The sequence below is a fragment of the Streptomyces sp. NPDC053079 genome (genome assembly GCF_044546695.1).
Classification (GTDB): Bacteria; Actinomycetota; Actinomycetes; order Streptomycetales; family Streptomycetaceae; genus Streptomyces.
On the sequence record NZ_JBITZJ010000009.1, the window covers coordinates 172,367 to 285,588 of the forward strand.

General features: G+C 73.6%; 99 protein-coding genes, 1 pseudogene and 3 riboswitches (2 of these 103 running past the window's edge). Of the genes and pseudogenes, 67 read left to right on the forward strand and 33 right to left on the reverse strand.

The window, feature by feature from the left end:
- Both ACIGXW_RS30670 and paaK read right to left on the reverse strand, forming a co-directional pair.
- Positions 1 to 1,590: the 5' portion of a penicillin acylase family protein gene (locus ACIGXW_RS30670; protein WP_399576148.1), read on the reverse strand. It extends 840 nt beyond the left edge of the window; only the first 1,590 of its 2,430 coding nucleotides appear in the window; its start codon is at positions 1,588 to 1,590; its stop codon lies off the left edge, out of view.
- Between the two features lie 120 nt (positions 1,591 to 1,710).
- A complete protein-coding gene (paaK, locus tag ACIGXW_RS30675; protein WP_399576149.1) occupies positions 1,711 to 3,048 on the reverse strand; it encodes a phenylacetate--CoA ligase PaaK in 1,338 nt (445 codons plus the stop codon).
- 194 nt (positions 3,049 to 3,242) lie between these two features.
- Between paaK and ACIGXW_RS30680 the strand changes: the two are divergent.
- Positions 3,243 to 3,362, forward strand: a pseudogene (locus ACIGXW_RS30680) (alpha/beta fold hydrolase); the annotation flags it as partial.
- A gap of 40 nt (positions 3,363 to 3,402) precedes the next feature.
- Here ACIGXW_RS30680 and ACIGXW_RS30685 read toward each other — a convergent pair.
- A complete protein-coding gene (locus tag ACIGXW_RS30685; RefSeq protein ID WP_399576151.1) occupies positions 3,403 to 5,025 on the reverse strand; it encodes an acyl-CoA synthetase in 1,623 nt (540 codons plus the stop codon).
- A gap of 134 nt (positions 5,026 to 5,159) precedes the next feature.
- Between ACIGXW_RS30685 and ACIGXW_RS30690 the strand changes: the two genes are divergently transcribed.
- The 6 genes from ACIGXW_RS30690 (at position 5,160) to ACIGXW_RS30715 (ending at position 10,112) form a co-directional block, all read left to right on the forward strand.
- The gene (locus ACIGXW_RS30690) at positions 5,160 to 5,960 is read left to right on the forward strand and encodes a crotonase/enoyl-CoA hydratase family protein (protein WP_071966871.1); all 801 of its coding nucleotides are present in this window, start codon (positions 5,160 to 5,162) and stop codon (positions 5,958 to 5,960) included.
- Positions 5,961 to 6,007: 47 nt separating this feature from the next.
- A complete protein-coding gene (locus tag ACIGXW_RS30695) occupies positions 6,008 to 6,952 on the forward strand; it encodes a Zn-ribbon domain-containing OB-fold protein (RefSeq protein WP_399576152.1) in 945 nt (314 codons plus the stop codon).
- A complete protein-coding gene (locus tag ACIGXW_RS30700) occupies positions 6,949 to 7,977 on the forward strand; it encodes a lipid-transfer protein (RefSeq protein ID WP_399576153.1) in 1,029 nt (342 codons plus the stop codon). The genes ACIGXW_RS30695 and ACIGXW_RS30700 overlap by 4 nt, the downstream gene beginning before the upstream one ends.
- Positions 7,974 to 9,149 carry a thiolase domain-containing protein gene (locus tag ACIGXW_RS30705; protein ID WP_399576154.1) on the forward strand — a complete coding sequence of 392 codons (1,176 nt, stop codon included), beginning with the start codon at positions 7,974 to 7,976 and terminating at the stop codon, positions 9,147 to 9,149. Before ACIGXW_RS30700 ends, ACIGXW_RS30705 begins: the two co-directional genes overlap by 4 nt.
- Before the next feature lie 75 nt (positions 9,150 to 9,224).
- Entirely contained in the window at positions 9,225 to 9,464 is a 240-nt protein-coding gene (locus tag ACIGXW_RS30710; RefSeq protein WP_071966867.1) for a DUF397 domain-containing protein, read from the forward strand.
- A gap of 147 nt (positions 9,465 to 9,611) precedes the next feature.
- Positions 9,612 to 10,112: a hypothetical protein gene (locus tag ACIGXW_RS30715; RefSeq protein ID WP_071966991.1), complete on the forward strand. Its 501-nt coding sequence runs from the start codon at positions 9,612 to 9,614 to the stop codon at positions 10,110 to 10,112.
- Positions 10,113 to 10,196: 84 nt separating this feature from the next.
- Here the strand turns inward: ACIGXW_RS30715 and ACIGXW_RS30720 are convergent, their stop codons facing one another.
- A complete protein-coding gene (locus ACIGXW_RS30720) occupies positions 10,197 to 12,197 on the reverse strand; it encodes an N-acetylmuramoyl-L-alanine amidase (protein WP_399576155.1) in 2,001 nt (666 codons plus the stop codon).
- A gap of 286 nt (positions 12,198 to 12,483) precedes the next feature.
- On the reverse strand, positions 12,484 to 13,590 hold the full coding sequence (locus tag ACIGXW_RS30725; protein ID WP_071966865.1) for an aminoglycoside phosphotransferase family protein: 1,107 nt from the start codon (positions 13,588 to 13,590) through the stop codon (positions 12,484 to 12,486).
- 233 nt (positions 13,591 to 13,823) lie between these two features.
- Between ACIGXW_RS30725 and ACIGXW_RS30730 the strand changes: the two genes are divergently transcribed.
- Positions 13,824 to 15,305, forward strand: a complete 1,482-nt coding sequence (locus ACIGXW_RS30730; RefSeq protein WP_399576157.1) for a hypothetical protein — start codon at positions 13,824 to 13,826, stop codon at positions 15,303 to 15,305.
- Positions 15,306 to 15,371: 66 nt separating this feature from the next.
- Here the strand turns inward: ACIGXW_RS30730 and ACIGXW_RS30735 are convergent, their stop codons facing one another.
- The gene (locus ACIGXW_RS30735; protein ID WP_399576158.1) at positions 15,372 to 16,853 is read right to left on the reverse strand and encodes a PP2C family protein-serine/threonine phosphatase; all 1,482 of its coding nucleotides are present in this window, start codon (positions 16,851 to 16,853) and stop codon (positions 15,372 to 15,374) included.
- 332 nt (positions 16,854 to 17,185) lie between these two features.
- Between ACIGXW_RS30735 and ACIGXW_RS30740 the strand changes: the two genes are divergently transcribed.
- On the forward strand, positions 17,186 to 18,613 hold the full coding sequence (locus ACIGXW_RS30740; protein WP_399576159.1) for a HEAT repeat domain-containing protein: 1,428 nt from the start codon (positions 17,186 to 17,188) through the stop codon (positions 18,611 to 18,613).
- Between the two features lie 28 nt (positions 18,614 to 18,641).
- On the forward strand, positions 18,642 to 19,172 hold the full coding sequence (locus tag ACIGXW_RS30745; RefSeq protein WP_399576160.1) for a hypothetical protein: 531 nt from the start codon (positions 18,642 to 18,644) through the stop codon (positions 19,170 to 19,172).
- Between the two features lie 30 nt (positions 19,173 to 19,202).
- Here the strand turns inward: ACIGXW_RS30745 and ACIGXW_RS30750 are convergent, their stop codons facing one another.
- Entirely contained in the window at positions 19,203 to 19,406 is a 204-nt protein-coding gene (locus ACIGXW_RS30750) for a hypothetical protein (protein WP_399576161.1), read from the reverse strand.
- Here ACIGXW_RS30750 and ACIGXW_RS30755 point away from each other — a divergent pair.
- The gene (locus tag ACIGXW_RS30755) at positions 19,405 to 23,064 is read left to right on the forward strand and encodes an NACHT domain-containing protein (protein WP_399576162.1); all 3,660 of its coding nucleotides are present in this window, start codon (positions 19,405 to 19,407) and stop codon (positions 23,062 to 23,064) included. The two genes, ACIGXW_RS30750 and ACIGXW_RS30755, sit on opposite strands and share 2 nt — an antisense overlap.
- Before the next feature lie 40 nt (positions 23,065 to 23,104).
- On the opposite strand, the gene ACIGXW_RS30760 is transcribed toward ACIGXW_RS30755, so the two are convergent.
- Entirely contained in the window at positions 23,105 to 23,260 is a 156-nt protein-coding gene (locus ACIGXW_RS30760; protein ID WP_177338577.1) for a hypothetical protein, read from the reverse strand.
- A 249-nt stretch (positions 23,261 to 23,509) separates the two neighbouring features.
- Here ACIGXW_RS30760 and ACIGXW_RS30765 point away from each other — a divergent pair, with 249 nt between their 5' ends.
- The 7 genes from ACIGXW_RS30765 (at position 23,510) to ACIGXW_RS30795 (ending at position 29,509) form a co-directional block, all read left to right on the forward strand.
- Positions 23,510 to 24,289 carry a hypothetical protein gene (locus ACIGXW_RS30765; protein WP_399576163.1) on the forward strand — a complete coding sequence of 260 codons (780 nt, stop codon included), beginning with the start codon at positions 23,510 to 23,512 and terminating at the stop codon, positions 24,287 to 24,289.
- 25 nt (positions 24,290 to 24,314) lie between these two features.
- Entirely contained in the window at positions 24,315 to 25,556 is a 1,242-nt protein-coding gene (locus ACIGXW_RS30770; protein WP_399576165.1) for an MFS transporter, read from the forward strand.
- A 60-nt stretch (positions 25,557 to 25,616) separates the two neighbouring features.
- The gene (locus ACIGXW_RS30775; RefSeq protein ID WP_399576167.1) at positions 25,617 to 26,048 is read left to right on the forward strand and encodes a hypothetical protein; all 432 of its coding nucleotides are present in this window, start codon (positions 25,617 to 25,619) and stop codon (positions 26,046 to 26,048) included.
- Positions 26,049 to 26,171: 123 nt separating this feature from the next.
- Complete coding sequence (locus ACIGXW_RS30780) at positions 26,172 to 27,341, forward strand: PLP-dependent cysteine synthase family protein (RefSeq protein ID WP_399576168.1); 1,170 nt, start codon at positions 26,172 to 26,174, stop codon at positions 27,339 to 27,341.
- Positions 27,342 to 27,433: 92 nt separating this feature from the next.
- Complete coding sequence (locus tag ACIGXW_RS30785) at positions 27,434 to 28,672, forward strand: MFS transporter (RefSeq protein WP_071966989.1); 1,239 nt, start codon at positions 27,434 to 27,436, stop codon at positions 28,670 to 28,672.
- Positions 28,673 to 28,891 (forward strand): DUF5302 domain-containing protein, encoded by a 219-nt coding sequence (locus ACIGXW_RS30790; RefSeq protein ID WP_399576169.1) that lies wholly within the window; start codon positions 28,673 to 28,675, stop codon positions 28,889 to 28,891. It begins immediately after the preceding gene.
- A gap of 165 nt (positions 28,892 to 29,056) precedes the next feature.
- A complete protein-coding gene (locus tag ACIGXW_RS30795) occupies positions 29,057 to 29,509 on the forward strand; it encodes a hypothetical protein (protein WP_399576170.1) in 453 nt (150 codons plus the stop codon).
- Positions 29,510 to 29,575: 66 nt separating this feature from the next.
- On the opposite strand, the gene ACIGXW_RS30800 is transcribed toward ACIGXW_RS30795, so the two are convergent.
- The 5 genes from ACIGXW_RS30800 to ACIGXW_RS30820 all read right to left on the reverse strand — a co-directional run bounded on the left by ACIGXW_RS30800 (position 29,576) and on the right by ACIGXW_RS30820 (position 31,928).
- On the reverse strand, positions 29,576 to 30,481 hold the full coding sequence (locus ACIGXW_RS30800) for a hypothetical protein (RefSeq protein WP_399576171.1): 906 nt from the start codon (positions 30,479 to 30,481) through the stop codon (positions 29,576 to 29,578).
- Between the two features lie 130 nt (positions 30,482 to 30,611).
- Complete coding sequence (locus ACIGXW_RS30805) at positions 30,612 to 30,992, reverse strand: DUF6233 domain-containing protein (protein ID WP_360915351.1); 381 nt, start codon at positions 30,990 to 30,992, stop codon at positions 30,612 to 30,614.
- Between the two features lie 251 nt (positions 30,993 to 31,243).
- Positions 31,244 to 31,372: a DUF6126 family protein gene (locus ACIGXW_RS30810; protein WP_399576172.1), complete on the reverse strand. Its 129-nt coding sequence runs from the start codon at positions 31,370 to 31,372 to the stop codon at positions 31,244 to 31,246.
- The gene (locus tag ACIGXW_RS30815) at positions 31,369 to 31,719 is read right to left on the reverse strand and encodes a metalloregulator ArsR/SmtB family transcription factor (RefSeq protein ID WP_071966988.1); all 351 of its coding nucleotides are present in this window, start codon (positions 31,717 to 31,719) and stop codon (positions 31,369 to 31,371) included. The genes ACIGXW_RS30810 and ACIGXW_RS30815 overlap by 4 nt, the downstream gene beginning before the upstream one ends.
- A 5-nt stretch (positions 31,720 to 31,724) precedes the next feature.
- The gene (locus ACIGXW_RS30820; protein ID WP_104531799.1) at positions 31,725 to 31,928 is read right to left on the reverse strand and encodes a hypothetical protein; all 204 of its coding nucleotides are present in this window, start codon (positions 31,926 to 31,928) and stop codon (positions 31,725 to 31,727) included.
- Between the two features lie 305 nt (positions 31,929 to 32,233).
- Between ACIGXW_RS30820 and ACIGXW_RS30825 the strand changes: the two genes are divergently transcribed.
- The gene (locus tag ACIGXW_RS30825; protein WP_399576174.1) at positions 32,234 to 34,063 is read left to right on the forward strand and encodes a glycosyltransferase family 2 protein; all 1,830 of its coding nucleotides are present in this window, start codon (positions 32,234 to 32,236) and stop codon (positions 34,061 to 34,063) included.
- Positions 34,064 to 34,148: 85 nt separating this feature from the next.
- Complete coding sequence (locus ACIGXW_RS30830) at positions 34,149 to 36,107, forward strand: galactose oxidase-like domain-containing protein (protein WP_399576175.1); 1,959 nt, start codon at positions 34,149 to 34,151, stop codon at positions 36,105 to 36,107.
- A gap of 15 nt (positions 36,108 to 36,122) precedes the next feature.
- On the opposite strand, the gene ACIGXW_RS30835 is transcribed toward ACIGXW_RS30830, so the two are convergent.
- Complete coding sequence (locus ACIGXW_RS30835) at positions 36,123 to 37,154, reverse strand: glycoside hydrolase family 6 protein (RefSeq protein WP_399576176.1); 1,032 nt, start codon at positions 37,152 to 37,154, stop codon at positions 36,123 to 36,125.
- A gap of 130 nt (positions 37,155 to 37,284) precedes the next feature.
- Positions 37,285 to 38,349 carry an ATP-dependent DNA ligase gene (locus ACIGXW_RS30840; RefSeq protein ID WP_399576177.1) on the reverse strand — a complete coding sequence of 355 codons (1,065 nt, stop codon included), beginning with the start codon at positions 38,347 to 38,349 and terminating at the stop codon, positions 37,285 to 37,287.
- An 80-nt stretch (positions 38,350 to 38,429) separates the two neighbouring features.
- On the opposite strand from ACIGXW_RS30840, the gene ligD reads away from it, so the two are divergent.
- Both ligD and ACIGXW_RS30850 read left to right on the forward strand, forming a co-directional pair.
- On the forward strand, positions 38,430 to 39,452 hold the full coding sequence (gene ligD, locus ACIGXW_RS30845; RefSeq protein WP_399576179.1) for a non-homologous end-joining DNA ligase: 1,023 nt from the start codon (positions 38,430 to 38,432) through the stop codon (positions 39,450 to 39,452).
- Between the two features lie 97 nt (positions 39,453 to 39,549).
- On the forward strand, positions 39,550 to 40,536 hold the full coding sequence (locus ACIGXW_RS30850; RefSeq protein WP_071966846.1) for a glycoside hydrolase family 43 protein: 987 nt from the start codon (positions 39,550 to 39,552) through the stop codon (positions 40,534 to 40,536).
- Between the two features lie 15 nt (positions 40,537 to 40,551).
- Here ACIGXW_RS30850 and ACIGXW_RS30855 read toward each other — a convergent pair whose 3' ends face one another.
- Positions 40,552 to 41,406, reverse strand: a complete 855-nt coding sequence (locus tag ACIGXW_RS30855) for a helix-turn-helix domain-containing protein (protein ID WP_399576181.1) — start codon at positions 41,404 to 41,406, stop codon at positions 40,552 to 40,554.
- A 319-nt stretch (positions 41,407 to 41,725) separates the two neighbouring features.
- Here ACIGXW_RS30855 and ACIGXW_RS30860 point away from each other — a divergent pair, with 319 nt between their 5' ends.
- The 4 genes from ACIGXW_RS30860 to ACIGXW_RS30875 all read left to right on the forward strand — a co-directional run bounded on the left by ACIGXW_RS30860 (position 41,726) and on the right by ACIGXW_RS30875 (position 44,806).
- A complete protein-coding gene (locus ACIGXW_RS30860; protein ID WP_399576182.1) occupies positions 41,726 to 42,322 on the forward strand; it encodes a hypothetical protein in 597 nt (198 codons plus the stop codon).
- Between the two features lie 58 nt (positions 42,323 to 42,380).
- Positions 42,381 to 42,821 (forward strand): hypothetical protein, encoded by a 441-nt coding sequence (locus ACIGXW_RS30865; RefSeq protein ID WP_399576183.1) that lies wholly within the window; start codon positions 42,381 to 42,383, stop codon positions 42,819 to 42,821.
- A gap of 163 nt (positions 42,822 to 42,984) precedes the next feature.
- On the forward strand, positions 42,985 to 43,380 hold the full coding sequence (locus ACIGXW_RS30870; RefSeq protein WP_399576185.1) for an SH3 domain-containing protein: 396 nt from the start codon (positions 42,985 to 42,987) through the stop codon (positions 43,378 to 43,380).
- A gap of 223 nt (positions 43,381 to 43,603) precedes the next feature.
- A complete protein-coding gene (locus ACIGXW_RS30875; RefSeq protein WP_399576187.1) occupies positions 43,604 to 44,806 on the forward strand; it encodes a hypothetical protein in 1,203 nt (400 codons plus the stop codon).
- A 6-nt stretch (positions 44,807 to 44,812) separates the two neighbouring features.
- Here the strand turns inward: ACIGXW_RS30875 and ACIGXW_RS30880 are convergent, their stop codons facing one another.
- Positions 44,813 to 45,844 carry a DUF6528 family protein gene (locus ACIGXW_RS30880; protein WP_399576188.1) on the reverse strand — a complete coding sequence of 344 codons (1,032 nt, stop codon included), beginning with the start codon at positions 45,842 to 45,844 and terminating at the stop codon, positions 44,813 to 44,815.
- A gap of 192 nt (positions 45,845 to 46,036) precedes the next feature.
- Between ACIGXW_RS30880 and ACIGXW_RS30885 the strand changes: the two genes are divergently transcribed.
- Both ACIGXW_RS30885 and ACIGXW_RS30890 read left to right on the forward strand, forming a co-directional pair.
- Positions 46,037 to 47,254: a cytochrome P450 gene (locus ACIGXW_RS30885; RefSeq protein WP_399576189.1), complete on the forward strand. Its 1,218-nt coding sequence runs from the start codon at positions 46,037 to 46,039 to the stop codon at positions 47,252 to 47,254.
- A 34-nt stretch (positions 47,255 to 47,288) separates the two neighbouring features.
- On the forward strand, positions 47,289 to 47,852 hold the full coding sequence (locus tag ACIGXW_RS30890) for a cupin domain-containing protein (protein WP_399576190.1): 564 nt from the start codon (positions 47,289 to 47,291) through the stop codon (positions 47,850 to 47,852).
- Here the strand turns inward: ACIGXW_RS30890 and ACIGXW_RS30895 are convergent.
- Entirely contained in the window at positions 47,797 to 48,240 is a 444-nt protein-coding gene (locus ACIGXW_RS30895; protein ID WP_399576192.1) for a DUF1348 family protein, read from the reverse strand. The genes ACIGXW_RS30890 and ACIGXW_RS30895 overlap by 56 nt on opposite strands.
- 105 nt (positions 48,241 to 48,345) lie before the next feature.
- Between ACIGXW_RS30895 and ACIGXW_RS30900 the strand changes: the two genes are divergently transcribed.
- From ACIGXW_RS30900 to ACIGXW_RS30920, 5 genes are all read left to right on the forward strand, one after another.
- Positions 48,346 to 48,909: a TetR/AcrR family transcriptional regulator gene (locus ACIGXW_RS30900; RefSeq protein ID WP_399576193.1), complete on the forward strand. Its 564-nt coding sequence runs from the start codon at positions 48,346 to 48,348 to the stop codon at positions 48,907 to 48,909.
- A 167-nt stretch (positions 48,910 to 49,076) separates the two neighbouring features.
- The gene (locus tag ACIGXW_RS30905) at positions 49,077 to 50,018 is read left to right on the forward strand and encodes a serine/threonine dehydratase (protein ID WP_399576405.1); all 942 of its coding nucleotides are present in this window, start codon (positions 49,077 to 49,079) and stop codon (positions 50,016 to 50,018) included.
- Positions 50,019 to 50,132: 114 nt separating this feature from the next.
- Positions 50,133 to 50,627, forward strand: a complete 495-nt coding sequence (locus tag ACIGXW_RS30910; protein WP_104531795.1) for a hypothetical protein — start codon at positions 50,133 to 50,135, stop codon at positions 50,625 to 50,627.
- Positions 50,624 to 52,537, forward strand: a complete 1,914-nt coding sequence (locus ACIGXW_RS30915) for a GMC family oxidoreductase (protein WP_399576194.1) — start codon at positions 50,624 to 50,626, stop codon at positions 52,535 to 52,537. Before ACIGXW_RS30910 ends, ACIGXW_RS30915 begins: the two co-directional genes overlap by 4 nt.
- Positions 52,534 to 53,646, forward strand: coding sequence for a ferritin-like protein (locus ACIGXW_RS30920; protein ID WP_399576195.1), 1,113 nt, complete (start codon positions 52,534 to 52,536; stop codon positions 53,644 to 53,646). Before ACIGXW_RS30915 ends, ACIGXW_RS30920 begins: the two co-directional genes overlap by 4 nt.
- Here ACIGXW_RS30920 and ACIGXW_RS30925 read toward each other — a convergent pair.
- The 3 genes from ACIGXW_RS30925 to ACIGXW_RS30935 form a co-directional block, all read right to left on the reverse strand.
- Positions 53,600 to 54,964, reverse strand: coding sequence for a DUF6777 domain-containing protein (locus ACIGXW_RS30925; RefSeq protein ID WP_399576196.1), 1,365 nt, complete (start codon positions 54,962 to 54,964; stop codon positions 53,600 to 53,602). The two genes, ACIGXW_RS30920 and ACIGXW_RS30925, sit on opposite strands and share 47 nt — an antisense overlap.
- Positions 54,965 to 55,034: 70 nt before the next feature.
- Positions 55,035 to 56,507, reverse strand: coding sequence for a serine/threonine-protein kinase (locus ACIGXW_RS30930; RefSeq protein ID WP_399576198.1), 1,473 nt, complete (start codon positions 56,505 to 56,507; stop codon positions 55,035 to 55,037).
- Between the two features lie 118 nt (positions 56,508 to 56,625).
- Positions 56,626 to 57,741, reverse strand: a complete 1,116-nt coding sequence (locus ACIGXW_RS30935; protein ID WP_071966831.1) for an alpha/beta hydrolase-fold protein — start codon at positions 57,739 to 57,741, stop codon at positions 56,626 to 56,628.
- Positions 57,742 to 58,006: 265 nt separating this feature from the next.
- Positions 58,007 to 58,161: riboswitch (cobalamin riboswitch) on the forward strand.
- Between the two features lie 160 nt (positions 58,162 to 58,321).
- Between ACIGXW_RS30935 and metE the strand changes: the two genes are divergently transcribed.
- Complete coding sequence (gene metE, locus ACIGXW_RS30940) at positions 58,322 to 60,649, forward strand: 5-methyltetrahydropteroyltriglutamate--homocysteine S-methyltransferase (protein WP_399576200.1); 2,328 nt, start codon at positions 58,322 to 58,324, stop codon at positions 60,647 to 60,649.
- Positions 60,650 to 60,785: 136 nt separating this feature from the next.
- Here the strand turns inward: metE and ACIGXW_RS30945 are convergent, their stop codons facing one another.
- Positions 60,786 to 61,364 carry a histidine phosphatase family protein gene (locus ACIGXW_RS30945; RefSeq protein ID WP_399576201.1) on the reverse strand — a complete coding sequence of 193 codons (579 nt, stop codon included), beginning with the start codon at positions 61,362 to 61,364 and terminating at the stop codon, positions 60,786 to 60,788.
- Between the two features lie 161 nt (positions 61,365 to 61,525).
- Positions 61,526 to 61,614, forward strand: a riboswitch (cobalamin riboswitch).
- 57 nt (positions 61,615 to 61,671) lie between these two features.
- Between ACIGXW_RS30945 and ACIGXW_RS30950 the strand changes: the two genes are divergently transcribed.
- Together ACIGXW_RS30950 and ACIGXW_RS30955 are read left to right on the forward strand one after the other, a co-directional pair.
- A complete protein-coding gene (locus tag ACIGXW_RS30950; protein WP_071966828.1) occupies positions 61,672 to 61,896 on the forward strand; it encodes a CbtB domain-containing protein in 225 nt (74 codons plus the stop codon).
- Between the two features lie 19 nt (positions 61,897 to 61,915).
- A complete protein-coding gene (locus tag ACIGXW_RS30955) occupies positions 61,916 to 62,680 on the forward strand; it encodes a CbtA family protein (RefSeq protein WP_399576203.1) in 765 nt (254 codons plus the stop codon).
- 145 nt (positions 62,681 to 62,825) lie between these two features.
- Here the strand turns inward: ACIGXW_RS30955 and ACIGXW_RS30960 are convergent, their stop codons facing one another.
- Complete coding sequence (locus ACIGXW_RS30960) at positions 62,826 to 63,917, reverse strand: glycosyltransferase (protein ID WP_399576205.1); 1,092 nt, start codon at positions 63,915 to 63,917, stop codon at positions 62,826 to 62,828.
- Positions 63,914 to 64,636: a DUF2334 domain-containing protein gene (locus ACIGXW_RS30965; protein WP_399576207.1), complete on the reverse strand. Its 723-nt coding sequence runs from the start codon at positions 64,634 to 64,636 to the stop codon at positions 63,914 to 63,916. Before ACIGXW_RS30965 ends, ACIGXW_RS30960 begins: the two co-directional genes overlap by 4 nt.
- Positions 64,637 to 64,972: 336 nt before the next feature.
- Here ACIGXW_RS30965 and ACIGXW_RS30970 point away from each other — a divergent pair, with 336 nt between their 5' ends.
- From ACIGXW_RS30970 to ACIGXW_RS30980, 3 genes are all read left to right on the forward strand, one after another.
- Positions 64,973 to 65,722 carry a 2OG-Fe dioxygenase family protein gene (locus ACIGXW_RS30970; RefSeq protein ID WP_399576209.1) on the forward strand — a complete coding sequence of 250 codons (750 nt, stop codon included), beginning with the start codon at positions 64,973 to 64,975 and terminating at the stop codon, positions 65,720 to 65,722.
- Between the two features lie 94 nt (positions 65,723 to 65,816).
- On the forward strand, positions 65,817 to 66,347 hold the full coding sequence (locus tag ACIGXW_RS30975) for an SRPBCC family protein (protein WP_399576211.1): 531 nt from the start codon (positions 65,817 to 65,819) through the stop codon (positions 66,345 to 66,347).
- A gap of 66 nt (positions 66,348 to 66,413) precedes the next feature.
- Positions 66,414 to 67,337, forward strand: coding sequence for an NADP-dependent oxidoreductase (locus ACIGXW_RS30980; protein WP_399576406.1), 924 nt, complete (start codon positions 66,414 to 66,416; stop codon positions 67,335 to 67,337).
- 37 nt (positions 67,338 to 67,374) lie between these two features.
- Here ACIGXW_RS30980 and ACIGXW_RS30985 read toward each other — a convergent pair whose 3' ends face one another.
- Positions 67,375 to 68,535 carry an ABC transporter substrate-binding protein gene (locus tag ACIGXW_RS30985; RefSeq protein ID WP_399576213.1) on the reverse strand — a complete coding sequence of 387 codons (1,161 nt, stop codon included), beginning with the start codon at positions 68,533 to 68,535 and terminating at the stop codon, positions 67,375 to 67,377.
- An 804-nt stretch (positions 68,536 to 69,339) separates the two neighbouring features.
- On the opposite strand from ACIGXW_RS30985, the gene ACIGXW_RS30990 reads away from it, so the two are divergent.
- The 10 genes from ACIGXW_RS30990 (at position 69,340) to ACIGXW_RS31035 (ending at position 81,310) form a co-directional block, all read left to right on the forward strand.
- On the forward strand, positions 69,340 to 71,499 hold the full coding sequence (locus tag ACIGXW_RS30990) for a hypothetical protein (protein WP_399576214.1): 2,160 nt from the start codon (positions 69,340 to 69,342) through the stop codon (positions 71,497 to 71,499).
- Positions 71,500 to 71,566: 67 nt separating this feature from the next.
- Entirely contained in the window at positions 71,567 to 73,084 is a 1,518-nt protein-coding gene (pelF, locus tag ACIGXW_RS30995) for a GT4 family glycosyltransferase PelF (protein ID WP_399576215.1), read from the forward strand.
- Positions 73,081 to 74,529 (forward strand): hypothetical protein, encoded by a 1,449-nt coding sequence (locus ACIGXW_RS31000; RefSeq protein ID WP_399576217.1) that lies wholly within the window; start codon positions 73,081 to 73,083, stop codon positions 74,527 to 74,529. The genes pelF and ACIGXW_RS31000 overlap by 4 nt, the downstream gene beginning before the upstream one ends.
- Before the next feature lie 83 nt (positions 74,530 to 74,612).
- Positions 74,613 to 75,614, forward strand: a complete 1,002-nt coding sequence (locus ACIGXW_RS31005; protein WP_360915254.1) for an SDR family NAD(P)-dependent oxidoreductase — start codon at positions 74,613 to 74,615, stop codon at positions 75,612 to 75,614.
- 59 nt (positions 75,615 to 75,673) lie between these two features.
- Positions 75,674 to 76,387, forward strand: coding sequence for a sugar phosphate nucleotidyltransferase (locus tag ACIGXW_RS31010; RefSeq protein WP_071966818.1), 714 nt, complete (start codon positions 75,674 to 75,676; stop codon positions 76,385 to 76,387).
- A gap of 9 nt (positions 76,388 to 76,396) precedes the next feature.
- The gene (locus ACIGXW_RS31015; protein WP_399576218.1) at positions 76,397 to 77,314 is read left to right on the forward strand and encodes an NAD-dependent epimerase/dehydratase family protein; all 918 of its coding nucleotides are present in this window, start codon (positions 76,397 to 76,399) and stop codon (positions 77,312 to 77,314) included.
- Positions 77,311 to 77,991, forward strand: coding sequence for a spherulation-specific family 4 protein (locus ACIGXW_RS31020; protein ID WP_071966978.1), 681 nt, complete (start codon positions 77,311 to 77,313; stop codon positions 77,989 to 77,991). Before ACIGXW_RS31015 ends, ACIGXW_RS31020 begins: the two co-directional genes overlap by 4 nt.
- The gene (locus ACIGXW_RS31025) at positions 77,958 to 78,845 is read left to right on the forward strand and encodes an endo alpha-1,4 polygalactosaminidase (RefSeq protein ID WP_360915247.1); all 888 of its coding nucleotides are present in this window, start codon (positions 77,958 to 77,960) and stop codon (positions 78,843 to 78,845) included. The genes ACIGXW_RS31020 and ACIGXW_RS31025 overlap by 34 nt, the downstream gene beginning before the upstream one ends.
- A gap of 245 nt (positions 78,846 to 79,090) precedes the next feature.
- Positions 79,091 to 79,244: riboswitch (cyclic di-AMP (ydaO/yuaA leader) on the forward strand.
- Positions 79,245 to 79,247: 3 nt separating this feature from the next.
- Positions 79,248 to 79,721 (forward strand): C40 family peptidase, encoded by a 474-nt coding sequence (locus tag ACIGXW_RS31030; protein WP_399576220.1) that lies wholly within the window; start codon positions 79,248 to 79,250, stop codon positions 79,719 to 79,721.
- An 83-nt stretch (positions 79,722 to 79,804) separates the two neighbouring features.
- Positions 79,805 to 81,310, forward strand: coding sequence for a carboxylesterase/lipase family protein (locus ACIGXW_RS31035; protein ID WP_399576222.1), 1,506 nt, complete (start codon positions 79,805 to 79,807; stop codon positions 81,308 to 81,310).
- 18 nt (positions 81,311 to 81,328) lie between these two features.
- On the opposite strand, the gene ACIGXW_RS31040 is transcribed toward ACIGXW_RS31035, so the two are convergent.
- A complete protein-coding gene (locus ACIGXW_RS31040) occupies positions 81,329 to 81,748 on the reverse strand; it encodes a YchJ family protein (protein WP_399576224.1) in 420 nt (139 codons plus the stop codon).
- A gap of 232 nt (positions 81,749 to 81,980) precedes the next feature.
- Here ACIGXW_RS31040 and ACIGXW_RS31045 point away from each other — a divergent pair, with 232 nt between their 5' ends.
- The 5 genes from ACIGXW_RS31045 to ACIGXW_RS31065 all read left to right on the forward strand — a co-directional run bounded on the left by ACIGXW_RS31045 (position 81,981) and on the right by ACIGXW_RS31065 (position 89,175).
- Complete coding sequence (locus ACIGXW_RS31045) at positions 81,981 to 82,514, forward strand: hypothetical protein (protein WP_399576226.1); 534 nt, start codon at positions 81,981 to 81,983, stop codon at positions 82,512 to 82,514.
- A 15-nt stretch (positions 82,515 to 82,529) separates the two neighbouring features.
- Positions 82,530 to 83,903 carry an alpha/beta hydrolase gene (locus ACIGXW_RS31050; protein ID WP_399576228.1) on the forward strand — a complete coding sequence of 458 codons (1,374 nt, stop codon included), beginning with the start codon at positions 82,530 to 82,532 and terminating at the stop codon, positions 83,901 to 83,903.
- Positions 83,900 to 86,437, forward strand: a complete 2,538-nt coding sequence (locus ACIGXW_RS31055; protein ID WP_399576230.1) for a bifunctional lysylphosphatidylglycerol flippase/synthetase MprF — start codon at positions 83,900 to 83,902, stop codon at positions 86,435 to 86,437. The genes ACIGXW_RS31050 and ACIGXW_RS31055 overlap by 4 nt, the downstream gene beginning before the upstream one ends.
- Positions 86,438 to 86,718: 281 nt before the next feature.
- Complete coding sequence (locus tag ACIGXW_RS31060; RefSeq protein ID WP_399576232.1) at positions 86,719 to 88,188, forward strand: UDP-N-acetylmuramoyl-L-alanyl-D-glutamate--2,6-diaminopimelate ligase; 1,470 nt, start codon at positions 86,719 to 86,721, stop codon at positions 88,186 to 88,188.
- A 93-nt stretch (positions 88,189 to 88,281) separates the two neighbouring features.
- On the forward strand, positions 88,282 to 89,175 hold the full coding sequence (locus ACIGXW_RS31065; protein ID WP_399576233.1) for an alpha/beta fold hydrolase: 894 nt from the start codon (positions 88,282 to 88,284) through the stop codon (positions 89,173 to 89,175).
- A 16-nt stretch (positions 89,176 to 89,191) separates the two neighbouring features.
- Here the strand turns inward: ACIGXW_RS31065 and ACIGXW_RS31070 are convergent, their stop codons facing one another.
- Positions 89,192 to 90,127 (reverse strand): ADP-ribosylglycohydrolase family protein, encoded by a 936-nt coding sequence (locus tag ACIGXW_RS31070; RefSeq protein ID WP_399576235.1) that lies wholly within the window; start codon positions 90,125 to 90,127, stop codon positions 89,192 to 89,194.
- A 148-nt stretch (positions 90,128 to 90,275) separates the two neighbouring features.
- Here ACIGXW_RS31070 and ACIGXW_RS31075 point away from each other — a divergent pair, with 148 nt between their 5' ends.
- The 5 genes from ACIGXW_RS31075 (at position 90,276) to ACIGXW_RS31095 (ending at position 94,991) form a co-directional block, all read left to right on the forward strand.
- Positions 90,276 to 91,115 (forward strand): hypothetical protein, encoded by an 840-nt coding sequence (locus ACIGXW_RS31075; protein WP_399576236.1) that lies wholly within the window; start codon positions 90,276 to 90,278, stop codon positions 91,113 to 91,115.
- Positions 91,116 to 91,176: 61 nt separating this feature from the next.
- Entirely contained in the window at positions 91,177 to 91,692 is a 516-nt protein-coding gene (locus ACIGXW_RS31080; protein ID WP_399576407.1) for an Appr-1-p processing protein, read from the forward strand.
- Between the two features lie 49 nt (positions 91,693 to 91,741).
- Positions 91,742 to 92,113, forward strand: coding sequence for a hypothetical protein (locus ACIGXW_RS31085; RefSeq protein ID WP_399576237.1), 372 nt, complete (start codon positions 91,742 to 91,744; stop codon positions 92,111 to 92,113).
- A 37-nt stretch (positions 92,114 to 92,150) separates the two neighbouring features.
- Complete coding sequence (locus tag ACIGXW_RS31090; RefSeq protein WP_399576239.1) at positions 92,151 to 93,452, forward strand: HEAT repeat domain-containing protein; 1,302 nt, start codon at positions 92,151 to 92,153, stop codon at positions 93,450 to 93,452.
- A gap of 78 nt (positions 93,453 to 93,530) precedes the next feature.
- Positions 93,531 to 94,991 (forward strand): MFS transporter, encoded by a 1,461-nt coding sequence (locus ACIGXW_RS31095; protein ID WP_399576241.1) that lies wholly within the window; start codon positions 93,531 to 93,533, stop codon positions 94,989 to 94,991.
- Here the strand turns inward: ACIGXW_RS31095 and ACIGXW_RS31100 are convergent.
- Positions 94,978 to 95,334, reverse strand: a complete 357-nt coding sequence (locus ACIGXW_RS31100) for a zinc ribbon domain-containing protein YjdM (protein WP_399576242.1) — start codon at positions 95,332 to 95,334, stop codon at positions 94,978 to 94,980. The genes ACIGXW_RS31095 and ACIGXW_RS31100 overlap by 14 nt on opposite strands.
- Positions 95,335 to 95,455: 121 nt before the next feature.
- Here ACIGXW_RS31100 and ACIGXW_RS31105 point away from each other — a divergent pair, with 121 nt between their 5' ends.
- From ACIGXW_RS31105 to ACIGXW_RS31120, 4 genes are all read left to right on the forward strand, one after another.
- Positions 95,456 to 95,950 (forward strand): MarR family winged helix-turn-helix transcriptional regulator, encoded by a 495-nt coding sequence (locus ACIGXW_RS31105; RefSeq protein ID WP_399576243.1) that lies wholly within the window; start codon positions 95,456 to 95,458, stop codon positions 95,948 to 95,950.
- 127 nt (positions 95,951 to 96,077) lie between these two features.
- A complete protein-coding gene (locus tag ACIGXW_RS31110) occupies positions 96,078 to 96,698 on the forward strand; it encodes a DsbA family protein (protein ID WP_399576244.1) in 621 nt (206 codons plus the stop codon).
- Between the two features lie 171 nt (positions 96,699 to 96,869).
- Positions 96,870 to 99,044 carry an FUSC family protein gene (locus ACIGXW_RS31115; protein WP_399576245.1) on the forward strand — a complete coding sequence of 725 codons (2,175 nt, stop codon included), beginning with the start codon at positions 96,870 to 96,872 and terminating at the stop codon, positions 99,042 to 99,044.
- A 120-nt stretch (positions 99,045 to 99,164) separates the two neighbouring features.
- Positions 99,165 to 100,706 (forward strand): MFS transporter, encoded by a 1,542-nt coding sequence (locus ACIGXW_RS31120; protein ID WP_399576246.1) that lies wholly within the window; start codon positions 99,165 to 99,167, stop codon positions 100,704 to 100,706.
- A 27-nt stretch (positions 100,707 to 100,733) separates the two neighbouring features.
- On the opposite strand, the gene ACIGXW_RS31125 is transcribed toward ACIGXW_RS31120, so the two are convergent.
- The 4 genes from ACIGXW_RS31125 to ACIGXW_RS31140 all read right to left on the reverse strand — a co-directional run bounded on the left by ACIGXW_RS31125 (position 100,734) and on the right by ACIGXW_RS31140 (position 107,805).
- A complete protein-coding gene (locus ACIGXW_RS31125) occupies positions 100,734 to 101,258 on the reverse strand; it encodes a hypothetical protein (protein ID WP_399576248.1) in 525 nt (174 codons plus the stop codon).
- Between the two features lie 160 nt (positions 101,259 to 101,418).
- A complete protein-coding gene (gene lanKC, locus ACIGXW_RS31130) occupies positions 101,419 to 103,959 on the reverse strand; it encodes a class III lanthionine synthetase LanKC (RefSeq protein ID WP_399576250.1) in 2,541 nt (846 codons plus the stop codon).
- A gap of 205 nt (positions 103,960 to 104,164) precedes the next feature.
- A complete protein-coding gene (gene lanKC / locus ACIGXW_RS31135; RefSeq protein WP_399576251.1) occupies positions 104,165 to 106,702 on the reverse strand; it encodes a class III lanthionine synthetase LanKC in 2,538 nt (845 codons plus the stop codon).
- A gap of 41 nt (positions 106,703 to 106,743) precedes the next feature.
- Positions 106,744 to 107,805 carry a radical SAM protein gene (locus ACIGXW_RS31140; protein WP_399576252.1) on the reverse strand — a complete coding sequence of 354 codons (1,062 nt, stop codon included), beginning with the start codon at positions 107,803 to 107,805 and terminating at the stop codon, positions 106,744 to 106,746.
- 243 nt (positions 107,806 to 108,048) lie between these two features.
- Here ACIGXW_RS31140 and ACIGXW_RS31145 point away from each other — a divergent pair, with 243 nt between their 5' ends.
- Both ACIGXW_RS31145 and ACIGXW_RS31150 read left to right on the forward strand, forming a co-directional pair.
- The gene (locus ACIGXW_RS31145) at positions 108,049 to 110,115 is read left to right on the forward strand and encodes an ATP-binding protein (RefSeq protein ID WP_399576253.1); all 2,067 of its coding nucleotides are present in this window, start codon (positions 108,049 to 108,051) and stop codon (positions 110,113 to 110,115) included.
- Complete coding sequence (locus tag ACIGXW_RS31150; protein WP_399576254.1) at positions 110,108 to 110,794, forward strand: response regulator; 687 nt, start codon at positions 110,108 to 110,110, stop codon at positions 110,792 to 110,794. The genes ACIGXW_RS31145 and ACIGXW_RS31150 overlap by 8 nt, the downstream gene beginning before the upstream one ends.
- A gap of 29 nt (positions 110,795 to 110,823) precedes the next feature.
- On the opposite strand, the gene ACIGXW_RS31155 is transcribed toward ACIGXW_RS31150, so the two are convergent.
- A complete protein-coding gene (locus ACIGXW_RS31155) occupies positions 110,824 to 111,786 on the reverse strand; it encodes a 2OG-Fe(II) oxygenase (RefSeq protein ID WP_143170499.1) in 963 nt (320 codons plus the stop codon).
- 184 nt (positions 111,787 to 111,970) lie between these two features.
- On the opposite strand from ACIGXW_RS31155, the gene ACIGXW_RS31160 reads away from it, so the two are divergent.
- Both ACIGXW_RS31160 and ACIGXW_RS31165 read left to right on the forward strand, forming a co-directional pair.
- On the forward strand, positions 111,971 to 112,849 hold the full coding sequence (locus ACIGXW_RS31160) for a MetQ/NlpA family ABC transporter substrate-binding protein (RefSeq protein ID WP_399576255.1): 879 nt from the start codon (positions 111,971 to 111,973) through the stop codon (positions 112,847 to 112,849).
- Between the two features lie 3 nt (positions 112,850 to 112,852).
- Positions 112,853 to 113,222, forward strand: the beginning of a protein-coding gene (locus tag ACIGXW_RS31165; RefSeq protein WP_071966793.1) for an ATP-binding cassette domain-containing protein. The gene runs 644 nt beyond the window's last position; only the first 370 of its 1,014 coding nucleotides appear in the window; it begins with the start codon at positions 112,853 to 112,855; its stop codon lies off the right edge, out of view.

Sequence of the window (113,222 nt, forward strand, 5' to 3'; positions counted from 1 at the left end):
CCGCGGGTAGCCGGTGAGGGGCCGGTCCGCGTTGGCCAGCCAGGGGCTTTCGTTGGAGTTCTCGGCGTACGGGGCGTCGACCAGCGTCGGCATGGCGGACGGGCCGAAGATGCCGGGCTGCGCGGCGTCGGCGTCCCTGCCCAGCGCGCATGCGCCGCGCGAGCCGTCCAGGACGGCCAGGCCGCCGGCCGGCAGGGTCTGCCGGCCCAGCGGCGTGGAGCAGCGCGCGGCCAGCTCGTCGGTGACGCGCGGCAGGACCTGCGACTGGGTGTAGAGGCTGTGCCCCTTGGAGTCGGCGGCGATGGTGTTGACCCAGGGCAGCCCCTGGGTGCGGCGCAGCGCGTCCCGGACGTCCTGGACGCTGCGGGCCTTGCTCAGCCCCAGCGAGGACTCACCGAAGCGCAGGTTGGCGGCGTTGGGGTCGACCAGGACGAACACCGACGCGGCGGTCCAGGGCAGCGGCAGCTCGGCGGTCAGCGAGGTGAGGACCGGGCCGTAGCGGGTGTGCCACTGCGTGCGGGTGACGTCCGATAGGCGGCCGTCCTTGCCCCGCACCGGGACGGTGACCGTGCGCTTGGTCATCTTCTCCGGTCTGCCGTCCACCAGATAGGAGTACGGGTCCGAGGGCGCGGTCTTGAGTTCGTAGAGGCTCAGGGGCACGCCGGTGGAGACGGTGTGGCTCCAGGCGATGTCGGCGTTGTGACCGATGGAGATCATCGGGAGGCCGAGCAGCGAGCCGCCCGCCACGTTCAGCTCGCCGGGAACGGTCAGCTGCGACTGCCAGAAGCGGCGGCCGCCGGCCCACGGGTAGTGCGGGTTGCCGAGCAGCAGGCCGCGGCCGTCGGCGGTGGTGGAGCCGGCGAAGGCGACCGCGTTGGACCCCATGTCGGCGTTCTGGCGGTCGAAGACCTTGCGGGCGGCGGCCGCGAGGTCCTTCGCGCCCGTCCTCGGCCCGGCCCCGGTGGTCGGGCGGGCCCCGGTGATGCCGTCGGCCGCCATGCCCTGGCCGCCCAGCACGGTGATGGCGTAGCCGCGCCGGGCCACGTCCAGGGCGGTGACGGGGCGCACCCAGCCGGCGCCCTTGCAGGCGGGGTCGTTGATCCGGTTCTGGCGCAGCCAGGCGTTGTAGCCCGCGGCCCAGCCGCGCATCAGCTCCTTGGACTGCTTGCTCGGCCCGGCGGGGGCCGGCTGCTCGAGGAGCTTCTCCACCGTCCTCGCGTCGTTGATGCCACGGAAGAAGAGGTCGCTGGAGAGGTTGTCGCCGGCCTCGGACAGGGACCCGTCGGGCTTGCGGTCGGCGCCGAAGGTGCGCGAGCGCTCCCCGCGCAGGGTGACGAAGCCGTCGGCGAGCACGCAGACCTGGTCGGCGGCCTGGGCCCAGCCCTGGCCGAACCCGAGGTTCGCGTAGTCCTTGCCGACGATGTGCGGGATTCCGTACTCGGTGTAGCGGATGACGGCGGAGAGGCCGCCCCCGGACGGGCGGTGCCCGCGCTCCGGTGCGGCGGTGGCCGCGGCGGGCAGGGCGGTGGCGCCGGTCAGCAGCGCGAGGCCGCCGACCGTCAGCGCGCGTAAGCGGTGACGTAGGTGCAACGTGGTCCCCCATCAAGTGATAAAAGGGAGCAAACGGTTGACTGTGTGACGCAGGTGCGCCAAGAGGGTCTCAGTATCCGTCCGCCTGTTCGGGGCCGCCCCCGGAATCGGGTCTACCGCTTATCTGGATCGCCGGGCCGCCGCCTCGCGGGGCCGTTCGTCCACGACGCGCCTGAGCTTGCCCATGGACCGCTCGAGGGTCTGCGGGTCCACGACCTCGACGGTCACCGAGACCCCGATGCCCTCCTTCACCCGCCGGGCCGTCTCCTGCGCCGCCGCCTCGCGTTGTGCGGCCGTCGCCTCCTGGCGCGCCTCGGCGCGCACGGTGAGCCGGTCCATCCGTCCCTCACGCGTCAGCCGCAGCTGGAAGTGCGGGGCGAGGCCCGGAACGTGCAGCACGATCTCCTCGATCTGGGACGGGAAGAGGTTGACGCCCCGCACGATGAGCATGTCGTCGGCCCGGCCGGTGATCCGCTCCATCCGGCGGAAGGCGCGGGCCGTGCCCGGCAGCAGTCGCGTCAGGTCGCGGGTGCGGTACCGGATCACCGGCATGGCCTCCTTGGTGAGCGAGGTCAGGACCAGCTCGCCGTGCGCGCCGTCGGGCAGGGCCTGCCCGGTGACCGGGTCGACGATCTCGGGGAAGAAGTGGTCCTCCCAGATGTGCGGCCCGTCCTTGGTCTCCACGCACTCCTGCGCCACGCCGGGGCCGATCACCTCCGACAGGCCGTATATGTCGACGGCGTCGATGGCGCAGCGCTCCTCGATCTCCCGGCGCATCGCCTCGGTCCAGGGCTCGGCGCCGAAGACGCCCACCTTGAGGGAGGTGCCGCGCGGGTCGATGCCCTGCCGCTCGAACTCGTCGAGCAGCGTCAGCATGTACGTGGGCGTGACCATGATGACCCGGGGGCGGAGGTCCTGGATGATCCGCACCTGCCGCTCGGTCATTCCGCCGGACGCGGGGATCACCGTGCAGCCCAGCCGCTCGGCGCCGTAGTGCGCGCCCAGCCCGCCGGTGAACAGCCCGTATCCGTACGCCACATGGACCGTGTCGCCGGGGCGGCAGCCGGCCGCGCGCAGTGAGCGGGCGACGACGCCGGCCCACAGGTCCAGGTCGCGCTCGGTGTAGCCGACGACGGTCGGCGTGCCGGTGGTGCCGCTGGAGGCGTGCAGGCGCCGCACCCGCGAGCGGTCCACGGCGAACATGCCGAAGGGGTACTGCTCGCGCAGATCGGCCTTCGTGGTGAAGGGGAAGCGGGCGAGGTCGGCAAGGGCGCTGCAGTCCTCGGGGCGCAGTCCGGCGGCGTCGAACGAGCGGCGGTAGAAGGGGACGTTGTCGTAGGCGTGCCGCAGCGTGGCGCGCAGCCGGGTCAGCTGCAGCGCGGTCAGCTCCTCCCGCGACATCCGCTCCGCCGCGTCCAGCCCGTCCCGGTGGTCCCCGTGGTTCTGAGTGCCCGTCATGAGTCGCCCCGCTCCCCGACCGATCGTTCGGTAGATTCGCCGGATCAAGTATTTTCGCCCTCGATGGCGGGCGTCAAGAGGTACCGGCTCGCCGGCCTTCCCCTCATGGGTGATCTCGAAGAGGTGCGGGTTGACGGAGTGCGGTTGACGTACCGGACCTGGGGTCCTGCGGACGGTTCCTGATCGCCGCCTCGGCCGAGCGGATTCCCGACTGCCGCCTCGTGACGGTCGAGGGCGCGGGCCACCTCGTCCACGCGGCCCGCCCGCGGGAATTCCGGGCGGCCGTGGAGGAATTCCTCGCGGCGACGGCCTAGGCGAGCCGCTCGTCGTGCCGGAGCAGGCGGCAGCGCCCCGTCAACCGCCGCCTGCCGCCACCGCGCGCGCCCAGCGGTAGTCCGCCTTGCCACTGGGGGAGCGCTGGATGCGGTCGGTGAGGACCACCGTGCGCGGCACCTTGTAGCCCGCGAGGCGGGCCCGGCAGTGGGCCTGCAGAACGTCCAGGGTGGGCGGGGCCGCGCCCTCGCGGGGCTGGACGACCGCCGCGACGCGCTGGCCCCAGCGGGAGTCCGGGACGCCCGCCACGAGCGCGTCGTACACCGCCGGATGCGCCTTCAGCGCCTGCTCGACCTCCTCGGGGAACACCTTCTCGCCGCCGGTGTTGATGCACTGCGAGCCCCTGCCCAGGACGGTGATCACGCCGTCCTCGCCGGCCGTCGCCAGGTCGCCGAGCAGCACCCAGCGCTCGCCCCCCAGCAGGAAGAACGTCTCGGCGCTCTTGCGCGGATCGTTGTAATAGCCGAGCGGCACATGGCCGCGCTGGGCGATCCGTCCCGTCCCGCCGGGCGGGACCGGGCGGTGGGTGAGGGGGTCGACGACCGCCGTACGGTCGTTGACGCGCAGCCGGAAGCCGCGCTCCGGCCCGGAGTCCTCGGTGGCGGTGCCGTTGAAGCCCGACTCCGAGGAGCCGAAGTTGTTCAGCAGCCGCACCTTCGGCAGCAGCGCGGCGAACTGCGCGCGCACGGTCTCCGACAGGACGGCGCCCGAACTGCTGACGCTGAGCAGCGAGGAGCAGTCGGTGTCCCGCAGCGGTCCGGCCAGGGCGTCCACCAGCGGGCGCAGCATCGCGTCCCCGACCAGCGAGAGGCTGCTGACCCGCTCGCGCGCCACGGTCCGCAGGACCTCCTCGGGCGCGAACTTGCTGTGCAGGACGACCTTCTGCCCGAAGCCGAAGGCGATGAGGGCGGTGAGCGTGGACGTGCCGTGCATCAGCGGCGCGGTGGGGAAGAAGACCAGTCCCTCGCCGCCCGCCGCGACCCGCTCGGCCAGCTCCTCGGGCCGCTCGACGGGTCTGCCGGTCGGCGCCCCGCCGCCCAGCCCCGAGAAGAAGAGGTCCTCCTGCCGCCACACCACCCCCTTGGGCATGCCGGTGGTGCCGCCCGTGTAGATCAGGAACCGGTCGTCGCCGGAGCGCGGGGCGAAGTCGCGCACGGCGGAGCCCGCCGCCTCGGCCTCCTCGAGGGGGACGGGGGCCACGCGCGGCGTCGCGGCACCCGGCGGCGGGGTTCCCACCCGCACGAGGTGGCGCAGCCGCCCCGCCCGGGGCAGTGCGGCGCTCACGCGGTCCGTGAAGCCGGCGTCGTAGACGAGCGCCGCCAGGTCGGCGTCGCGGTAGAGGTAGGCGAGTTCGTCCTCGACGTAGCGGTAGTTGACGTTGACCGGCACGGCCCGGACCTTCAGGCAGGCGAAGAGCGCCTGGAGGTACTCGACGCCGTTGTAGAGGTGGAGGCCCACGTGCTCGCCCGGGCCGATGCCGCTGTCGAGGAAGTGGTGGGCCAGCCGGTTGGCGGCGGCGTCCAGCCGCGCGTACGTCAGCCTGCGCTCGGTGCCGCCGCCCGGGAGGTCGCGGTGGACCAGGGCCTCCCGGGCGGGCACCGCGTCGACGACCGACTCGAAGAGATCCGCGAGGTTGTAGTCCACGGCGGTCATTACAGCGCCGCCGCGCGGAGGGGGGAAGGCCCGGACCCAAGAAATCTGACGGGTTGTCAGAAAGCTATTGAACCGCACCCCCGCCTCCTGCACGCTGTTGGGGGTCTCACGACGGGAGGACTGCCATGGGCGGTACCGAACACCTCACCGTGGAGCGCGCCGGCGCCACGCTCGTACTCACCCTCGACCGGCCCGAGGCGAAGAACGCGCTGTCGCTGCCGATGCTGGCCGCCCTCCACGACGGCTGGCTGCGGGCGGACGCCGACGACACCATCCGCTCGGTCGTCCTGACCGGCGCGGGCGGCGCGTTCTGCTCCGGCATGGACCTCAAGGCACTGGCCGCGCGCACACCGGACGACGACCCCGTGCGCGAGCGGTTCCGGGCCGACCCCGACCTGCACTGGAAGGCCATGCTCCGCCACTACCGGCCGCGCAAGCCCGTCATCGCCGCCGTCGAGGGCCCCTGCGTGGCCGGCGGCACCGAGATCCTCCAGGGCACCGACATCCGCATCGCCGGCCGCGGCGCCACCTTCGGCCTCTTCGAAGTACGGCGCGGCCTCTTCCCCATCGGCGGCTCCACGGTCCGCCTGCCCCGGCAGATCCCCCGCACCCACGCCCTGGAGATGCTGCTCACCGGGCGCCCGTACACCGCCGCCGAAGCCGAGCGCATCGGACTGATCGGGCGCGTCGTCCCGGACGGCACCGCCCTGGAGGCCGCCCTGGAGACGGCCGCGCTCGTCAACGCCAACGGCCCCCTCGCCGTCGAAGCCGTCAAGGCCAGCGTCCACGACACCGCGGGCCTGAGCGAAACCGAGGCCCTCGCACTCGAACTCGAACGCGGCCGGCCCGTCTTCGACACCGACGACGCGAAGGAGGGCGCCCGCGCCTTCGCCGAGAAGCGGCCCCCCGTCTACCGACGCGCCTGAGCGCCGGCGACCCGAGCCAAGCGACCGAGAGATGAGGACGCACGCCGATGCCGGAGAACCTCACCGCACCCCTCGTCGTCTCCTTCCCCTTCACCCGCTCCCTCGGCCCCGTGCAGAGCGCCTTCCTCACCGGCCTGCGCGAACGCACCGTGCTGGGCGTCCGCACCCGCGACGGCCGGGTGCTCGTACCGCCCGTCGAATACGACCCGGTCACCGCCGAGGAGATCCGCGACCTCGTCGAGGTCGCCACCACCGGCACGGTCACCACCTGGGCCTGGAACGGCTCACCCCGCCCCCGCCAGCCCCTGCCGCACCCCTTCGCCTGGGCACTGGTACGGCTCGACGGCGCCGACACCGCCCTGCTGCACGCCCTGGACGCGGACGGCCCCGAGGCCGTCCGCACCGGCATGCGGGTCCGCATCCGCTGGGCCGCCCGGCGCGAAGGAGCGATCACCGACATCGCCTGCTTCGAACCCTGCGCAACCGCCGCCGCCGGCCACGCCCGCGCCCACAGCGGAAAGTTCCCCGAACCCGTCACCGGCATCACGACCCCCGCCCGCCTCGACTACACCTACACCCCCGGCCGCGCCCAGAGCCGCCACCTGAACGCCCTCGCCCGGCACCGGACCCTCGGCGAGCGCTGCCCCTCCTGCCGCAAGGTCTGCGTACCGCCCCGCGGCGCCTGCCCCACCTGCGGCGTCGCCACCACCGAACAGGTCGAGGTCGGCCCCCGCGGCACGGTCACCACCTTCTGCGTCGTCAACATCAAGGCCAAGGACGCACACATCGACGTGCCCTACGTCTACGCCCACATCGCCCTCGACGGCGCCGACCTCGCCCTCCACGGACGCATCGCCGGCATCCCCTGCGACCAGGTGCGCATGGGACTGCGCGTGGAACCCGTATGGAAGGAAGGCGACCGCTACCCCGACCACTACCGCCCCACCGGCGAACCCGACGCCGCCTACGACAGCTACAAGGAGTCGCCGTGACGCACCGGGACGTCGCGATCGTCGCCTTCGCGCACAGCGAGCACCACTGCACGGCCGGACTCTCCGAGACCGAGATGCTGCTGCCGGTCCTGCACGAGGCCCTCGGCCAGGCCGGACTCGCCCCCGGCGAGGCGGACTTCACCTGCTCCGGATCGAGCGACTACCTCGCCGGCCGCCCCTTCTCCTTCACCCTCGCCCTCGACGGCGTGGGAGCCTGGCCGCCCGTCTCCGAGTCCCACGTCGAAACGGACGGAGCCTGGGCCCTGTACGAGGCCTGGGTGAACATCCTCACCGGCCAGGCCGACACCGCCCTCGTCTACGCCCACGCCAAACCTACCTCCGGCGCCCTGCCGGACGTCCTCACCCGCCAGCTCGACCCCTACTACCTCGCACCCCTGTGGCCCGACTCCGTCTCCCTGGCCGCCCTCCAGGCCCGGGCCCTCATCGACGCCGGCCACACGGACGAGGCCCACCTCGCCGGCCTCGCCGCCCGCCGGCGCCCGGCCGCCGGAGAACGATCGCCCGCCCCGGACGCCTACGCCGTACAGCCGCTGCGCGTGCGCGACTGCTCCACCGTCACCGACGGCGCCGCCGCCGTGGTCCTGGCCGCCGCCGGCACCGCCCGCCGCATGTGCGACCGGCCTGCCTGGATCCGCGGCATCGACCACCGCATCGAAGCCCACGCACCCGGCCTGCGCGACCTCACCGACTCCCCCTCGACACGCCTGGCCGCCGAACACGCCGGAGCCTTCGACGCACCCGTCGACACCGCCGAACTCCACGCCCCCTTCACCCCACAGGAAGTCGTCCTGCGCAGGGCCCTGCGCCTCGACGACACCGTCACCGTCAACCCCTCCGGCGGCGCGCTCGCCGCCGACCCCGTCATGGCCACCGGCCTCATCCGGCTCGGCGAGGCGGCCGCCCGCATCCACCGGGGAGCCTCCGACCGCGCCCTGGCCCACGCCACCTCCGGACCCTGCCTGCAGCACAACCTCGTCGCCGTACTCGAAGGGGAGGGCGCATGAGCGCCACTCACCGGGAACCCGTCGCCGTCGTCGGCATCGGCCAGACCCGGCACGCCGCCGCACGCCGCGACGTCTCCCTGGCCGGACTCGTCCGCGAGGCGGCCCTGGCCGCCCTCACCGACGCCGCACTGACCTGGAGCGACATCGAAGCCGTCGTCATCGGCAAGGCCCCCGACTTCTTCGAGGGCGTCATGATGCCCGAGCTCTACCTCGCCGACGCGCTCGGCGCCGTCGGCAAGCCGATGCTGCGCGTGCACACCGCCGGCTCGGTCGGCGGCTCCACCGCCCTCGTCGCCGCGAACCTCGTCGCGGCCCGCGTCCACCGCACCGTGCTGACCCTCGCCTTCGAGAAGCAGTCCGAGTCCAACGCCATGTGGGGCCTCTCGCTGCCCGTCCCCTTCCAGCAGCCCCTCCTCGCCGGCGCCGGCGGCTTCTTCGCGCCACACGTACGGGCCTACATCCGCCGCAGCGGCGCACCCGCCACCACCGGCACCCTCGTCGCCTTCAAGGACCGCCGCAACGCCCTGAAAAACCCCTACGCCCACCTCCACGAACACGACATCACCCTGGAGAAGGTGCGCTCCTCGCCCATGCTGTGGGATCCGGTCCGCTACTCCGAGACCTGTCCCTCCTCGGACGGGGCCTGCGCCATGGTCCTCACCGACCGGGCCGGCGCCGCCCGCGCCCCGCACCCGCCCGCCTGGCTGCACGGCGGCGCCATGCGCAGCGAACCCACGCTCTTCCCCGGCAAGGACTTCGTCTCCCCGCGTGCCGGCCGGGACTGCGCCGCCGACGTCTACCGGCAGGCCGGCATCACCGACCCGCGCCGCGAGATCGACGCCGTCGAGATGTACGTGCCCTTCAGCTGGTACGAGCCGATGTGGCTGGAGAACCTCGGCTTCGCCGCCGAGGGCGAGGGCTGGAAGCTCACCGAGTCCGGGGCCACCGGGGCCGACGGCGACCTGCCCGTCAACCCCTCGGGCGGCGTCCTGTCCACCAACCCCATCGGCGCCTCCGGCATGCTGCGCTTCGCCGAGGCCGCCCTGCAGGTCCGGGGCATGGCCGGGGAGCACCAAATACCCGGCGCACGCCGGGCGCTGGGGCACGCCTACGGCGGCGGCGCGCAGTTCTTCTCCATGTGGCTGGTGGGCGACGCCCCGCCCACCGCCTGAGGCCCGCGCGGCCTGTGCGGCGGGGGCCTCGCTCGCTAGTGTGGGCGGCGACGACGAGCCGGGAGGAGTGCGAACGTGGCGGACAGCACGACCGAACAACTGGCAGGCGACGCGAAGCCGGAGCTCGACCTCGCCACCGCCAGGTGGCAGGCCAGCAGCCGCGGCAGGCGGGGCAACGTCCAGATCGCCTTCGTCGAGGGCTACATCGCCATGCGGGACCGGCGCGACCCCGACGTGCCGGCCGTGATCTTCTCCCCGGGGGAGTGGCGGGCCTTCGTGCTCAGCGCACGCGACGGAGAATTCGACCTCACCTAGCGGGCACGCCCCCCACGCCGCGGCGCGGACCGCTTCCGGCCCCGCTGCCCGACCGCTGCCCGCCCGGTCCCGGTTCACCCCGGGCACGCACCGCCCACACGGGTTCCCCGCGGGCACGGCACGGGGCCGGGCACGTACGATGTGGGCATGTCGTTCCTCCGCCGCCGCAGCGCCGCCACCCCCACCGGGCCGGACTTCGACGTCCTCGCCATGGACCCCGGTGACTGGCCGGGTGACCTCGGGGCCGGGCTGCTGCCCGCGCCCGACGGAAGCTGCCAGGGCGTCTTCCTCCGCTACGACCTGTTCGGCGGACGCGGCCCCGCGATGATCATCGGCAACCTCCCCGAGGGCTCCCCGGCCCGGGACCTCGGCGAGGGGCAGCCGCCCTTCGAGGTGGCGCAGCTGCTGGCCGCGCTCGGCAACGACGAGCCGGTCGAGGTGCTGGAGACCGAGGACGTGCCGGTCATGCACGAGGACAATCTGCTGATCGTGCGGCGGCTGAAGTGCTCCGAGAGCCGGATCTCCTGCACCCAGTTCGACCGCAGCGACGGCGTCCTCGTCACGATCGCCAGCTGGGACCGGCCGATCACCGACGACCTCTACCAGCTGCTCAAGCCGCTTCCCGCGGAAATGTTCCAGGCCGGCTAGGGCCGCCGCCGCACCACACCGACCACGACGGCGCCGGAGCCCGGCGCGCCCTGCGGCGCGCCGGGCTCCCGCCGTCGGGCGCCCCTACCAGTTCGAGGGGCGGACCGTCACGTCCGAGGCCTTCACGAAGGCCACCCGGTGCCCGAACTGGATCTCGTAGTAGACCTCCTTGCCCCGGACCACCCTGTGGCCCGCGGGCTCGAACGTGGCCGCCCACAGATATTCGCCCGGCGACGTCGCACCCAGGACGTACGCCTGCCCGGCGCGGAGCTTGTACGGCAGCGGCGTCACCGCCTGCACCGGCACGCCCTCGGGGTAGGCCTCCTTCTCCGGGTAGGCGCGCCCGTACACGGGGATCTCGTTCAGGCCTTCCTTCGGTGTGATCATCCGACCGTGCGCATCCAGGGCCGTCGGGTTCCACCACGGGTTGTGGAACCACGCCAGCTGTCCCAGGTACCAGATCGCGGTCCAGCCGCCCTCCCGGCCCGCGACGGCGAACTGCTGTCCGGTGGAGGCGCGGGCTCCGGTGTCGTTGACGCCGGTCGTCGAAGGGCTGCCGTCCGGCTTCAGCCCGATGTCCTTGACCAGGGGGGCGTCGTCGCGGGGCGCGGTGTGCAGCCGGACCGCGCCCGAGCCGTGCGGCGCGCACGTCTCGCCCGGCTTGACGCAGCCGGTGTAGACCGGCTCGTGATCGTCGTAGTCGGGAGCGATGGTGACCATCCCGCTGAAGGGGCTCCCCGTCGTACGGAAGGGCTTGCCCATCAGCTCGAAGTAGTGCGCCCAGTCCCAGAACGGGCCCGGGTCGGTGTGCATGCCCGGGATCGTGGCCGGCGTCGTGCCCGGGACGTTGTCGTGGCCCAGGATGTGCTGCCGGTCCAGCGGGACGTCCAGCTTCTGCGCCAGGTGCCGCACCAGCCGGGCGGAGGTGCGGTACATCTCCTCCGTGTACCAGGCGTCGGGCTGGGCCAGGAAGCCCTCGTGCTCGATGCCGACCGACTTGGAGTTGATGTACCAGTTGCCCGCGTGCCAGGCGACGTCCTTGGTGCGGACGTGCTGGGCGATGTGCCCGTCGCCGGAACGGATGGTGTAGTTCCAGGAGACGTACGCCGGGTCCTTGATGAGCTTGATCGTCGTCTCCCATGTCCCTTCGGTGTCATGGATGACGATGAAGTCGACCTTCTGCGAGGCGGGCCGGTCGGCGATGTCGTGGTTGCCGTAGTCCTTGCCCTCCAGTTGCTGGTACGGGGCCGGGATCGACTCGCAGGCCACCGAGGCCGGGCACTCGACGCCGTCGGTCCGGGCCGGGGCGAGCCCCAGCCGCCGCACCTGCCCGGTGCGCGGGGCCAGAGCCGGGGTCGGAGCCAGGGCGACCTGCTGGCCGCTGTCGGTGGTGCGCCGCTGACCGCCGCGCAGCACGTCGTAGACGTCGTTCGCGAAGGTGGTGGCCGTCGCCGTGTCGGAGGCGCCGGCGTAGCCGGCGACCGCGCCGTACCAGTCGGCGGCGTCGCCGCTCAGCGGCAGGCCCAGTCGTTTCTGCTCGGCGGCGAGGAGGGCGGCGCCGCCCTGGACGTTGGCGGCGGTGCTCTCGCGCAGCTTCCTGGGGGACAGCCCCGTCAGCTCGGCCGCCCGCTCCAGGGTGCGCAGCCGTGCCGGGAGGGTGGCGGGCGCGGGCGCGGGGGCGGCGGCCCGCGTGGTGGCCCGCGGCCGGGCGAGGTCGCCCCGGGGGTCCTCACGGGGCTCGCTGTGGTGCGGGGTGGCGGCCAGGGCCGTGGCGGCGTCGGTGAGGTGCATGGGGCCGTAGCCGCCGGTGACGCTGGGGGCCCCGCCGTGGGTGTCCCAGCGCGACTCCAGATAGGACAGGGCCAGCAGCACATTGCCGGGCACGTGGTACGTGGCCGCGGCGGCGGCGAACTCGCGCTGCAGGGTGTCGGAGCCGGCGCGCTCGGCGGTGGCGGCCGGAGCGGCCGAGATCAGCGGCAGCAGCAGGGCGGCCGATGCGATCGCGCCGGTCGCCCGCGCGCGGCGGCTTCTTCGCCGGCCGGCAGGGGGTGCGTTCCGTGGTGACTCCGGTGCGGATCCTCGCAATGCGGCCTCCTCAGGACGGGCCGTGCCGTGCCGGGCGCTGGCGACGAAGGGGTGCGCGATCAGGTCTGTCGACCGAACTTACCAAGAGCCACCGCCGATCAGACGATCCGTCAATCGGGCTGGAGTGGTGCTCATCAGACTGGAGTGATGGGGTTGCACACGTCAACGCCCGCGTCGGGGCGTTTCCCGATGCGGGCGTCGACAGGTGCACCGGAGCGGTGCTCGGCCGTATGGGCGAGCACCGACACGCCGCAAGTCGGCGGTACGACGTGTCGGTCGGTGCGGTTCAGCGGGTACCGACGGCGGCCCGTACGGCCCGGCGGGCCATGGCGCAGTCGTCGTGCAGCCGGCGCAGCAGCAGCCGCTGCTCCTCCCCGGACTCGGGGGTGGTGCCGGACGGTGCGGGCTCCTGCAGCGCGCGCTGCACGGCCGTTTCGTAGGTCCTGATCTCCCGGGTGAGCACCAGCATCAGGTTGACCAGGAAGGCGTCGCGGGACGTGGGCCCCGCGGCCTGGGCGAGCTGGCTGATCTGACGGCGCGCCACGGGGGCGTCGCCGAGGACGGCCCATAGCGTCGCCAGGTCGTATCCCGGGAGGTACCAGCCGGCGTGGTCCCAGTCGACCAGCACCGGTCCGGCGGGCGAGAGCAGGACGTTCGACAGCAGTGCGTCGCCATGGCAGAACTGGCCCTGCACATGCGCCAGACCGTGCAGCAGCTTCTGCAGATCGCCCATGTCACGGTCGGTGAGCAGGCCGAGCTCGTGATAGCGGGCGATCCGCTTGCCGTAGTCCAGCGGCATGTCGAACATCCCTGCCGGCGGCCGCCAGAGGTTGACCCGGCAGATCGCGCCGAGCGCCGCCCGGACGTCCGCGCGGGGCAGCGTGTCCACCGGATGCCGCTGGACCGCGGCGGGGCGCCCGGGCATCCGCTCGATGACGAGCGTGCAGTTGTCGGGATCGGCGGCGATCAGCCGGGGCACCCGGACCGGGGGGCGATGCCGCACAAACGCCCGATATGTGGCTATTTCGTGCCGGAATCGCTCGGCCCACGCAGGCGAATGATCCAGTAAACACTTCGCCACGACCGTACTGCGCCCTGTCGTTCCCACCAGGAGGACCGATCGCCCTCCTCGTCGCAGGACCTGGACGGGGTTGAACTCGGGACAGATGCGGTGCACCGACGAGATCACCGTGCGCAGCTGCGCGCCCTGGGGGCCGGACAAGTCGATTCTCCCGCTGAGCGGTTGGGCGCCGAGCCCCGGAGCCCTCCGCGCCCGTCCGCCCCCGAACGCGGCCCCCACGGCGTGAGAGGGGTCGAGGTACGGTCCGCTGCCGCTCTGCTGGGGGCGGAGCGGCCGGGGCGGAGCGGACACGGAGGTCGATGCTGCATACATGGGCGGAACAGATCCCTTCGTGTCGGCGAATTGCCGCGCTCCCCGGTCCCCGGGCCCGTACACCCTGGGGAATGCGGTCGGGCTGCCGGGTGGCCGGGGGTGCGCGTTCCTACATCACACCCGGGCGCGGGTGGCACACCATGTGGCGCACCCTGGCGAACCCTGGCGAATACTCGCTTGGCCCATGACGGCCCGAGTACCTTCAAGTCAGCCGAGGAACCTGGGGGCTTGACGTGACGAGGGAACCCAATGCCCGCCTGGCGGACCTGTTCGGCCTGACCGGCTGGTCCAAGGGTGAGCTCGCGAGACTAGTGAACCGGCAGGCGGCGGCCATGGGCCATCCGCAGCTGGCGACCGACACCTCGCGTGTACGGCGGTGGATCGACATGGGGGAATCCCCCCGGGATCCCGTGCCCAAGGTGCTGGCCGCCCTCTTCACCGAGCGACTCGGCCGTGTCGTGACCATTGAGGACCTCGGGTTCGGCCGGCGACGGCGGGCCGGCAAGGGGCAGTCGCAGGACGGGCTGCCGTGGCCACCCGAGCGGACCGCCGCGGTCCTCACCGAATTCACGGGAATGGACCTCATGCTCAACCGACGCGGCTTGGTGGGCGCGGGCGCCGCGCTCGCCGCAGGATCAGCAATCACCGGGGCGATGCACGACTGGCTGCACTCCGATCCGGTCCTCGCCTCCGACGCTCCCCGCTTCGACGACCCCCTGGGCACCGCCCATGCCGACCCCGCCGGATTCGACCGCTACGAAGCGGCCCCCGTGGGCTCCCTCGAGATCGACGCCCTGGAGCGCTCGGTCGAAGTCTTCCGCCTCTGGGACGCCTCCCGGGGCGGCGGGCTGCAGCGCAAGGCCGTCGTCGGCCAGCTCAACGAGGTGGGGGGCATGCTCTCCTACCGCCATCCCGAGCACCTGCAGCGCAGGCTGTGGGGGGTGGCCGCCAATCTCGCGGTGCTCGCGGGATGGATGTCCCACGACGTGGGGCTGGAGCCGACGGCGCAGAAGTACTTCGTGATCGCCGCGCACGCGGCCCGTGAGGGCGGCGACCGGCCCCGTGCGGGGGAGGCTCTGTCGAGGGCCGCCCGCCAGATGGTCCACCTGGGCCGCCCCGACGACGCGCTGGACCTGATGAAGCTCGCCAAGTCGGGCGCCGGCGAGCAGGCCCTGCCCCGCACCCGGGCCATGCTCTACACCATCGAGGCCTGGGCGCAGGCCTCCATGGGGCGGGGCCAGGCCATGCGGCGGACCCTGGGCGAGGCCGAGGAGCTCTTCGTCTCCGACAAGGGCGACGAGCCGCCGCCGTGCTGGATGCAGATGTTCGACGAGGCGGATCTGCACGGCATGCAGGCGCTGTCCTACCGCACGCTCGCGGAGCACGATCCCGCGGCCGCGGCCATCGCGCAGCGGCACGCCAAGCGGGCGCTGGAGCTGAGGGGCGGCCAGCGCCAGCGGTCGATGATCCTCGACTACATCTCCATGGCGTCGGCCTGTTTCCTCGGCAACGATCCGGACCAGGCGGACACCTTCGCCCGGATGGCGCTGAGCACGATCGGCGAGACCTCCTCGCACCGCACCTGGGACCGCCTGCGCGAGATGTACCGGCTGAGCAGCACGTACGCGGGCTATCCCAAGATCGAGAATCTGCGGGAGGAGATCCAGCGCGCGCTGCCCAAGGGACCGGCCAAGGGCAAGGCCGCCCCTGCGTGACCCGCCCCGCACCACGGGACCCGACGGGCACGCGTGCCCGAGGAGCCCCGGGCTACGGTCCCGGCGCTACGAACCGATGCGGGCGACCAGCACGCACGCGTCGTCCTCGCGGTCCTTGTCACCGAACTCCTCCAGCACCACCCTCAGGCACTCCTGGGCACCCGACGCCGCGGCGAAGCGCGGCGCGAGCCCGGGCAGCCGCTCCAGGGCGGACCGGGGGGCCAGCCCCTCGGTGTGGAGGACGAGCACGTCACCGGGGCGCAGTCGTTCCTCGGCCTGTGCGTAGGTGGCATCGGTGACGGCGCCGAGCAGCACGCCCTCCGGGGGGCGCAGAGAGGCCGCCGCCCCGTCGCGGAACAGCACCGGGGCGGGGTGGGCGGCCTGGGCCCACAGGAGCTCGCCGGTGGCGGGGTCGTAACGGCAGCAGACCGCGCTGCCCAGGGCGGGCTGCGCGGCGGCGTCGAGGAGGTGGTTCAGCCAGCCCATCAGCGGTCCCGGATCGGCCCCCGAGACGGCCATGCCGCGGACCGCGCCCAGCAGCATGGCCATGGTGGAGGTGGCGGTCACTCCGTGCCCGGTGAGGCCGCCGACGGTCAGCAGCGTCCGGCCGCCGGGCAGCTCCATGGCGTCGAACCAGTCGCCGCCGACGAGGCCGCTGGTCGAGGAGGGGAGGTAGTGCCCGGCGAGGTCGAGGACGCCGCCGAAGCCCTGGGCGGCGGGTGCGGCCGGGCCGGCGGGCGGGAACCGCAGGGAGCCGCGCCACGGTGGCAGCACGGCTTCCTGCAGCTCGACCGCAAGCCGGTGCTCCGTCTGCGCGATCTGCCGCAGCCGGTGCGCCGAGTCACGGGTCTCGTGCACCTCCTGCCGGCAGCGCCGCAGTGCGCTGACATCCCGGAGCACGGCCCACATCGAGGCTGTGCAGCCGTCGGAGTCCAGCACCGGCTCGCCCATCATGTGCACCGTGCGCACGGCGCCGTCGCCGCGCACGATGCGGAACTCGCCGTCGATCGGCCTTCCGTCCACCAGGCAGTCGGTGACCATGGCGGTCAGGACGTGCCGGTCCTCCTCCAGTAGCCAGGAGGGGAGCTCGTCGAGGGTCAGCGGGCCGTCCTCGGGCCGCCTTCCGAAGAGCAGGAAGAGCTCCTCGGACCAGGTCGCCTCGTCGGACAGGAAATTCCACTCCGCGCTGCCCACCCGGCCTGCCGGGGCTCCCGGCCCCGCCTGCCCGGCCCCGTCCGGGGCCGCCGTCTGCGGCCCGGCGGTCAGGGTGGCGGTCGCGGTTGCCTGCGGCAGGGGCTGTCCGTCCAGCCCCTCGCGCAGCTGCCCCAGGTGCTCGCCGAGATTGTCGACGTGGTGGGCGGCGAGCTCGCACAGGGCGCGCTGCCAGCGCAGCGCGGGGTCGTCCGAGCGCTCCGCGTCCGCCGCCGCCTCGCGGCGCACGGCGTCGATGCCGCCTCTGAGCCGCCGGGCCTGCGAGATGAGGGCGTCGACCTGATCGCCCTCGGGCGGCTGTGCGGCGGAACGGTCCGCGGACAGTGGGGACGGCATCACGTACTCCGATACAGGCGGGGCGCGGCCGGATCCGGGGTCCGCTGGAACGGCCGGGGTAGGACTGCGGTAACGACTCTTGCACAGTGAGCGAGGGCCCGTAAGGGATTTTGCAATACCCGATACGGTGGTGCTCGCGGCATATGCCACGGGCTACAGTGCGACAAATCAGACACCGCTCGGCGGAATACTCTGCTCCGGGTAGGCTGCGGGCGCTAGGGAGAACCCGAGTTTCCACAGTTCACCAGGCATAGCGCAGGTGGACACCGGCAAGAATGCCGGACGACGGAAATCCCGTTGCCAGCCGACTCCCCGCACCGGATGCTGACCCCATGTTCGATCCAGACATAGCGCCCAGCGGCACCCTGCTCGGCCTCCTCCAGCGAGGCCGCGGCGACGGGACCCTGCATGCCCTCGCGGCGCCGCGCGCCGAGGCGCTCGCGGCACTGAACCACTGCGTGCTGCACGACCCCCGGCGCGACTGGCAGGTGGAGAACCGCTCCCTTTACTACGCGCGCCTGTTCCTGGACCTCGACGGCGGACTCGGCGAGATCGAACAGCACCTCTTCCACCCGGACGACCTGCTCGACACCGCCGAGGAGCGCACGGGCCTGGCCCTCGCCGTCCTCGGTCACCTCGCCTCCTACGGGCGCGACGACGCCCTCCTGCTGCTGCGCCGCTACGCCGGCACCGGCGGCAACTGGGCCTGGGCCCTCGACGAGCTGGCCCTGCGCGACGAGGACGCCGGCCTCACGGCCCTCGCCGCCCCGGTCCTGGCGAGGTTCCCGCACACTCCTGAGGGTGAATCCGCGCTCGCCGCGGCCGTGCGCGACGCCTTCGAGCCGCGGCCCTGGAGGCTGTGGGCCGAGGACCGGCGCGCCCCCGTGACCGCCGCCAGGGTGCGCGCCGCCCAGGAGCAGGGCTCCTTCGACCGCTGGCAGCGCCAGATGCGCCCCTCCGGCCCCCGGCCGGGCTGGAGCGTGCGCGAGGTCCTGGACTGGGCCCAGGAGGGCCTCGCCCAGTACCCCACCCAGCTCCGGCACGTGCCCGCCACCCGCTGCCTCACCGCGGTCGCGGGCCCCGAGGACCGCGTGGAGATCATCGAGGCGGCCGCCTTCGGCCCGGAGGCCGCGCGGGCCACCGCCCTGCGCTACCTCGCCGAGCACCACGACCCGCAGGCCCTCGACCTCATCGAGGCCGCCGCCGACGACCCCGGCGACCTGGTCGCGGAGGCCGCCGTCACCGCCTTCGAACGGATGCGCAGCACGGCCGCCCTCGAGCGCGCCCGCGCCTGGATCCACCGCGCCGACGCCCTGGGCGCCGCCGCGGCCGGGATGCTCGCCTGCCGGGGCGCCCAGTACGACGCGGCGCTCGTCCTGGGCGCCCTGCGCCGGACGGTGCGCGGCGAGGGCTGCGACGCCCCCGTGCTGTGGGACCTGGTCGACGGCGCCGGCCGCCTGGCGATCACCTGCGCGGCGCCCGTCCTGCGCCATGTCTACCGCGAGACGTCCTCTTCCCACCTGCGTGGCCGCGCCGCGCGCGCCCTCGCCGCGACGGACCCCTCGTTCGCCACCGGGTTCGCCGTCGAATGCCTGTGGGACTGCGAGGAGTCCACCCGGGAGCTGGCCGCGCACCACGCGACCACCGCCGACGCCCGCGTCGTCGAGCAGCTGCGCCGGCTGGCCGCCGATCCGGCCGAGGAGGCCGAGGTACAGACCGCGGTCCGCAGCCGCTTCGAACCGGACGCGCCGGCACTCTGACGCGGTGGACGGTGAGAGGGTGGGGCGCATGTCCATACCCATCGCCTCAACCTCCCGCCGGGCCCTGCTCGTCGCCGCTGCCGCCTTCGCGGTCCAGCCCGCTGCCGCCGCCGCGGCCTCCGCCGCCTCCGCCGGCCCCGTCCGCATCACCGAAGGGCAGGTGGGGGAGGCCGGGCCGGGCGGCGCGATCCTCTACCCCAGCGTGACCAGCTGTCTGACCGTCACCCTCCGGCTGTGCGACGGCGCCAAGGTCGGCGCCCACGCCAGCTTGTTCAAAGTGCCGGGCGAACTGCGGTCGGACGAGATCCTCGCCGCCGCCGCGCGCCGGGCCGGAGCCCGCCGCGTCACCGCCGTCGAGATCCGGGGCGCCGTGGGCGCCTGGCACCCCGGCTACTTCACCAAGGCCATCGAGAGCTACGCCGAAGGGGAGGCCGTCCCCTACCCCACGCGCCCCGACCCCGAGGGCCTGGCGCGGGCGGTGGCCGCGGGCCTGGGTCTGCCGCGGCAGGCACGGGTGACGGTCCAGGACGTGCCCGACGGCGATCAGACGGTCGTCTGACGCGAGCGCTCCCGCCCACGGGAGGCACGGCTAGCGCCGGTACATGCCGATGAGCGTGCCGCCGGCGAGCTGCCGCTGCTCGACGGCCCGGGAACGGCCCTCGGACGAAGACCGCCGCCCAGTGGCGGGGCCGGAAGAGGGCTGGTAGCTGTGGAATGAGGGGGATCGTCCGTTCGCGGCCGTGGTGTACGGGCCGTTCCACAACCCGACGGCGTCGGGAGCTGGTGGCAGCATGGCGAACGACTTCCATCCGCCCAAGATCAGAATTGTCACCGGTCCGCCGGAGGGCGGCTTCTTCCGGGAGACGACGGCACGGCTGCGCCTCCCCTTCGGTGCCGGGATCAGACGTGCGCGGGCCTGGTGGCTGCTGCACCGGGGGATCACCCACGCGCGGCGGTGGCGGAACCCGGGCTGGACGACGCTGGGGATCGTCGCCTCCAGCGTGCTGGCGTTCGCCCTGGCGGTGTGGGGGATCAGGGGCCTGGTGGTCGCGCTGTTCTACGGGAGGCCCGTGCACTGGTGGGACTTCGACCCCGACGAGGGCTGCAAGGACGTCGGTACCTCGTGCGGAGCGGCCAACGGCGTGCTGATGCCGGTGCTCCTGCTGGCCGTCTCGAGCGTGCTCTTCCTGGCCTGGCGGCTCGGCCGGGTCCGCAGGTTCTGCACACACCTGGCGAGGACCGACGCGAGCGCCTTCGTGCAGACGGCGGGCAGCCTCATGGACGAGGTCGTCGGGCGCGACCAGCTGTGCAACGCCATCATGAACAACCTGCGGGACAGAAAAGCCCGGCGCCCCCACATCGTCGTCGGCAGCGTCGGCACAGGCAAGACGGCGCTGCTCGTGCGGCTCGCGGAGAAACTCGCCGCCAAGGGGGCCGTACCCATCCCCGTACGGCTGCGCGACGCGCAGGGCGACAAGCTGGACTTCTGCGAACTGGCGCGCGCCCGGTTCACCGAGATCGTCCAGCCCGTGGTCCGGTCCGACGGCGAGGTCGACAAGATCTGGCGATGGCTGCGCCAGCGGGCCGACCGGATCGTGGTCCTCGCCGACGGCCTCGAGGAGGCCCTCAGCCAGGACCACGCCAGCGGTCAGCGCGACAACCTCATCCGCAAAGCCATCCGCCAGGCGGGCGAGGAAGGGGTTCCCCTGGTCATCGCCTCCCGGCCGCACGACCCGCTGCGCGCGATGCAGGCGGCCATCACGGAGCTCGAACCGCTGAGTGCCGAGGCGGCCCTGCAGTACATCGCCCGCAGCGGAAGCTGGCGCTCGGACCTCATGCTCCTGGACCGTGTGGTGGAGGTCGCCAGGATGTCGGAGTCCCCCATCTATCTTCAGATCGCCAGGGACCTGCACGGCCAGGACCTCCTGGAGTCGCTGTGGACGGAGGGCGGGACCACCGATCCGATGCTGCACGACACCTGGGAGCTGCGGGCCGACCTCCTCGAGCGGTGGACCGACGCGCTCATCGACGGTGACGTCCACCCCGAGCTGCCCATCGACCGGGACACCAGGGCGGCGGTGGTCTGCCACATGTCCGCCCTCGCGTGCGTCGGTCTGGCGGCGGACCGGGCGGAGGTCGGCCTCTGGGAGCTCGATCCCCGCATCGGCGGCGTCCCGGACCGTGCGGGCGGCGAGCGGGCGGCGCGGCCGGTCGTTCGCGAGTGGAACAAACGCGTCGCCCAGGAGCTGGACTGGCACATGGGCGCCCTGCGACTGCCCCTGGACGCCCTGCGGCACCAGTCGGGTCCCGCCGGCGGGAACGGGCCGTCCGCCACCACCGGCACGCTGCGGCTGGAGGGCCCCAAGGTCGACCTGCGGCTCGCCGCGACATGGGGAGCGCGCATGGGACTGGTCCACGAGTATGGCCGGAAGGCCCGCTTCCAGCACAGCGTCATGCAGGCCTACCTCGGCTCCCGCTTCCTGGGCAGGATGCTCGACAACCCCGTGCGGCAGTCACCGGCCAGCGGTCTGGACCTGAGCGCTCCGCGGTCGTCGGAGCCGTTCACGGTCGAGCAGTTCTCCGAGGTGCTGCGCAGCGGCGGCCGTGAGCTGCTCGTCGCCCTCACCCTGTACTCCCGTTGCCTGGACAGCCGGTGGCGGTACGACGGACAGTCGGCCTGTACCCGCTGTTCGGTCTCCGCGGTCCGCGACTTCCTGCGGGCCGAGGCCGGGAACCTGATGCGGGACGCGGACCGGACCCAGGAACTGAGCAAGGGGCACGAGCCGGCCGGCGACACCCCCCGGGACCACGACGCCCGCGGCAGTGCGCGCCTGAGGGCCCTGCACATCTTCGGGACCGCCGTGGAGATCGACAGCGTGGACGCCGCACCGGCGCAGGACGAGATCCTCCGCGAGATCAAGGGACACTGGGCGACATTCGGATGGGGCGAGGACCCCGAGGTGCTCCGGGAGGCGAAACTGACGCTCGTACGCCAGTGCGGCGCGGCGGCGCGGCGGGTGGCCGTCACCCCCACCGGCCGGCCGGCGTACGGGACGCTGTTCGAGATCGGCAGCGAGGAACCCGACTACCGGGTGCGGGCGGCGATCGCGCAGGAGATAGGCGCCGGAGCAGAGAAGGCGTACACAGCGCTGAAGGTCTACCCGAGCCTGCACGACTCCGAGTTCGAGGTGAGCACCGACCGTCCGGATAAGCCGCCCGAGGACCCCGAGGCGTACATGGAGCAGCTGACCCCGATGGCGGACCGGGCGGACAGGGACCAGCGGGCCGTGCTGCGGGTGCTGACCAGAAGGCGGCAGCGGTTCGAACAGCTCTACGCCGAGAACGAGGCACTGAAGGAGAAGCAGAGCTGGTACCGCACCACCCTGTGCGCCTGGGTGCTGCCCATGCTCGTCGGCTCGGCCCTGATGGCCCGGCACCTCGGCAGTCCCCGCGACGACCTGGAGAAGTGGGTGGCCGAGGCGACCGGCACGCCCTCCTCCCCGGACGGTGCCGTCCCCGGCACCCACTTCGCCCTCGGCGTGACGCTGGCGCAGGGCTTCAAGTACGCCGCCAACCAACGGCCGGATCCGCGGGCCGACCGCGAGGCCCGCCAGTTCCTCGTCAAACAGGCCCAGGACATGCTGCGGCGCAGCACCTTCTGGTACACGCGCCTGACGCTCCTGCACGCGCTGACGCTCTGGGCCCTGCCCGACGACGTCACCGAGGCCCAGCCCATCCGCGGCCAGGGCGCCGACCCCCGGGCCATGGTCCGTGAGTGGCTGGCACTGCCCGAGGGCCAGGAGGAGCACCCGCTCGTCAAGGCCGCCGGTGAACTGGCCGTACGCGCCCTGCAGACCCGGCGCCCCGAGCGGTTCCTGTGGATCGACGAGGCCGGCGTCGCCTCCGAGGTCGGCACCGAGGTCGGTCCGCCCGGTGAACAGCGCGCCCACAACCTCTGGATCCCACCGTCCACCGGCTGGAGCACGCTCGACCCCATCGCCCAGCAGCTCCTGGCGGACGTCCTCCTGCTCGCCATCCTCGGCGAACGGGGCTACCGCCCCAAGGACCTCTTCCATCTGCTCGACCGCAACTGCCCCGGAAACACCCGGCTTCCCTCCTGCCTCAGCTGCGACCGTGCCCGGCTCGATCCCGTCCGCGCCGTCGAACGCACCGCGCAGCCCGGGTCCAACTGCACGGACAAGTGCCGCATGAAGATGTGCCCCTACCCCGCCAAGGCGGAGAACCTGCGTCTGGAGTTCAGCGAGGTCTTCTGCCTCCACCAGGGCGACCTGCTGCGCACCTGGCGCCCGCGTGACTGGCTCTTCCTGCGCTTCCGCCGCGAGGCACCCTGGCAACGCAAGGTGCCGGTGGCCGGCCTGCGCCGCTTCTGGGACCAGATGGGTGACCGGGCGCGGGACATCACGCCCGGTGCTTCCGACTCCTCCCGGTGACTGTGACGGGGCGGGGGAGCGGCGCCGAGGGCGGAAGGCTTCAGTCCGCCGTGTCCGGAGCGGGGCTCGGGGACGGCTTCGGCAGCGGCCTGGGGCCGGGCTCCGGCGGCTCGGGCCGCGGGACCGGCTCGGGGTCCGGAAACGGCGGCGGTGCCGGGTCGGGCAGGGGTGAGGTGCCGTTCGTCTGTCCTGTCATGCGTCCACCTTCACCCGCTCCGCGCGCTCCCGCCCGCCGAGCCGCATGCCGGCCGGACCACTACTGGCCGGAATCCAGTGGGTATTTTCCTTGACTGTCCGGCAGCGAAAAGAGGACGCTGATGTGTGCGTATGCCAGCGATATCGAAGACCAGCTCCCGTGTGAAGAGGTGAAGAGCCGATGGCTCAGGCTTCCGCAGTATCGCTCGGAAATGCCGCATCAACCGATCCCGCGCTTCTGCATATTGTCATGCCGGTACTGAACGAGATGCCGGCCGGACCCCTGCGCACCTCCCTCTCCTCGGCATTCACCGAGGAGAGGGAAGCCCTGCGGACCATCGAGGAGAGCTTCGTCCTCCTCACGTCGAAGCCGCACGACCCGGAGCACCTGAAGCGCTTCTTCCAGAGCTGGTCCCAGACCAACAACTCCGCGGCCAGCGTCTCCGGACTGGCCTGCCGCATCACCCTCAAGGCCCGTGAGCTGCCCGGCGACGCCGAGCAGCTCGCCCACTACCGCGTCGTCGACAGCCTGCAGCGCATCACCGACGAGGACTTCGGCGCCCGCGGCGAGATCCTCCACGCCGACCTCTACCACCGCATGGCCACCGCCGTCTGCGGCGACGACTCCTGGCAGCTGCTGCGCTACCGCTCGGCCGCCGCCCGGGAGTTCCGCGCCCGCCTCGGAAAACAGCGGCTGCGCGAGCGGAACCTGCTCACCGGCCTGCTGCACACACTCATCCATGAGGTCTACACCCATGGTGAGGTAGAGCTCATTCACCCGATGTTCCAGGAATGGCTCCCGGCCCATCTGGAATTCCCCGCAGGCGAGGCCCGAAAGGTCCTGGCATGGATCACCGTGCACACCGGAGGCACCGAGACCAATCACTTCCGGCACGCCACGGACGCCGTGGAGCGGTACTGCGCGGTATCGGGGACGGCGCCGGACACGGAGGCCGCGACGGAATTGTTCCGGGCCTATCTGCGCGCCAAGGCGGCCGTGATGGAGGACCTCGTACCGGTGCTGCGGTGAGGCGGCCGGAGCGCGCACGGCGACCATGAGAAGGAGAGCCACGGCAGCCGGGCCGGCGAGGGCGGCGGCGCGCGGGCAGGCGCCCCGGCCGACCGGCCCGGCGCACGGCTACCGCTGGGCGGTGCTGGCGGCGGCCACCCTCGCCCAGGCCACGTCCTCGTTCGCCATGCAGGGCCTCGGCGCCCTCGCCGGCTTCCTCCAGGAGGCGTTCGGCCTGACGGGCACGGCGGTCGGCCTGCTGGTCACGGTCGCCGGAGCGGCGCCCGTCATCGCCCTGCTGATAGTCGGTCACCTGCTGGACCGCCACGACGAACGGGCCATCGTGGGGACGGGAGCCGTCGTGGTCGCCTGCGGGCTGGCCCTGGCCGCGCTCGCCGACCGCTACGCCCTCGTCCTCGCCGGCCTGTTCGTCCTCGGCATCGGCTACAGCACCGCACAGCCCGGCGGCAGCAAGTCCGTGGCCCTGTGGTTCCCCGGCGGCAACCGGGGGCTGGCCATGGGCATCCGCCAGGCCGGCCTGCCGCTGGGCGGCGCGGCCGCCGCCCTCGCGATGCCCGCCGTGGCCCACGCCCACAGCTGGCACGCGGCGTTCGCCCTCGCCGCCGCCGTGTCCCTGGCCGGGGGAGCGGTCTTCGTCGCGGTCCACCGCCGGGCCCCGGGCCGGGGCGGCCCGGCGCCGGCCCGGCCGCTGTGGCCCCGCCTCGTCGAGCAGCTGCGCCGCCCCGCCATGCCGGGCATCGTCGTCAGCGGCACGGTGCTGGTCACCGCGCAGTACGGCATCACCACCTACCTCATGCTCTACCTCCGCGACCACCACGGAATCCCGCTCACACGCGGCGCGTTCGTGCTCTTCGGCGTTCAGGGCATCGGCGCGGCGGGCCGCATCGCCCTGGCCGCCGCCAGCGACAGGACCGGCAGGGGACGGCTGCCGTGGATCCGCGTGAGCATGCTCGCCACGGCCGCCGCCCTGCTGGCCCTGCCCCTGCTGCCCGCCGGGCCCGGCCCCGTCATCGCCCTCACCGCCTGCCTCGGCTTCTTCGGCTTCGGCTGGTACGGACCCTGGGTCGCGCACGTGAGCGAGTCCTGCCCGCCGGACCGGGTCGGCCTCGCGCTGGGCACCGCCATGGCGGCCAACCAGCTCGCGATCGTCGCCACCCCGCCCCTGCTCGGCCTCGTGCACGACCTGCTGGGCTACCCCGCCATGTGGTGGACCCTCGCGGCGGTCGTCGCCGCCTCAACCCCGTTGGTGCGCAAGGGCGTCCGGTAAGAGGACGTGGTAACTCCTTTTACCCGGGCCTTATCCGGCGCCGTGCTTACTGTAACCACTGTGACGGCATGGGTGACGGCTCGGACGCTCCCCCGGGGACCACGCTCCAGGTCCCGGGTCGCTTCGGCATTCCTCGTCGTCCTCGTCGCCCTGGCGCACGTGATGGGCTGTGCGCACGGCCAGCCGCCACCGAACCAGGAGCGCTCCTACTCCCTGCCCCTCGCCGCACCGGCGCCCCCCGACCGGGGGCCGGGGCCGGTCGCCCTGCGGGGCTCCGGCGAGGACGTGCCGAGGGAATGCGCGGAGGCCAACGAAGCCGGGGTCGCCGCCCCGCGCCAGGACCTGCCCACCGCGACCGGAGCCGACCTCCTCCCGCAGACCGGGACGGACGGCTGCCGCCCGGCCCTGCCCTCCGATACGCACGGGTCGGCGCCCGCCCCCGCGGGCGATCCCGGACGGCTGAGGGCGGCCCTGGGGGTCTGGCGGACGTAGGACGGGCCGCGCCGCGCCGGCGAAGCCGCGCGTGCGCCCGACCGGATCCCCCGCCCGTTTCCCGTCAACGCGGCCCGTACCGCTCCACCTCCATCGGTGTACCGGCCGCGGGAGAGCCATGCCATGACCTCACTCTGCCCCACCCCCTCGACGACGACCGCGCCGGCCGCCCCCACCTCCCCGGCCAGTCTCACGGCGGCCGCCGCCCTGCCCGCCCGCACCCCGGCCGGCCTCGTGGGGGACACCCCCCTGCTGTGGGTCGGCGAGCCGTTCGCGGCACCCGGCCGCGGCTTCTGGGCCAAGCTCGAAGGCCGCAACCCCGGCGGCATCAAGGACCGCACCGCCCTGCACATGGTGGCCCGCGCCCGCGAACGCGGGGACCTGCTGCCGGGTGCGCCCATCGTGGAGTCCACCTCCGGCACCCTCGGCCTCGGCCTCGCCCTGGCCGGCGTCACCCACGGCCACCCCGTCACCGTCGTCACCGACCCGGGCATGGAGCCGATGATGATCGGCCTGCTGCGGGCCTACGGCGCCGAAGTCCACCTCGTGGCCACCCCCCACCCCGTAGGAGGCTGGCAGCAAGCCCGCCGCGAGCGCGTGGAGGAACTCCTCGCCGCCCGCCCCGGAGCCTGGTGCCCGGACCAGTACCACAACCCCGACAACGTGACGGCCTACCGCACCCTCGCCCACGAACTGATCGCCCAGCTCGGGCGGATCGACGCCCTCGTCGTCAGCGTGGGCACCGGCGGCCACTCCGCCGGCATCGCCTCCGTGCTGCGCGGCTACTTCCCCGCCCTGCGTGTGGTGGGCGTGGACTCCACCGGCTCCACGATCTTCGGGCAGCCCGCCGCACTCCGGCTGATGCGCGGACTGGGCAGCAGCATCTACCCCCGCAACGTCGCCTACGGCCTCTTCGACGAGGTGCACTGGGTCGCCGCGCCCGAAGCGGTCTGGGCGGCCCGCTCCCTGGCCCGCTCCCGGTACGCCACCGGTGGCTGGAGTGTGGGGGCCGTCGCCCTGGTCGCCCGGCACCTGGCCGCCACCCTGCCCCCGGAGACCAGGATCGCTGCGGTCTTCCCCGACGGACCGCAGCGCTACGCCGGCACGGTCTTCGACGACGACTACTGCCGCCGCCACCACCTCCTGGACGGCGCCCCCGCGCCCGTACCCGACCGCATCGCCCACCCCGCCGAACGGGTCGTCACCCGCTGGACGGTGTGCGAGACCGTCGTCGACCCGCTCACGCGGACCCCGGCCGGCGCCGGCGACGCCCCGGCGGGAGCGGCCCGGTGACGGCGGCACCGGCCGCGCGGGAGGGGGCGGCCGTCGGGCTCACCTCGCTCTGGCGCCAGACGCGCACCTTCCCGCCCGCCGCCCGCCTGCTGATGGTCAATCAGTTCGCCATCAACCTCGCCTTCTACATGCTGATGCCCTACCTCGCCGCCCACCTCAGCGGCGACCTCGCCCTCGCCGCCTGGGCGGTCGGCCTGGTGCTGGGCGTACGCAACCTCTCCCAGCAGGGGATGTTCCTCATCGGCGGCACCCTCGCCGACCGCTACGGCTACAAGGCCCCGATCCTGGCCGGGTGCGTGCTGCGCACGGCCGGGTTCGCCCTGCTGGGCTGGGTGGACGCCCTGCCCGCCCTGATCGTCGCCTCGGCGGCCACCGGCTTCGCCGGGGCGCTGTTCAACCCGGCCGTCCGCGCCTGCATCGCCACGGCCGCCGGCGACCGGCGCGTGGCCGCCTTCGCGACGTTCAACGTCTACTACCAGGCGGGGATGCTGCTGGGCCCGCTGGCCGGACTGGCCCTGCTGGCGGCCGACTTCCGGCTGGTCTGCACGGTCGCCGCCGCGATCTTCGCCGGCCTGACCGTGCTGCAGTGGCGGGCCCTGCCCGTCGCGACGGGCCGCGGCGGCACGGACGGCCGGCAGCGGGAGGGGGTGCTGGCGCAGTGGCGCACGGTCGTCGCCAACCGGCCGTTCCTGCTGTTCTCCGTCGCCATGATCGGCTCGTACGTGCTGACCTTCCAGGTCTACCTGGCCCTCCCGCTCGCCGCCGGCGCCGCCCTCGGGGACGCGGGCACCAAGGCCACCAGCGCGCTCTTCGTCGTCTCGGCGGCGGTGGCCGTCCTGGGCCAGCTGCGGCTGACGGGCTGGGCCAGAAGCCGCTGGACCGCCTCCCAGGCGCTGGTGCGCGGGCTGGCCGCCATGGGCCTGGGATTCCTGCCGCTGGCCGCCGTCCCCATGGGCGGCGGCACCGTCACGACGGTCGGCGCGCTCGCCGCGCTGGCCGTGGCGGTGGTGCTGCTGGCCGCCGGCGGCGCGGTGGTCTATCCCTTCGAGATGGACACGGTGGTCTCCCTCTCCGGCGAGCGCCTGGTCGCCACCCACTACGGGCTCTACAACACCGTCTCCGGGCTGGGCATCACCCTCGGCAACCTCGGCGTGGGGGCGTTGTGGGACTTCGCACTGCGGCAGGACGCGCTCTGGCTGGTGTGGCTCGCGCTCACCGCCACCGGGGCGGCCTGCGCGGGGGCGGTCCTGGCGCTGTCCCGTTCCGGACGACTGGCCGCGCCGGATCTGTGCGAAGCTGTGGCGAACACCGCGATGACCAGGAGGTTTTAAATGACGGAGGACACAGCGGCACAGGGTGCGGGCCAGGCCGCGGAGGGCGCCGGCGTCCCCGAGGACGAGGTGAAGCGCAAGTTCCGTGAGGCGCTGGCCCGTAAGCAGGGCAAGGCGGCCGACGGCGCGGCGAGCGGGGCGAACCGCGACGGATCCAAGATCCACGGCACCCACGGCAAGGCCGGCGGGCAGCGTTCGTTCCGTCGCAAGAGCGGCTGAGCACCGGGACCGGGCGTACGGAACCGGACATCGTGCCCGGTTGTGCCCGGTCTCGCGTACCGCGGGTATGCGCCCTGCTGGGCGCGGTGCGCGTGTGCGGATAATGGGTGCGCCCCGCGACCTGCGGAGCATCGAACCGTCAGAGCACCGACACAGGGGGCGCGGATGAACAACGAGCAGAAGCACGACCGACAGCGGTACCGAGGACGCCTGGCCCGCCGGGTGTCCGCCGTCATCGCGCTGGTTCTGGGCACCGCCCTGCTGGCCACGCCGGCCTCGGCGGCGAGCGCGTACCCGGTGGCCGGCACCGCACAGCACGCCACCGTCGCGGAAGCGGCCGGCACGGGCGTGGCGGCCACCGGCGGCGCCGACGGCTCCGCGTCGGTCGCGGCGGCGCCGCACCACCGGGACACCGCCGGGCACCGGACGCTCGCCAAGGGCAAGGACGGGCACCGGACGCTGGCCAAGGACAAGAAGAAGAAAAAGAAGAAGGGTTTCTTCAAGAAGCTCGGCAAGGCCCTGCTCATCGTCATGATCCTCGGCACCCTGTTCGTGGTGGCGCTGATCGTGCTGGCGATCTTCCTGATCCGCCGGGCCTTCAAGCGCCGTCGCGCCTGACGCCCGCCCACGGCGTGCGACACCCCGCCCGGTCCCCTCGGGGCCGGGCGGTCGTGCGCCGGGGCGTCAGCTCGCCTTCGCCACCCAGGCCAGTGCGAGCCACGGCGTGGCGGCGGCCCCGGCCGCCAGGCACCAGCCCGTGCCCGTGGCGGGGAAGCCGACGAGCAGTGGCGTGACCAGCCCGGCCCCGCACGCGAGGAGCGCCGCGGCGGGCAGATGCACCCACGGAACGAATCGACGCGCGTAGCGCACGCTCGCCTCACGGCGGTACAGGGCCACGCCCGTCACCACCCCGGCCGCCAGGCCCAGGATCCAGATGGTCGGCAGGGCGATGATGCGTCCGGCGAACGAGCCGATGTCGTTGTCCGGGGCCTGACGTGCCCCCAGGTCGGGGCGGTCCGGTGCGTACAGCAGCTCGACCGTGCGGCCCGCTTCCGGCTTTCCGCTGGTGTGTACCGCGTCCACGGTGACCTGCCGCGGGCCGGAGAGGAAGGGGACGGTGACGACGATCGTGGAGGCGTATTCATCGGCGCCGTTGACCTCCGCGTCCGTGGGGCGCGGCTCACCGAGGATCTTGTCGATCCGCAGCTCGTACCTGCCGGCGCCGGCCCGGTGGGCCTTGGCGAGCCATTCGCCCTCGGCGCCGTCGGGGCCCACGCCCTGGCACAGCGCGGCCATGCTCGTCAGGGCGGTGCCGAAGCCCAGCACCCAGCACAGCAGGCGCGAGGACCGCGGCTCGGGCCACGGTTCGTACCGCCTGCGCCACGCCTTGCGGCGCAACGCGGCGCGCCGGCTGGCCCGTGCCACCGATGAGGCGAGCAGCCAGCACAGGCCGCAGGCGGCGGTCGCGGCCAGCAGCTGCAGTTCGTACCGCTTGGGCGGCAGTTCCCGGAACGGGACCACGCCGAGCAGTACGGTCGCGTAGCCCACGAGCAGGGTCGCCCATCCCGTGAGTCGCGTCGCTGTCCTCATTGCCGTACTTCCCCCACCCACCTAAACGATCTTGCGGTGGACAGCGTAATGGGGGGTGCGGCCGGGCCCCGCCCTGGGCCCGTGTGCCGGGCTCCGAGGGGATCCCGGCGACCGCCCGGCACGGCGGCCGTCAGTCGAAGGGGACCAGGAACCTCTCGGGTTCGCAGGCGTCGCAGAACCGGACGTCGTATTCGGCCGCCTTGCGCCGGGCCTCGGCGGTGCTCACCGTGTCCTCCCCGCCGCGCGGCACCCAGCAGCCCGCGTGGTGCAGCTCCTGGAGGGTGCCGCCGGGGCGGCGGTGCACCGTGATCGGCCAGACGGCGTCCTCGAGATCGTGCCGCCACTCGCCGTTGAGGCGCTGGAGCACGATCTCCCGTACCCAGTCGCGTGAGGAAATGCCGTTCTCCTGCGCGGTGGCTTCAATGCGCGCGAGTTCATCAGGGGTGAAGAGCTCCTCCATGCCGCCGGACAGTAGCAGCGCGGTGCGGCCCGCGACCCCGGTTCCGGGCAATGGCCCACGGTGCTGACCTGCGGGTTGACCGGAGCGGAAGAATCGCCTCCGGGTGCGGTGGGGGTGGGCCGGTCATACGATGCGCAGCTCCGGCGCCCTGTGCCCCGACTGGCATAGGCCGCGGGTCTATACCGGGTGGGCGTCCCCTCATACATTGCTTACGCCACTCTTGGCCATTCCGTTATCACCTGTCCTCGTGAATACCGCTTCACGGGTTGCGGCGGCGGGTCATGGTCCGGGCGCCGGCGGTGTTACTTGGCGTGGGCGCCGAGGTAGAAGAGCAGCCAGATGAAGCCGGCCAGGACGTGGCCGAAGACGATGTAGATCAGCACGCGCCAGCCGATCGCCTTCTCGGCGTACTTCTCGGAGTCCTGGGTCATGGTCGTTCGGCTCCTGTCGGCGTGGCCCCGCGCAGCTCGGTGAGCAGCTCCTCCTGGCCGGTGAGCAGCTGGGTCAGGATGCGCCGGGCGGCCCCGAGCAGCTCCGCCACGTCCCCGCCGGCCAGGGCGTAGACGACGGTGGAGCCCTCGCGGGTGGAGGTCACGATGCCGGAGCGGCGCAACACCGCGAGCTGCTGGGAGAGGTTGGAGGGCTCGACGCCGATTTCGGTGAGGAGGTCGCGCACCGGCATCGGCCCGTCCTGGAGCAGCTCCAGGACCCGGATGCGCACGGGGTGCCCGAGCATCCGGAAGAACTCCGCCTTCGCCTGGTACAGCGGCACCCGCACGCCGATCAACTCCCGTCCTGCCCGTCTGCCGCGTTCGTGGCGTCCCCGGTGTCCGTCGTGACGCCGTGCGCGAGGGCCAGCCGGAGGGCGTCGTCCAGCTCGTCCTCGGCGATGGCCGCCGCGTAGGCGTCCTCGGCCGCACGGGCCGCGGCCAGGGCCGCGCGCGCCGCACGCACCCGCTCCCGCATCGCTTCGGCGAACGCACTCACGGCGGGCCCCCTACGTGGATCGTGGATCGACCGACTGCCTGCGCATCTGGTGAATTGAAGAATTCTGCAATTCTAAGGCACCTTTCGCCCGTCGCCGCCCCATGGGCCGTGTGAGTGATGTGGTGTCGCCTTCGGTGCGGTTGTCACATGATCGTAGGTCCGTTTTGTTACGTTTTCTCCGCTGTGAACGGTCCTCATGTGGCTGGGGGTGTTGGGTGGCGATTTCGGCGAGTGACGCCCGGCCGGCGGCGGCCCGCGAATGCCCCGACGGCCCCGGCCCGGGCGATGGCCCCGGGGGCCCCGAAGTGGCGGAGCCGACCGATGCGAGCGGTCCCGGGGGCTATGACTACGCCGGGTTCAGCCGGCTGGCGGGAGAGCTGACCGAGCCGCCGGACGGCGTCTACCGGGTCCGCTACCGGCGGCTGCTCAGCCGCGGCCCCGGCGGCGGGGTGGGGGTCATGCTGCTGGTGGCCGCCGCGCCCCTGGTCTCCGTGGCCCTCCTGCTCTGGCTGATCTCGCCCGACCACTGGCTGTACCGGCCCTACGTCAGCGACTGGGAACGGTTCGCCGACACCGTCATGCTCGTCTCGATCGGCCTGATCGAACTGTTCCGCGTGGTCAACGTCGCCTCCAACGCCCACGCGACCTGGGTGGCCCGCGACCCCGTGCCCGTCCGCGCCCAGCCGGGCACCCGCGTGGCGTTCCTGACCAGCTTCGTGCCGGGCAAGGAGCCGCTGTCCATGGTGCGGGCCACTCTCGAGGGCGCCGTACGGATCCAGCACGACGGGCCGATGGACGTATGGCTGCTGGACGAGGGGGACGACCCCGACGTCAAGGGGCTGTGCGCACAGCTGGGCGTACGCCACTTCTCCCGCAAGGGAATCGCACGCTGGAACCAGCCCTCCGGCTGCTTCCGCGCCCGCACCAAGCACGGCAACTACAACGCCTGGCTGGACGCCCACGGCGACGCCTACGACTTCATGGCCTGCGTGGACACCGACCACGTGCCGCTGCCCAACTTCCTCGAACGCATGCTGGGCTACTTCCGCGACGCCGACGTCGCCTTCGTCGTCGGACCCCAGGTCTACGGCAACTACACCACGGCCGTCACCAAGGCCGCCGAGAGCCAGCAGTTCCTCTTCCACGCCCTGATCCAGCGGGCCGGCAACGCCTACGGCTCACCCATGTTCGTGGGGACGAGCAACTGCGTCCGCATCAGCGTCCTGCGCCAGATCGGCGGCCTCTTCGACTCGATCACCGAGGACATGGCCACGGGCCTGGAGATCCACCGCCGCCGCAACCCCGCCACCGGGCGGCGCTGGAAGTCCGTCTACACCCCCGACGTCCTCGCCGTCGGCGAGGGCCCCTCGTCCTGGACAGACTTCTTCTCCCAGCAGCTGCGCTGGTCGCGCGGGACGTACGAGACGCTGCTGCGCCAGTTCTGGCGGGCGGTGTGGACCCTGCCGCCCGGACGGCTGATGAACTACCTGTTCATGGTCGCCTACTACCCGATGGCCGCCCTCAACTGGGCCCTGGGCGCCCTGACCTGCGCGCTGTTCCTCGGGCTCGGGGCCTCGGGGATCACCGTGGAGTCCTCGCTGTGGCTGATGCTCTACTGCGACGCGGCCGCCCTGCAGGTCGGGCTGTACGTGTGGAACCGGCGCCACAACGTCAGCCCGCACGAGCCGGCCGGCTCCTCCGGGGCGGCCGGCATGGTGATGTCGGCCCTCTCGGCGCCGCTGTACGCCCGGTCCCTGGGCGAGGCGCTGCTGCGCCGGCGCTCGCGGTTCGTGGTGACGCCCAAGGGCGATTCCGCCAGCCCCGACTGCATGGCGACCTTCCGCACCCACCTGATGTGGGCGGGGGTGTTCGCGCTGTCGCTGACCGCCTCCTGGACGCTCGGCCACGCCCACACCGCGATGCGGACCTGGGCGTTCCTGGCCCTGCTGACCGCCCTCGGCCCGCTCGGCGTCTGGCAGGGCGGCCTGTGGCGCGAGCGGTGGCTGACGCGCCGCGGGCTCGTCCCGGTCGCCGTGACGGCCGGCGATACGGGGGCCTGCGGGGCCGGCGGGTCCGGTGGGGATGCCGAGACGGGTGCCTCGCGGCCGGTGGGGCAGCGCCGACGGGGGTTGTGACGTAAATCCGGGACAGGGGACCGGGCTGGCCGATCGATGGGATGTGGGTGCGGTGAGGTTGCTGCCGAACGCGAAGGAACGCAGGATGGCGCTGGGCGTCGGCGCCGTACTGGCCCTGGTCGCCGCCAACGGCCCGGCCGCCACCGGGTTCGCGGAACGGGCCTGGCACGCCTACACCATCAACCAGCGGGCCTACAAGGCCCGGTACGGGCACTGGGACGTGGTGGACGTGCCCGAGAGGTTCCGCGTCAACGCCATCCACGCCGCGCTGCTGCGCACCGGAAAGGTGCTGCTGATCGCCGGGTCGGGCAACGACGAGAAGAACTTCCGGGCCGGAACGTTCCAGAGCGTCCTGTGGGACCCGGTGCGCAACACCTTCAAGCTGGTCCCCACGCCCAAGGACATGTTCTGCGCCGGCCACGCCCAGCTGCCCGACGGCAGGCTCCTGGTGGCCGGCGGCACCGCGCGCTACGAGAAGCTCACCGGCGACGTGCGGCGGGCCGGCGGCGCGATGCTGGTGAAGAACGAGAACCCCGACGCCCCCCGGACCTTCCCCGCCGGCACCGTCTTCGTGGGCTCCTCCGGCAAGCGCTACCGCTCCCAGCTGGCCGTTCTCGTGCCGCGCGCGACGAAGACCATCACCGAGCAGGACAAGGACGAGGGGAAGAAGCACAAGGGCAAGGGGAAGCACAAGGGCAAGCGCAAGGCCGTCAAGAAGAAGGTCACGGTCACCGCCGCCCAGGCCCGGGTGTACGTGGAGGCGCTCACCGAGGGCGAGGACGGCATCACCCACACCGCCGACCAGTACCGCATCCAGGGCCTGACGGGCCAGGACGCCCACGACCTCTACGGACTCGCCGCCAAGCTGGGCCTGGACAAGAAGGACTTCCAAGGGCTCAAGGACGCCTACGAGTTCGACCCCATCGCCGAGCGCTACGTACCGGTCGACCCGATGTCGGAGGCCCGCTGGTACCCCACCCTGGTGACCCTGAAGGACGGGCGGGTGCTGACCGTCTCCGGCCTGGACGACATGGGCGAGATCATTCCCGGCAAGAACGAGATCTACGACCCCGCGACCCGCAGCTGGTCCGCCGGCCCCGACCGGTACTTCCCCACCTACCCCGCCCTCTTCCTCACCGGCGGCGGCCGGCTGTTCTACTCCGGCTCCAACGCCGGCTACGGCCCCGCCGACCGGGGCCGCACACCGGGCCTGTGGGACGTGGGCACCAACGCCTTCGAGCCCGTACCCGGCCTGGAGGAGCGGGACATGACGGAGACCTCGGCCTCCGTGCTGCTGCCCCCCGCCCAGGACCGGAAGGTGATGATCCTCGGCGGCGGCGGGGTGGGGGAGTCCCACCGCTCCAGCAAGCGCACCGCGATCGCCGACCTGAGCGCCCCGGCCCCCCGCTACACCCGCGGCCCCGACCTGCCCCGGCCCACCCGCTACCTCAACGCCGTACTGACCCCCGACGACAAGGTCTTCACCACCGGCGGGTCCGGCGACTACCGCGGCAAGCGCGGCTCCGACATCCTGCACGCCCAGTTCTACGACCCCCGCAAGCGGGCCTTCCGCAACGCCGCCGATCCCACCGTGGGCCGCGACTACCACTCCGAGGCGCTGCTGCTGCCCGACGGGCGGATCGCGGTCTTCGGCTCCAACCCCCTCTTCGCGGACAAGGCGGGCACCCGCATGGGCGCCTTCGAGAAGCGCATCGAGGTCTACACCCCGCCCTACCTCTACCGCCACCACCGTCCCGCCCTGCGCACGGGGCCGCTCGTGGCCGCGCGGGGCGAGACGCTCACCCTGCCGGGCACGGACCGGCGGGGGGTGGCCGCGGTGCGGCTGATGCGGCCCAGTGCGGTGACGCACGCGACGGACGTGGAGCAGCGGTCGGTCGCGCTGACGCTGCGGGCCGCGGGGGGCGGGGCGGTGGCCGTGGAGATTCCCGAGGACCCCTCGCTGGTGCCGGCCGGGTGGTACATGATCTTCCTCGTCGACCGGGCCGGGACGCCGTCGCGGGCGGCTTGGGTGCACATCCGCTGACGTCCCGGCCGGCGGTCACCGGGTGGGGGCGGGCCTCGTCGTCGCCAGACCCAGCGCGTACTCCGACCACCAGCGGCCGGCCTGCGGCGCGCCCCGGCAGGTGCCGTCCGATTCGCCGGGGCGCTTGATCCAGACGAAGGCGTCGACGCGTGGGTCGCCCGTCGCCGTCGTGGGGGGCGTACCCAGCGCCCGGCCCGGCGGGTTGCACCACGACTCGTCCCCCGAGCCGGGCGGCGCGGGCGGCAGCGGGCCATTGCCGTTGCGGCTGGTGTCGATGATGAAGTGGGCGCCGTTCAGCCGGTCCGAGAGCCGGCCGCCGTAGTCGAGGGTGACGGGCGTGGTGTGGAAGTTGGAGACGTTGAGCGCGAAGCCGTCCGCCTCGCCGATCCCCGCCTTGCGCAACGCGTCGGCCAGCAGCTGCTGGTCGGAGATCCAGCCCGGGTTGCCGGCGTCGATGTACACCGAGGTGCCCCGCCGCTCCTTGAACGCCCGTACCGCGTCGGCCAGTAGCCCGAGCCGCCCCTCCTTCGCCTCCGCCGGCAGACAGCCCGTGGCCCACTGCGCCACCGCGTCGGGCTCCAGGACCACCCAGGCCCGGTGCTCGCCGATGCCGGCCGCGGCGCGGGCCACCCACGCCCGGTAGGCGGCGGCGTCGCGCGCGCCGCCCGAGGAGTACTGGCCGCAGTCGCGGTGCGGGACGTTGTACGCCACCAGGACGGGGATGCGGCCGGCGCGTTCGGCTTCCTCGACGACCGCGGAGACCTGCCGCACCGGGTCCTCGCTCGTCATCCAGACGGCAGTGGGCTGTTCCGCGATGCGCCGCACGGCCTGCGCGTCCTCGTCGCGCCCCCGCTCCTGCCAGATCCGCGCCTGCTTGGCGGGCCGGTTGGCCGGCTCGGCCCAGAAGGGGGACACCGGACCGTCGGTGACGTTCGAGGCCGTCGCGGCCCCCGCGCCGAGCGGCAGGCACACGGCGCACGCGCCTGCCAGTAGGGCGGCACCGCGCCGCGCGCCGCCCGCGAAGCGGGTCGTACGAGACCTTGCCATGAGCACCACCTCTCCCACCGGGTGTCGGAATGTCTCCCCGCACCGGGATGTGGCGTCCCGTCAGTTCCTGCTCCGCTGCCCCGTACGGGGGTCGGGGTTGCTCCGAGGGGAGGGCTGTGCTGACGCAGTGTCAGGCAGTGCCGAGGACCTGCGCCAGGTCGTAGCCGACCGGCTCCTCCAGCTGCGCGTACGTGCACTGCCGCGGCTCCCGGTCGGGGCGCCAGCGGCGGAACTGGGCCGTGTGCCGGAAGCGGTCGCCCTGCATGTGGTCGTAGGCAACCTCCACCACGCGCTCGGGGCGGAGCGCGATCCAGGACAGGTCCTTCTTGCCGGTCCAGCGGCTGGGGCCGCCCGGCAGCCGGCCGGCGGCCTGCGCCTCGGCGCTGGCCCACTGCTCCCAGGGGTGTCCGGCCACGGACGGCATCCGCAGCGGCTCCAGCTCCTCCATCAGCTCCCGGCGCCGACGCATCGGGAACGAGGCGCAGACCCCCACGTGCTGCAGGTGCCCGGCGTCGTCGTACAGGCCCAGCAGCAGCGAGCCGACGACCGGGCCGCTCTTGTGCGGCCGCAGCCCCGCGACGACGCAATCGGCGGTCCGCTCGTGCTTGACCTTCACCATGGCGCGCTCGCCCGGCAGGTACGGCAGGTCCGGCGGCTTGGCGATCACCCCGTCCAGGCCCGCCCCCTCGAACTGCTCGAACCAGCCTTGGGCCACCTCCAGGTCGTAGGTGACGGGGGCGGTGAAGAGCGGGTCGCGGGCGCCGCCGAGGGCGTCCGTCAGGGCGTCCCGGCGCTCGCGCTGGGGCGTCGCCAGCAAGGACTCGTCGCCCAGCGCGAGCAGGTCGAAGGCGATCAGGCTCGCCGGGGTCGTCTCCGCCAGATGGCGGACCCGGGAGTCGGCGGGGTGGATGCGCTCCAGCAGGGCGTCGAAGTCCAGCCGGCCGCCGCGGGCGATGACGATCTCCCCGTCCAGGACGCAGCGCGGCGGCAGCTGGCGCAGCAGGGTCTCCACCAGCTCGGGGAAGTAGCGGGTGAGCGGCTTTCCGGTGCGGCTGCCGATCTCGATCTCGTCGCCGTCGCGGAAGACGATCGCCCGGAAGCCGTCCCACTTGGCCTCGTACTGCATGCCGGGCGGGATCGCCGCCGCCGGCTTGGCCAGCATCGGCTGCACGGGAGGCATCACCGGAAGGTCCATGACCCTTCGATTGTGCGGGCGGCGACCGGGCGGCGCCCGCCGACGGGCGCCGCCCTCCCGTTCGGCCTAACGTGACACGCATGGCAGACACCCTGGAGCTCACCGTCGGCGAGCGGACGGTACGCCTGTCCCACCCGGACAAGGTCTACTTCCCCGAGCGCGGGTTCACCAAGTACGACGTCGCCCGGTACTACCTCAGCGTCGGCGACGGCATCCTGCGCGCCCTCAAGGACCGCCCCACCACCCTGGAGCGCTACCCCGACGGCGTGGAGGGGGAGTCCTTCTTCCAGAAACGGGCGCCCAAGAACCTCCCCGAGTGGATCCCCACCGGCCGCATCGCCTTCCCCAGCGGCCGCTACGCCGACGAGATCTGCCCCACCGAGACCGCGGCCGTCCTGTGGGCGGCCAACCTGGGCTGCCTCACCTTCCACCCCTGGCCGGTGCGGCGCGCCGACACCGACCACCCCGACGAGCTGCGCATCGACCTCGATCCGCAGCCCGGCACCGGCTACGCCGAAGCGGTCCGCGCCGCGCTCGAACTGCGGGACGTGCTGTCCGGTCTCGGCCTGACCGGCTGGCCCAAGACCTCCGGCGGGCGCGGCCTGCACGTCTTCGTGCCCATCACCGCGGACTGGACGTTCGTCCAGGTACGCCGGGCGGCCATCGCCGTCGCCCGCGAGCTGGAGCGGCGGGCGCCGGAGCGGATCACCACCGCGTGGTGGAAGGAGGAACGCGGAACAAAGATCTTTGTCGACTACAACCAGACCGCCCGCGACCGCACCATCGCCAGCGCATACTCCGTGCGCCCGCGTCCGCATGCCCCCGTCTCCGCGCCGCTGCGCTGGGACGAGGTCCCCAGCGCCGTTCCCGAGGACTTCGACCTGGCGACGATGCCGGCCCGGTTCGCCGAAGTCGGCGATGTGCACGCCGACATGGACGCCCGCCCCTGCGGGCTGGAGGCGGCGCTCGAGCTGGCCGCGCGCGACGAGCGCGAGCACGGCCTGGGGGACCTGCCCTACCCGCCCGAGCACCCCAAGATGAAGGGCGAGCCCAAGCGCGTACAGCCCAGCCGCGCCAAGAAGCCGCCGGACACCGAGGGCTGACGGCCGGTCGTTCCCCCGTAGGGTCGTTCCCCCGTAGGGAGGGCAGGGCGTCGAACACGCCCGTGCGAGGACGCCGGGGTGGAACAGACTCGGGCCCGTGCCCCAACCGTCCGCCTCGCACCGGCTCGAACGCCTCCTCGTGCTCGTCGCCGCCTTCGTCGTCGCCCTCGGGCATCTCGCCTCGCCCGCTGCCGCCGCCGTGGCCGTCCGCGGACCGGTCCTCGACCGGGACTTCCCCGATCCCGACATCGTCAAGGCGGGGCGCACGTACCACGCCTACGCGACCAACGGCGACGGAAAGCACGTCCGGCACGCCACATCGACCGACCTGGTCCACTGGACGGTCGCCGGAGCCGACGTGCTGCCCGCCCTGGGACGCTGGGCCGAGCCCGACAGCGGGAAGGTGTGGGCGCCGGAGGTGTACGCCAACGGCCACGGCTTCACCCTGCAGTACACCGCCAAGGACCGGGCCAGCGGCAGACAGTGCGTCGGTGCCGCGCTGTCCCCGTCACCCGACGGCCCCTTCGCGCCAGCCGGCGACGGGCCGCTCGTCTGCCCCGTCGAGGACGGCGGCGCCATCGACGCCTCCAGCTTCACCGAGCACGGCCGCCGCTACCTGCTGTGGAAGAGTGACGGCAACTGCTGCCACAAGGACACATGGCTCCACCTCCAGCCCGTCTCCCGGGACGGGACCCGCACCACGGGCCCGGCCGTCCGGCTGCTCAAGCAGGACCAGCCGTGGGAGGGCGAGGTCGTCGAGGCGCCGACCCTCGTCAAGCGGGGCGGCCACTACGTGCTGTTCTACTCTGCGAACTCCTACGACGGTGACGCCTACGCGACGGGCTACGCCCTGGCGGACAGCCTCACCGGCCCGTACACCAAGGGCCCGCGGCCCCTGATGAGCACGGACTCCCTCGGCGGCACCGTCCGGGGCCCCGGTGGCCAGGACGTGGTGACCGGCCCGGACGGACGCGACCGGATCGTCTTCCACGGCTGGCGGCCCGGCCCTCCGCACCGCTACCGGGCCGTGTACACGGCCGGGCTCGGCTTCGACGGCGGCCGGCCCGTCGTACGGGGCGACTGACCGCTTGCCGCACCGTCAGCCCCACTTCTGGCGTTGCGAGCGGTCGCACGAGAGAGCCTGAAGGCCGGCGACGCCGTCGGCGAGGCAACGCCCCGTCGCCTTGCTTCTGACCTCGACGGACTCGTCGGACGAGGCGGTGAGCGACCACGACTGCGCCGTCGACGGGGCAAAGGAGCAGGAAGCGACCCGCAGCCCCGCGTCGTCGTGGGCCAGACACGCGCCCGTGGCGTGGTTGCGCAACTGCCGGGTGCCGTCGGGGAACGGGTGGACCGTCCACCGCTGGTAGCTCATGCCGTTGCAGGCGTACGAACGCAACTGCTTGTCCAGGCTGTGGTCCAGACAGGCGCCCGTGGCCCGGCTGACGAAGATGCGGACCGCGTCGGACGGACCCCTGTGCTGATCCGGAACCGTCCCGGCGCCCTTGCCCAGGGTCCGCGCCGGCGTGCGGGAACCGCCGGCGTCCCCGGAGTTCTGCGGGAGGGCGAGCGCCGCGAGCGCCGCGCCGAGCAGCGTGCCGCCGACGAGCCCGGCCGCGGCGTGTGCCCACCGCCCTCGCGGGCGCACACCCGTCGCGTCCGGGGCCGGTGCGGAGGCGGGGGCGGGCGCGTCGGCGGGACGGGGCTGGCTCCGGTCCGCCGCCTCCCACAACGCCCGGTACTCCGCCGGGTCCGCTCCCAGGGCCCGGCACAGATCACGGACCGCGGCCCACGGCGGAACAGTTCTTCCCTGGAAGTACCGCGACAGCGATGAGTCGCTGATCGGCACCTCGCTCTCCAAGGAGCGCAGCGTGCGGCCGGAACGCCGCTGCAGGGCCCGTAACGCGACTCCCAGCCGCTGCGCCGGGGTGCCGGACTCGTCGCCGCCGGCCATCGCCGACCCCTTCCTCGCACGTACGCCGTCGCTGTCCCGGCAGGCGGTCCCGACGACCGTCCCTGTCCCGGGACAAGTCTGTCCCAGCAGGTCAGAACCCTAGGGATCCCGACCTTGGTGAAGCAAACGGGACATTCTTGCGAGGGGTGAAGTCCCCACCGCAGACTCGGATCACCGGCTCCGAGGCCCGGGCTGCAACGCCCGTAGCGCCGACGCCTACGCATCGGTCCACGCACCGCCCCGGGCATGTCCGGGCGCTTCGACAGCGCCCCGCCGTACGGACGCCGCATCACCCCTTTCACCGACACGGGAGACAACCATGTCCAACACCAGGATCAACCGCTGGAGAATGGCCGCCCTGACCGCCGTCGTCTGCGCGGGATCGGTGGCCCTGGCCGCCCCGTCCACGTCCGCGGCCCCGGCAGCCGCGTCCACCACCGTCACGCGCCCCGCGGACCACCACCGGGTCGCGCCGGCCGCGGCACCCGCCCTCACCCGGGCCCAGGTCCTGGAGCGGGCGAAGACCTGGCTGACCGCCAACAACGGCCGCCCCGTCCCGTACAGCCAGAAGAGGTACTGGAAGGACGGCTACCGGCAGGACTGCTCCGGCTACGTCTCCATGGCCCTGCGCCTGCCGCCGCCCGGCCCCAACACCGTGACGCTCAAGAAGAAGGCCTACACCCGTCAGATCGCCATGAAGGATCTCGCCCCGGGTGACCTCGTCATCAAGGCCAACAGCGACAGCGCCGACTTCCGCCACGTCGTCATCTTCGACGGCTGGGCCAACGCCGCCCACACCGCCTACAAGTCCTACGAGCAGGCGGGCGGCGTCGGTACGCGCTGGAAGCAGCACTCCTACGGGGTGAACGGCCGCGACGGGTACCACGCCTACCGCCCGGTCAACATCACCGGCTGACCCCGGGGGCCCCGGCTCCCGGGGCCCCTCTCCCACCACCATGTCTTCCGGAGCCCCCATGCGCTTCGTATGCGGCCGGGAGTTCCCCTACGTTCTCGACGACCCCGCGTGGGCGGAACGCCATGGCTACGGGCGCGCCGAACGGGAGCGCGAGCGGGAGGAGGCCCGGCGGGACCCCAATGGCCTCTACGTCCGGTCGCTGCCTCCGCACCGCCGGCCCCAGGCCCTCGCCGCGGCCAACGGGCCCCGCCCCAGGGGCCTGCTCGCCACCCTCCCCTCGGGCGGCAGGATCCAGCGCAGCGACCAAGGGTGCGTCGCCGGCTGGGCGCGGTGCATGCGGGAGGCGGGCCATCCGTACGCGACACCCGGACAGGCGCGGTGCGCCCGCCGGACCGGGTTCGGCGCGCTCGTCCAGCGGCTCGACGACCACCACGGCGCGGGACAGGGCCAGGAAGTGAACGACAACGTCTCCTCCCACAAGTGGGTCGACGCCTGCTGAGGTCGTGACCGGGGGAGTGGGGAGACGCGGAAAAGATCTTTGTCGACCTCGACCGGCGGCCGAATGGTCGGCCATCCGGGCCGTCATCTTGATTTGTGTTTAGGTCGACATTTCATGTGGAACCTGGGCAATGCGTGATCCACTTCGCATCGAGGGAGTTCCCATGTTCCGTACATTCGCGATCCGCAGCAGGAAGGTCTCGGCCGGTGTGATCGCGGCCGCCGCCCTCGGCGGCTCCCTGCTCGCCGTCCCCGCCCAGGCCGCCCCGCCGACCCGGCCCTACGGCACGGTCGTCGCCGGCTCGGGGATCGTCGAACGCGCCTACCCGAGCACCGACTCCTCGGTGAGAGGCATCCTCAAGTTCCACGGCCAGGCCGCGCTGCGCTGCAAGGTCCGCGCGCAGGACGTGGGCGGCAACCCGGTCTGGTACCTGCTGCGGGACCGTGCCACCTGGGTGGCGGCGAAGTACATCGAGAACACCGGGGAAGTGCCGGTCTGCAAGGCCGTCAACCACAAGGCCCTCGACGACGCTCCGGAGACCCGCGCGGCCGTGGGGTGACGGGTCGTCACGGGGCCGTGGCGCCGGGGGGTCCGGACGGGGCCGGACCCCCCGGCGCCACAGGAACGCCGTCCGCGCATCCACCGCCAGTACGGCTATGTGGGCCGATGCCGGATTTAACGGGGTCGGGAGGCGCAAGTGGTGGGGAAAGGCGGCCGCACCGCCCGGACCGGCGCCTAGAGTTGCGTCACGGGCTCTCGTTTCGGCCGGAAGGAAGAACGCGTTGGACCACGCGACCCATGGTTGTGTCCTGCTGCTCGACGGCACCCCCGACGGGCGGCGGGGCGCCCTGCCGAACCCCACCGCGCACGCCATCGCGGGCGCGGGACCGCGCCAGTTCCTCGCCGCCGCCTCCGCCGACGTGGTGCAGCTCCCCGCCATGGCCGGACCCCAGAGCGTCCTCGCCTACCTCCAGGACGCGGCCCGGGTGCCCGGGCCGCTGCTGGTGTGGGTCACCGGGCACCTGATGGTCCCGGCCCGGCGGAGCACGGAACTGCACCTGGCGCTGCGCGAGAGCACCGCCGCCACGGTCCGCTACACCGGCCTGCCCTGGGAGTGGCTGACCCGGGCGCTGCGCGAGCACACGGGCCCGACCCTGCTCCTCGTCGACGCCGAGGCCGACGCCCACACCTGGCCGCACCTGGCGGCCGCCGCCCACGACGGGCGCCTGGCCGGGGGCCTGCCGGTCTGCGGAGTGGTCACCCCCGCTCCAGGCAAGCCCGCGCAGGAGGCCGGGCCCTACACCCGCTCCTTCCTCACCGCCCTGTCCGTCGGCCACCCCGCGGCCGGGCCCACACTCGACCCCGCCGTGATCCACCACCTGGCGCTCACCCAGGCCTCGCTCCCCGAGGGCTTCCTGGCCCTGCAGTCCGGCACCGGCGGACCCGTCCTCGCCAACCGGGCGGCACCGGCGCCCGCCGCCGCACCCGTCGCCCCCGCGGCCCCCGCGCCGCCGGTGGCGGCCGGCCCGCCCCCGGCGGCCGCGGTACCCCCGCCGCCGCGCGAGGAGGAAGACCCGCTGCCGCGCATCCTCGCCGCCGCCCAGGCCGGCCGGCACAACGAGGCGGGGGCCATGGCCGCCGCCTGGGAGCAGCAGGCGCTGCGCCGCCACGGCCCGCACAGCCCCGAGGCCGGGCTGTGGATCGAGGTGCGCGCCGACCTCGCCCGCCTCGCCGGCGACCACCCGCGCGCCGCCGAGCTGTGGATGTCGGCCGCCTCCACCCGGCTGGCCCGGGGCGGCCCCGCCGACGCCGAGGCGCTCGCGGCGCTCAGGCGGGCCCACTACTGCTGGCAGCACAGCGGTGAGCGGGCGCCCCGGCTGGCGCCCGCCCTGCTCGCCCTGTGGGAGCAGGTGCCCGACAGCGTCGAGGCCGCCGCCGACGTCCGCGCGCGCCTGCAGGAGGCGCCGCCCACGGTCTCCCGCTGAGCGCCCTCACCGCCCGCGGTCGGCCGTCCACCAGCGGGCCTTGTACATCCCGCCGCGCAGGAGCGTGCGCGTGCCGTCCGGGCGGTACAGGAACAGCCGGTCGGTGCACCAGGTGCAGGGGTTGCCCGGATCGGGCCGGGCGACCAGCACCTGCCCGCTGGCCGGGTCGTCGCCGACGCTCTTGACGCCCGGGCCGCTGATCCTGGACTGGAGGGGGTACGACACGAACTCCCGGTCGGACGTCGCGTACTGGTACACCGCCGAGGCGGTGGTCACCCACAGCCGCCCCCGGCTCCCCAGCACGGGGGCCAGGTCGTGCCCGCCCCGGCTGGGCAGCGTCACCCGCCGCACCACGCTCAGCTCCGGCTCCTCGGGCGTACCGCCGACCTGCAGGGCGACCAGCTGCCGGCTGCCCAGGGCCCACAGCAGCCGGGTCCGCGGATCCCAGTGCACTCCGTGGGCCCCGGCCAGCGACACCTGCGCGTGCTCCGTGGCCCGCGAGCCGGTGGAGGCGGCGTACAGCCGTACGTACCCGCCCGTGCTGACCGCCACGGCGACGTTGCCGTCGGGCAGCAGGTCGATGCTGTGCGCGTTGCCCGTGCCGGTGTCGGCCGCCCAGTACACGGCGCGGCCGGGATAGCCCACCACGGCGGCCAGTCCTCCGGAGGCCGTCACCAGCAGATACCGCCTGCCGTCCAGGTCCCGGACCTTCGCCTCGCTCGGATTGGTCCACGTCACGTCCGGGCGCAGGTCCTCCAGGCCCGCCCGGCCGTCGGCGCTGAAGGACCACAGCACCCCGGGGTCGTCGCTCCCGGCGTCCCAGCTCGCCTGCCGCGCGTCGAGCACGTACACGGCCCGCGTCGCCTGGTCGGCCGCCACGATCGGCGAGGCCGGCGCCGCACCCGCCCACGTCGTCCCGCTCCGCTCCCCGGCGGTCGCCACGCCGCTCGTCGCGGTCATCAGCACCGCGAGGACGGCGGCCAGCGACCGCCCCACCACCGAGCCCACGCGGGCTCTGCCACCCCTAGGTCCACGCACGCCGCACAGCGTCGGCCGCGCACCGCGCCGGGCCGCGACGCCACGCCCGCGTGTCAGGCGAACGGGTGGCGCCCCGGCCCGGATGCTGGGCCGGACGGGTGAATTCGGCGGCGTGGCGCGCTGCTCACACGCGTTCGGGGGGAGTTTGACTTCGGGACAAAAGCGCTCAAAGGCAGGGTGGGTGTGCAGCCGATGACGACGACGGAATCCGTATCAGAGCAGTTCCCCGTGCGTTTCTGGGACGTGCCGGACCTACGGGGCCTGGACTTCGACCCCTTCATGGCCGAACGGCTGCACGAGGAGCCGATCTCCCGGATCAAGCTGCCCAACGGGGAGGGCCACGCCTGGTTCGTGACCCGGTACGAGGACGTCAAGTTCGTCACGTCCGACCCCCGCTTCAGCCGGCAGGCGGTGCTCGGCCGCCCGATCACCCGGCTCGCCCCGCACTTCATCCCGCTCGACGAGGCGGTGGGCTTCGCCGACCCGCCCGAGCACACCCGGCTGCGCAAGGCCGTCGCACGGGCCTTCACCGCGCGCAGCCTGGAGCGGCTGCGCCCCGCGGCCCAGCGGGCCGCCGACGAACTCCTGGACGAGATGGAGCAGGAGGGGCCGCCCGCGGACCTGATGGAGCATCTGCACGGTCCCCTGCCCCTGGCCGTGATCAGCGACGTGATGGGCGTCCCCGCGCACGACCGGCCGCAGATGGCGGAGTGGACGAACATCCTGCTGTCGGCCGGCTACGGCCGGGAGGAGAGCGAGCGCGCCAAGACGGGGATGGCGGCCTACTTCACCGAGCTGCTGGAGCGCCGCCGCGCCGAGGTCAGCGACGACCTGATCGGCTACCTCGCCGAGGCCACGCTGGAGGGCGAGCTCAGCATCGAGGAGGCCGTCGCCATCGCGCTGCTCATCCAGGCCAGCGCCGCCCACGCCGTGCGCAACAACAGCGGCAACATGGTCTACGCCCTGCTCACCCACCCCCGGGAGCTGGCCCGGCTGCGCGCGGAGCCCGAACTGCTGCCGCAGGCCATCGAGGAGCTGCTGCGCTACATCCCGCACCGCAACGCCGTCGGGCTCGCGCGCGTCGCCACCGAGGACGTCGAGGTCGGCGGCGTGCTGATCCGGGCCGGGGAGGTCGTGCACTCCTCCTACCTGACGGCCAACCGCGACCCCGAGGTCTTCGAGCGCCCGGACGAGCTCGACTTCGACCGCAAGCACAATCCGCACCTGTCCTTCGGGCACGGACCGCACTTCTGCCTGGGCTCGATGCTGGCCCGGCTGGAGTCCGAGGTCATCCTCTCCAACCTCCTCGACCGCTTCCCCGACCTGCGCCTCGCGGAGCCCCTGGACAAGATCCGGTGGCAGCGCAGCGCGCTCATCCGGGGGCCGGAGACCCTGCCCGTCACCTGGTGAACGCCGCCTCGGCCGCCCCGAAAGGCCCCGCACCATGACGCTTCTGAGCGCCCCCGACGGCCTGGTCGTACCCCCCGGCGGGGGCCGGATCCTGCACACGCCCGCCCAGCACGTGACCTTCAAGGTGACCGGCGAGCACTCCAGAGCCGCCTCCAGCTTCGAAGTGGTCGTACCGCCCGGCTTCGACGTGGGCGCCCATCTGCACACCCGCAGCGAGGAGCTGTTCTACGTCCTCGAGGGCGAGCTCGACGTCCTCGCCTTCGAGCCGCGCATCCGCACCCGTCAGAACTGGCGCGAGTGGGAGTCCCCGACGGGCAAGCGGTGCGTGCGGGCCGCCGCCGGCACCGTGATCGTCGTGCCGCCCGGCTGTCCGCACGCCTTCGCCAACCCCACCGGCGAGCCCGCCCGGATGTTCTTCCAGGCGTCGCCGCCGCCCGACCACGAGCGCTACTTCGAGGAGCTCTTCGACATCCTCAACTCCGGTCCGCACGTGGACGAGGAGGCCGTGGCCAAGCTGCGCGAGCGCTACGACATCGAACAGCTCACACCACTGCGGATGACCCCTCCGGCAGGTGGAGGCGCCGCTCCCCGGGCGTGATGCGCAGGTCGTTGATGCTGGCGTAGCGGCGGCGCATCAGGCCGCGGGCGTCGAACTCCCAGTTCTCGTTGCCGTGGCTGCGGTACCACTGGCCGTCGGCGTCGTGCCATTCGTAGGCGAAGCGCACGGCGATGCGGTCCCCGGAGAAGGCCCACAGCTCCTTGCGCAGCCGGTAGTCGAGCTCGCGCTCCCACTTGTCGCGCAGGAACCGGACGATCTCGGCGCGGCCGGTCAGGAAGACGTCGCGGTTGCGCCACTGGGAGTCCTCGGTGTAGCCGAGGGCCACGCGCTCGGGGTCGCGGCTGTTCCAGGCGTCCTCGGCCGCCCGGACCTTCGCCAGGGCGGTGTCGGCGGTGAACGGCGGGAACGGCGGCTTGCTCTCGGACATGACTCTCCCCTGGTCCGTGCGGAGCGGAGAACGATCGTTCTCCGGTGATGTGCTGTAGCGTAGGAGAACGATCGTTCTCACGCAACAGGCAAGGGAGAAGGCGCCATGGACACAGCCGTGCGGGCGGAGGCCGGGGCCCGGGTGCTCGACGCGGCCGAGGAGCTCTTCTACGCCCGGGGCCTGCAGGCCGTGGGCATGGACGCCGTCCGCAGCGCCTCCGGGGTCTCCCTCAAGCGCCTCTACCAGCTCTATCCGTCCAAGGACGCGCTCGTGGAGGCGTACCTGCGCCGCCGCGACGAGCGCTGGCGCGCGGCCCTGGCCCGCCACGCCGGCGCCCGGCCCGCCGGCCGCGAGCGTCTCCTGGCGGTCTACGACTGGCTCGGACTGTGGTTCGCCGAACCCGGCTTCCGCGGCTGCGCGTTCGTCAACTCCTTCGGGGAACTGGGCGCCACGGTGCCGGCCGTGGCCGAGGCGGCGCGGGCGCACAAGGAGGCGTTCCGCGCGTACGTGGGCGAACTCGTCGCGGAAGCGGGGGCGCCGGGGCGGCTGACCGCTCCTCTCGTGCTGCTCGCCGAGGGGGCGATCACGACGGCGGCCCTCACCGGGGACGCGGGCGCGGCCGCCGATGCGCGGGAGGCGGCGCGAGCGCTGCTGGATGCCGCTGCCTAGGCTCGTGCCGGGGGCTCCGCCCCCGGACCCCCGGTCCTCAATCGCCGGACGGGCTCAAATTGAGCCCGTCCGGCGATTGAGGACAAGAAACGGTGAAAGGGCGGGGCCGGGGCAAGATCAACACTGGAAACCCAGTCGTGTCATCCGACCGCCCCAAGGAGCAGCCCGTGTACCGCCTCACCTACGACGACGTCCGGCGCGCCGCCACCCGCCTGGACGGCCACACCCGCCCCGTCGTCGTCACCCCCGCCGGCCCCCACCGCTGGCTCGCCCTCGAGCAGATGCAGCACACCGGTTCGTTCAAGGCCCGCGGCGCCCACAACTTCCTGGCCGCGCACCGCGAGGCGGGCACCCTGCCGCCGGCCGGGGTGACCATCGCCTCGGGCGGCAACGCCGGACTGGCCTGCGCGTGGGCCGCCCGGCTCCTGGGCGTGCGGGCGACCGTGTTCCTCCCCGAGAACGCCCCGCACGTCAAGGTCGCCAAGCTCCGCGGCTACGGCGCCGACGTGCGCCTGGTCGGCACCGAGTACGCCCAGGCCCTGGCCGCCTGCGAGGAGTTCGCCGCGAAGACCGGCGCCCTGGCCAGCCACGCCTACGACCACCCGCTGATCGCGGCCGGCGCGGGCACCCTGCTCGACGAGATCCGGGAGCGGGTCCCCGGCCTGGACACCGTCGTCGTCGCCGTCGGCGGGGGCGGGCTCTTCGCGGGCGTGGCCACCGCCGCCCGCCACCACGGCGTTCGGACCGTCGCCGTCGAGCCCGAGAACTGCCGCGCCCTGAACGCCGCGCTGCGCGCCGGGAAGGTCGTGGACGTGGCCGTCGACTCCGTCGCCGCCGACGCGCTCGGGGCCCGACGGGTGTCCGCGGCCGCGCTGGCCGCCGCGCAGGACGGGAGCGTGACGTCCGTGCTCGTACCCGACAGCGAGATCGTCCGCGCCCGCCAGACGCTGTGGGACGACCGCCGGCTCGCCGTCGAACACGCGGGCGCCACCGCCCTCGCGGCCGTCGGGGCGGGGGAGCGCGGTGCCTATGTCCCCGCGGCGGACGAGACCGTGGCCGTGGTCGTCTGCGGCGCCAACACCGACCCCAGCGACCTCGTGCAGCGCTAGCGGACCACCCGTCCGGCCCCGGCAACACCCCCGGAGGTGAAGGCGTTCAAGGCCCTTCACTCATTGCGGACTCTCCGGTAGAAATGCGGCAGTCACGCAGATGGGGGAGACAGGATGGATACCGAGCACACGGCGTCGCCGCCCGAGCCCGTCGAAGATCCCGGGGAGTGCGCGGGGTTCGTCGCCATCTCCGTACGGCTGACCGGGTTCGAGGAGTTCGACCTGCGGGCCACCGGCCTGGTCCGGCTCTACCACGACACCACCCTCGCCCAGGTGGGGCGGGCGGCCGTGGGCCGCTTCATCGACGATCTGGCCGCCGCCGGGGGAGACCCCGACGGCCTCGCCGACGCGACCTCGCGCGACATCGCCCGGGCCGTCACGCACCTGTGGTACCTGGGCGTCTGGCCGCAGCTCTCCCGGCCCGTGCACGCCGCGCTCGGCCGGGAGCACGCCAACACCGCGTTCGTGGTCTCTCCCGAGGCGTACACCGAGGGCCTGGTCTGGCGGACCTTCCACGGCCACCCCCCGGGCGCGAAGGCGCCCGGTCACGGCACCTGGGCCGCCCCGCCGCCCGGCGCCCCGGCCCGGCCCGCGCAGGGCGCCGCGTGAGCGCCGCACCGCGACCCGGCGCGGACCGCTACGACGTGATCGTCGCCGGCGCCGGCCTCGCCGGCTCCCTCGTGGCCAAACAGCTGGGCGACCAGGGCTGGCGCGTCCTGGTCCTGGAGGCCGGCACCCGCACCCTGGACACCTGGCCGGGCCACCTCGACGCGATGAACACCTACTACGGGGCGCTCGCCAAGGTCCCCAACGCGCCCTACCGGCCCAACGCCGCCGCCCCCTCCCCGGACGTCCTCGACCTGGTGGGCCTGCCGGCCGGCGGCTACCGGGCGAACGGCTACTTCGTCCAGAACGGCGCCCTGCCCTACGCCAGCGACTACCTGCGCGCCACCGGCGGCACCGCCCTGCACTGGATGGGCCTGGTGCCGCGCATGCTCCCCGACGACTTCGCCACCCGGAGCCGTTACGGCTACGGCCGGGACTGGCCGCTGGGCTACGACGACCTGGAGAGCCACTACCGCGCGGCCGAGCGCCTCCTGGGCGCGGCCGGCGACGCCGCAGAGCAACGCGACGCCCTCGGGCTGCCCTTCCCGCCCGGCTACGTCTACCCGATGCACGAGATCCCCCGCACCTACCTCGACCGGGTGCTCGCCGCCCGGCTCGACGGCGCCACCGTCCACGAGAGCCCGGACGCGCCCGCCACCACCCTGCGCGTGGTCACCACCCCGCACGCCCGCAACAGCACCCCCGACCCGCGCTACGACGGCGGCGCCGGCCACCGCCCCGCGGGCGCGGCGGGCCTGCCCAACTACGGCGAACGCTGCGTCGGCAACGCCTCCTGCGTCCCCATCTGTCCCGTCCAGGCCAAGTACAACCCCCTCAAGACCCAGGCCACCTGGAGCCACCGGGTCACGCTTGTCCCCCACGCCGTCGTCAGCCGGGTCCTCGCCACCGGCGGCGGCCGTGTCTTCGGCGTCGAGTACCAGTGCTACGACGACCCGGCCGCCCCCGTGCACACCACCCGCACCGCCGAGGCGGACATCGTCGTCCTCGCCGCCCACTCCATCGAGAACGCCAAGCTGCTCCTCGTCTCGAAGCTCGCCAACAGCAGCGACCAGGTGGGACGCAACCTCATGGACCACCCCACCCTGCTCACCTGGGGGCTGCTCGACCATCCGGTGGGCCCCTTCCGCGGCCCCGGCTCCACCTCCGGCCTGGAGAACTTCCGCGCCGGTCCCGCCCGCAGGACCCGCGCGCCTTTCCGCATCGAGATCGCCAACTGGGGCTGGAGCTGGCCGGTCGGCTCACCGGGCAGCGACGTCGCCCGGCTGCTCGGCATGGGCGCCGACTCCGACCAGCCGCGCGGCAAGGGCCTCTTCGGACGCCGGCTGCGCGAGGCGCTGGCCCGCGACGTCGGCCGCCAGTTCTGCCTGCAGTTCGCCATGGAACAGGACGCCGAGAGCCGTAACCGCGTCACCGTCGACCCGGGCGTGCGCGACCGGCTCGGCAACCCCCGGCCCGTCATCACCTACGACCTGTCCGACCGCGTCAAGCGCGGCATGGCCGCCGCGAAGGCCGTCTCCGACCAGATCTTCCGGCTGCTCGGCGCCGAGGACCACACCGCCTATGCCCCCGGCCCCCTCGCCCCCGGCTGGTTCCGCCACGCCGACCGCGACTTCGTCTACCAGGGCGCGGGCCACGGCGCCGGCACGCACATCATGGGCGAGGACCCCGCCACCTCCGTGGTCGACCAGTGGCAGCGCTGCTGGGACCATCCCAACCTGTACGCCGTCGGCTGCGGCAGTATGCCCTCGATGGGCACCTCCAACCCCTCGCTCACCATGGCCGCCCTCGCGCTGCGCAGCTGCGAACAGATCCACCGTGACCTCAGGGAGCTGCACCGCCCCAGGTCCGTCCGCCCCGTCGCGGCCGCCCGGCAGCGGGAGGGACGGTCATGACCGCGCCCTCCGTGCTCCGGGAGCCACCGTTCCGGGTGCCGCGCGACCGTGCGGACCTGCAGCTGTTCCTGCAGGCCGCGCTGGCGCTGGAACACCTGACCGTCCCGCCCTATCTGACGGCCATGTACACGCTGCGGGCCGGCACCAACCGGCCCGCCTTCTACGCGATCCGGGCCGTCGTGCTCGAAGAGATGCTGCACATGACGCTCGTCGCCAACCTCCTCAACGCGGTCGACGGCACGCCGCTGGTGGCGAACTCGCAGTTCGTCACCGGCTACCCCGCCCAGCTGCCCTACAGCAGGGACCGCATCACCGTCGCCCTGCGCCACTTCGGGACCGAGGCTCTGGAGACCTTCCTGCGCATCGAGCAGCCCGAGTACCTGACCGGGCCGCCGGGTCACCCCTCGGCGGCCGGGGACGAGGGCTGGACCTCCATCGGGCAGTTCTACGACACCATCCGCGAGGGGGTGCTGCGGCTGACGGCGGAGCTGGGGGAGCGGCGGCTCTTCAGCGGCGACCGGGCCCGGCAGGTGGGTCCCGAGCACTTCTACAACTCCGGCGGCGAGGTCTTCGCGGTCACCGGCCTGGCCTCCGCGCTCAAGGCGCTGAAGGTCATCACCGAACAGGGCGAGGGCGTGAGCATGACCGTCTTCGATTCCGACGACCAGATCTTCGGCGAAGCCAGGGAGCCCGCGCACTACTTCCGGTTCAACGAGCTCCTCCAGCAACGCGCTTACGGGCCGCACGACACCCCCGCCACGGGGCCGACCGGCCCCGTCGTGGAGGTCGCCTGGCGCGACGTCCACCCCATCGACCCCGAGGCCAAGGTGGCTCACTACCCACGCGGCAGCGCCGTGCGGCGGGCCGCCGAGGAGTTCAACGAGGTGTACGCCCAGCTGCTGTGCGTCCTCGAGCACGCCTTCACCGGCGCCCCGGCCGAGGTCGGGGCCGCGGCGCCGGTGATGCTGCGGCTGCGGGACCTCGCCGAGCGGCTGTACCGCAATCCGCACCCGGACCCCGCGAAGAGCGCGCGGGGCCTGTACGCGAGCCCGACCTACGAGGTCACTGACCGGCACTTCGAGCGGGCGCGGGCGGCCCTGGCGCGGTAGCGGCCGGCGGAGCCGCGGTCCTGGGCGGCGGGGCGACGGTGCGCTCGACCGGCGGCGCGGCCGTCCTCGGCGGCGGCGCGAGGGTGCGTTCCACCGGGGGCGCCGCCGTCCTCGGGGGCGGTGCGGCCGTACGTTCGACGGGCGGAGCCGCGGTCCTCGGGGGCGGGGCGACGGTGTGTTCGACCGGCGGTGCCGCCGTCCTCGGCGGTGGGGCGATGGTGTGTTCGACCGGGGGAGGTGCCGTCTTCGGGGGCCGCGGCGCCGACGTCGTGTGGACGGGCGGTGCCGCCGAGGCCGTGCGCGGGGGCGGCTGGGAGACCGGCGGGGCCGATCGGGTCGGCGGCTTGCTCGTGACGGACGGCGGCACCATGGGCGAGCCCGTCCTCGGCGGCGCCGTGCGCGAGGGGCTGGGCGGCGCGGTGGTGGGCGGCCTGGAGGTGGCGGTTCCGCCGCTGGACGGAGGACGGGAACCGGAGGATGACCCTCCAGTCGGAGTGCCGGACGGAGTGTCGGACGGAGTCCCGGAGGGGCTCCCCGAACCGCCCCCGGAGCCCGACCGGGACGGCGTGGGGGCGGGCGGCAGGGGCACCGGGAAGGTCTTGGAGTCGTCCGCGCCGTCGCTGCCCACCGGGCGGTCGAAGCCCTTGTCGGGCTGGTAGGCGTCGACGAGCGGGAGGGTCTTCATGGGCCCCTCGTCCAGGGGCCTCGCGGTGATGACGGTGACCTGCGAGTTCTGGAAGCTCTCCCAGTGCTGCCCGGTGTACGTGGACGCCATGCGGTCGACGTTGTTCTCGGGCTGCAGCAGCGGATTGCCGCAGTTGCACTTGACCGCGGGGTTCCGGTACGCGTCGAAGAGCAGCGCGGTACCGACCTGGACGACGGACAGATACGAGACCGTCTTGCCGTCCCCCTGGTAATTGTGGTTCCTGACCAGGGTGTCCACGAGCACATGGCCCTCGCTCAGGCCCTTGACGTGCTCCTCGATCTTGTCGACGGGGATCTTCCGGATCTTGGCCCAGGCCGCCGCCTTGGCGGGGTCGCGCAGGAGCTCGGTGACCAGCTTGCTCTTGTCGCAGCGGGTCTTGCCCGGGGTCCCGCCGATGACCCCCCGGGCCTCGGCCGCCTTCTCACCGCTGCGGGGCAGCGCCTTGACCCCCTGCAGATCGGTGCCCGGCGCCGGTATGAACGCACCCGGCGCGATCACCCCCGCGGCTTCCAGGGCTATCTCGGCGACCATCTTCTTCGAAGCCTTCGAACAGCCCGCCGCCCCCGCGCCGCCCAGCAGCGCGCAGACGGCCAGCAGGGAGACGATCCTCATCCGTTCGCGCCTCACAGCGCACACCCCCCGATAGCCGGTTCACGAATTCCGACGGTTCAGTCCGTACGCGCTAGCACGAGGTCACCCAGCCGCTGCCGCAACTGGCGTACCCCGTCGGGTCGGTGCTCGGACCCGTGGTCGGGTCCGTGGTGGGGTCCGTGGTGGGTCCGGGGGTCGCCGGCTCGGACGTGTCCTCCGTCTGCCCGGGCGTGGCCACCCCCGTGGGGCCGCCGCCCGGGTTGTCGCCCGGCTGCGAGCCGCTGTTGTCGCGCAGGGCGAACAGGGCCGCGGCCCCACCGGCGAGCAGGACCAGCGCGACGACGGCCGCCACGATCCACACCGCCGTCCGCGGCCGTGGCTCCGGGCCGGGCTCCGGCCCCGTCCCGGGGTGCGGCAGCGGACGCACGGGATACCCGACGGACGCGGCGGACCCTCCCGGGCCCGGAGCGAGAAGGGGAGTCGCCAGGCCGCCCTGCTGCAGCCCGACCGGCACGTTGACGGACGGCGTCCCCGCGGAGCGCCCCACGACGGGCCCGGGTTCCGGCGTCGGCGTGGGCCTCGGCGCAGGTGAGGGCGTCGGTGTCGGTGTCGGTACGGGCGTGGGTGTCGGTGTCGGCGTGTCGGGTACCGTCAGCGGCCGTCCGGGGTCCGGGTGGCGCACCCGCTCGTCGAGGGCGGTGCGGACGTACCCGGGCGGTTCCTCCGTGAGCAGGCCGGCGGCGACCCGGTCGAGGAGCTGCTCGGCCTCCGCCGAGCCCATGCGGGCTTCCGGGTCCTTGCGCAGCAGCCCCTCCAGCACCGGCGTCAGCGGCCCGGCCCGCCGGGGCGCCGCGGGCTCGTCGTCGACCACGGCCCGCAGCGTGCTGAGCGCGTCGCCCCGGCGGAACGGGGAGACCCCCTCCACCGCCACGTACAGCAGGGTGCCCAGCGACCACAGGTCGGAGGGGATGCCCGGGCGACGGCCCGTGGCCCGCTCCGGGGCCAGGTACTCGGCGGAGCCGACCAGGTCGCCGGTGCGCGTCAGGGTGCCGGCGCCCTCGATGACGGCGATGCCGAAGTCGGTGAGCACCACCCGGCCCCCGGCCTCCAGCAGGACGTTCGCCGGCTTGACGTCGCGGTGCAGCACCCCCACGGCGTGGGCGGCGCGCAGCGCCTGCAGCACCTGCGCGCCGATCCTGGCCGCCTCCTTGGGCTGGAGCACGCCCTCCTGCCGGAGCACCTTGTCCAGCGACTGGCCGCGCACCAGCTCCATGACGATCCAGGGGCGGCCCTCCTGCTCGACCACGTCGTGCACGGTGATCACATGGGGGTGGGCGACCCGCGCGGCGGCCCGGGCCTCCTGCTTCAGGCGCGCGTACAGCACCCGGACGTCCTCGTCGTTCATGTGCTCCGGCGCCCGGACCTCCTTGGCCGCGACCTCCCGGTCGAGCACCTCGTCCATGGCGAGCCAGACGACGCCCATGCCGCCGTGCCCCAGCTGTTCCATGAGCCGGTACCGCCCGGCCAGCAGCGGTTTGCGCCGCGTGGTGTCCATCCCGTCCATGCCGTACGCCCCCTCCCCCTGCGTACGGCGTACCGAGCCGTGCGCATTCGGGCCACACTGGCTGGGACGTGGCCGTGGCCGAAACCGTTCCCGGCCGGACGGGAAACCCCGCGCGGCCTCAGCGGCGGGCGGTCAGCTCCTTGTCGAGCCAGCGCAGGACCTCGGGGTATTCCTCGCGCCAGGTCTGGAAGTTGTGGCCGCCCTCCTCACGGACCAGCTTGTCGACCTTGGTCGGCGCCTTGGCCTTCCCCGCGAACTTCAGCATGGGCTCGTAGTACTTCTCCTCGCCCTTCGAGCTGGCGGCCAGGAGCAGGGACACCGGCGGCGGAGCCATGTGCTCCAGGCGCCAGGTCAGGTCGGACTCGTTCCTGATCTGCTTGTTGCCCGCGTAGAGGTCACCGGTGTCGCGGTCCTGGCGCGCGAAGAGGTCGGCGGACAGCCCGGCCGCGGCGCCGTAGCGGGCCGGGTTGGTCATGGCCGCCTTCAGCGCGCAGTACCCGCCCGTGGAGTTGCCCACCGCGCCCCAGCCGCCCCGCGAATTGTCCGCGCGGTACACGTCGTTGACGGCGATGGGCAGGTCCTGGTTGAAGAACGTCATGGCCTGCGGGCCGCCCGGCACGTCCGTGCAGTTGGTGTCGCGGTCCGCCACGACCGACGGCCGGACCATCAGCACGATCGTCGGCCTGATCTGCTTGGCCACGATGGCGCGGGAGGCCGCCTGCGGGACCTTGATCTGGGTGATGAGGTTCTTGGAGACGCCGGGCTGCCCGGTGATCGCCACGATCACGGGGAACCGGTCGTTCTCGTGCTCCTTCTGGAAGTACTGCGGCGGCAGATAGGCGAAGCCGTCCATGCCCAGCCCGCTGACGGGACCGCGTATCTCGATCCGGTCGACCTGGCCGGCCTTCTCCTTCGGGCCCAGGCCGACGGACTCCTGGCCCTTCACGACGAGCGCGGGCGGCCGCTTGCCGTCCTTGCCGCCCTTCAGCTCCTGCTTGCTGGAGTTGCGGCCGAGGAGCTCGTTCCACGTGGAGTAGAAGCCGAACTCGTTGTTCGCCGCGACGAGCAGCACCGACAGGATGCCCAGCTGCGCCACGGCGAGCAGGCCGAGCCGGGAGAGGAGCGCCGGGATCCCCTTCTTCGCGGCCCGTGGCCACAGCCACAGCACGAGGGCGGCCAGCGCGACGGCGATGACCACCAGGAACAGCAGGAAAGTCTGGGACGTAAGGCCCACGGTTGTCGCTCCTCTTCGGAGTGGGTTCTCCGGGAGGGAAGAGGGGGTACGGCCCGGTGAGGTTTCCTGTTTTGGCCGCAATTTTCGCCTTATGGCGCTGCTGGGGGTCCTGACGGCCCGCAGGGGCGGCCACGGCCCACGACCCTACCCCGCGCGTCCGCACGCAAGATCGAAACTGTCCGGGCAACCCCTGTCGGCGGACGGGCCCCTGCGTCTAGGGTGAAGGCGCAGCCGGTTCGCCCCGCCCTCCAGGCGGGCGCGTCGCAAGAGGGAACCCGGTGGGAATCCGGGACTGCCCCGCAGCGGTGAGCGGGAACGACCGCCGTCATACGCACTGGACCGCCCCGGCGGTCCGGGAAGCGACGGCCACTAGGTGCCGTGTCCTCCACCGACACGGCGTGCCCGCGAGTCCGAATACCTGCCGCTGCCCGCGTGCGACCGCACGCGGTGATCTCGGTGGCCTCGAGGGCGGGCCGGCGGTACGGACGGCGCATGCCTGGGCGTGCTCCGCCGGCATCTGCCGACCCTTCGTACGCTCGGGTCCCGCCGGGATCCCCCGCGACTCGCGAAGGAGAGTTCCGTGGCAACACACCCCACCGCCCCCACCGCCGTCCGCGCCCGGGCCACCGTCCACGGCTACCCCCGGCAGGGGCCCGGCCGTGAACTGAAGAAGGCCGTCGAGGGCTACTGGGCCGGCCGCGTCGACGCCGCAGCCCTGCACGACACCGCGGCCGCCCTGCGCCGCGACGCCTGGCGGCGCCTGGCCGACGCCGGCGTCCACGAGGTCCCCACCGGGGACTTCTCCCTCTACGACCACGTCCTGGACACCACCGTCATGGTCGGCGCCGTCCCCGAGCGGTACCGCGCCGCCGTCGAAGCCGACGCCCTGGACGGCTACTTCGCCATGGCCCGCGGCACCCAGCAGTTCCCGCCGCTGGAGATGACGAAGTGGTTCGACACCAACTACCACTACCTCGTGCCCGAACTGGGCCCGGACACCGCCTTCTCCGCCGACTCCACCAAGCAGACGGGCGAGTTGGGGGAAGCCCTCGCCCAGGGCCACGCGGCCCGGCCCGTGCTCGTCGGCCCCGTCACCTATCTGCTGCTGGCCAAACCCGCGCCCGGCGCCCCGCCCGGCTTCCAGCCCCTCACCCTCCTGGACCGGCTGTTGCCCGTGTACGCCGAGGTCCTCTCCGACCTGCGGGCGGCCGGCGCCGAGTGGGTCCAGCTCGACGAGCCCGCCCTGGTGCAGGACCAGCCCCCGGCCGTACTGAACGCCGCCGCCCGCGCCTACCGGGAGCTGGGCGGCCTCGCCGACCGGCCCAAGCTGCTGGCGGCCACCTACTTCGACCGCGTGGGCGACGCCCTGCCCGTCCTCGCCAAGTCCCCCGTCGAGGGCCTGGCCCTGGACTTCACCGGACCCGCCGCCGCCAACCTCGACGCCCTCGCCGCCGCCGGCGGCCTGCCCGGCAAGCGTCTGATCGCGGGCGTGATCGACGGGCGCAACGTGTGGATCAACGACCTCGAACGGTCCCTGTCCACCCTCGCCACCCTCCTCGGCCTCGCCGACCGGGTGGACGTCGCCCCCTCCTGCTCCCTGCTGCACGTCCCCCTCGACGCCACCGCCGAGCGCGACGTCGACCCGCAGGTCGCCCGCTGGCTGGCCTTCGCCCGGCAGAAGGCCGAGGAGACCGTCACCCTCGCCCGCGGCCTCAACGAGGGCAGCGACACCATCGCCCCGCAGCTCGCCGCCAACCGCTCCGCCCGGGCCTCCCGCGCCGCCTCCGCCCTCACCCGCGACCCGGCCGTACGGGCCCGCGCGGCGGCCGTCACCGCCGCGGACGCCCGCCGCCCCCAGCCGTACGCCGAGCGCGCCGCCGCCCAGCGGGCCCGGCTCGGCCTGCCGCTGCTGCCCACCACCACCATCGGCTCGTTCCCCCAGACCCGCGAACTGCGCACCGCCCGCGCCGACCTGCGCGCCGGGCGCATCGACGCCACCGCCTACGACGAGCGCATCGCGACCGAGATCCGTGAGGTCCTGGCTTTCCAGGACAAGGCCGGCCTGGACGTCCTCGTGCACGGTGAGCCGGAACGCAACGACATGGTCCAGTACTTCGCCGAGCAGCTGACCGGCTACCTGGCCACCCAGCACGGATGGGTGCAGTCCTACGGCACCCGCTACGTCCGCCCGCCGATCCTCGCCGGCGACATCTCCCGCCCCGAGCCGATGACCGTGGCCTGGACCGGCTACGCCCAGTCCCACACCGAGCGCCCCGTCAAGGGCATGCTCACCGGCCCCGTCACCATGCTCGCCTGGTCCTTCGTCCGCGACGACCAGCCGCTGGCCGACACCGCCCGCCAGGTCGCCCTGGCGCTGCGGGACGAGGTCGGCGACCTGGAGGCCGCCGGCACGGCCGTCATCCAGGTCGACGAGCCCGCGCTGCGCGAGACGCTGCCGCTGCGGACCGCCGACCGGGCGGAGTACCTGGCCTGGGCCACCGAGGCGTTCCGGCTCACCACGGCCGGGGTGCGGGCGGACACCCAGATCCACACCCACATGTGCTACGCGGAGTTCGGCGACATCTTGGCCGCCATCGAGGAGCTGGACGCCGACGTCATCAGCCTGGAGGCCGCCCGCTCCCGCATGCAGGTCGCCGACGAACTGGCCGCGGCAGGCTACGCGCACGCCGTCGGCCCGGGCGTCTACGACATCCACTCGCCGCGCGTACCGGACGTCGAGGAGATCGCCGCCCTGCTGCGCAAGGGCCTGGCGGCCATCCCGGCGGAACGCCTGTGGGTCAACCCGGACTGCGGACTGAAGACCCGTGGCTGGGCGGAGGTACGGACCTCGCTCGAGCACCTGGTCGAGGCCGCCCGGCGGGTACGCGCGGAGCGCGCCGGGCAGTAGCGGTGAGCCGACCGGTGACCGTAACCGTCCGTACATGGCGGGCCGTTACGGTCGCCGGCCCCCGAACGGCCGCCGCGCCGGCCCGCATCGCCGCTGAGGGGCGGCGGGGCGGGCACGGCGCGGCGGCTCCCGCGGATCAGCCGGCCGTGAGCGGGCGGCCGCAGCGCAGGTTCCACCGACCGGCGCGGCCGGTCAGTTCGGTCAGGGTCAGCGGGGCAACGTCCAGGCGCCAGAACACCGTCGGCGGCAGCGCGAGCGCGTGGACGGCCGCCGCGCGGACCACCGCGGGGTCCGCCACGGCCAGGACCCGGCCGCCGCCCTCGCCGTCGGCCAGGCCGTCCAGCCAGCCGCCCACCCGGGCGATCAGCGCGAGCACGCTCTCGCCGCCGTGCGGCGCGGCCCCGGGGTCCGCCAGCCAGGCCCCCACCGCCTCCGGTTCGCCGGCCGCCAGCTCCTCCAGGGACCGGCCCCGCCACCGGCCGACCTCGAGATCCCGCAGCTCCGGTGCGGGGGCCGCGTCCAGGGCCAGCGCGGAGGCTGTTTGACGGCAGCGTTCCGACGGCGCCGTGAAGGCGCGCGCTCCGCCCGGCAGCGACCCGGCGGCCGCCCGGGCCAGACGCGTCCCCGCCTCGTCCAGCGGCGTGTCGTCGTCGAAGCGCGCGGCCCGCAGTGCGGGCCCGGGCGCCGGTGAGATCAGCATCACACGAACGGTCACGGTCCTTGTCTCCTCCCCGGCTGCGGACGGGCGCTCGCGCCCAAGGGCTCAGCAGACCACGGGCGTCGGGCACGGCGTGCGCGGGGGGTGCGCATCCGTACGCCCGTAGCGCGGTGATCCGCCAGGCGGTACGGTCGCGTGTACATGACGACGGTGCGCTCGGAAGCCGGTGCGAATCCGGCACGGTCGCGCCACTGTGTACCTGACGTGCACCTCCGCTGATCCGCGGGGCGACGGCAGGAAGTCAGACCCGGCACCGTCGTCCGCACCAACGATCGGGACGCGTTGTTCCCCAGGAGGTTCCGCCATGGCCCAGTCCGCTGTCCCCGCGTCGAGCAGCCCCGTCATACCGGAGGTCGCCCCCATCGAGCTGAAGGCCATCGCCCCGTGGGTGGTCTTCGTGGGGCTCCTCATGCTGAGCCTGCTCTACTTCGTCGGAGCGGAGCAGGGTGCCACCGCGCTCATCTCCGGCGAAGGCGTGCACGAGTGGGTGCACGACGGCCGTCATCTGCTCGGCTTCCCCTGCCACTGAGACCCGGGGAAACGAGCTCGTGATGTCCGTATCCGTAAGAGCCCTGCTGGTGCGGGGCATGCTCGCCGGCCTCGCCGCCGGCGTACTGGCCCTGATCACCGCCTATCTCCTCGGCGAGCCCCATGTGGACTCCGCCATCGCCTTCGAGGAGGCCCACAGCCACGACCACGGCGGCGGCGGTGAGGAGCTGGTCAGCCGCACGATGCAGGCCACCGGCGGCCTCGCCACCGGCATCCTGGTCTACGGCGTCGCGCTGGGCGGCATCGCCGCGCTGGCGTTCTGCGTGGCCCTCGGCCGCGTCGGCCGCTTCGGCCCGCGGGCCACGGCGGCCCTGCTCGCGCTCGGCGCGTTCACGGCCGTCTTCCTGGTGCCGTTCGTGAAGTACCCGGCCAACCCGCCCGCGGTGGGCGACCCGGACACCCTCGACCAGCGCACCGCGCTGTTCTTCCTGATGATCGCGCTCAGCGTCCTGCTCGTGATCGGCGCGGTCATCCTGGGCAAGCGGCTGGCTCCCCGGCTCGGCAACTGGAACGCCACGGTGGCGGCCGGAGCCGCGCTGGCCGTGGCGATCGGGCTCGCGTACGCGTTCCTGCCGGCCGGTGACAATGTGCCGGAGGGCTTCCCGGCGACGCTGCTGTGGGAGTTCCGTCTGTCGGCTCTCGCCGTTCAGCTGGTGCTGTGGACCGGGTTCGGCCTGGTCTTCGGTGAGCTGGCGGAGCGGCTCGTCATGCCGAAGGCCGCCCGTGAGCGGCAGCCGGACGCGGCGGTCACGCCGGCAGCCTGACGTCCCGTGACCGGGGCTCCGCCCCGGACCCCGGTCCTCAATCGCCGGACGGGCTGATGTGTCGCCCGGAACCGGCAGAAAATCCAGCCCGTCCGGCGATTGAGGACAAGAAACGGTGAAAGGGCGGGTAGGGGAACACCTCAGCTCACTGCCCGCCATGCACCGCCAGCATCCGTTCCACCGTCCCCGACCACGGGAACCGCTCCGCCCGCGCCCGGGCCGCGGCCCGCTGTAGTTCACGCGACCCGGCCACCAGGCGGGCCACCCCGTCCGCCATCGCCGGCGCGGTCGCCGGCACCGCCAGGCCCGCCCCCGGAGCCAGTAGTTCCGGCGCCGCGCCACGGTCCGCCGTGACCACCGGTGTGCCGCAGGCCAGGGCCTCCAGGGCCGACAGGCCGAATGCTTCCACCGGGCAGGGGGCCAGGGCCACGTCGGCCCGGGCCGTCAGCGCGGCCACCGCGTGACGGTCGGCGACGTGCCCGTGGAAGCGCACGGGCAGACCGGCCGCCCGGCGCTCCAGGCGCCCGCGCTCGGGGCCGTCGCCCAGGACGTCCAGGCGGGCGGCGATGCCGTGCCGCCGCAGCAGGCGCAGGGCCTCCACGGGCAGGTGGGGCGACTTCTCCCGCGAGAGCCGTCCCGCGTACACCAGCGCGATGCCCGGCTCGGGCAGCGTCGTTGCGGCCGCCGCGGGCGAGAAGACGTCCAGGTCGACGCCCAGGGGCACCCGGTACAGCGCCGGGGCCGCCACGCGGCTGAACTCCGCGCAGGAGAAGGCCGACGCCGCGACCACGGCGTCGAACGCAACCGCCAGCCGGCGGTTCCAGGCGTCGGCCGGCCGGACCGGCGGCAGCCACGCGGGCAGGCGGGGCGCCAGGATCGCGTCGAGCCGCTCGTGGGAGAGCAGCACGGCGCGCACGCCGTGCCGCCGGGCCCAGCCCGCCGCGTGGACCAGGGTCAGCTTGTCCGACACCTCGACGGAGTCCGGCGCCAGCCGCCGCAGCAGCCCGCGCAGGGTCCGGGGCGAGAGCAACAGCCGGTAACCGCCGCCCACCGGCGCGCCGGGCAGGGTCAGCCGCAGCCCGTCGCGGGCGTCGCGCACCCGCGCGTACCGGCGGCCCGGCACGATCAGCACCCGCTCATGGCCCATGGCGACGTAGCCCCGGCCCAGGGCGTCCAGCGTGGTGCGCAGCCCGCCGGAGGCCGCGCCGTAGAAGTTGGCCAGCTGCACGATCCTCATGGCGCGGCCCGTCGGGCGTCGCGCACCAGCTCGGCGTACGTGCACGGGCGCGCCCCCGCCGCCAGGGCGGCGTCCACGGCCCGCAGGGCGCTCTCCCGCAGCCGCGGCCGGTCCAGGTCGGCGGGGTGCAGCGCGATGCGGAAGGGCCGGCCGCGGGCCGACCACCGGCGTGCGGCGGCCGGCATCACAGCCGCGCCCGCCCGTTCGCCGAGGCCGCCGGGCCGGTGGGACAGGGCCGGCATGCGGTGCCGGCGGCCGGTGCGCAGGTCGTGCACGGCCAGATGGCTCGTCGTGTACTGCAGGCCCAGGCCGCGCAGCGCCGCCAGGCTTCCGGCGGAGGCGAGCCACCCCGGCGGGGTGAAGCCCACCGGGACGATGCCCACCGAGGCCAGGGCGGCCAGCCCGCTCTCCAGCCTGCCGCGCGCCGCCCGCTCGTCCAGCGCGCAGAACTCCGCACAGCCGCGGGCCGCAACCGCGTTCAGCCACCGGCGCGCCAAAGGACCGCCGGCTACGCCCTGGTGGGCGTAGCCGTGCAGCGCGAGCTCATGGCCCCGCCCGTGCGCGTCGTGCAGCCACCGCACCAGGGCCGGGTCGTCCGGCAGCGGTGCACCGCGCCAGGCGCCCGGCACCAGCAGCAGCGTGGCGGGCACGCCGCGGTCGTCCAGGTCGGCCAGCCAGCGGCGGCTGCGCGCGGCGCTCCAGGGGGCGACGTCGTGCACCGAGACTACGAAGACCGCTCTCACACCCCCAGAATCCCCCAGCCGCCGCGATCGCGCCTGTGGTGCCGGGCGATCGCCGCGGGCACAAGTGGTGTACGCCCGGTGAACTCCGGTCACGACCGGGCGCCTTGCGCCGCGGGTGGACGAACGGGGGCCGCCAGGTACCGTGGTGCGACGACGCACGCTTGATACGGGGGGACGTGTCATGCCGGAGCGGCTCGTCGTGCTCGCCGGCGGCGGGGCCGAAGGCGGTGGCGCCGGGGAAGTCCGCGCCGCCGGCCGGACCTTCACCAGGATCGTCCTTCCCGCCAGGCCCGGCACGAAAGCAAGGACGACATGACCACGACGCCTTTGAGCGCCCCCGGAACGTCCGCTCCCGCCCCGTCCCTCCCGTCCCCCTTCACCCACCACCCTCCCGGCCTGCTCATGGCGGCGCTCGGGCGGATACCCCGCGAGTCGGTCACGGAGTTCACCGAGTCCTGGAACGACCTCCCCGCCGACGTCCACCTGGGGGCGGCCACCCCCTATCGCTTCCGCCGCTACGGCAGGTTCCGCATCGTCGGCGACCGCCTGGAACCGCTGCCGCACGTCGCCTTCTTCCAGGACCGTGCCGTGAACAGGGTGAGCGGCGGAGTGGACCGTATGTTCGCCCCGCTGTACGAGGCCGTGGCGGCTGGGGCCGCCCTGCACACGGTCGTACGGACCCTGTGGGAGCGCCTCCCCGGCCCCCGCGCCGGCATCGACACGTGCGGCGTCCACCAGATCCGCGTCACCGCCACCGGCGACACCGAGGGGCACCCCACGCCCGAGGGCATCCACCGGGACGGGCACAGCTATGTCGCCCAGGTGCTGATCCGGCGCGAGAACGTGCGGGGCGCCGAGTCCTGCCTGTACGACCTGCGGGAGCGGCCCCTGCACCGGGCGTCGCTGACCGAGCCGCTGGAGTCGATCGTCCTCGACGACCGCCGTGTGCTCCACGGCGTCTCGCCGCTCCTGCCCGCGCCCGGTGCGAGGCGGGGCGTGCGCGACATGCTGCTCGTCGACTTCTTCCCTGCTGACGCGGGCGGCGCGGGCGGGGGCCGCTGAGAGGATCACCACACCGGGACGCCCGACGGAATGTTTGCGTCCGTGTGCACACTTGGCTCCGACGGTTTGTCATGTTCAGTAACCAGGAGGCTTCATGCGTTACGCGGACGGTTTGAGCGTCGACGACGAGGTGCACATCGCCGCCGCACCCGGCAAGGTCTGGAAGCTGGTGACCGACATCGGTCTGCCAGCCCGGCTCAGCCCCGAACTCCAGCGCACCGAGTGGCTGGAGGGTGCCACCGGCCCGGAGCTCGGCGCGAGCTTCGCCGGCTACAACCGTCACCCGGCGGCCGGCGAGTGGCGGACCGTCTCCCACGTGGTCGGCCTGGACCCCGAGCGGCGCTTCGCCTGGGCGGTCACCGACCCGGAGAACCGGTACGGCGGCGGCCCCGCCGACCCCGCCCACCCGCTCGCCACGTGGGCGTTCGAGCTCCGGCCCGAGGAGGGCGGCACCGTGCTGCGCCACTCGGCCCGCCTGGGCCCGGCCCCCTCCGGGCTCAGCGCGGTGATCGACCGGATGCCGGAGCGGGAGGAGGAGCTGCTCACCATGCGCCTGGGCGAGCTGCGCACCGGCATCCGGGCCACTCTCGAGGGCGTCAAGCGCCTCGCGGAGGAGCAGGCGTAATTCCGGAGGACAGCGGCCAGCCTGGTACGGAAAATCCTGATTTTCGATGATGGTGATTCCATGACCATGATCAAGGCCATCACCTTCGGCACCTACGGCCCCGCCGAGGTGCTCCAGCTCGTCGACGCCGACCTGCCCTCGCCGGGGCCCGGGCAGGTCAGGCTCGCCGTCCGCTGTGCCGGCGTCAATCCGCTCGACCACAAGCTGCGCAGCGGCGCCCTGTCCGAGGTGTTCCCCCTCGAGCTGCCGCACATCCCGGGCGTGGAGGCCTCCGGCATCGTGGAGGCGGTCGGCGAGGGGGTCACCGAGGTGCGGGCGGGGGACGCGGTCCTGGGCCGCACGGCCACCGGCGCCTACGCCGAACAGGCCCTGGCGCCGGCCGCGGACCTGGTGGTCAAGCCGCTCTCGCTGTCCTGGGAGGAGGCGGCGGCCCTGCCCGTGGCGGCCGAGACCGCCTGGCGGGCCCTGGACGCGCTGCGGCTGAGCGAGGAGGAGACCCTGCTGATCCACGGCGCCGCGGGGGGAGTGGGCACCCTGGCGGTGCAGTTCGCCCGCTCCCGCGGCATCCGGGTGGTCGGCACGGCGAGCGAGTTCAACCACGAGTACCTGCGTGGCCTCGGCGCGATCCCGGTGGCGTACGGGGAGGGTGTCGCCGACCGGGTGCGCGAGGCCGTGCCGGAAGGGGTGGACGCGGCCTTGGACGCCGTCGGCAAGGGTGACGCGGTCGGGGTGTCCGTCGAGCTGACCGGCGGGCCCGACCGGGTGGTGACCATCGCCGACGGCGAGGGCGCCCGTCGGCACAACGTGCGCTTCAGTTCCGGCCCCAGCGCCCAGACCGTGACCGCGCTGAACGCCGCCATCGCCCTCCACGAGGCCGGCCTCCTCCAGTTGCCCATCCACCGGGAGTACCCGCTCAGCCAGGCAGCCGAGGCCCATCGCGCCAGCGAGCACGGCCACCTCACCGGGAAGATCGTCCTGGCGGTCGTATGAGAGCGCCCCGCCCGGAGGAGGTACTGCCGCCTCGCCGTTACGGGCCGGGGAGGCCGACCGTGAGCTCCGCGTCCGGGCTCAGCCGCGGCAGCCGGGAGGTGGTGACGAGCGCGAGCTCGTGCCGCCGGCCCCGGCCCGGCCGCCACTGGCCGCCGGCCAGCGGCAGCAGCGCGATGTTGGGCGTGGGCCCGCACGTGAAGTCGACCAGGCCCGCGATCGTGGGCAGCCGGGTCCGGCCGAGGGCCGCCGCGATCGCCGGGCGGTCGGTGGGGTCCGCGGCGGTGGCCAGGGCGTGGGCGGCGATCTCCACCAGCGCGTGGGCCGGTCCCAGCGGCTGCGGCCAGGGCCTGCCCGTGGTGCGCTGGTAGTCGCCCGCCAGCGCGGACGCGGTGGTGCCGTCCAGGGAGCAGTGGAAGGGGTGGCGCGGGGTCCAGTAGACGAGAGTGGCGACGCGGGTGTTCGACAGCCCGTCCGTTGCCGCGTTCTCGCGCGGGAAGGTCAGCCAGCGCGAACAGGTGATCAGCCGCGGCCGCAGCCCCGCCTCCCTGGCCTGTCGCTGGAACAGCGCCAGGTCCTCGACGGTGGCCGCACTCGTGACGACCTCGGCACCGGCCTCCTTGAACCGGCGGACGTGCCGCTCGAAGCAGGCCGCCGGCTCCCGGTAGCCGCCGGGATCGATCAGGGTGTGGCCGTGTGCGGCCGCCACGGGGGCGAAGCCGTGCCGGGGGTGGCGCAGCGACTGCCCCTGCGGGCCGTCGTTCCACAGGCAGCCGACCGTACGGCCCGGCCCGACGCGCTCCCACATCTCCGCGAACACCGCCGCGATGTCGTCCAGTCCCCACGCGAAGTGGTACGTCCAGCGGAAGGGGCGCGCCGGCTCGGTGCCCCTGCCGGACACGTAGGCCTGCCAGGGGAAGACCGTCGACAGGCAGGGGATGCTCAGCACCTCGCAGGCGTCGGCCACCGCGGGCAGCGTCCGGGTGCCGTCCATGGTGACCACCATCCGCACGTCCTCGTCGCGCACGAGTTCCGCGACGGCCCGGCGGGCGCCGTCGGGTTCGGACCGGCTGTCGCGCCAGGCCAGCCGGACGCGGTGGCGCCGGGTGCCCTGGGTGATGTGTGTCAGCCGGGTCGCCAGCCGCTCCAGCGCGAAGGCCAGCGGCTGCCCCAGCCGGGCCAGCCGCCCGGTCCGCGGCACGACGGCCCCGATGCACAATCCGTCCGTCCGGTGCACAGCCACCCGACTCCCTCCCCTTGCCGCCCGGGTCATGGCCTGACGGAGTCAAACTCCCCGCGCGGCACCCTGGTTGACTCGCGACACCCCGTACCCGGAAGGGTGATTCCGCATCCGGCGGCTCCTGTGTGCCGGGGGCCGGTGCGGCGCCGCCCGTCCCGGAGGCGGGTGGCAGATGACAGCCGCATCGGCCGAATGCCTAGCGCATCCGGCATATTGGACAGCCGTCATCCGGCCGATCTGTTGACGATCTGGAACGGCGGACCCTCATGTGCCGTCCGCCCCCCGGCGCACGCCCCGTGACGTCGTATACAGAAGTTGACACAGGTCACATTGGGGATGGCTGAGCCTCTGGGTGGATCGTCCATGTGCCGTTGCCGGTGGGCGAGATGATGACTTTCGGCCAACGATCACCCGGGCCCCGGCGGCTACTGCCCAGTGCGCCGCGCGTGGGGTTCGGGCATGGCGCACTATATGGCTGAGCGGTCGGGAGGCAGTGGTGTCTTCCGGGGCCGAGGCGCTTTCGTGCCCGGAGCCGCGTCGTCGTCGTGCGGTTCCGGCTCCGGCCGCACGGCTCGGAACCCGGACGTTCGGCGTCCGGTCCGTGGCAGGGGAGGGGTTGCGGCCGGGGTGGGGAGTCCGGCCGTGCGGGGAGCCGAACTGGGGATCAATCGATGTGCGGGGGCGCCCGGACCGGCGCCGTACGCACACGTCGAGTACGGACGCCACGCGCCCCACGCGCGGTTCCGTCCTTGGGGGGAGAAGCACATGGGGCGTACAACACGTCTGGTCGCGGCCTGGGCCGCGACCGCCCTGCTGGCGGTGGGACTGCCCACCGCCGGCGCGAGCGCGGCGCAGGCCCCGCCGCGCGTCGACCTGCGCGTCCTCGTCGTGGACGACGGCGGGCCCGCCGTCGAGGCGATACGCACCGAACTGGAGACCGCCGGCACGCCGTACACCGCGGTCGACCTGAAGGACCCGGGGCGCCCGCGGATCGACGAGGCGTTCCTGAGCGACACCGTGGACGGCAGACCCCGGGCCAAGTACCAGGGCGTGGTGCTGCCGAACGACAATCCCTTCGGGGACGGCTCGGCGGAGATGGCGGCCGTCGCCGGTTACGAGAAACGTTTCGGCATCCGTCAGGTCGACGCCTACACCTACGCCCGCCCGGCCGTCGGCCTGACGTCCGTCCACGCCGGCACGCTGGACGGACAGACCGCGCAGGTCACCGCCGAGGGCGCCGCGGGACCGTTCGGCTACCTCAGGAAAAACGTTCCGTTCGAGGACAACGACAGCGCCGTGGGCGAAAGTTACGGTTACCTCGCCGTGCCGCTCGACCGGCAGGCGGACGGCGCGACCTACACCAGCTACCTCGACGCGCCCGTGCCCGGGCAGTCCCGGCGCGGCTCCCTGGCCGGCCAGTACACCCACGACGGGCGCAGCGAACTGGTCATCACCTTCGTCTACAACCGCCACCAGAGCCAGTTCAAGCTCCTCTCGCGCGGCATCGTGGAGTGGCTGACCCAGGGGATCCACCTGGGCGCCGCCCGCAACTACTTCGCGATCCACGTCGACGACGTCTTCGGCTCCGACGACCGGTGGGACTCCCGGCTCAACTGCACCCCCGGCGACGTCGACTGCCCGCCGGGCACCCCCACCGACAACGACCCGATCCGGATGACCGCCGCCGACGCCCAGCACGCCGCGCAGTGGTCGCGCGAGCACGGCCTCACCCTGGACCTGGCCTTCAACGGCGGCGGCAGCGAGGGCTACAAGGAGGCGCACGCCGGCTCCGACCCCCTCGCCCAGCAGCTGGTCTCCGACCAGGGCGCGTTCCGCTGGATCGACCACACCTACAACCACCCCTTCATCGGCTGCGTCCAGGACACCTCCGTGGTGCCGTGGAAGTGCGCCACCGACCCGCTCGGCAGGATCCGCTGGACCTCGCGGGCCACCATCACGGCACAGATCGGCGACAACCGCGGCTGGGCGGCCCGGCAGGGCCTGGCCGTCGACAAGGACGAGCTGGTCACCGGCGAGCACTCCGGACTGAAGACCCTGCCGCAGCAGCGGGACGACAACCCCGAGCTGGCGCCCGCGCTCACCCAGGCCGGCGTCTCCTGGCTCGCCAGCGACAGCTCCCGCGAGCGCGAACAGCGCCCGGTCGGGCCGTCCCTGACCGTGCCCCGCTACCCGATGAACGTCTTCTACAACGCCGGCAAGGCCACCGAGCAGGTCGACGAGTACAACTGGCTCTACACCCGCAAGTCCGACGGCGGCAGCGGCCTGTGCGAGGGCTCGGCCACCACCACCTGCCTCAAGGAACCGCTGCCCTCCTCGACCGGCTACGCCGACTACATCGTGCCGCTCGAGAGCCGGATCGCCATGGGCCACGTGCTCGCCAACGACCCGCGCCCGCACTTCATCCACCAGTCCAACCTCGCCGAGGAGCGCATCGGCTACCAGGCGCTGGAGAAGATCCTCGCCGACTACCGCGCCCTCTTCGCCGACAACGCCCCGCTGGTCAACCTCCGGATGCGGGACATCGGCACGGAACTGCGCAAGCGCGCCACCTGGGCGGCGGCCGTGAAGGCCGGCACCGTCAGCGCCCACCGCACCGGCTCCGAGATCACCGTCAGCGCCCCCGCCGGCGTCGACGTCACCGCGACCCTGCCCACCGGCACCGTCCAGGTCCAGGGCAGCGGCCGCATCCCCTTCGGCACCGCCTACGCCGGGCTGCACTCCGGCTGGGCCACCCCCGCCGCCGGCCAGGGCACCCTCGTCCTCGCCCTGCCCGACGGCACCGGGACACCGCGCACCCTCTCCGGCAAGGCCACCCGGGTCCAGGCACCCGCGACCGCGCTCCCCGTACCGCGGGGCGTCAGCACCCGGGTGCCCTACGGCCCCGGCGACAGGGACCGGCGCTGATGCCGGCCCGCACCTTCGCGCCGCACCGTCCTGTCGCCGCACCGCCTTCTGGAGAGAACCGACTTCCATGCACGGACCGTCAGCCGAAACGGCGTCCGCCGCTCCCTCGGTGACCCTGCTCACCGAGGGGACCTATCCGCACAGCCACGGCGGGGTCAGCGTCTGGTGCGACCAGCTCGTCCAGGGCATGCCGGACGTCGACTTCCGCGTCATCGCCGTCACCGGCACCGGCCGCGAACCGCTCGCCTGGCAGCCGCCCGGCCACGTCCGGGCCGTCGCCACCCTTCCGCTGTGGGGGCCGCCCCCGCCCGGCCGCGCACCCCGCGGCCGCGCGCTGAAACGCTTCCTCACCTGCTACGAACAGTTCCTGCTGGCCCTCCTGGACCCCGCGCAGGAACAGCACTTCGCCCGCAGCCTGTACCGGCTGGCCGACCACGCGACCGACGGCACCCTCTTCGCGGCCCTGCGCGGTGAGCAGGCGGCCCGCCTGCTCACCCGCGTCTGGAACCGCCCCCACCTCGCCACCGCCGCCGCCCGCCCCACGCTCCACGACGCGCTGGCCGCCACCGACCTGCTGGAGCACGCCCTGCGCCCGCTCGCCGCCCGGCCCCCCGACCGGGGGATCACCCACGCGGTGAGCGGGGGCCTGGCCACCCTGCCCGGACTGGTCGCCCACCACCGCCACGGCACCCCGTTCCTGCTCACCGAGCACGGCGTCTACCTGCGCGAGCGCTATCTGGGATTCCGCACCGAGCCCTACCGCTGGCCGGTCAAGGCCCTGATGCTGGGCCTGTTCCGGATGCTCGCCCGGGAGAGCTACCGGTGCGCCGCGCTCGTCACCCCCGGCAACCGCTACAACCGGCGCTGGGAAGAGCACGGCGGCACCCCGCCCGAGCGCATCCGCACCGTCTACAACGGCGTCGACCCGGCCGCGTTCCCGCCCGCCGGACCGGAACCGCACACCCCCACCCTGAGCTGGGCCGGGCGGGTCGACCCCATCAAGGGCCTGGAGACCCTCATCCGCGCCTTCGCGCTCGTACGGGCCGAGCTGCCCGACGCGCGACTGCGCCTGTTCGGCGGCACCCCGCGCGGCGGCGAGGGCTACCGCACCGCCTGCGAAGCGCTGGCCGCCGAGCTCGGCGCGGCCGACGCCGTCACCTTCGAAGGACGCGTCGAGGACATCCGCGACGCCTACGCCGCCGGCAACGTGGTGATGCTCTCCAGCATCAGCGAAGGCTTCCCCTTCACCCTCATCGAAGCCATGTCGTGCGGCCGGGCCACCGTCTCCACGGACGTGGGCGGCGTCCGCGAGGCGGTGGGCGACAGCGGACTGGTCGTACCGCCGCGCGACCCGCAGAGCATGGCCCGCGCGGCACTGCGGCTGCTGCGCGATGCGGCACTGCGCGCCCGCATGGGCGAGGCCGCCCGGCTGCGCGTCATCGAACAGTTCACGCTCCGGCAGACCATCAACGCCTTCCGCGACATCTACCACGACCTTTCCGGCCTGCGGCAGAACCTGCCGGAGACCCTTCGCATCCCCGAGACCGTGCCCGTCATGGCCCTGGCCGCCGGCGGTGCCCGATGAGCGGACTGCTGCGGCTCGTGCCCGACGAGCCCGAACCCGCCCACGACCTCGCGGTCGCCGCACCGCGCACCCGCTCCCGCCCCCGGTGGGCCGCGGACCCGGTCGACGAACTCGCCGAGGAACTGGGCGGGGTGTGCGCCGCGGCCGTCCACCCGGACGAGATAGCCGCCGTCCTGGAGGCCGACGGGCTGACGGGCGAGCAGATCACCGAGCGCTACGGGCGCCACGACGCCTTCGAGCTGGCGGCCGAGCTCTACGCCCGGGTGCCCCGCAGCCACCCCGAGCCGGACCCCCGGCCCGACCCCTGGCGCGTCGCGCCCGGCCCGTTCCTGCTGCGCTCCCTGGTGTTCACCCTGCCCGGCTTCGGCTACGCCCTCGGCTCGCCCCTGTCGGGCGACACCCGCGAGAGCCTCGGGCTGCCCGCCGGCACCGGGGCGCTGGTGGCCTCCGCGCTCGTGGCCTGGGCCTTCAACCAGGCCCTCGCCCACCGCGCGTACACCCGGCTCGCGGCCGGCGGGCGCGCGGCGGCGGGCCGCTGCCTGGCGACGGGCGCCCCGCTCGGCGCCCTGCTCGCCACCGGCGCCGCACTGGCCCTGCCCGCACCCGCGGGGGCGCTCGCCTTCGCGGCCGGCCAGGCCCTCTACCTGGCGGCGGCCACCGTCCTGCTGGTCCTCGGCCGGGAACGGCTCCTGCTGCTCGCCCTGCTCCCCACCGCCACCGGGGGAGCGGTCGTCCTGTTCACCCAGCCGCCGCCCGTGGTGGGCGTCGCCCTGCTGCTCGCCTCGGTCGGGGGCGCCCTGTTCGCGGCCGGCCACGAGATCGCCCGCACCCGGCGCGAGGAGGACGCGCCGGCCGGGCCGCCGCCCTCCCCGCTCGCCTCGGTCCCCTTCGGGCTGTTCGGCCTCGGCTGCGGAGCGCTGACCGCCCTCGCCGCCCTCGGCGACACCGTCGTCCACCACGAGAGCGGCGCGAGCGGCCCCGCCGTCCTCGCGCTCACCCTCAGCATGGGCGCCGCCGAATGGCTGCTCTACCGCTGCCGGGGCCTGGCCCTCGCGGCGCTGACCGCCGCCACGACCACCACCGGACTGCTGCTCGGAGCCGTCCGGGTCCTCACCCTCTGCGCCGGCGGCTACCTCGCCGCCCTGACCGCCCTCACCCTCGCCGTCGGAGCCCTGTGGCCCGGCGCCGCCCCGCCCGACGCCGTGCACCTGGCCGCGCTGCTCGCGCTCGGCGCGGTGCTCTGGTCCGGGCTGCTGCTCCAGGCCTACGGCACCGCCTGGATACCCGCCCTGCTCTGCCTGGGCGCCGCCGGAACCGAGACCGCCGCCGTCGCGCTGCGGATCTGGGCCCCGGCAACCGGTCAGCTCGTGATCTGTTCCGGTGCGGCGGCCGCCCTGCTGGCCGTCGCCACCGCCCTGCTCGGGCGGATCACCACGCACCGCTGACCGGCGCCGGCCGGGTTCCGGCCGGCACCACGTTCCGCCGCACCACGTCCCCGGCACCACCGTCCCTCACGGAGGAGACCCGCATGTCCGCACCGGCAACCGTCGCCGTCACCGGCGCCGAAGGCTTCATCGGCTCGCACCTCGTCCAGGCGCTCGTCGCCGACGGCCACCGCGTCCGCGCGATGGTGCAGTACAACTCCTTCTCGTCCTTCGGCTGGCTCGAGGACCTGCCCGCCGACGTGCTGGACCACGTCGAGGTGGTCCTCGGCGACGTCCGCGACCCCGGCTCCGTCACGGGCCTGGTCAAGGGCGCCGAGACCGTCTACCACCTGGCCGCGCTCATCGCCATCCCGTACTCCTACCGGGCCCCGCACAGCTACGTCGAGACCAACGTCACCGGCACCCTCAACGTCCTCGAGGCCGTACGCCACCTCGACGTCCCGCGCCTGGTCCACACCTCCACCAGCGAGACCTACGGCACCGCGCAGACCGTCCCCATCACCGAGGACCACCCCATCAACACCCAGTCCCCGTACGCCGCGTCCAAGGCGGGCGGCGACCGGCTCGCCGACAGCTACCACGCCAGCTTCGGCCTTCCCGTGGTCACCCTGCGCCCCTTCAACACCTTCGGCCCGCGCCAGTCCATGCGGGCCGTCATCCCCACCGTCATCGGCCAGGTCGCCGCCGGGGAACGCACCATCACCCTCGGCGACCTGCGCCCCACCCGTGACTTCAGCTATGTGGCGGACACCGTCGCCGCCTTCCGCGCCGTCGCCGCCGCGCCCGCCGCCGCCGTCCTCGGCCGCACCTTCAACTCCGGCACCGGCGAGGAGATATCCATCGGCGACCTGGTGACCCTCATCGGCAAGCTCATGGACACCGACCTCGACGTCCGCGAGGACCCGGCCCGCGTACGGCCCGCCGCCTCCGAAGTGATGCGGCTGGTCTGCGACTCCTCACGGCTGCGGGCCGCCACCGGCTGGAGCCCCGCCCACACCCTCGAAGAAGGCCTGCGCGAAGCCATCGCCTTCTTCCGCGACCCGGTCAACCTCGGCCGGTACAAGACCGGCCTCTACAACGTCTGACGCCCGCCCCGCGCACGGCCCGACGAGAGACCACCCATCGCGAGAGAGGAACGGCACCCATGCACGTAGTGATCCTGGCCGGAGGCAAGGGCGTCCGGCTGCGCCCGTACACCACCGCACTGCCCAAGCCCCTGGTGCCCATCGGCGACCAGCACGCCATCCTCGAGATCGTCATGCGCCAGCTGGCCGGCGCCGGATTCACCAGCTGCACCCTGGCCATCGGCCACCTCGGCCACATCATCCGGGCCTACGTGGGCGACGGCTCCCAGTGGGGCATCCACGTCGACTACACCTCCGAGGAGAGCCCGCTGGGCACCATGGGCCCGCTGCTCACCATGACCGACCGGCTGCCGGAGCACTTCCTGGTCATGAACGGCGACATCCTCACCGACCTCGACTTCGGCGACGTCCTGCGCGACCACGTCGCCTCCCGGGCGCCGCTGACCATCGCCACCTACGCCCGCAAGGTCAACATCGACTTCGGCGTGCTGACCACCGACTCCGGCCGCGTCGTCGGCTTCGCCGAGAAGCCCAGCATGGACTACCGCGTCTCCATGGGCGTCTACGGAGTCTCCCGCTCCGCCCTCGCCCGCTACACCCCCGGCCTGCCGCTGGGCTTCGACGAACTGGTCCTGGACCTGCTCGGCGACGGCACCCCGCCCAACGCCTACGCCTTCGACGGCTACTGGCTCGACATCGGCCGCCCCGACGACTACGACCGGGCCAACGCCGAGTTCTCCGTCCACCGAGACCTGCTGATGAAGGGAGCGTGACGGCGCGTCATGCGCATTCTCGTCCTGGGCGCCACCGGCTTCCTGGGCCGGCACGCCGCCGAACGCCTGCGCGCCCTCCCGGGCGCGCGGGTGCTCGACGGCGGCCGGGCCCCCGGCTCCGCCCTGCCCCTCGACCTGGCCGGGGCGGACCCCGGCCACCTCGCCGCCGTGCTGCGCGAGGCCGCACCCGACGCTGTCGTCAACTGCGCCGGCGCGGTCGGCGGCAGCGCGCTCGCGCTGACCGCCGTCAACGCCCGCGGTCCCGCCGCCCTGTGCGAGGCCCTGCACGCGGCCGCCCCCGACGCACGCCTGGTCCACCTGGGCTCGGCTGCGGAGTACGGCCCGTCCGACGGCCACCGGCCCGTCGCCGAGGCCGACCCGGCCCGCCCGCTCGGCCTCTACGGCGCGAGCAAGCTCGCCGGCACCCTCGCCGTCACCGGCTCCGGCCTCGACGCCGTCGTCCTGCGGGTGTTCAACCCCGTCGGCCCCGGCGCCCCCGCCGCCTCCCTGCCCGGCCGGCTCGCCCAGGAGCTGCACCGGGCCGGGCCCGACGGGCGGGTACGCACCGGAGACCTCTCCGCCTACCGCGACTTCGTCGACGCGCGGGACGTGGCCGACGCCGTCGTACGCGCCGTGACGGCCCCCCGGCCGCTGCCCGGCGTCCTGAACGTCGCCGGCGGCACGGCCCGGCCCGTGCGGGACGTCGCCGAAGGGCTGTTGCGGGCCGCCGGCTTCGCCGGGGCGGCGGCGGACCGGATCGACGAGGGCGGCGACGGCTCGCCGCGCTCGGCCGCCGTGCCCTGGCAGCAGGCGGACATCACGGCCGCCGCCCGCGCCCTGGAGTGGGTGCCGCGCCACCGGCTGGAGGACTCCCTGGCCGACCTGTGGGCCGAGGCCCGCGGCCGGCCCGCGGAGCCGGTGCGATGACACGCCCCGCACCGCCGGACGACGGACAGCGCCTGCTCGTACCGCTGTACGCGCACCCGGCCGCGCACCCACGGGAATGGGCCGCGCTGACGGCGGCCGCCCCCGGCCTGCACGCGGTCGTGCTCAACGTCGCCGACGGCCCCGGCAGCCGCCCCGACCCGCACTTCAGGGCTGCCGCCGGGCGGCTGCGCGGCGCGGGCGTGCGGCTGCTGGGCTATGTCGACACCGCCTACGGCCGGCGCCCGCCCCGCGCGGTGGTCGCCGACGTCCGCCGGCACCGCAGGTGGTACGACGTGGACGGGGTCTTCTTCGACCAGGCGGCCGAGGGCGCCGCACTGCTACCGCGCTACCGGTGGCTGGTCATGACCGCCCGGGTGCTGGGCGCGCGCACCGCCGTCCTGAACCCGGGCACCCACCCCGACCCCGGCTACGCCTCCTTCGCCGACGTCCTCGTCACCTTCGAAGGCGCCTGGGAGGACTACCGGCGGGCCGGGGTGCCCGACTGGACGGCCGACCATCCGCCCGGGCGCTTCTGCCACCTCGTCTACGGCGTGCCCGAGGGAGCGCAGGCGCAGGTGGCCCGCACCGCGGGGGCGCGGGGCGCCGGCGTGCACTGCGCGGTGCCGGGGACCGGGGCCAACCCGTGGTGCAGCGCGCCGCTGCCGGTGGCCCGGTGACCGGCCGGCGCGCCCGCGCGGGCCTCTTCGGTGTCCTCCTGCTCGTCCTCGCGGCCTGTTCGAGCCCGTCGGAGGAGGGGGCGGAGCCGGGCGGGGAGAGCCCGGTGGACCGGATGACGGCGGCGCCGGACGGCAGCCCGCCGCCGGCCTCCCGGCGCTGGCAGCCGCGGCCGGGCACCCGATGGCAGTGGCAGCTCGGCGGACAGGTCGACACCTCCGTGGACGTCCCCGTCTACGACATCGACGGTTTCGAGAACTCCGCCGAAACGGTGGCGCGATTGCACGCCCGGGGCCGCAAAGTGATCTGTTACATCAACGCCGGGGCCTGGGAGGATTTCCGGCCGGATCACGCGCGTTTTCCCAAAGCCCTGCTCGGCAGGAACAACAAGGGCTGGGACGGTGAGAAATGGCTGGACATCCGCCGTCTCGACGACTTGCGGCCCCTCATGGCCGCCCGCATCGACATGTGCCGGCAAAAGGGTTTCGACGCGGTGGAACCCGATCTGACCGAGGGGTTTCGCAATCGCACCGGATTCCCGCTCTCGGCCGCGGATCAGCTGGCGTTCAACCGGATGCTGGTGAAGCTGGCTCATGAGCGCGGGCTGGCCATCGGTTTGAAGAACGATCTTGAGCAGATCCCCGAGCTGGTACGGGACTTCGATTTCGCGGTCAACGAACAGTGCGCGCAGTACGGGGAGTGCGAGAAGCTCACGCCGTTCGTGAAACAGAACAAAGCGGTCTTCCATGTCGAATACGACCTGTCGACGGGGGAGTTCTGCGGCACCGCGAAGCGGCTGGGGCTGAGCTCGATGAAGAAGAAGCTCGAGCTGGACGCCTGGCGGCAGCCGTGCTGACCGAGCAGTGCGGAGCCTGGGCTTCCGTGCTTCAAGTGCCCCTCGGGACACGGGTTTAGGCGCAGACGGCGGGTGGTGGAGGGGGTGCGGTTCCGCGTGTGACCCCGAAGTGAAGAAGTTCACAGATGACCGTTTCGGCGCCGAATTTGAGCGATTGATGGTGCAGGATCTCTCACCGAACACAAGATCCCGTCACCGAGGCGGGCGACCCGGGCGGACGCCGAGTCCTGCCGCCGCACCGGGTGCGGAATCGAATGATGAATCGGCAGGAGCGGGAGACCCAAGCGGTAACGGACCATGAAAGCGGTGGTCCTTGGGGTGAAGCCACATGCGTGGCCGGGCAACTTCGCAGCCCGAACCCGACAGGTCATCTTTCGTAGGCGGATGCCGAAGGGCTTTGGCATGTCTGCGTTTCCTCGCATACCTGCACTCGCTTCCCGGGCCGGCACCGCGTCGGCCCTCACCGCCGCCATGCTCGCGGCATCGGTGCTCATCCCCGGCCTCGCCACCGGCGCCCAGGCGGCGACCTCGGGCGAGCAGGCACTGAAGGTCGCGGCCTCCAAGAAGGGCTCGCCCTACCAGTACGGCGCCACGGGACCGAACCGGTTCGACTGCTCGGGCCTGACGCTCTACTCGTTCAAGAAGGTCGGCAAGAACCTCCCGCGCACCGCCCAGAGCCAGTACAACTCCACCCGGCACCTGTCCAGCGGCTCGCGTCAGGTCGGTGACCTCGTCTTCTTCCACTCCGGCAGCAACGTCTACCACGTGGGGATCTACGCGGGTAGCAACAAGATCTGGCACTCTCCCAAGCCCGGCGGCTCCGTCCGGCTGGAGAAGATCTGGACCAACAGCGTCTGGTACGGCCGCGTGAAGTAGCCGCTCAGCGGCGGCCCCCTTGTCCCGGGACGCCGGACGGGCCCAGAATCCAGCCCGTCCGGCGGTTTCGGGAAGGGGCGCGGATGGCCAGCGGAAACGGCGTGGAGACACACACCGTCCATGGCACGGTCCGGGGACGGACCGAGGAGCAACTCGCGGTCTTCCGCGGCATTCCCTACGCCCGGCCACCGGTGGGCGGGCTGCGCTTCGCCGCACCCCAGCCGCCCCCGGCCTGGGACGGCGTCAGGGAGGCCGTGGAGTTCGGGCCGCCGCCCCCGCAGTCCGGGCCCTTCCGTGCCCCCGGAGACATACCGGGCACCGACTGGCTCACCCTGAACGTCTGGACCCCGGACCCCGGCGGGTCAGGGCTGCCGGTCCTGGTGTGGATTCCGGGCGGCGGCTACGTCTCCGGCGCCACGAACGACCCCCTGTACGACGCCGCGCACATAGCCCGGCACGGCTTGGTCGTGGTCACCGTCAACTACCGGGTGGGCGCCGAGGGCCTCGCCCAGCTCGCCGACGCCCCCGCCAACCGCGCCCTGCTCGACCAGATCGCGGCCCTGGAATGGGTGCGGCAGAACATCGCCCGCTTCGGCGGCAACCCCGACCGGGTCACCCTCTGCGGGCAGTCCGCCGGAGCGGGCTCCATCGCCACCCTGCTGGCGGCACCCCGGGCCGCCGGCCTCTTCCGACGGGCCATCACCCAGTCCGTACCGGGCCTCTACGTCACCCCCGCCCTCGCGAGGGACGTCGCACAGACCCTCGCCGCCCGGCTCGGCGCCGCCCCCACCGCCGCCTCCCTCGCGACGATCTCGCCGCAGCGCCTGGCCGACGAGGTGGACGTACTGATGGCGGGCCTGCCCGCCCAGGTGGACCGCTGGGGCCGGCTGGCCCGCTCGGGTGTCCCCTTCTGCCCCGTCGTGGACGGCGACCTGGTGCCGGACGTGCCCTGGCGGACCCTGCGCGACGGCCGCGCGAGCGAGGTCGGCCTGCTGACCGGTCACACCCGCGACGAGTTCCGGCCGTTCCTGGTGCTGTCCGGCGGCCTGGAGAAGATCACCGAGGAGGACGCCACGACGGCGCTGCGGACCTTCGCCCCCGCGCCCGACGGCGAGCGCGCCTACCGCGCCGCCCACCCGGGCGCCTCCGCCGCCGCGCTCTTCGACCTCGTCCACGCCGACGCGCTCTTCCGCGTCCCCTCCCTGCACCTGGCGGACGCCCACTCCGCCGGCGGCGGCACGGCCCACCTCTACGAACTGTGCTGGCCCGCGCCCGCGCTGGGCGGCGCGCTGGGCGCGGCCCACGGCCTCGACGCCCAGCTGCTCTTCGGCAACTACTCCGCCCCCGCCGCCCGGCTGCTGTTCGGCGAGGACCCGCCGCCCGCGGAGGCCCTCGCGCTCGCCGAGGACATCCGCCGCTCGTGGGCGTCGTTCGCCGCACACGGCGACCCCGGCTGGCCGGCCTACCGGGTCACCGACGGGCGGCTCACCCGGCTCCTGGACGCCGAGGTGAGCACCGCCCCCTATCCCCATGACGCGTCCCGGCGGATCTGGGAAGGACACGGCGTCGAACCCTTCGACCTCCCCTGACCCGGAACGCGGACGCGGTCAGCCGACCGCGTCCAGATAGACCCAGTCCCCGTCCTCGCGCACGAAGCGGCTCAGCTCGTGCTGGTCGTCCGCCTGCCCCCGCACCTCGTAGTGGGCACGGAACTCCACCGTGCCCTCGCTGTGGAAGGCGCTGCCGCCCGTGGCGCCCAGGATCTCCAGCCCCGTCCACGTGATGGAGCGGTCGAAGTCCAGGCCGGGCGGCCGCGTCGAGGAGTGCCACGTCCGCAGCAGATAGGCGGCGTCGCCGACCACGAAGGCGCTGTAGCGCGAGCGCATCAGGCGCTCCGCCGTCGGCGCCGCGCCGCGGCCCTGGTGGAAGGGGCCGCAGCAGTCCCCGTACGGTGCGCCGAGCCCGCAGGGGCACGGTGAGGTGGCAGTGATCGCCGGCGCGCGGCGTGCGCTTGTTCTTCTGGACACCCCCCGATTCTCCCCGCTGCGCGGCCCGGCCCCGCACCCGGTGCGACGAACCCTTTCGGCTGCACGGCCGCCGGACGGCCGCCCTCCCTGTTCTTTCGGGTGAATTCCCAGGTCATCGCGGTTGCCTCACCGCCTGGCGACGGCCGGGAACGGCGCCGGGAGCGGTTGCGCGGCCCCTGGCGCCAGCGGACGGTGGTCGCGTCCGACAGGTGTTGTGAAGGGAGTTTCTCGCATGGGCAACAACCGGCTCCATTCCGCTGCCGTCGCCGTCGTGTGCGGCTCGCTCGCCCTGGGCGTCTGCGGCCCCGCTCTGGCCTCCGGCCGGGCGACGGACTCCATAGCCGAGGCGGAACCCGCGCCGGCCCCGGCCTCCGGCCGCTCCGATTCCATCGGCAGCCTGGGCGAGACCCTCTCCCTCGGATCGAGATTCCTCAGGGAGGCCCGCTCCCGCACCCCGGACGTCGACTACCTCCGCGACCTGCGCCAGCGCCTGCAGGAATCGGCCGACCGCCTGCTCGTGGACGTCAGGTCCCGGGCGCACCGGCACGACGACGGAGCGTCCAAGGACCCCGTCGCGGACGTCAAGGCGCAGCTGGACAAGCTCGTCAAGGACGTCACCGACCTGCTGGCCGCGGTCCTGGCCAAGGACGTCGCCAAGGTCACGGCCCTCCTCGCCCAGGTCCTCGCCGACCTGCAGGCCCTCCTGACGTCGGTGCCCAAGCTCGTGGGCGGCGCGGCGCCGCTGCCCGTGCCCCTGCCGGTCTAGGCGGCCTCGGACACCGTGACGCCCGCCCGCCTCCCGCAGCCCGGCCCGCTCGCCCCGGCGGCATCCGCCCCGGGCGAGCGGGCCGCGGGAGCGCTGGACTGGTCCCTGGTGCGCGGCTGGATCCCGCTCGTCCTGCTGGCCCTCGGCTGCTGCGCCCTGGCCGTGCTGCTCTTCTCCCGGCAACGCCGGTGGTGGACCCGCTGGGCGCCGCTCGCCGTGCTCCTCGCCGCGCTGATCACCTGGCTGCTGCAGGTCGCCGTCGACGACTGGCTCGAGCTCTTCCCCGACCCGCTGCCGACCGGCGTCGTCGTCTGGGCGGGCGTCGCCGTCCTCGGCCTGTGCCTGGCGGCGTTCCGGATACCGCTGCTGCGCCCGCGCCACTGGGCCGGTGCGGTCCTCGCCGCGCTGTGCGCCGTGCTGCTGGGCGCCTCGCAGATCAACCGCCACTTCGACCAGTACCCGACGGCCCGTACCGCCCTCAACGCCTGGCTGCAGAAGACCACCAGCCTCGGCGACGCCACCGGCCGCACCGAACCGGTCCTGCACGTGCCGCACGGCAAGGCCGTCTCCGAGGTGTGGCGGCCACCGGCCGGCCTGCCGGCGCACGGCACGCTCTCCCGCTCCGACATCCCCGGCACCGCCTCGGGCTTCAAGGCCCGCTCCGCGTACGTCTATCTGCCGCCCGCCTACCGGGCGAGCCCCCGCCCCCCGCTGCCCGTGATCGTCCTCATGGCGGGCCAGCCGGGGTCCCCCGACGACTGGATCAACTCCGGGCGGCTGGTGGAGATGATGAACTCCTTCGCCGCGGACCACCACGGGCTCGCCCCCGTGGTCGTCGTGGCCGACCCCCTCGGCTCGCAGTTCGCCAACACCCTCTGCCTGGACTCCCGGCTCGGCCAGGTCCAGACCTACCTGGCCGTCGACGTGCCCGGCTGGATCCGCTCCCACCTCCAGGTCGCCTCCGCCCGCACCTCCTGGATCGTCTCCGGGATCTCCTTCGGCGGCACCTGCTCCCTCCAGCTCGGCGTCAACGCCCCGCAGGTCTACGGCGTCGTCAACGACATCTCCGGCCAGGAGGCGCCCACCCTCGGCGGCCGGCAGAAGACGATCGACAAGGCCTTCGGCGGCGACGCGGCCGCCTACGAGAAGGTCAACCCGCTGGACGTGATGGCCCGGCAGCGCTTCCCCGACACCAAGGCGGCGTTCGTCGCCGGCAGCGACGACGCCACCTACCGGCCGCAGCAGCGGAAGGTCTACGACGCCGCCGTCAGGGCCGGGATGCGCGCCGAGTGGGTGCTGCTGCCCGGCGGCCACAGCTGGCAGGTCTGGCGACCCGGCCTGGAGCGGCAACTGCCCTGGCTCGCCCGGGAGACGGGACTGATCCGATGACCGAAACCGGCGGCCCGCCGCCCCCGCCACCGCCCGCGCCCGTCGTCGGGGACAGCACCCACCCCTGGCGCGCCACGCTCGACCGTCTTCTGGCGCCCGTGCGCCACGCCCCGTTCACGCTGGCCTTCCTCGCCGTGCTGTGGATCGTGGGGGCGCTGACCGGTGCGCTGGGCTCCGGCCCGGGCCGGAACCTGCTGGAGCACGTCGGAGTCGGCGTGACCGCCCTGGCCGAGGGCCGCTGGTGGAGCCCGGCCAGTTCGCTGCTGTGGTGCCCCGGGCTCGGCGGCTACATCGGCTCGACGCTCCTGGTGCTGCTGCTCGTCACCCCCTGCGAGCGCCGCCTGGGCGTCGCGCGCACCGCCGCACTGCTGCTCGGCGGCCAGGTCGCGGGCACCCTCCTGGGCGTCGGCCTGGTCGCGGCCGGATCCGCCGCGGGGGAGCAGTGGCTGGACAGCCTCACCGAGGACCTGGCCGTCACCCCCACCGTCGGCGTGCTCGCCGTCGGCGGGGTGCTCAGCTACCGCCTCACCGCGCTCTGGCGCCGCCGCACCATGCTCGGCATCGTGGCGTTCGCCCTGGTCATGGCTCTGTACGTGGGCCACTTGCAGGGCGTGCTGCGGCTGGGCGGCGCGGCGGCCGGCCTCGCCCTGGGCGCCCTGCTCCACCGCCCGCGCGGCCCCCTGCGGCTGCGGCACTCCTCCCACACCGAGGCCCGGGTGCTGGTCGCGCTCGTCGTGGCCGCCTCCGCGATCGGACCGATGGTGGCCATCCTCTACGAGGAGGCGTACGGCCCCTTCAGCTCCTTCAACTTCCTCTACGTCTCCACCCGGCCCACGCCCGAGGAGATCAAGGACGCCTGCGGCATGTCCGCCCAGGACTGCCACTACATCCACGCGGTCCGCGACTTCTACGACTCCCCGGCCATCGCCATGGCCGTCCTCGTCCCTGCGGTGATGCTCGTCCTCGCCGAAGGGCTGCGCCGGGGGCTGCGGCTCGCCTGGGCCCTGGCGGTCCTCTCGCACCTGGCCTGGATCGCCCTGTTCGCCTACTGGCTCAAGGACTTCCTCGACAACCCCTCCGCCTACGCCGAGCCCCAGGACCACGCCGGCTACGTCCAGCTCTTCGCGGAACAGATGCTGCTGCCCGTCCTGGTCCTGGCGCTGCTCCTGGTCGCCCGTGCCCGCTTCGACCTGCGTCTGCCGCGCTCGGCGATGGCGGGGCTCGCGGCCGTGGTCGGCGGCACGCTGCTGTTGACCTGCGCCGCGTACGTGGGCGTCGGCCACGCGGTACGGGACCAGTACGACCCGCCGGCCGGGTTCGGGATCCTGCTGTCCGGGCTGCTGTCGGAGTTCGTGCCGCCGGCCTTCCTGGGCTACTTCACCGACTGGCCGGTTCCCGTGGGCGGTACGGCCCGGGCGCTCTTCCGCTACTGCGGGCTGCTCTTCTGGCTGGTCACGCTGATCGCCCTGCTGGTGACGTTCCGGCGGCCCCGGCTGCACACGGACGCGGACGCGGCCGTACGCGCCCGGGAACTCCTGACCGCGCACGGCGGCTCGAACCTGTCCTACCTGACGACCTGGGACGGCAACTACTACTGGTTCTCCGCGGACGGCCGGGCCGCCGTCGCCTACCGGGTGATCTCCACGGTGGCGCTGACCACCGGCGCCCCGTTCGGGGCGCCGGACGCCCGGGCGGACGCCGTCGCCGGCTTCTCCCGGTTCTGCGACGAACGCGGCTGGACCCCCTGCTTCTACACCGTGGACGCGCCGGCCCGCGAGGCCGCCGAGGCGCTGGGCTGGCGGTCGGTGCAGGTCGCCGAGGACACCGTGGTGCCGCTGCCGGAGCTGGCCTTTACGGGAAAGAAGTGGCAGGACGTGCGCACGGCCCTGAACAAGGCGAAGAAGGAGGGCATCACCGCCGAGTGGTGGTCCTACCCCGACGCCCCCGTCGCGATCACCGACCAGGTGCGGTCGATCTCCGAGGAGTGGGTCGCCGACAAGGGCCTCCCGGAGATGGGCTTCACCCTGGGCGGCCTCGAGGAGCTCGACGACCCGGCGGTGCGCTGCCTGATCGCGGTGGACGCCGACCGCACGGTGCACGGGATCACCAGCTGGATGCCGGTGTACGCGGAGGGCCGGCCGGTCGGCTGGACGCTGGACTTCATGCGGCGCCGGGCGAGCGGCTTCCGGGGTTCGATGGAATTCCTGATCGCCTCGGCGGCACTGGGCTTCAAGGAGGAGGGCGCCCGCTTCCTGAGCCTGTCGGGCGCTCCCCTGGCCCGCAAGGCCACGGAGGAGCCGCCGGTGGCGCTGCAACGCGTCCTCGACTACGGCGGCAAGGTCCTCGAACCGGTCTACGGCTTCCGCTCCCTGCTCAACTTCAAGGCGAAATTCCAGCCCCAGTACCGCCCCATGTTCATGGCCTACCCGGACCCGGCCGCCCTGCCACTGATCACCCGTGCGGTCACCAAGGCCTACCTGCCCCACATGACGGCGGCACAAGGGGTGCGGCTGGTGCGGCAGTTCTCCTCCTGAGGGACGGGCGGGCGCCGGGCAGTGGCGTCGGCGGCGCCCGGCCGGACGTACACTCGGCTCCATGGGGCGCACACGTGCCGAGGCGAGCCGGACCGGCCGCCTCGCGTCGCACGGCCACGGCTAGCGCTTCACCACGACACCCTGCCACCGTCCCGCCGCTCGTCCACGGCGCCGCAGGGTCTTTCCTGCTCCACGCAGCACCGCAGTCCCGGATTCGCCGTCGGCGCTTCCGTCCGGCGACGCCGCACGACCGGGCCGAGCCACCCCTCGAAGGGATCATTGTGAAGCTGAGCGAGCTGTTGGCCGGGTACGGGCACGACGTCGTCCGGGGCGACCCGGAGAAGACGCGGATCACCGCCGGAACGACCTTCGACGTCGACCGGGTGACGCCGGGGTCGCTGTTCATCGCCGTCCCCGGCCACCGTGCGGGCGGCCCCGGCGCCGTGGCGCCGGCCCTCGCGCGCGGCGCGGCCGCCGTGCTCGTGGGCGGCGGCGCGCTGGTGCCCGCGGCGTCGGACGGCTGCGTGGTGCGGGTGCCGGACGTCCGTACGGCGGCCGCGGTCGTCGCCTCCCGCTACTTCGGCGAGCCGGGACGGGACATGGACGTGGTGGCGGTCACCGGCACCAACGGGAAGACCTCGGTGTCGTACATGGCCGAGTCGGTGCTGCGGATCTCCGCGGGCGCGAAGGTGGGCGTCATCGGGACGGCCGGCAGCCGGATCGGCGACGAACCGATCCCGATGCCGAGGTCGGTGCTGACCACCCCGGAGTCCCCGGACCTGCAGTACCTGCTGGGGTGCATGCGCGACGCGGGGGCCGGCAGCGTGGTGCTGGAGGCCACGTCCATGGGCCTGCTGAACCACCGGGTGGACCGTACGTTCGCCGACGTCGGGGTCTTCACCAACCTCACGCAGGACCACCTGGACGATCACGGCACGATGGCGCACTACCGCGACGCCAAGATGCGTCTGTTCCAGGGCCTGTGCCGACGTGCCGTGGTCAACGCCGACGACGCCGTCAGCGACCGGATCCGGGCGCTGATGCCCGGCGCGGTGGCGACGTACGCCCTGGACGCCGAGGCGGACTACCGGGCCACCGACGTCACGGTGGACGCCTGCGGCACGCGGTTCACCCTGCACCACGACGGCGGCAAGTACCCGGCGGCGATTCCCGTTCCGGGCCGGTTCTCGGTGGCCAACGCGCTGGCCACCGTGGCGGCCTGCCACGCCCTGGGGCACGACCTGGCCGGGCTGGTCGCCGCGCTCGAACGGATGCCCCCCGTACCGGGCCGGTTCGAACGCTTCCGGACCCCGCGCGGCACGTCCGTGATCGTGGACTACGCCCACTCGCCGGACTCCCTGCTCAAGGTCCTGACCACCATCCGCGGCTTCGCCCGGGGCCGGACGATCACCGTCTTCGGCTGCGGCGGGGACCGGGACACCACCAAGCGCGCCGAGATGGGAAGGATCGCCGGAACCCTCTCCGACCTGTGTGTCCTCACCTCGGACAACCCCCGCACCGAAGACCCCGGGGCCATCCTCGACCAGATCGCCCCAGGCCTCGCCGCGACCGGCACGCCCTTCGAACGGTTCGCCGACCGTCGTGAGGCGCTCGCGTTCGCCCTGTCCGCCGCGGGCCCGGACGACGTCGTCCTGGTCGCCGGAAAGGGCAGCGAGCCGCACCAGATCGTCGGTGAACAGCTGCTGCCCTTCAGCGACATGGCGACCGTGCGTGAACTCGCCGGGGCGTGACGGCCTGGCGAGCAGCTCGAAGGTAGCTTAGGCTAACCTAAGTAAATCTTCGGTCGGGCGACTGGCCGGATCCGCCGGTGGGGACGGACAGTGATGCAGCGACAGCACAGCCAGGGCACACCCGGCACCGCACGGACCCGTGACGGCCGCGAGCTGTTCTCCATGGAGCTCGCGGGGCCTGCCGGAGGCGGGCCGGCGACGGTGGTGTTTGAAGGGGGCCTGGCGTCGACCCGGTCGTACTGGGCACTGGTCCAGCAGGCCGTGGCGCGCTCGGCGCGGGCGGTGGTCTACGACCGCAGCGGCCTCGGCCGCAGCGCCCCCGACCCGTCGGGCCCGCGCGATCTCCCCCGGCTCGCAGCCGACTTGGGCGACCTGCTGGACCACCTCGGGCCGGGACCGTACATCCTGGTCGGCCACAGCTGGGGCGGCCCGGTCGTCCGCCTCGCCGCGGCGGCCCGGCCCGGGCGGATCGCGGGGCTCGTGCTCGTCGACCCCACGGACGAGGACTGCGACCTGCTCTTCGAACGCTCCGTCCGCAGACAGGAGAAGATCCGCCACCGGCTCGCCCTGCTGCTGGCCCGCCTGGGATGGTGCGGCCTCCTCTTCCGCAAGGTGACCGCCGCCCTGCCGCCCGACGCCGCCGCCGACATGCGCGCGGAGGCCTTCACCGTCGCGGTGATGCGCACCATGGGCGCTGAACAGGCCTCCATCGAACCCGACTTGCGCGCCCTGCGCGACCACCCACCCGCCCTCGGCGACATCCCGGTCACCGTCATCTCCGCCACCCTGCCCACCCCGGGCATGAGCGCCCGGGCCCGCGAGTCCGTGAACGCCGCCCACGCGTACCGGGCCCGACAGTCCCCGAGGGGACGGCACGTTTACGCACGACAGGCGGACCACATGGTCCCGACATCCGAACCCCGGATCATCGTCACCGAGACGGAGCGCCTGCTCGGCGCCGTCGCCGAGCGGACGGTGGAAGGCTGAGGCGGGCGGGCGCCTTCTATGCGTGACCGGCGAGGCGTCGGGCGAGGTCGATCAGGTCCGGCAGACGCAGCACCCGGTCGCCGGCGCCCGGCAGGGGTACGTGCAGCGGCTCGGTCCAGCGTGCCGGGATGGCGCCCCGGCCGTGGACTGCCCCGGCGAGGCCCCCGGTGACCGCGGCGACGGTATCGGTGTCGCCGCCCAGATCGACGGCCGCGCGCACGGCCTCCTCGTAGGAGGACGTGGTGCGCAACGCCCAGACCGCTGAACCCAGGCAGGGCCAGACGGCGCCGTTGAACTCGGTGGCCCGGTCGGGGTGCCAGTCCGGGGAGAGGACCGTCGCGTACCGCTCGCGGTGATCGGGACGGACGCGGGCCAGGGTGTCCGGGAGGGCGGCGAGCGGGTCGGCGCCCTCGAGCGCCGCGCGCAGCAGTTCGTGAAAAATCGCGGAGCCCTCCCAGGCGGCGGGGTCGCCGTGGGTCAGCGCGGCGATGCGCCGCGCCGCGTCCATGGTGGCCTGCGCTCCCTGGTCGGCGAAGTACACCGCGGAGGTGGTGGCCCGCATCAGCGCACCGTTCCCGGCGGCCCGGTGGTTGACGCGGAAATGAGCCGCGGCGGCGAGGTCCCAGGGCTCGCCGTTGGTGAGGACGTCCTCCGTCTGCAGACCGATGTCCTTGGGGTCGGCGCGCGCCCACCGCTGGAAACGGTCGAAGATGTCCGGGAGGTCGAGCCCGCCGCGCTCCAGAAGGGATTCGCCCACATGTACGGCCATCTGTGTGTCGTCCGTGGCCTCGCCGACGTCCCAGCCGCCCCCACCGCACATCTCGCTCACGCGGGCGGGCTCCGGGAAACGGGCGGAGAACGCGCCCGCGGGGCCGAATTCGAAGGGCGCGCCCAGCGCGTCGCCCACGGCCGAGCCGACGACAGCTCCGATGGCTCGTTCGCTACGGTTCACGCAGGCAGCCTAACCAACCTCGCACACGTGGCCGCCGGCTGCTCCGCACGGAGGCCATTGGCCGGTACGAGGCGTGGCGTGACGGGTGTTCGGCGGGGCGGGATCCCACAATTTCCGGTGTTCGTCGCTCGGACTCCGGGAGCTCACGATGGTCTTGAAGGTGCTCGCTCGGTCGCTGGCCCTGTCCGCGTTGTTCGCCGTGCCGACGGGGGTGTACGCGGCGCCCTCGACGCCCGCCGCGCCGGTGCCGGGGGCCGCTTCGACGCAGCGCTGCTTTCCGGGCGTCCTGGTCAAGGGCAAGGACGGGCAGTCGGCGAAGGTCGGCACGTGTGTGGCGCTGGACCACGCGTTCATGACCGTGACCGCGCCCGCGGAGTGCCGGCGGATCGCCTGTGACACCTCCGGGTCGTGGCGGATGACGCGCGGTGGCCGGGAGGTCGCTTCCGGGGAGCTCACGCGGCGGACGGGGTATCCGGGGCCGGGGACGTACGTGCTCACCACCACGCTCCGCGTGCGGTCCGCGCCGGCGGGCGTCGACTTCCCCGTGCGGCGGACGTCCACGATCACCCTGAGCTGGCCGGCGCCCAAGGCGACGCACCGGGTCGACGTCACGCCGGGGACCGTGCGGGCCGGCCGCACCACTGTCGTGACGTACACGGTCCGCCGTCTGGGGCTCGACGGCGACAGCAATACGCGCCTGGGCCTGATCGGCACCCCGGACAGCGGGCTCAAGCTGACCTCCCCCGACACCCAGTGCAGCAACCCGCTGTCGGGCGCCTACCCGTCCAAGGCCCGCCACCCGCACATCCTCAACTGCGACGTGATCAACCTTCAGCCGGGACGGCCCTACGTGGTCAAGGTGCACGTCCACATGGGCAAGCGCTGCTCGGCCGTTGCCTCCAAAATGGGCTACTGGCTGCCCAAGGGGCAGGACACGTATACCGGCAACATGCTCGTGGGCCCGACGCTCAAGTGCGTGGGCGGCTGAGACCGGGCTTCCCCGCCGGCCACCGCCGATTGTCAGTGGCAGCTCCTACGGTGGGGCTGTGATCAACATGGTGCAGTACGCGGTGGGCGATGCCACCGCGGTGTCCGGCAGCGACGGCCCGAAGGTCATCGCGCACGTCTGCAACGACATCGGCGGCTGGGGGCGCGGCTTCGTCGCCTCCGTCTCTCAGCGCTGGAAGGCTCCCGAGGCCGCCTACCGGACCTGGTACCGCGAACGCGGCCGCCCGGGCAACGACTTCGCCCTGGGCGCGGTCCAGCTGGTGCCCGTCGAGGACGGCATATGGGTGGCGAACATGATCGGACAGCGCGGTATCGCCCGCCGGGGACGGACCGACGCCCCGATCCGCTACGAGGCGCTCGCCACCGCGTTGACGGCGCTCGCCACGCACTGCAACCGCCTGGGAGCGTCCGCCCACCTGCCCCGGATCGGGTGCGGCCTGGCCGGCGGCACGTGGGACCGCGTCGAACCGCTCCTCACCGCTCACCTTGTCGCGCGCGGGATCGCCACCACCGTCCACGACGTTCCGGTACTCAGGTCTGCGCTCCCGGCGATCTGAGTACGGAGACGGATACGGGGCGGCAGGCCAGATTCGTAGTGTCGTTCGCATGGAGAACACCGGCACGGCTTCCGTTTCCGCACCGGGCCGCCGCCCCGGCCATCGGCCCCGGCGTACGGCCGCCGACTGGGTCGGGCTGGCCGTGCTCGCGGTGGCCGTGCTGGTCGCCGGCGCCTTCGTGGGGGTGCTGGGGCCGCTGTTCGCCATCGCCTGCGACTCGTGCCAGGACGGCATCCGGGGCCCGCTGCGCTTCGGCGACGAACTGATGGCCGTCGCGGCGAACGCGGTGCCGCTCGCCACGCTGGCCACGGTGGCCGGCATCTTCCACCCCCGGGGCGGCGCCCGGGCGGGCGGCATCGGGCTGGGGGCGCTGACGTTGCTGCTGGTCGTGATGCTGAGCCTCGGCCGGTTCACGGCCTGACGAGGGCCTGCCCGGCCGGGGCGGATAGCCTCCCGGCATGGGACTGGACAGGACGCACGGGGAGCACGACTTGGACGCACGTCTGGCCCGTATCGCGGCCAAGCTCGCCAAGGGTCCCCGTCGGCCGGACCGGGGCAGGCCGACGGGGGAGAAAACCGCGTGGCCCCCGGGCTCCGCTCCGCGCCCTCCGCTGGCACTCGCCGAGGTCGAGGCGTTCGAGAAACGGCACCAGGTGTCCCTGCCCGGCCCTTACCGCCGATTCATCACCGAGATCAGCGACGGCGGCCCGGGCCCGTCCCACGGTCTCCTGCCCCTGTCCGCATGGGACCTCGGCATCCTCGAGGTGGAACCGGGCATCCTTCATCAGCCCTCCTCGTTCGGCCCTGACCGTGAATACGGCCGGAACTGGTGGAACGAGGCATGGGACAACGACGAAGACCCGGACCGGGGCGTCATCACCGTGGTGAGCCGGGGAGGTGCCGACTACACCTTTCTGATCGTCAGCGGTCCCGCTCGAGGTCGCCTCGCCTACGTCAACACCGATGGGCACGTGCCGCCTTACGTGACCGAGGATCCCGACTTCCTGTCGTGGTACGAGCGCTGGCTGGACGAGATGACGGCCGGCTACAAGCTCATGTCTTTCGGTGAGAACATTCCCGGCACCCAAGAGGACCTCCTTTCCCTCCTCGGGTCCGACCAGTCCGCCGCCCGCCGGGCGCGGGCGGCCTCGTCGTTGCTGTCCCTGCCCCGCTTCGATCCCGAGGGCACGCCCGCACTGCTCGCCTCGCTGCGGAGCGATCCCTCGCCCGCCGTCAGAAGCCAGATCTGGCAGACGGCCGGAACGCTCGGCCTCGAGGACTTCCTGCCGCTGGGCGCGGACGCCCTGCTGGACACCGACCCGGACGTGCGGGGCGTGGCACTCCGCGCCCTGGACCGACTCTCGCATCCCGATCTGGTCGGCCTCGTCCGTCCTTTGCTGAACGACCCCGATTCCGAGGTCCGATGGGCCGCGTACCGCATCATGGTCAGGTCGGGCGCGTTGCGCATCGGCGATCTGAGGACATCGCTCGGCAGCGATGACGCGAAGACGAGGAAAGACGCGGCCTATCGCCTCCGGCATCTCGAGGATCCGGGCCGCGACGAGTTGCTCAAGGCCGCCCTCACCGATGAGGACGCAGACGTACGGAGGTACGCCGTCCAGTCGGTCCGCGCGCTGGAAGCCGTCAATCTGCTGCCCATGCTGAAGCGCATGCTCCGCACGGAGACGGACAAGTGGGTCCTGGCCAACCTGCGCTGCACCGTGCCCGAACTCGACGCGGTCGGTCTTACGTCGTCCTGATGGGCCGTCCGGGCGATGACCGTCCCGTGCCGCGTGCCGCCGCGGAGCCGGGCGGGAGCGGTGTGCACGGTGGGCGGTATGAACGGTCGGGGCGGTGGGCTGGGGGAGCGGTTGCTGCGGGAGCGCGGCAGGCCGCGCTGGGTGTGTGAGTCGGCGTACTCGTGGCAGCTGGTGGTGCTGACCGTCTGCGTCGGCGCCTTCATGGGGCAGCTGGACTCGAGCATCGTCACGATCACCTACCCCGGCCTTGAGCAGGAGTTCGACGCTCCGCTCGCCACCGTGCAGTGGGTCTCGCTGGCCTATCTCCTGGTGACGACGGCCTTGATGGTCACCGTCGGCCACATGTCCGATCTGCTCGGCCGCAAGCTGGTCTACCTCCACGGGTTCGCTCTCTTCACCCTCGCGTCCGCGGCCTGCTCCCTCGCGCCGAGCCTGGCCGCGCTGGTGTGCTTCCGCGTCGTCCAGGCCCTGGGCGCCGCGATGATCTCCGCCAACAGCGTCGCCCTGGTCACCGTCGCCGCCCCGCGCGGGAAGCTGCGCAGCGCGCTCGGCTTCCAGGCGGCCGGCCAGGCGCTCGGTCTGGCCGTCGGCCCGACGCTGGGCGGCGTCCTGGTGGCCACGGCCGGCTGGCGCTGCGTGTTCTGGATCAACGTGCCGGTCGGGGTCGCCGCCATGGTCATGGGCCGGTATCTGCTGCCGCCCACGGGTGAGCGGCCCACCGGGGTCCGTTTCGATCTGCCCGGCACCCTCTGGCTGGCGTCGGCGGTGGCCGCGCTGCTGGGCGGGGTGTCGGCCCTGTCCGGGTTGCCGGTGCCGGGCTGGGTGGGCGCCGCACTGATCGTGGGTTCCGCCGCACTGTGGTGGGGGTTCGTACGGCATGAGGGGCGCGCCCCCGCGCCGCTGGTGCCCGGGCGGCTGATGCGCGACCGGCGGATCGCGTGGGGGCTGCTCGGGGCGCTGGCCGGGTATCTGGTGCTGTTCGGGCCGCTGGTGCTGGTACCGCTGGCGCTGGTCCGGCACACCGGGGCGGACGAGATGGGGGTGGGGCTGCTGCTCAGCCCCCTGGCGGCCGGGTTCGCGCTCGCGGCCAACGCGCAGGAAGCGGTGCTGCCGACGTCGTGGCCGAGCCGCCGGCGGTGCCTGGCGGGTGCCCTGCCGGCCCTTGCCGCGCTGGCCGGGCTGGCCTTCGCCGCCCCAGGGAGGCCGTGGCTCGTTGTCTGGCTCGGCCTCCTCGGTCTCGGGCTGGGCCTCTACACCCCGGCCAACAACGAGATGGTCATGGCCTCCGTGCCCAAGGAACACTCCGGTGCCGGCGGAGGGCTGATCAACATGACGAGATCGCTGGGCACCGCGTTGGGCGTCGCCCTGGTCACCCTGGCCTACCACCTCGGCGGCGGCCGCACCTGGGACTCGGTGCTGCCGCCGCTGCCGGTGCTCGTGCTGGCCGTCGGCACGGTGCTGATGGCACTGAGCGCGGCCGCGGGCGGGCGGCCAGACGCGCACGCCGCGGGCCGCCGACGTCGGATCAGGCCTTCCTGACCACGCTGGACTTGAGCTGCATGGCACCGAAACCGTCGATCTTGCAGTCGATGTCGTGGCCGGCCACGCCCTCCACGAGGCGGATGTTGCGCACCTTGGTGCCCGCCTTGATGCCCGTCGGGTGGCCCTTGACCTTCAGGGACTTGACCACCGTGACCGTGTCGCCGTCGGCGAGGACATTGCCGACGGAGTCCCTGATCACACCGTCCTCGGCGTCGCCCGCGGTGTCCGCGGCCGCCGGGAGCGACCACTCGTGCCCGCACTCCGGGCAGACCAGGAGCGCGCCCATTTCATAGGTGTAGGCGCTGGAGCATTCGGGGCACGGCGGCAGGTTCTCGTTCACTTGACCAGTGTAAGAGTCCGCAGAACATCATCAGTGCGGCCGGTGCGGGGTTCTCCTCGTAGGGTCGAGGGGGCCGGCGCACCGGTGCCGGGACGTGTGGTGAAGGGGTCAGGTGGCACAGGTGGCAGGGGAAGCGGAGATCGCCACGGCGGAGCAGGCGGCGAACGACGGGCGCGTCCTGGCGTTCGGGCGGCTGCAGGGGGCCGCCAACCGGCTGGAGTACATCCTGGGCCGGGCCATCGAGGAGGAGTGCGGGATCAGTCACCTGATGTTCGAGGTGCTGCTGATCCTGGGGCGCGCCGGTCGGGCGGGGCTGCCGATGCGGGCGATCGCCCAGGAGCGGGTGCTCAGCACCGGTGGGGTGACACGGCTGGTGGACCGGATGGAGGCGGCGGGCCTGGTGGTCCGGGACGCCGACCCCGACGACCGGCGGGGGCGGCTGGTGCGGCTGACGCCCCAGGGCGAGGAGACGGTGGTCCGTGCGGCCCGCATCCATGTGGAGAACATCCGCCACTTCTTCCTCGAGCCGCTGCCCGAGGCCCACCGGGAGCGGTTCGCGGAGGACCTGAGGACCCTCAGCCACGCGGCGCGCGACGCCCTGCCGCGCCTGAAGTAAAACCCTCCAAGTAAAAAATCTTCGCCCCCATCGCCGCCGGCGGGAATGTCTGACGCAGCAGATACTGTTCTCTCAGGTGAACGGCTCGCGACCCCCGCGAGCCCCCACCCCCGGGAGACACCTCCTCATGAAGCTCGTCTACGTCTTCGACGCCTACTGCGGCTGGTCCTACGGCTTCTCGCCCACCCTGGCCGAGGTCGCCCGCCGCCGGCCCGGGCTGAGCGTGGAGGTCGTCTCCGGCGGCCTGTTCACCGGCGCCCGCCGGGTCCCGATCCGGGAGTTCGGCTACGTCCAGGGCGCCAACGCCAAGATCAGCCGGCTCACCGGCGTCGAGTTCGGCGCCGCCTACGACCGGCTGATCGCGGACGGCACCTTCGTCATGGACTCCGAGGCCGCCGCCCGCGGCACGGCCGCCCTGCGCCAGGCCGCCCCCGAGCGGGCCGCCGAGCTCACGGCGGCCCTGCAGGAGGCGTTCTACGCCGAGGGCCTGAGCCTGTCCGAGGCCTCCACCTACCGCACGGTCGCCGAGCGGGCGGGCCTGGACGCGGACGCCGTGGCCGCCGCCTTCGCCTCTCCCGCCGCCGCGGCCGCCGCCCGCGCCGACTTCCGCCGCTCGGCGGAGTACGGCGTCGAGGGCTTCCCCACCCTGCTCGCCGTCGACGGCGAGCGCGCGGCGGTCATCGCCGTCGGCCACGCCACCGCCGACCAGGTCGAGCAGCGCCTGGCCGCTTTCACCGCCGCCGCCTGACCCCCGCCACCCTCGCTTCCCCCACGCAAGGACTCCCCGTGGGCACCGCCGCCCACCAGGCCACCGGCAAGCGCCTCGACGTGCGCGAGGCGATGACCGGCTGAGGCGGCCGCACCGGCCGGGGCGCCCCGGTTGCGGCCGGGCGCGGGCCACCTAGCCTGGGGAGACACGATGATCCGTGCCCGTACCCCGGCCGCCCGGCCCGCCCGCCCGCAAGGAACCCACGCGGTCCGCCGGCTGCTGCGGCAGCCGCGCGCGCCGTGGGTCGCCCGGCGCGCGGTGTGCGCCACGATCGCCGGCTGCACCGGCTTCTACACCTGCACCTACGGGTTCGGCGACCCCCTCATGGGGCTGTACGCCCTCTTCGGCTCGCTGCCGCTGGTGATGTTCTCCCACGTCCCCGGCCCCGTCCGGCAGCGCACCCGCACGCTCCTTGCGGTCCTGCCGGTCGCCTGCCTGCTGGTCACGGCCGGCACCCTGCTCGCGGTGCGGGACTGGGCCGCGGCCTGCGGCATGTTCGTCGTGGGCTTCACGGTGTCCTTCGCCGGGGTGGGCGGGCCGCGGCTGGCCGGGATCGGCGTCGCCTGCCAGCTCTACTACGTCCTGCCCTGCTTCCCGCCCTACGCACCGGACACCCTGGGCTCCCGGCTGGCCGGCCTGAGCGCCGGCATCCTGCTCACCGCCGCCGTGGACCGCCTCCTGCCCGCCGAGCCCCCGCCCGTCCCCTACCGCCTGCGCCTCGCCGACGCGACGGCCGCCGTGGCCCGCAGCTGCGCCACGGCCGCCGAAGGCGAGCAGGACACGCGGGCGGCGGCCGACCGGGCCCTGGAGGCGGCCCGGCCCTCCCGGCTGCCGCCCACCGAACGCCCCATCTCGCCCTCGGCACGCGACCGGGCCCTCAACCACACGCGCGCGGCGGTCCGCCACGTACGCGACCAGCTCGACCGGCTCTACGGCGCCCCCGGCGGGCCGCCCGCGGCCGGACCGGAGGCCATGGCCCTGCTGCGGCGCACCGCCGACACCCTGCGGCCCGTCGCGGCAGGGCTGCGCCGCGGCGCGCCTGCGGACGGGGCCGCCGGCCTGGCCGCGGCCGTCGCCGACTTCGACGCCGCCCGGGTGCGCGGACTGCCCGGCGCCTCACCCCTGCGGCTGCGGCAGGACGCCGTCGCCAAGTCCGCCGCCGAAGGGGCGCTGCTGGCGGCGCGGGCCTCCCGCATCGCCCTCGGCGCCCGCCCCGCCCACGAGGCACCGGCGGGGGAGTGGCCGTTCCTGTACGCCGCCGTGCCCGCCCCCGAACTGTGGTGGCGACGGCTGCGCCTGCACCTGACACCCCGCTCGGTCTACCTGCAGAACGCCCTGCGGGTCGCCGTGGCACTCGCCGCCGCCCGCCTCCTGGCCGGCGGCCTCGGCCTCTCGCACGGCTTCTGGGTGCTGCTGGCGACGCTCAGCCTCATGCGCACCTCCGCCGCCGACACCCGCACCGCCCTGCGCCCCGCCTTCCTCGGCACGGCCGCCGGAGCCGCCGTCGCCGCCGCCCTGCTCACCGCCGTCGGGAACGTGCCCGTCTTCTACGCCGCCGCGCTGCCCGTCGTCCTCCTCGTCGGCTTCACGGTGGCACCCCTGCTCGGCCCGGCCTACGAACAGGCGGTGTTCACCCTCGTCCTCGTCCTGCTCTTCACCCAGCTCTCCACCGCCGACTGGCAACTGCCGGCGGTACGGATCCTCGACGTGCTGGTCGGCGGCACCCTCGGCGCGGCGGCCAGCCTGCTCGCCTGGCCGCATGGCGGCCACGGCGAACTGCGGGGCGCGCTCGCCGGATTCCTCACCGAGGCCGCCGCCGGCTGCCGGGCGGTGACCGACCGGCTGTGCGGGCGGCCCGGGCCGGCGGACCCGCTGCGGTCCGCCCGCCGTGCGATGCTGCTGGCCGAGGCCACGTACTGCCAGTACCAGACGGAGCGCATGCCCCGCCGCACGGCGGAACCGCACTGGGAGCTCGCCATGGCCGCCGGGTACCACCTGCTGCGCGGCGGAGAGCTGATGCTGATGAGGCGCCCGGACGGCGCCGGCCCCGCCCCGCTGCCGCCCGACGCGGCCGCCGAACTGACCGCCATGGCCACGCGGGTGGCGGCCGACTGCGGGCGCTGCGCCCACGCCCTGCGCTCGGGTACGGCGCCGTCCGCGCCCGCCCGGGACCCCGGCCCCGCGCCCCTGCCCGCCGACGCCTCCGGGCCGCTGTGCCGCGCCGCGCTCCGGGCGGCGGACTCCGACCCCGCACCGGTGCTGCTGGCCGTCGACGCGGAGGCCTGGCTCACCGGCGTGGCACAGGACCTGGCCCGCATCCGGTGACCGCGCGGCCGTCCGCTTTCCCTGCCGCGCGCTGCCCGGACATCCATTTCATACTGAACCGATCGGTCATTTCGCTCGGTGCCGGCAGTCCGAGGCCCGTGAAGGGTGAGGTGTCGTCCCATGACGCGAGCTCCCGAAGAGCCCGGGGCCGGGGACCGCGCGGCCCCCACGGCCGGCCGCTGGGCCATGCTCGCCGTGCTCTGCGCCAGCCTGCTGCTGGTCGCCATGGACGCCACCATCCTCAACGTCGCACTGCCCTCCCTCATCAACGACCTGCGGCCCGGCGCCCTCGAACAGCTGTGGATCATCGACATCTACGGCCTCGTCCTGGGCGGCCTCCTCGTCACCACCGGCGCCGTCGGCGACCGGTGGGGCCGCAAGCTGCTCTTCCTCACCGGCTTCGTGCTGTTCGGGCTGGCCTCCGTCATCGCCGCCACCTCCCACAGCTCCTGGCAGCTCATCGGCGGCCGCGTCCTGCTGGGGCTCGGCGGCGCGATGGTGATGCCCTCGACGCTCTCGCTGATCCGCAACATCTTCACCGACGACCGCGAACGGGCCCTGGCCATCGGCATCTGGGCCGCCGTGGCCGGCGCGGGCGCCTGCGTGGGTCCGCTCATCGGAGGATTCCTCGTCGAGCACTTCGAGTGGCAGGCGGCCTTCTGGGTGAACGTGCCGGTCGTCGTCGTGACCGTCGTGGCCGGCATCCGGCTGCTGCCGGAGTACCGGGCGCCGCAGCACGGGCGGCTCGACTGGACGGGCGCGCTGCTGTCGATCGCCGGCATCGTGGCGCTCGCCTGGGGCATCAAACACGTCGCCAAGGGCAGCCTGCGGGCCGAGGACGTGGGCACGCTCCTCCTCGGCGTGGCCCTGCTGGCCGTGTTCGCCCGGCGCCAGCTCAGGCTCGAGGACCCGCTGCTGGACGTCCGGCTCTTCGGCCACGGCCCGTTCCTCGCCGCGGCGCTGGCCACGCTCCTGGCCATGCTGGCCATCGGCGCCGCCCTCTTCCTCATCTCCCTGTGGCTGCAGTACGTGCACGGCTACTCGCCGTCGGAGGCCGGGCTGCGCACCCTGCCCTCGGCCCTCGCCATGCTGGCCGGCTCGCTGTGCTCGCCCCATCTGATGCACCACATGGGCGTGCGCTCCGTCCTGGCCATCGGCCTGGGCACCCTGGCGGCCGGGTTCCTGCTGCTCGCCGTGGCCCCCGAACCCACCACCTACCCCGTCGTGGCCCTCGTGCTGGCCGCGCTGGGCCTCGGCGACGGGCTGGCGATCACCGCCTCGGCGTCGGTGCTGGTCTCCTCCGTGCCCGTGGAGCGGGCCGGGCAGGCGGGCGCGGTGTCCGAGACCGCCTACGAACTGGGCGTCGGCCTCGGCGTGGCCCTCCTCGGCAGCATCCACGGCGCCGCCTACGCCGCGCGGATGACGGACCTTCCGCTGAGCGGGGGCGAGCGGGACCTCGCCCGCGAGTCGGTGGGCGGCGCGGCCGAAGTCGCCGGGGACGTCGGCGGGGAGACCGGCAGGCAGGTGCTGGCGGCCGCGCGCGCGGCCTTCGACGAAGCGCTCACGACCACCGCCTACGTCTCGGCGGGCATCGTCGTCACCGTGACCCTGCTCGCGGTGCTGATGGTGCCCCGCGGCTTCAAGGTGACGGGCGGTCACTGACGCGGCGGCCGCCCGTCGCCGGCGGCCTCAGGGCAGGATGCGCAGCTGCGTGAAGGCACTCACGCGTTCGAGGCCGCTTTGCGTGAGGCAGGCGGTGGGAAGTCCCACGGGTGTGGTCTGGACGACCCGCTCCGCCCGGGCCCCCTTGCCGAGCCCGTCGACGACCACGCCGTCGAGCCGGATGGTCTGGACGCCCAGGGCCCGGGCGGACTGCCCGGTGCCGTACGAGATCACCGACGTCCGGCCGTCCCGGAAGCGTACGTTCTCCCGGGCCCGCAGCGTCCCGACGGTCAGGCAGCCGGCCCGCGGGGCGTCCGCCGTGATGCGCGTGGTCGCCGCGACCGTGTGCCCCGGGGCGTCGGAGCAGGTGAAGACGCCCTCCGCCGCGATGTGCGTGGGACGGGGCGTGAGGCGCAGTCCGGGGGCGTAGCCGGTGCTCTCCTGCCCCGTGCAGACGATGGGGGTATGGGCCCGGGCGGCCGGGGCCCCGATCAGGGACGCGCCCAGCGTGAGCGAGCACAGGGCGATTCCGATACCGCGCTTACCGAACATGCACGACCCCTTTGATGCCTTGACGCCTTCGCGCGCCGGGACCGGCGCGCACCGGCCCCTGGCTACCCCTGGAGATCGCACGGCCCACTCCGCCCCCCACGACTCCCGCAGCCCGTCCGTATCGCCCGCGCCGCAGCGCGCACCCCCCGGCGCGCGGGCCTCACCCCGGGCGCAGGAACGGCAGCGACGCCACCGCGCCGGGCCGCGTCGCGGCGTGCACGGCGAGCAGCACCCCCGCCGTCCCCGTCGCCAGGTCCATCGACAGCCGCAGCAGCCCGTCCATCGGGAACGCCAACCGCCCCTCGTAGCGCACCGCGTGCAGCCCCAGCCCCCGCAGCTGGACCCGGCGCGCGGCGGCCGGGCCGCCCAGGTGCGCCAGGGCGTACAGCAGCCCGGCGTGGCCCTCGAGCAGACCGGACGACAGGAGCAGTTCGGTGCCCAGGCCGTCGCGGACACGGTCCCGCAGCCGGGAGAAGTGGGCGTCCTCGCGCCGGCGGACGTACGCGTCGAGGGCGATGCCGACGCCCGCGCTGCCGCGCCCGAGCGTGGTGAGCCGGCGCCGGCCGTCCCGTACGTGCACGTACCGGCCGCCGGACACCCCGCAGCAGGCGATGTCCCGCGCCAAGGCCGCCTCCGCCAGGCGCAGGTGGCGGACGTCTCCCGTGACGTCGAAGAGCCGGGTGAACAGCAGCGCCGGCCCGGACCAGCCGCGCATCAGCCCCACCGCGGCGGGGTCCGCCGGTCCGTCGCCCTCCAGGGTGCGCGCCAGCCGGTCGCCGAGGCGCAGCGCCGCTTCCGGGTCGCCGAAGTGCAGCCGGGTCAGGGCGATGCCGGCGATGCCGCCGAACAGGCCCACCCCGCAGCCGGTGAGGTCGAAGCCGGTCAGCCGGCCGACCGTCTCGCGGGCCTGCTGCGGTCGGCCCAGCGCGTCGAGCACGTACGCCACCCCGGCGAGCCCGTCGTACAGTCCGGGCCGCGGCCAGCGGGTGCGTTCGACCGCCCGGGCCAGCCAGTCGACGTGGCTCTCGAAGCGCGGGCAGCCGCCGTGTCCCGTGGCGTGCAGCGCGTACAGCACCCCCGCCGCGCCGAAGGCCAGGCCCGTGCCCTGGCCGTCGAACTGCTTGACGTCGCCGGGGAAGAGCCGGTCCTCGCGATCCGGTGTGGCGCTGCACACGATGGCGTCGCGCAACGACGCGAGGACCGCCTCCCACCGCTCGCCGTGCTCCGCGTCGCCGCCGTGGCCGTCGCTCCCGGCCGGGCCGACAGGCCAGGCCACGGACGGCGCGGGGGAGGCGGCAGGCGGCGGGGCGAGCCCCGCGCGCAGCCGGTCGCCGAAGCCGGCCGGCACCGGGAAGCGCTCCTCCACCAGGTGGATCAGCTGCTCGTGCTTGCCCGCGTCGAAGCGCAGCAGCTCCGTCAGCGGGCAGAAGAGCGCCAGCGCGAGGCAGTCGAGGGCGTAAGTGTCGATCGCGAACCCCGAACGGGCCCAGGGTGCTATGAAGCCGGCGGTCCCCATGACGGGGGTGAAGCCCTCGCCGATGTCGAAGGACGTCTCGAAGTCGACCAGGCACACGCTGCCGTCCGGCCGCACCAGCACATTGCCGGGCTGCAGGTCGCCGAAGACGATGCCCCGCGCGTGCAGCGCGGCCGTCGCGGCCCCGACGCCGTCGAGGACCCCGCACGCCCAGCGGGTGTAGGCGGCCGTCGCCTCCTCGTCCGCGCCGGGGTGGAAGAGCGGATGGCGGCGCGCGATCGCCTCGTGCAGCCGCTCGCCCTCGACGAACTCCTGCACCAGGAAGTGGTGTTCCCAGTGGCGGGTGCGGGCGATGACTTCCGGCACGCAGCCCAGGCCGGCCAGCCGTCGCAGCACGGTGTGCTCGCGCGCCAGCCGGGCCACCGCGTCCATGCCGTTGTCGTCGACGCCGGCGTACGGGCGGGCCTCGCGCAGGACGACCCGTCGCCCGGTGGCCGGGTCCACGGCGCGGTAGACCCCTCCGCTGTTGGAGAAGCGCAACGCCTTCTCGACGCGGTACGGCAGGCCGTCACCGGTCCTCGCCCGGGCGGCACGGATGCGGGAGTCGATGAAGGACGGCACTCCCGCCCACGGCGGCACCTTGAAGACCGCCCCGCGCACGTCGGGCACCGGCCGGCCGTCCGGGCGCACGACGGCCGGTACGTACTCGCCGTCGCGGGCGAAGCAGTACCGGGCGGAGAATCCGCCGTAGCGCAGGTACAACGGCCCCTCGTCCCAGCGCAGATCGCTGAGGATGTACGGCCCCTTCACTCCCCTCAGCAGCGACGAAAGCTCCCGCAGCGTCCGCTCCAGCAGTTCCTCGCAGCGCGGGTAGATGGTGATGAGCTTGCCGCCGGCCGACCGGGGCGCCCGCTTGCTGTTGACGAGGGCCAGCAGGGTGCGGCTGCGCAGGAACTTGAAGCTGATGCCGCGCTCGACGCAGTACTCCCACACCGCGTCGACGACCCGGGGCGCCTCCTCGGGCGTCGCCGAGGCGTGGATCTTCCAGCCCTGTTCCGGCAGCCGCGCGCCGGTGTGCCGCAGGGAGACCCAGCCGCCGCGCTCCGCGCGCCGCCAGCCCGCGGGCGCCGGCTGCTGGGTCCGCGCGAAGCGGCTCGCGGTGTCCTCGACGCGGTCGGGCGTGTCCACGAAGAGGGGGTCCGCGACGAGGTGGCCTTGGGCGAGCATACGTGTGATCTCCGATCTCCTCCGGTGCCTCCCGGGGGCTCGGCGGGGCGGCCGGCCGCCGCCGTGCGGGGCGACGGCCGGCCGCGGCCGGCAGGGGGGCGGATTCAGACCTGTCCGAGGGTGCTGTGGTAGCTGTTGCTGCACGGCCACTGAGCGGGGGTCTCCTCCTCCAGCTCCTGCAGCTCCAGGATCTCCGACACGTCGTTCACCTCCCTTCCGGGGCGGACGGGACGGCGGGGGGCCGCGGGTCGAGGAAGGGAAGAACGGGACCGCTCCCCTCGAACGCGGAACTCAGGGCGAGCAGGACGCCCGCGGCACCGGTGGCCAGGTCCGAGGAGAGCCGCAGCATCCGGAAGCCGGGGAACGCGAGGTGGCCCCGGTGCGTGCGGGCGTGCCAGGCCAGCCGCCGGACCTGGCGGAGCACGGCCGGCCGGTCCGCCGGTTCGCCCAGCGCCGCGAGCGTGGCGATCGCACCGGCCCGCCCCCGCAGCAGACCGGCGTTGTGCACGTACACCGCGTCGCAGGTGCGCCGGATCCCGGCCAGCAGGGCGGCCCCGCCCGTCTCGGGCCGGTGCCGCAGCAGCTGTCGCAGGACGAGGGCGACCCCGGCACTGCCGCCGTGCAGATAGGGCAGGCCGGCGGTGCCGTCGAAGAGCGTGACCGCGCCGTCCTCCAGGGTCCGCAGCCGGTCCAGATCGTGCCGCAGCGCCCGGTCGGCGAGGTCGAGCCACGCCGCCCGGCCGGTCTCGTCGTGCACCCGCAGGAACAGCAGGGCGACTCCGGTCGCGCCGTGCAGCAGGCCGTGCGGCGGGGGTCTGCCCGGCAGGGCGGGCAACGGACCGTCATCGACGGCGCGGCCCAGCTCCGCGGCCAGGTGCAGGGCCCTCTCGCGCAGGGCGGCCCGGCCGGTCGCCGCCGCGAAGTGCAGCAGCGTCAGGGCGATTCCGGCGCGGCCGCCGGCCAGGTCGGCGGGCGCCGTCCGGTCCCACGACGCGGGGCAGGAGTCGAGGACCTCCAGGGCCCGGGCGCGGTGCCCGAGGACGTCGAGGGTGAACGCGACGCCGTGCAGACCGTCGTAGAGACCGGGCCGGCGGTTGCCGTCCTGCCGGGCCGCCCCGGTCAGCCAGGCGGTGTACGCCTCGGGGACGGGCGCCCCGGCCCGGTGCAGGGCGTACAGGACGCCGGCGGCGCCGTAGCCGAACGCTGCCCCGCCGATGTCGGCCGGCCCGCTGGGCGTGCCGGGGAAGAGCCGGTCGTGGCGGCCGGGGGTGGCGCTGTCGTGGATGCCACGCACCAGGGAATCCCGGATCGCGGGCCAGTCGGGCGTACGGGCCGCCAGCAGCGCGCCCGCGAGGTCCTGCCGCGGGGGTCCGGACGGGGACAGCCCCGCCAGGAGGCGGTCCGTGAAGCCCGCCGGGACCGGGTAGTGCGCTTCGACGGCGGCCCCGAGCGTGCGCGGCTTGCCCGGTCCGACGCAGGGCAGGGGCAGGAACAGCCACAGCCGCAGGCGTTCGAGCAGATACCGGGCCGCGTCCCGGGCCGTGAGGCCGGCGGGCACCGCGAAGTCGCCGTCGCCCACGGGCGGTGGGCGGTCGTCGGCCAGGTGCGTCGCCGACGCCAGGCCGACGAGCACCGCCCGGCCGTCGGGGCGTACGAGGACGTCCTGCGGGCGCAGTTCGCCCAGGCGCAGCCCCCTGTCGTGCAGGGTGTCCAGCGCCTCTCCGACGCTCTCCACGATGCCCAGGGCCCATGCGGTGTAGGGGCCGGCCTCCCGTACGGCGCGCTCGTGGGACGTCAGCGGGAAGGCGGCCGAGGCGGCCCGCAGCAGACAGGTGCCCTCGACGTACTCCTCGGCGAGGAAGTGGTGTTCGCCGCGCGTGCGGTGGTCGGCCAGGCGCGGCACGCACGCCAGGCCGGCCAGCCGCTCCAGGGCGGCCCGCCGTGCGCCGAGGCGGGCGACGGCGTCCTCGCCCCGCCGGTCGAGCCCCGCGTGGGGCCGGGCCTCGCGCAGCACCACCCGCTCGCCGGTGCGGGTGTCGGTCGCGAGGTACGTGCCGCCGCCGTGGCCCAGGCCCAGCGCGCGCTCGGCCCGGTAGGGGAAGGCGCCGGCGGGCGGGGCGTGCAGCGCCTGGAGGTCGGGGCGCAGCACCTCGGGCAGCCGCACCCAGTCGGGCAGGGTGAACACCGCCCGGCGCGGCTCGGGTTCGAGCGCGCCGTCCGGCCGCGTCAGCGGCCCGCCGTCGGGGGCGGCGTAGCGGACGTGGAGCGGGCCCGGGCCGTGCCGCAGGGAGCCCAGGAGGTACGGGCCCGCCAGCCCGTCGAGCAGCACGGCGAGCTCGCCCAGGGCCCGGTACAGGGCGGCCTCGTCGCCCGCGTGGACGGTGACGGGGTGGCGGCCGGGCAGCCGCTGCGCGCGGCGGCCGGCCGACTCGCGTGCCGTGGCCGGACTGCGCAGGAAGTCGAAGGCGAGCCCCGCCCGGACGCAGTGGCCCCAGACGATGTCCACAGCCCGCGCCAGCCGGTCCGGCGTCACCGAGACATGGATCCGCCAGCCCTGCGCGGGCGGCCCGGACCCCGGCGGGCGCAGGGTGATCCACCAGCCGCTCTCGCCGCGCTCCCAGCCCTGCGGGGGCGGCCGGCGGGCCGCGGCGAGCCGTTCGTGCCCGTCGGGGTAGCGCTCGGGCGTGTCGTAGAAGACGGGGTCGGCGAGGGCGAAGCGGTCGTAGTCCTTGAGCGTCAGCACGGCGCGTGCCTTTCGGGCGAGGACTCCGGTCGGTCACCGGGTCACAGGGCGAGGGCGGTGAACTCCGGCGGATTCGTCCGCACCGAGCGGCGGTCGATCCGGGACCGCACCTCCTGCGAACCGAAGTGATAATCCATCCGCCGGACCGCCTCCGCCCAGTCCTGCATGGTCCGCACGGCGGAAAGGGTCTCCACGACGAACGGGTCGCGCAGCCGTGACACCCCGCGATACCAGAGATCCAGCGGGGATTCGTCGAGGATATTTCCCACGGTCCCTTCGTAGACCGGCAACGCCCGTACGGCACCGTCCGGTTCGATCTGCATCACCAGACTGTCGACGCCACTTGCGAAACGGTCCGGGCGCATGACGAGATTCTGATTGTCGGTGGCGAAGATCTTCACTCCCTCCGGCGCCAGACCCTGGAGCCGGGCGCGCTGCCGCTCGCTCGTCAACTGCCTTACCTGCTCGTCGTCGAGAAGCTCGAAGTGGCCGAATTCCGGCCGGCTGGCCAGCCCTTCGGGAACGGCCGCATTGAAGGTCAGGCTCCGCAATTCGCCGAAGCGCGGGGCGATGGCCGTGCAGAATTCCTCCAGTTGCGGGAAATTGCTCCGCACGACGACGCAGTCGATGCCGAACCACAGCGGCGACTGCCTCAGCCGCCTGCGCTCCCGGGCCACGCCGTCGAGCAGCGTCAGCGCGCTCAGCGCCCGGTCGAAGGAGCCGCGCCGGCCCCTGATCCGGTCGTGCACCTGCGCCGTCGCGCCGTCCAGGCTCACGATGACCTCGTCGAAGACCTTCGCGAGCTCGGTCGCCATCCAGGGCTCCATGATCCAGCCGCTGGTGTAGACGGCGGTCTTGATCCCGGCCCGGGACAGCCGTCCGGCGACCTCGAAGATCCCCTTGACCAGGAGCGGCTCCCCACCGGAGAGCGCGACCACACGCGGATTCAGCGAGATCAGGGCGTCGGTCACCCGCAACATGTCCTCGTGGCTCAATTGCCGCGGTGCCCGCCTGCCCGACTCCGAATAGCAGTGCGAGCAGCGCAGGGGACAGGCATAGGTGGTGTCCCAGACGACCACCTCGGGACCGGAAGACACGCTCATGGTTCCCTTTCGGCTTTCCGTGAATCGCACAATCGATCGTCAGTCCGGGCCGCCGTGCGGGGAGTCCGGGCAAATGGCAGACAATCCGAGCCTGCCGTACCCGGCCCGCCGCGCACATCCCGGAATCCTCCGATCTCCATAGAGGTTTTCCGCTATACGACCCGTGGCAGATACGACCCGCGGCGACATCATCTGGACCGCCGCGACGACAGCCGTCGATAATGTCGTTCGTGAGGGGCAGGCGTGAGGGGTAGCGAACGGGCGATACGGATCGCCGCGTTCTTCGGCGGGCTCTGCCTGCTGTGGGCCGTGACAACCGGAGCGTTTCTGCTGCGGAACAACACCGTCACCCTGCCGTGGATCCTGGGGGCCGTACTGCCCTGTTACTGCGCGGGCCTGTTCGCGTGGTGGCACGCCCCCGCCAGCCCCGTCGCCCGCAGGCTGCTGCTGATCGGCACCGCGCTCTCGGTGAGCATCGGCATCCGCTACACCTCGGCCCTGCTGACCACCTGGTTCGGCTGGGACCTCAGCGCCCCGGAGAACGGCCTGCCCTCGCTGGAGGCCTGCCTGGTGGTCCTGCCGACGGAGTGGGACAACCTCGCGGTCTCCCTCCTCGTCGCCCACCTCCTGGCCCTGCTGCCCGACGGCCGCTTCCGCTTCCGCTACGAGCGCCCCGTACTGCGCTCGCTGTGGGTCCTGCTGGTCCTGCCGGTCGTCCTGCCGCTCGCGGGCGTGCCCACCCGGATCGTCGAGTACGCGGTGTTCTACTACCCCGAGGCCTGGCTGCCCGGGGTGGGCGGCGCGCTGCTGGTCGTACGCTGCCTGCGCGCCCGCGCCGCCGGGGAACGCGACATCGCCGCGCTGCTGCCCATCGGAGCGACGGCCGCCGTCCTCTTCCTGGGCCGGGCCGCCTCCCGGCTGTTCCGCCCCTGGCACGGCGAGTCCGGGATCCTCTACCTCATCGGCTCCGCCCTCGGGGCCCTGCCGTACGTGCTGATCTCGCTGTCCGTCGTCTACGCCGCGCTGCGCTACCGCCTCCTGGGCGTCGACATCGTCATCCGCCGCTCGGTCGTCTACGGCACCCTGTGGCTGATCATCAGCGGCTGGTACCTGGGCATGGCGATGACGCTCGGGCTGACCGCGGGCCAGTACTTCCCCATCGGCCTGTCCGTGCTGGTCGCGGTCACCGCGACCGCCCTGTTCCAGCCCGTACGGGCCCGGCTGAACCAGCTCGCCGAACGCCGGGTGTTCGGCGACCGGCTCAGCAGCTTCGAACTCCTCGTCCAGTTCGGCAGCGCCCTCGAACACGCCTATGACCTCAAGCGGCTGGCGCCCCAGCTGGCTGCCGGCCTGCAGGAGGGCCTGGGCCTGCGCTGGGCCCGGGTCCGGCTCGGCGGCGCCGATCTGCCCGTCCACGTCGGAACGGCCGGCGAGGAGATCCCCGCCGACCCCCGGAACAGATCCGGCAGCGGCTTCCCCGTCTGCTACGGCAACGACATCCTCGGCCTCATCGAGTACGGGCCCAAGACCGAGGGCCGCTTCACCCCCGAGGACCACGACGTGGTGGAGACCCTCGCCCGCCAGGCCGCCCTCGCCGTCCACAACGTGCGCCTCGCGGCCGAACTGTCCACCCGCGTCGACGAGGTGCAGCGCCAGGCCGGTCAGCTCGACGCCTCCCGCGCCCGCATCGTGCACGCCCAGGACAGCGAGCGGCGGCGCATCGAACGCCGGCTGCACGACGGCATCCAGCAGGACCTCGTCGCCCTGGTCGCCAAGCTGCGCCTGGCCCGCAACCGGCTCGGCCGCGGCGGCGACATCCACACCGTGCTGACCGAGGTCCAGGACGACGCCTACCGCGTCATCGACGAACTGCGCGAGGTCGCCCACGGCATCCACCCGCCGGTCCTCACCGACCAGGGCCTGGTGGCCGCCGTCACCTCCCGGGCCCGGCGGATGCCGATCCCCGTCACCGTGCACACCGAGGAGTCCCTGGACCGGGTGCGCTTCGCCCTCGACATCGAGGAGTCCGCGTTCTACCTCGTCTCGGAAGCCCTCACCAACGTCCTCAAGCACGCCGACGCCACCCATGTGACGATCCGCATAGCGCGCCGCGAGGGCTGGCTCGTGGTGGAGGTCGCCGACGACGGCGTGGGCTTCCCCACCGCCACCACCCGGGGCTCGGGGCTGACGGGGATGCGCGACAGGATCGAGGCGGTCGGCGGCGATCTGAGGATCACCAGCCGCTCCGGCGGCGGCACCACGATCCGTTCCAGGCTGGCCGAGCGGGTGCGGGAGGAGATCTGTGACTGAGGAACCGATGCGCGTGGTCATCGCCGAGGACCACTACCTGGTGCGCGAGGGCACGCGCCGGCTGCTGGAGGACACCGGCGACGTCCACGTCGTCTCGGCCGTCGGCGACGCCGCCGAACTCCTCGACGCCGTCGGGGAACTGCGCCCCGAGGCCGTCATCGCCGACATCCGCATGCCCCCCAGCCATCACACCGAGGGCATCGCCGCCGCCCACGCCATCCGCGCCCGCCACCCGGGCATCGGCGTCGTCATGCTCTCCCAGCACGCCGACGAGAACTACGCCTTCGACCTCTTCCAGCGCGGGACCGACGGCCTGGCCTATCTGCTCAAGGAACGCATCGGCGAACTGGACGAGCTGCTGCGGGCCCTGCGCGAGGTCGCCGCGGGGCGCTCCGTCGTCGACCCCCGCATCGTCGAGGTGCTCATGGGCAGCCACACCCGCGCCGCGGACGCGCCCCTGGCGGCCCTGACGCGGCGGGAGCTGGACGTGCTGCGGCACATGGCCGAGGGCAAGACGAACCGGGCGATCGCCGGGGCGCTCGTGCTGTCCGAGTCGACCATCGAGAAGCACGTCAACTCCACCTTCGCCAAGCTGGGCCTCGCGGAGGAACCACAGCTGCACCGGCGGGTGAGCGCGGTCCTGGCGTACCTGCGGCACGCGCCGCGGGGCGGCGGCTGATCCACGACGGCCCCGGGGAGTGGGAGGACCTACTCGCGCAGGTCCTCCCACGTGATGACCGGGCTCCCCGCCCGCAGGCTGAAGTCCATCGCCGGGTCCCGCACGGGCCACTTCAGCCGCAGCCAGTTCGGCACCGTGGCCGGAATGCCGTCGTCCGCGGCCAGGTGCCAGAACGTGTTGGAGTCCTGCCGGGCGAAGTACGGGCAGAAGAAGGAGACCACCACCGTCACCCGCCGCCCCCTGGTCACGGGGGAGACGGCATGGAAGATCCGGCTCCCGTGCAGGAACAGCGCCGCCCCGCGCTCCCCGCACGGCGCCTCCTTGATCCGCGGATCGCCCTCCCGGGCGCCCGTGAACTGATCCGCACGGCCCTGGAAGTAGCTGAAGCGCCCGCCGTCGTAGTCCTCGTAGCCGTTGAGCTGGATGGTCAGGACGTAGTCCATGCCGTCGTGGTGCCACTTCACGATGTCCGAACGGCCGTCGGCCTCGAAGTAGTTGATCTGGACGGTGGGGATCCGCAGCGGATGCGGGATCAGCGGCACCCCCGCCAGCCGCGAGCAGGCCAGGAGGAAGCCGCGGTCGCGGATCATATTGTTGATGAACGCCGACATCTGATCGGCGCTGCGCACCCGGCGCGTGGTGATGAACCGGGCGGTGCCGGCGGAGCTCTCCAGCCGGTCGCACACCTCGGTCAGACACTCCAGGCCCTCCGGCGTCAGGATCCGCACGGGTCCCACGAGAGCGGTGTCGTCCACCGTGCCGAAACCGTGGTTGAGCTCGTGGGCCGCGTAGCCGAAGTCCTGCAGCCGCAGCCGTGGCCCCCGCGGGCCGGGCGCCACGAAGTCCCCGCGCCAGCGGGGCTCGCCCGGCAGCTCCGCCCGGCGGCGCGGCCTCCTGCCCCTCAGGGCGTGGACGACCTGGTCGAATCCGGTGGCCATGCGCGGATGGTTGAGGACGCTGCTTCTGCCGCTTCTCTCCCGTGCCATCGTCATGAGCCGATTGCAACGCCCGGACCCCGGCCCCACAAGGCCCGGTTCCCGCCACGCCGGGCGCCCTGCCTGCGGTCTATTGCAAGATCATGAACCATTCCTTTCATTCCCAGGTGAATCTGCATTTCGACCCTACGATCCCCGGAACGCATTCGTCGTTCTCTGCACTTCCTGGAATGAGCCGGTCATGAAACTCTCCCTGTCCCGCCGTCGCTTCGCGGCCGTGTCCGCGGTCGCCGCCCTCGCGCTGTCGCTGTCGGCCTGCGGGGCGTCCGACGCGGCCGACGGCCACCGGGTACGCATCGGCGTCAACGGCGCCGACCCGGAGTGGGACGTACTCGCCAAGGAGGCGAAGAAGGCGGGCATCGACGTCAAAATCGTCAACTTCGACGACTACCAGCTGCCCAACAGGGCCCTGGCCGACGGCGACATCGAACTCAACGCCTTCCAGCACCTGGCCTTCCTCAGCCAGTTCAACGCCCGCAACCACACCGACATCGTGCCGGTCGCCTCCACCTCCGTGGCGCCCATGGGCCTGTACTCGCTCAAGCACAAGAAGGTGGCGGACCTCCCCGACGGGGCCCGGATCGCCATCCCCAACGACCCCTCCAACCAGGGCCGCGCCCTGCTCGTCCTGCAGCAGGCCAAGCTGATCGAGCTCAAGGCGAAGGCCGGCATCCACGGCACGCCCGAGGACATCACCGCCAACCCCCGGCACCTGAAGATCACCCCCGTCGACGCCCAGCAGACCCCGCGCGCCCTGAAGGACACCGCCGCCTCCGTCATCAACGCCGGCGTCGCCGAACAGGCCGGCTACAGCACCTCTCAGGCGGTCTTCCACGACGACCCCGAGAGCGCCGCCGCCCGCCCGTACGTCAACGTCATCGCCGCCCGGGCGAAGGACAAGGACACCGAGAACGTCCGGAAGATCGTCGAGATCTACCGCTCCGCGACGGTGCAGGAGGCCGTGAGGAAGTCGGCGCACGGCGCCCGGTACGTCCTGGACGTCCCCCAGGCCGAGCTGGCCGGGGAACTCGACCGCCTCACGCGGCAGGACCGGGGCTGAAACATGATCGAACTCCGTGACGTCACCAAGACCTTCCCCCACGCCGGGGGAGAGGACTTCCGCGCGGTGGACGGCGTCAGCCTGACCGTGGAGCGCGGCAGCGTCTTCGGCGTCGTCGGCCACAGCGGCGCGGGCAAGAGCACCCTGCTACGGCTGATCAACTACCTGGAGACCCCCACCTCCGGCAGCGTCCTGGTGGACGGCCGGGACCTCGGCACCCTCGGCGAGCGACAGCGGCGCGTGGTGCGCAGGTCGATCGGCATGGTCTTCCAGCAGTTCAACCTCTTCCGCTCGCGCACCGTCCTCGGCAACGTCCGCTATCCGCTCGGACAGTCCGGGCTCTCCCGGGCCGAGGCCCGCGAACGCGCCGAGG

Excerpts from the sequence above, each read along its gene's own strand:
- paaK (WP_399576149.1), bottom strand. The coding sequence starts at position 3,048 with ATGACGGGCACTCAGAACCACGGGGACCACCGGGACGGGCTGGACGCG.
- ACIGXW_RS30690 (WP_071966871.1), top strand. The coding sequence starts at position 5,160 with ATGGGCGGTACCGAACACCTCACCGTGGAGCGCGCCGGCGCCACGCTC.
- ACIGXW_RS30695 (WP_399576152.1), top strand. The coding sequence starts at position 6,008 with ATGCCGGAGAACCTCACCGCACCCCTCGTCGTCTCCTTCCCCTTCACC.
- ACIGXW_RS30705 (WP_399576154.1), top strand. The coding sequence starts at position 7,974 with ATGAGCGCCACTCACCGGGAACCCGTCGCCGTCGTCGGCATCGGCCAG.
- ACIGXW_RS30715 (WP_071966991.1), top strand. The coding sequence starts at position 9,612 with ATGTCGTTCCTCCGCCGCCGCAGCGCCGCCACCCCCACCGGGCCGGAC.
- ACIGXW_RS30725 (WP_071966865.1), bottom strand. The coding sequence starts at position 13,590 with ATGTATGCAGCATCGACCTCCGTGTCCGCTCCGCCCCGGCCGCTCCGC.
- ACIGXW_RS30735 (WP_399576158.1), bottom strand. The coding sequence starts at position 16,853 with ATGCCGTCCCCACTGTCCGCGGACCGTTCCGCCGCACAGCCGCCCGAG.
- ACIGXW_RS30740 (WP_399576159.1), top strand. The coding sequence starts at position 17,186 with ATGTTCGATCCAGACATAGCGCCCAGCGGCACCCTGCTCGGCCTCCTC.
- ACIGXW_RS30745 (WP_399576160.1), top strand. The coding sequence starts at position 18,642 with ATGTCCATACCCATCGCCTCAACCTCCCGCCGGGCCCTGCTCGTCGCC.
- ACIGXW_RS30755 (WP_399576162.1), top strand. The coding sequence starts at position 19,405 with ATGGCGAACGACTTCCATCCGCCCAAGATCAGAATTGTCACCGGTCCG.
- ACIGXW_RS30750 (WP_399576161.1), bottom strand. The coding sequence starts at position 19,406 with ATGCTGCCACCAGCTCCCGACGCCGTCGGGTTGTGGAACGGCCCGTAC.
- ACIGXW_RS30760 (WP_177338577.1), bottom strand. The coding sequence starts at position 23,260 with ATGACAGGACAGACGAACGGCACCTCACCCCTGCCCGACCCGGCACCG.
- ACIGXW_RS30765 (WP_399576163.1), top strand. The coding sequence starts at position 23,510 with ATGCCGGTACTGAACGAGATGCCGGCCGGACCCCTGCGCACCTCCCTC.
- ACIGXW_RS30770 (WP_399576165.1), top strand. The coding sequence starts at position 24,315 with ATGAGAAGGAGAGCCACGGCAGCCGGGCCGGCGAGGGCGGCGGCGCGC.
- ACIGXW_RS30780 (WP_399576168.1), top strand. The coding sequence starts at position 26,172 with ATGACCTCACTCTGCCCCACCCCCTCGACGACGACCGCGCCGGCCGCC.
- ACIGXW_RS30785 (WP_071966989.1), top strand. The coding sequence starts at position 27,434 with ATGGTCAATCAGTTCGCCATCAACCTCGCCTTCTACATGCTGATGCCC.
- ACIGXW_RS30790 (WP_399576169.1), top strand. The coding sequence starts at position 28,673 with ATGACGGAGGACACAGCGGCACAGGGTGCGGGCCAGGCCGCGGAGGGC.
- ACIGXW_RS30795 (WP_399576170.1), top strand. The coding sequence starts at position 29,057 with ATGAACAACGAGCAGAAGCACGACCGACAGCGGTACCGAGGACGCCTG.
- ACIGXW_RS30800 (WP_399576171.1), bottom strand. The coding sequence starts at position 30,481 with ATGAGGACAGCGACGCGACTCACGGGATGGGCGACCCTGCTCGTGGGC.
- ACIGXW_RS30810 (WP_399576172.1), bottom strand. The coding sequence starts at position 31,372 with ATGACCCAGGACTCCGAGAAGTACGCCGAGAAGGCGATCGGCTGGCGC.
- ACIGXW_RS30830 (WP_399576175.1), top strand. The coding sequence starts at position 34,149 with ATGGCGCTGGGCGTCGGCGCCGTACTGGCCCTGGTCGCCGCCAACGGC.
- ACIGXW_RS30835 (WP_399576176.1), bottom strand. The coding sequence starts at position 37,154 with ATGGCAAGGTCTCGTACGACCCGCTTCGCGGGCGGCGCGCGGCGCGGT.
- ACIGXW_RS30840 (WP_399576177.1), bottom strand. The coding sequence starts at position 38,349 with ATGGACCTTCCGGTGATGCCTCCCGTGCAGCCGATGCTGGCCAAGCCG.
- ligD (WP_399576179.1), top strand. The coding sequence starts at position 38,430 with ATGGCAGACACCCTGGAGCTCACCGTCGGCGAGCGGACGGTACGCCTG.
- ACIGXW_RS30855 (WP_399576181.1), bottom strand. The coding sequence starts at position 41,406 with ATGGCCGGCGGCGACGAGTCCGGCACCCCGGCGCAGCGGCTGGGAGTC.
- ACIGXW_RS30860 (WP_399576182.1), top strand. The coding sequence starts at position 41,726 with ATGTCCAACACCAGGATCAACCGCTGGAGAATGGCCGCCCTGACCGCC.
- ACIGXW_RS30865 (WP_399576183.1), top strand. The coding sequence starts at position 42,381 with ATGCGCTTCGTATGCGGCCGGGAGTTCCCCTACGTTCTCGACGACCCC.
- ACIGXW_RS30870 (WP_399576185.1), top strand. The coding sequence starts at position 42,985 with ATGTTCCGTACATTCGCGATCCGCAGCAGGAAGGTCTCGGCCGGTGTG.
- ACIGXW_RS30885 (WP_399576189.1), top strand. The coding sequence starts at position 46,037 with ATGACGACGACGGAATCCGTATCAGAGCAGTTCCCCGTGCGTTTCTGG.
- ACIGXW_RS30890 (WP_399576190.1), top strand. The coding sequence starts at position 47,289 with ATGACGCTTCTGAGCGCCCCCGACGGCCTGGTCGTACCCCCCGGCGGG.
- ACIGXW_RS30895 (WP_399576192.1), bottom strand. The coding sequence starts at position 48,240 with ATGTCCGAGAGCAAGCCGCCGTTCCCGCCGTTCACCGCCGACACCGCC.
- ACIGXW_RS30900 (WP_399576193.1), top strand. The coding sequence starts at position 48,346 with ATGGACACAGCCGTGCGGGCGGAGGCCGGGGCCCGGGTGCTCGACGCG.
- ACIGXW_RS30910 (WP_104531795.1), top strand. The coding sequence starts at position 50,133 with ATGGATACCGAGCACACGGCGTCGCCGCCCGAGCCCGTCGAAGATCCC.
- ACIGXW_RS30920 (WP_399576195.1), top strand. The coding sequence starts at position 52,534 with ATGACCGCGCCCTCCGTGCTCCGGGAGCCACCGTTCCGGGTGCCGCGC.
- ACIGXW_RS30925 (WP_399576196.1), bottom strand. The coding sequence starts at position 54,964 with ATGAGGATCGTCTCCCTGCTGGCCGTCTGCGCGCTGCTGGGCGGCGCG.
- ACIGXW_RS30930 (WP_399576198.1), bottom strand. The coding sequence starts at position 56,507 with ATGGACGGGATGGACACCACGCGGCGCAAACCGCTGCTGGCCGGGCGG.
- ACIGXW_RS30950 (WP_071966828.1), top strand. The coding sequence starts at position 61,672 with ATGGCCCAGTCCGCTGTCCCCGCGTCGAGCAGCCCCGTCATACCGGAG.
- ACIGXW_RS30960 (WP_399576205.1), bottom strand. The coding sequence starts at position 63,917 with ATGAGGATCGTGCAGCTGGCCAACTTCTACGGCGCGGCCTCCGGCGGG.
- ACIGXW_RS30970 (WP_399576209.1), top strand. The coding sequence starts at position 64,973 with ATGACCACGACGCCTTTGAGCGCCCCCGGAACGTCCGCTCCCGCCCCG.
- ACIGXW_RS30975 (WP_399576211.1), top strand. The coding sequence starts at position 65,817 with ATGCGTTACGCGGACGGTTTGAGCGTCGACGACGAGGTGCACATCGCC.
- ACIGXW_RS30980 (WP_399576406.1), top strand. The coding sequence starts at position 66,414 with ATGATCAAGGCCATCACCTTCGGCACCTACGGCCCCGCCGAGGTGCTC.
- ACIGXW_RS30990 (WP_399576214.1), top strand. The coding sequence starts at position 69,340 with ATGGGGCGTACAACACGTCTGGTCGCGGCCTGGGCCGCGACCGCCCTG.
- pelF (WP_399576215.1), top strand. The coding sequence starts at position 71,567 with ATGCACGGACCGTCAGCCGAAACGGCGTCCGCCGCTCCCTCGGTGACC.
- ACIGXW_RS31000 (WP_399576217.1), top strand. The coding sequence starts at position 73,081 with ATGAGCGGACTGCTGCGGCTCGTGCCCGACGAGCCCGAACCCGCCCAC.
- ACIGXW_RS31005 (WP_360915254.1), top strand. The coding sequence starts at position 74,613 with ATGTCCGCACCGGCAACCGTCGCCGTCACCGGCGCCGAAGGCTTCATC.
- ACIGXW_RS31010 (WP_071966818.1), top strand. The coding sequence starts at position 75,674 with ATGCACGTAGTGATCCTGGCCGGAGGCAAGGGCGTCCGGCTGCGCCCG.
- ACIGXW_RS31015 (WP_399576218.1), top strand. The coding sequence starts at position 76,397 with ATGCGCATTCTCGTCCTGGGCGCCACCGGCTTCCTGGGCCGGCACGCC.
- ACIGXW_RS31020 (WP_071966978.1), top strand. The coding sequence starts at position 77,311 with ATGACACGCCCCGCACCGCCGGACGACGGACAGCGCCTGCTCGTACCG.
- ACIGXW_RS31030 (WP_399576220.1), top strand. The coding sequence starts at position 79,248 with ATGTCTGCGTTTCCTCGCATACCTGCACTCGCTTCCCGGGCCGGCACC.
- ACIGXW_RS31035 (WP_399576222.1), top strand. The coding sequence starts at position 79,805 with ATGGCCAGCGGAAACGGCGTGGAGACACACACCGTCCATGGCACGGTC.
- ACIGXW_RS31045 (WP_399576226.1), top strand. The coding sequence starts at position 81,981 with ATGGGCAACAACCGGCTCCATTCCGCTGCCGTCGCCGTCGTGTGCGGC.
- ACIGXW_RS31055 (WP_399576230.1), top strand. The coding sequence starts at position 83,900 with ATGACCGAAACCGGCGGCCCGCCGCCCCCGCCACCGCCCGCGCCCGTC.
- ACIGXW_RS31065 (WP_399576233.1), top strand. The coding sequence starts at position 88,282 with ATGCAGCGACAGCACAGCCAGGGCACACCCGGCACCGCACGGACCCGT.
- ACIGXW_RS31075 (WP_399576236.1), top strand. The coding sequence starts at position 90,276 with ATGGTCTTGAAGGTGCTCGCTCGGTCGCTGGCCCTGTCCGCGTTGTTC.
- ACIGXW_RS31085 (WP_399576237.1), top strand. The coding sequence starts at position 91,742 with ATGGAGAACACCGGCACGGCTTCCGTTTCCGCACCGGGCCGCCGCCCC.
- ACIGXW_RS31090 (WP_399576239.1), top strand. The coding sequence starts at position 92,151 with ATGGGACTGGACAGGACGCACGGGGAGCACGACTTGGACGCACGTCTG.
- ACIGXW_RS31095 (WP_399576241.1), top strand. The coding sequence starts at position 93,531 with ATGAACGGTCGGGGCGGTGGGCTGGGGGAGCGGTTGCTGCGGGAGCGC.
- ACIGXW_RS31110 (WP_399576244.1), top strand. The coding sequence starts at position 96,078 with ATGAAGCTCGTCTACGTCTTCGACGCCTACTGCGGCTGGTCCTACGGC.
- ACIGXW_RS31115 (WP_399576245.1), top strand. The coding sequence starts at position 96,870 with ATGATCCGTGCCCGTACCCCGGCCGCCCGGCCCGCCCGCCCGCAAGGA.
- ACIGXW_RS31120 (WP_399576246.1), top strand. The coding sequence starts at position 99,165 with ATGACGCGAGCTCCCGAAGAGCCCGGGGCCGGGGACCGCGCGGCCCCC.
- ACIGXW_RS31125 (WP_399576248.1), bottom strand. The coding sequence starts at position 101,258 with ATGTTCGGTAAGCGCGGTATCGGAATCGCCCTGTGCTCGCTCACGCTG.
- lanKC (WP_399576250.1), bottom strand. The coding sequence starts at position 103,959 with ATGCTCGCCCAAGGCCACCTCGTCGCGGACCCCCTCTTCGTGGACACG.
- ACIGXW_RS31140 (WP_399576252.1), bottom strand. The coding sequence starts at position 107,805 with ATGAGCGTGTCTTCCGGTCCCGAGGTGGTCGTCTGGGACACCACCTAT.
- ACIGXW_RS31155 (WP_143170499.1), bottom strand. The coding sequence starts at position 111,786 with ATGACGATGGCACGGGAGAGAAGCGGCAGAAGCAGCGTCCTCAACCAT.
- ACIGXW_RS31160 (WP_399576255.1), top strand. The coding sequence starts at position 111,971 with ATGAAACTCTCCCTGTCCCGCCGTCGCTTCGCGGCCGTGTCCGCGGTC.